The 113523-nt window shown below is 67.0% G+C and carries 106 protein-coding genes and 1 pseudogene (1 of these 107 only partly in view); 59 read left to right on the top strand and 48 right to left on the bottom strand.

Translation table 11 applies throughout. The annotated features are described in order from the left end of the window. Window positions 1-718 carry the 3' portion of an MFS transporter gene (locus BDI24065_RS26430; RefSeq protein WP_175033755.1) on the top strand. The gene continues 662 nt to the left of window position 1, outside the view, so 718 of the gene's 1380 nt are visible here — the last part of the coding sequence; the start codon falls outside the window, past its left edge; the stop codon is at window positions 716-718. Window positions 719-796: 78 nt separating this feature from the next. On the opposite strand, the gene BDI24065_RS26425 is transcribed toward BDI24065_RS26430, so the two are convergent. Together BDI24065_RS26425 and BDI24065_RS26420 are read right to left on the bottom strand one after the other, a co-directional pair. Then, on the bottom strand, window positions 797-1522 hold the full coding sequence (locus BDI24065_RS26425; RefSeq protein ID WP_175033754.1) for a site-2 protease family protein: 726 nt from the start codon (window positions 1520-1522) through the stop codon (window positions 797-799). Next, window positions 1519-2472, bottom strand: a complete 954-nt coding sequence (locus tag BDI24065_RS26420) for a DUF2167 domain-containing protein (protein ID WP_175033753.1) — start codon at window positions 2470-2472, stop codon at window positions 1519-1521. Before BDI24065_RS26420 ends, BDI24065_RS26425 begins: the two co-directional genes overlap by 4 nt. A 196-nt stretch (window positions 2473-2668) precedes the next feature. Here BDI24065_RS26420 and BDI24065_RS26415 point away from each other — a divergent pair, with 196 nt between their 5' ends. Continuing rightward, window positions 2669-3514 carry a helix-turn-helix domain-containing protein gene (locus BDI24065_RS26415; protein ID WP_175033752.1) on the top strand — a complete coding sequence of 282 codons (846 nt, stop codon included), beginning with the start codon at window positions 2669-2671 and terminating at the stop codon, window positions 3512-3514. Between the two features lie 221 nt (window positions 3515-3735). Next, window positions 3736-4764 (top strand): hypothetical protein, encoded by a 1029-nt coding sequence (locus BDI24065_RS26410; RefSeq protein ID WP_175033751.1) that lies wholly within the window; start codon window positions 3736-3738, stop codon window positions 4762-4764. Window positions 4765-4779: 15 nt separating this feature from the next. On the opposite strand, the gene BDI24065_RS26405 is transcribed toward BDI24065_RS26410, so the two are convergent. From BDI24065_RS26405 to zigA, 5 genes are read right to left on the bottom strand one after another with little or no spacing between them, the layout of a single operon-like run. After that, window positions 4780-6162 (bottom strand): dihydroorotase, encoded by a 1383-nt coding sequence (locus BDI24065_RS26405; protein ID WP_175033750.1) that lies wholly within the window; start codon window positions 6160-6162, stop codon window positions 4780-4782. Between the two features lie 3 nt (window positions 6163-6165). Further along, window positions 6166-6726: a carbonate dehydratase gene (locus tag BDI24065_RS26400; protein WP_175033749.1), complete on the bottom strand. Its 561-nt coding sequence runs from the start codon at window positions 6724-6726 to the stop codon at window positions 6166-6168. After that, window positions 6726-7304 carry a 6-pyruvoyl trahydropterin synthase family protein gene (locus BDI24065_RS26395; RefSeq protein WP_175033748.1) on the bottom strand — a complete coding sequence of 193 codons (579 nt, stop codon included), beginning with the start codon at window positions 7302-7304 and terminating at the stop codon, window positions 6726-6728. Before BDI24065_RS26395 ends, BDI24065_RS26400 begins: the two co-directional genes overlap by 1 nt. Continuing rightward, entirely contained in the window at window positions 7298-8218 is a 921-nt protein-coding gene (folE2, locus tag BDI24065_RS26390; protein WP_175033747.1) for a GTP cyclohydrolase FolE2, read from the bottom strand. The genes BDI24065_RS26395 and folE2 overlap by 7 nt, the downstream gene beginning before the upstream one ends. 58 nt (window positions 8219-8276) lie before the next feature. Beyond that, window positions 8277-9485, bottom strand: coding sequence for a zinc metallochaperone GTPase ZigA (gene zigA, locus BDI24065_RS26385; RefSeq protein WP_175033746.1), 1209 nt, complete (start codon window positions 9483-9485; stop codon window positions 8277-8279). Window positions 9486-9702: 217 nt separating this feature from the next. Here zigA and BDI24065_RS26380 point away from each other — a divergent pair, with 217 nt between their 5' ends. Continuing rightward, entirely contained in the window at window positions 9703-10524 is an 822-nt protein-coding gene (locus BDI24065_RS26380) for a hypothetical protein (protein ID WP_175033745.1), read from the top strand. 16 nt (window positions 10525-10540) lie between these two features. Here BDI24065_RS26380 and BDI24065_RS26375 read toward each other — a convergent pair whose 3' ends face one another. From BDI24065_RS26375 to BDI24065_RS26350, 6 genes are read right to left on the bottom strand one after another with little or no spacing between them, the layout of a single operon-like run. Continuing rightward, entirely contained in the window at window positions 10541-11752 is a 1212-nt protein-coding gene (locus BDI24065_RS26375) for an acyl-CoA dehydrogenase family protein (RefSeq protein ID WP_175033744.1), read from the bottom strand. Beyond that, complete coding sequence (locus BDI24065_RS26370; protein WP_175033743.1) at window positions 11749-12591, bottom strand: hypothetical protein; 843 nt, start codon at window positions 12589-12591, stop codon at window positions 11749-11751. Before BDI24065_RS26370 ends, BDI24065_RS26375 begins: the two co-directional genes overlap by 4 nt. 54 nt (window positions 12592-12645) lie before the next feature. After that, window positions 12646-13302: a methionine ABC transporter permease gene (locus BDI24065_RS26365; RefSeq protein ID WP_046546161.1), complete on the bottom strand. Its 657-nt coding sequence runs from the start codon at window positions 13300-13302 to the stop codon at window positions 12646-12648. Further along, a complete protein-coding gene (locus BDI24065_RS26360) occupies window positions 13295-14482 on the bottom strand; it encodes a methionine ABC transporter ATP-binding protein (RefSeq protein WP_175033742.1) in 1188 nt (395 codons plus the stop codon). The genes BDI24065_RS26365 and BDI24065_RS26360 overlap by 8 nt, the downstream gene beginning before the upstream one ends. 18 nt (window positions 14483-14500) lie before the next feature. Then, complete coding sequence (locus BDI24065_RS26355) at window positions 14501-15913, bottom strand: LLM class flavin-dependent oxidoreductase (RefSeq protein ID WP_175033741.1); 1413 nt, start codon at window positions 15911-15913, stop codon at window positions 14501-14503. A gap of 11 nt (window positions 15914-15924) precedes the next feature. Continuing rightward, the gene (locus BDI24065_RS26350) at window positions 15925-16755 is read right to left on the bottom strand and encodes a MetQ/NlpA family ABC transporter substrate-binding protein (RefSeq protein ID WP_175033740.1); all 831 of its coding nucleotides are present in this window, start codon (window positions 16753-16755) and stop codon (window positions 15925-15927) included. A gap of 432 nt (window positions 16756-17187) precedes the next feature. On the opposite strand from BDI24065_RS26350, the gene BDI24065_RS26345 reads away from it, so the two are divergent. The 4 genes from BDI24065_RS26345 to BDI24065_RS26330 all read left to right on the top strand — a co-directional run bounded on the left by BDI24065_RS26345 (window position 17188) and on the right by BDI24065_RS26330 (window position 22266). Continuing rightward, window positions 17188-18552: a 2-hydroxycarboxylate transporter family protein gene (locus BDI24065_RS26345; RefSeq protein WP_175033739.1), complete on the top strand. Its 1365-nt coding sequence runs from the start codon at window positions 17188-17190 to the stop codon at window positions 18550-18552. Window positions 18553-18679: 127 nt separating this feature from the next. Further along, window positions 18680-20563 (top strand): sensor histidine kinase, encoded by a 1884-nt coding sequence (locus BDI24065_RS26340; RefSeq protein ID WP_175033738.1) that lies wholly within the window; start codon window positions 18680-18682, stop codon window positions 20561-20563. Continuing rightward, window positions 20553-21914, top strand: a complete 1362-nt coding sequence (locus tag BDI24065_RS26335) for a sigma-54-dependent transcriptional regulator (protein ID WP_175033737.1) — start codon at window positions 20553-20555, stop codon at window positions 21912-21914. Before BDI24065_RS26340 ends, BDI24065_RS26335 begins: the two co-directional genes overlap by 11 nt. A gap of 22 nt (window positions 21915-21936) precedes the next feature. After that, the gene (locus BDI24065_RS26330) at window positions 21937-22266 is read left to right on the top strand and encodes a DUF3579 domain-containing protein (protein ID WP_175033736.1); all 330 of its coding nucleotides are present in this window, start codon (window positions 21937-21939) and stop codon (window positions 22264-22266) included. Here BDI24065_RS26330 and BDI24065_RS26325 read toward each other — a convergent pair. Next, window positions 22252-22500 carry a hypothetical protein gene (locus tag BDI24065_RS26325; protein WP_175033735.1) on the bottom strand — a complete coding sequence of 83 codons (249 nt, stop codon included), beginning with the start codon at window positions 22498-22500 and terminating at the stop codon, window positions 22252-22254. The genes BDI24065_RS26330 and BDI24065_RS26325 overlap by 15 nt on opposite strands. Before the next feature lie 38 nt (window positions 22501-22538). On the opposite strand from BDI24065_RS26325, the gene BDI24065_RS26320 reads away from it, so the two are divergent. After that, complete coding sequence (locus BDI24065_RS26320) at window positions 22539-23390, top strand: alpha/beta fold hydrolase (protein ID WP_175033734.1); 852 nt, start codon at window positions 22539-22541, stop codon at window positions 23388-23390. A 144-nt stretch (window positions 23391-23534) separates the two neighbouring features. On the opposite strand, the gene BDI24065_RS26315 is transcribed toward BDI24065_RS26320, so the two are convergent. Continuing rightward, on the bottom strand, window positions 23535-23978 hold the full coding sequence (locus BDI24065_RS26315) for a PACE efflux transporter (RefSeq protein ID WP_175033733.1): 444 nt from the start codon (window positions 23976-23978) through the stop codon (window positions 23535-23537). A gap of 99 nt (window positions 23979-24077) precedes the next feature. On the opposite strand from BDI24065_RS26315, the gene BDI24065_RS26310 reads away from it, so the two are divergent. Beyond that, window positions 24078-24968 (top strand): LysR family transcriptional regulator, encoded by an 891-nt coding sequence (locus BDI24065_RS26310; protein ID WP_175033732.1) that lies wholly within the window; start codon window positions 24078-24080, stop codon window positions 24966-24968. A 65-nt stretch (window positions 24969-25033) separates the two neighbouring features. Here BDI24065_RS26310 and BDI24065_RS26305 read toward each other — a convergent pair whose 3' ends face one another. Further along, window positions 25034-25465 (bottom strand): Tautomerase enzyme, encoded by a 432-nt coding sequence (locus BDI24065_RS26305; RefSeq protein WP_175033731.1) that lies wholly within the window; start codon window positions 25463-25465, stop codon window positions 25034-25036. A 125-nt stretch (window positions 25466-25590) separates the two neighbouring features. On the opposite strand from BDI24065_RS26305, the gene BDI24065_RS26300 reads away from it, so the two are divergent. Further along, on the top strand, window positions 25591-26187 hold the full coding sequence (locus BDI24065_RS26300) for a TetR/AcrR family transcriptional regulator (protein ID WP_175033730.1): 597 nt from the start codon (window positions 25591-25593) through the stop codon (window positions 26185-26187). Between the two features lie 92 nt (window positions 26188-26279). Here BDI24065_RS26300 and opcM read toward each other — a convergent pair whose 3' ends face one another. Genes opcM through BDI24065_RS26280 form a run of 4 tightly spaced genes read right to left on the bottom strand, consistent with a single transcriptional unit; the run spans window position 26280 to window position 33182 of the window. Continuing rightward, window positions 26280-27815, bottom strand: a complete 1536-nt coding sequence (opcM, locus tag BDI24065_RS26295) for a multidrug efflux transporter outer membrane subunit OpcM (protein ID WP_175033729.1) — start codon at window positions 27813-27815, stop codon at window positions 26280-26282. 10 nt (window positions 27816-27825) lie between these two features. After that, on the bottom strand, window positions 27826-31026 hold the full coding sequence (gene ceoB / locus BDI24065_RS26290; RefSeq protein ID WP_175033728.1) for a multidrug efflux RND transporter permease subunit CeoB: 3201 nt from the start codon (window positions 31024-31026) through the stop codon (window positions 27826-27828). 45 nt (window positions 31027-31071) lie between these two features. After that, the gene (gene ceoA, locus BDI24065_RS26285) at window positions 31072-32289 is read right to left on the bottom strand and encodes a multidrug efflux RND transporter periplasmic adaptor subunit CeoA (RefSeq protein ID WP_175033727.1); all 1218 of its coding nucleotides are present in this window, start codon (window positions 32287-32289) and stop codon (window positions 31072-31074) included. Between the two features lie 32 nt (window positions 32290-32321). Next, window positions 32322-33182 (bottom strand): alpha/beta hydrolase, encoded by an 861-nt coding sequence (locus BDI24065_RS26280; protein ID WP_175033726.1) that lies wholly within the window; start codon window positions 33180-33182, stop codon window positions 32322-32324. Window positions 33183-33356: 174 nt separating this feature from the next. Between BDI24065_RS26280 and ceoR the strand changes: the two genes are divergently transcribed. The 4 genes from ceoR (at window position 33357) to BDI24065_RS26260 (ending at window position 37217) form a co-directional block, all read left to right on the top strand. Next, a complete protein-coding gene (ceoR, locus tag BDI24065_RS26275) occupies window positions 33357-34361 on the top strand; it encodes a putative multidrug efflux transcriptional regulator CeoR (RefSeq protein WP_175033725.1) in 1005 nt (334 codons plus the stop codon). Window positions 34362-34888: 527 nt separating this feature from the next. Further along, on the top strand, window positions 34889-35182 hold the full coding sequence (locus BDI24065_RS26270; protein ID WP_027790465.1) for a DUF4148 domain-containing protein: 294 nt from the start codon (window positions 34889-34891) through the stop codon (window positions 35180-35182). A 654-nt stretch (window positions 35183-35836) separates the two neighbouring features. Further along, on the top strand, window positions 35837-36448 hold the full coding sequence (locus BDI24065_RS26265) for a M35 family metallo-endopeptidase (protein WP_254609868.1): 612 nt from the start codon (window positions 35837-35839) through the stop codon (window positions 36446-36448). Between the two features lie 13 nt (window positions 36449-36461). Continuing rightward, window positions 36462-37217, top strand: a complete 756-nt coding sequence (locus BDI24065_RS26260) for a hypothetical protein (protein ID WP_175033723.1) — start codon at window positions 36462-36464, stop codon at window positions 37215-37217. 93 nt (window positions 37218-37310) lie between these two features. Here the strand turns inward: BDI24065_RS26260 and BDI24065_RS26255 are convergent, their stop codons facing one another. The 3 genes from BDI24065_RS26255 to selD form a co-directional block, all read right to left on the bottom strand. Then, complete coding sequence (locus tag BDI24065_RS26255; RefSeq protein WP_175033722.1) at window positions 37311-38390, bottom strand: purine-nucleoside phosphorylase; 1080 nt, start codon at window positions 38388-38390, stop codon at window positions 37311-37313. Between the two features lie 262 nt (window positions 38391-38652). Next, window positions 38653-38883 (bottom strand): hypothetical protein, encoded by a 231-nt coding sequence (locus BDI24065_RS26250; RefSeq protein ID WP_175033721.1) that lies wholly within the window; start codon window positions 38881-38883, stop codon window positions 38653-38655. 72 nt (window positions 38884-38955) lie between these two features. Further along, the gene (gene selD / locus BDI24065_RS26245; protein ID WP_175033720.1) at window positions 38956-40020 is read right to left on the bottom strand and encodes a selenide, water dikinase SelD; all 1065 of its coding nucleotides are present in this window, start codon (window positions 40018-40020) and stop codon (window positions 38956-38958) included. 115 nt (window positions 40021-40135) lie between these two features. Between selD and BDI24065_RS26240 the strand changes: the two genes are divergently transcribed. Beyond that, window positions 40136-40972: a DMT family transporter gene (locus BDI24065_RS26240; protein WP_039367901.1), complete on the top strand. Its 837-nt coding sequence runs from the start codon at window positions 40136-40138 to the stop codon at window positions 40970-40972. A gap of 33 nt (window positions 40973-41005) precedes the next feature. On the opposite strand, the gene BDI24065_RS26235 is transcribed toward BDI24065_RS26240, so the two are convergent. Then, the gene (locus BDI24065_RS26235) at window positions 41006-42109 is read right to left on the bottom strand and encodes a porin (RefSeq protein ID WP_175033719.1); all 1104 of its coding nucleotides are present in this window, start codon (window positions 42107-42109) and stop codon (window positions 41006-41008) included. A gap of 349 nt (window positions 42110-42458) precedes the next feature. Between BDI24065_RS26235 and BDI24065_RS26230 the strand changes: the two genes are divergently transcribed. Genes BDI24065_RS26230 through BDI24065_RS26220 form a run of 3 tightly spaced genes read left to right on the top strand, consistent with a single transcriptional unit; the run spans window position 42459 to window position 45691 of the window. Next, entirely contained in the window at window positions 42459-43358 is a 900-nt protein-coding gene (locus BDI24065_RS26230; RefSeq protein ID WP_175033718.1) for an N-formylglutamate amidohydrolase, read from the top strand. After that, entirely contained in the window at window positions 43355-44128 is a 774-nt protein-coding gene (locus tag BDI24065_RS26225; RefSeq protein ID WP_175033717.1) for an IclR family transcriptional regulator, read from the top strand. Before BDI24065_RS26230 ends, BDI24065_RS26225 begins: the two co-directional genes overlap by 4 nt. Before the next feature lie 30 nt (window positions 44129-44158). Further along, a complete protein-coding gene (locus tag BDI24065_RS26220; protein ID WP_175033716.1) occupies window positions 44159-45691 on the top strand; it encodes a YfcC family protein in 1533 nt (510 codons plus the stop codon). 109 nt (window positions 45692-45800) lie between these two features. Here BDI24065_RS26220 and BDI24065_RS26215 read toward each other — a convergent pair whose 3' ends face one another. Next, window positions 45801-47312 carry a PLP-dependent aminotransferase family protein gene (locus BDI24065_RS26215; RefSeq protein ID WP_175033715.1) on the bottom strand — a complete coding sequence of 504 codons (1512 nt, stop codon included), beginning with the start codon at window positions 47310-47312 and terminating at the stop codon, window positions 45801-45803. A gap of 126 nt (window positions 47313-47438) precedes the next feature. On the opposite strand from BDI24065_RS26215, the gene BDI24065_RS26210 reads away from it, so the two are divergent. From BDI24065_RS26210 to BDI24065_RS26200, 3 genes are all read left to right on the top strand, one after another. Beyond that, entirely contained in the window at window positions 47439-48722 is a 1284-nt protein-coding gene (locus BDI24065_RS26210) for a 4-aminobutyrate--2-oxoglutarate transaminase (protein WP_122949629.1), read from the top strand. 92 nt (window positions 48723-48814) lie between these two features. Next, window positions 48815-50284 (top strand): NADP-dependent succinate-semialdehyde dehydrogenase, encoded by a 1470-nt coding sequence (gene gabD, locus BDI24065_RS26205; RefSeq protein ID WP_175033714.1) that lies wholly within the window; start codon window positions 48815-48817, stop codon window positions 50282-50284. A gap of 399 nt (window positions 50285-50683) precedes the next feature. After that, window positions 50684-51631, top strand: coding sequence for a hypothetical protein (locus BDI24065_RS26200; protein ID WP_175033713.1), 948 nt, complete (start codon window positions 50684-50686; stop codon window positions 51629-51631). 64 nt (window positions 51632-51695) lie between these two features. On the opposite strand, the gene BDI24065_RS26195 is transcribed toward BDI24065_RS26200, so the two are convergent. Both BDI24065_RS26195 and BDI24065_RS26190 read right to left on the bottom strand, forming a co-directional pair. Then, window positions 51696-53240, bottom strand: coding sequence for a methyl-accepting chemotaxis protein (locus tag BDI24065_RS26195; protein ID WP_175033712.1), 1545 nt, complete (start codon window positions 53238-53240; stop codon window positions 51696-51698). 412 nt (window positions 53241-53652) lie between these two features. Next, window positions 53653-55197, bottom strand: a complete 1545-nt coding sequence (locus tag BDI24065_RS26190) for a methyl-accepting chemotaxis protein (protein WP_175033711.1) — start codon at window positions 55195-55197, stop codon at window positions 53653-53655. 324 nt (window positions 55198-55521) lie between these two features. Here BDI24065_RS26190 and BDI24065_RS26185 point away from each other — a divergent pair, with 324 nt between their 5' ends. From BDI24065_RS26185 to BDI24065_RS26175, 3 genes are all read left to right on the top strand, one after another. Then, entirely contained in the window at window positions 55522-56379 is an 858-nt protein-coding gene (locus BDI24065_RS26185; protein WP_175033710.1) for a class I SAM-dependent methyltransferase, read from the top strand. Next, complete coding sequence (locus tag BDI24065_RS26180; RefSeq protein ID WP_175033709.1) at window positions 56376-56936, top strand: GNAT family N-acetyltransferase; 561 nt, start codon at window positions 56376-56378, stop codon at window positions 56934-56936. The genes BDI24065_RS26185 and BDI24065_RS26180 overlap by 4 nt, the downstream gene beginning before the upstream one ends. Window positions 56937-57045: 109 nt before the next feature. Beyond that, window positions 57046-57546: a DUF523 domain-containing protein gene (locus BDI24065_RS26175; RefSeq protein WP_438820036.1), complete on the top strand. Its 501-nt coding sequence runs from the start codon at window positions 57046-57048 to the stop codon at window positions 57544-57546. Between the two features lie 92 nt (window positions 57547-57638). On the opposite strand, the gene pcaF is transcribed toward BDI24065_RS26175, so the two are convergent. Next, window positions 57639-58841: a 3-oxoadipyl-CoA thiolase gene (gene pcaF, locus BDI24065_RS26170; RefSeq protein WP_175033707.1), complete on the bottom strand. Its 1203-nt coding sequence runs from the start codon at window positions 58839-58841 to the stop codon at window positions 57639-57641. Between the two features lie 226 nt (window positions 58842-59067). Here pcaF and BDI24065_RS26165 point away from each other — a divergent pair, with 226 nt between their 5' ends. Continuing rightward, window positions 59068-59856: an IclR family transcriptional regulator gene (locus tag BDI24065_RS26165; RefSeq protein WP_175033706.1), complete on the top strand. Its 789-nt coding sequence runs from the start codon at window positions 59068-59070 to the stop codon at window positions 59854-59856. Between the two features lie 21 nt (window positions 59857-59877). On the opposite strand, the gene BDI24065_RS26160 is transcribed toward BDI24065_RS26165, so the two are convergent. The 4 genes from BDI24065_RS26160 to BDI24065_RS26145 form a co-directional block, all read right to left on the bottom strand. Then, complete coding sequence (locus BDI24065_RS26160) at window positions 59878-60948, bottom strand: PDDEXK nuclease domain-containing protein (RefSeq protein ID WP_175033705.1); 1071 nt, start codon at window positions 60946-60948, stop codon at window positions 59878-59880. Between the two features lie 349 nt (window positions 60949-61297). Then, window positions 61298-62419: a porin gene (locus tag BDI24065_RS26155; RefSeq protein WP_254609867.1), complete on the bottom strand. Its 1122-nt coding sequence runs from the start codon at window positions 62417-62419 to the stop codon at window positions 61298-61300. A gap of 40 nt (window positions 62420-62459) precedes the next feature. Continuing rightward, window positions 62460-63809: an MFS transporter gene (locus BDI24065_RS26150; RefSeq protein WP_175033704.1), complete on the bottom strand. Its 1350-nt coding sequence runs from the start codon at window positions 63807-63809 to the stop codon at window positions 62460-62462. A gap of 213 nt (window positions 63810-64022) precedes the next feature. Continuing rightward, window positions 64023-65003 (bottom strand): amidohydrolase family protein, encoded by a 981-nt coding sequence (locus BDI24065_RS26145; protein WP_175033703.1) that lies wholly within the window; start codon window positions 65001-65003, stop codon window positions 64023-64025. A gap of 142 nt (window positions 65004-65145) precedes the next feature. Here BDI24065_RS26145 and BDI24065_RS26140 point away from each other — a divergent pair, with 142 nt between their 5' ends. Further along, entirely contained in the window at window positions 65146-66093 is a 948-nt protein-coding gene (locus BDI24065_RS26140; protein WP_175033702.1) for a LysR family transcriptional regulator, read from the top strand. Between the two features lie 177 nt (window positions 66094-66270). Here BDI24065_RS26140 and BDI24065_RS26135 read toward each other — a convergent pair whose 3' ends face one another. Both BDI24065_RS26135 and BDI24065_RS26130 read right to left on the bottom strand, forming a co-directional pair. After that, entirely contained in the window at window positions 66271-67386 is a 1116-nt protein-coding gene (locus BDI24065_RS26135; RefSeq protein ID WP_175033701.1) for a succinylglutamate desuccinylase/aspartoacylase family protein, read from the bottom strand. A 60-nt stretch (window positions 67387-67446) separates the two neighbouring features. Next, the gene (locus tag BDI24065_RS26130) at window positions 67447-68220 is read right to left on the bottom strand and encodes a transporter substrate-binding domain-containing protein (RefSeq protein WP_175033700.1); all 774 of its coding nucleotides are present in this window, start codon (window positions 68218-68220) and stop codon (window positions 67447-67449) included. Between the two features lie 136 nt (window positions 68221-68356). Here BDI24065_RS26130 and BDI24065_RS26125 point away from each other — a divergent pair, with 136 nt between their 5' ends. Further along, window positions 68357-69277 (top strand): LysR family transcriptional regulator, encoded by a 921-nt coding sequence (locus BDI24065_RS26125; protein WP_175033699.1) that lies wholly within the window; start codon window positions 68357-68359, stop codon window positions 69275-69277. A gap of 41 nt (window positions 69278-69318) precedes the next feature. Here the strand turns inward: BDI24065_RS26125 and BDI24065_RS26120 are convergent, their stop codons facing one another. Continuing rightward, window positions 69319-70650 carry an MFS transporter gene (locus BDI24065_RS26120; RefSeq protein ID WP_175033698.1) on the bottom strand — a complete coding sequence of 444 codons (1332 nt, stop codon included), beginning with the start codon at window positions 70648-70650 and terminating at the stop codon, window positions 69319-69321. A 58-nt stretch (window positions 70651-70708) separates the two neighbouring features. Further along, window positions 70709-71899, bottom strand: coding sequence for a M20 aminoacylase family protein (locus tag BDI24065_RS26115; RefSeq protein WP_175033697.1), 1191 nt, complete (start codon window positions 71897-71899; stop codon window positions 70709-70711). Between the two features lie 184 nt (window positions 71900-72083). Here BDI24065_RS26115 and acuR point away from each other — a divergent pair, with 184 nt between their 5' ends. The 3 genes from acuR (at window position 72084) to BDI24065_RS26100 (ending at window position 74409) form a co-directional block, all read left to right on the top strand. Next, window positions 72084-72722 (top strand): acrylate utilization transcriptional regulator AcuR, encoded by a 639-nt coding sequence (gene acuR, locus BDI24065_RS26110; protein ID WP_175033696.1) that lies wholly within the window; start codon window positions 72084-72086, stop codon window positions 72720-72722. A 45-nt stretch (window positions 72723-72767) separates the two neighbouring features. Continuing rightward, the gene (gene acuI / locus BDI24065_RS26105; protein WP_175033695.1) at window positions 72768-73751 is read left to right on the top strand and encodes an acrylyl-CoA reductase (NADPH); all 984 of its coding nucleotides are present in this window, start codon (window positions 72768-72770) and stop codon (window positions 73749-73751) included. Between the two features lie 79 nt (window positions 73752-73830). Continuing rightward, window positions 73831-74409, top strand: a complete 579-nt coding sequence (locus BDI24065_RS26100) for a peroxidase-related enzyme (RefSeq protein ID WP_175033694.1) — start codon at window positions 73831-73833, stop codon at window positions 74407-74409. Window positions 74410-74451: 42 nt separating this feature from the next. Here BDI24065_RS26100 and BDI24065_RS26095 read toward each other — a convergent pair whose 3' ends face one another. Next, window positions 74452-74886: a winged helix-turn-helix transcriptional regulator gene (locus BDI24065_RS26095; protein ID WP_175033693.1), complete on the bottom strand. Its 435-nt coding sequence runs from the start codon at window positions 74884-74886 to the stop codon at window positions 74452-74454. 111 nt (window positions 74887-74997) lie between these two features. Here BDI24065_RS26095 and BDI24065_RS26090 point away from each other — a divergent pair, with 111 nt between their 5' ends. Continuing rightward, complete coding sequence (locus BDI24065_RS26090; RefSeq protein WP_175033692.1) at window positions 74998-75618, top strand: FMN-dependent NADH-azoreductase; 621 nt, start codon at window positions 74998-75000, stop codon at window positions 75616-75618. A gap of 118 nt (window positions 75619-75736) precedes the next feature. Here BDI24065_RS26090 and BDI24065_RS26085 read toward each other — a convergent pair whose 3' ends face one another. Continuing rightward, window positions 75737-76612 carry an SDR family NAD(P)-dependent oxidoreductase gene (locus tag BDI24065_RS26085; protein ID WP_175033691.1) on the bottom strand — a complete coding sequence of 292 codons (876 nt, stop codon included), beginning with the start codon at window positions 76610-76612 and terminating at the stop codon, window positions 75737-75739. A 174-nt stretch (window positions 76613-76786) separates the two neighbouring features. Beyond that, window positions 76787-77365, bottom strand: coding sequence for a TetR/AcrR family transcriptional regulator (locus tag BDI24065_RS26080; RefSeq protein WP_175033690.1), 579 nt, complete (start codon window positions 77363-77365; stop codon window positions 76787-76789). Window positions 77366-77567: 202 nt separating this feature from the next. On the opposite strand from BDI24065_RS26080, the gene zwf reads away from it, so the two are divergent. After that, the gene (gene zwf / locus BDI24065_RS26075; RefSeq protein ID WP_175033689.1) at window positions 77568-79043 is read left to right on the top strand and encodes a glucose-6-phosphate dehydrogenase; all 1476 of its coding nucleotides are present in this window, start codon (window positions 77568-77570) and stop codon (window positions 79041-79043) included. A gap of 74 nt (window positions 79044-79117) precedes the next feature. Here zwf and BDI24065_RS26070 read toward each other — a convergent pair whose 3' ends face one another. Continuing rightward, window positions 79118-80059: a LysR family transcriptional regulator gene (locus BDI24065_RS26070; RefSeq protein WP_175033688.1), complete on the bottom strand. Its 942-nt coding sequence runs from the start codon at window positions 80057-80059 to the stop codon at window positions 79118-79120. 111 nt (window positions 80060-80170) lie between these two features. On the opposite strand from BDI24065_RS26070, the gene BDI24065_RS26065 reads away from it, so the two are divergent. The 7 genes from BDI24065_RS26065 to BDI24065_RS26035 all read left to right on the top strand — a co-directional run bounded on the left by BDI24065_RS26065 (window position 80171) and on the right by BDI24065_RS26035 (window position 86566). After that, window positions 80171-81373: an MFS transporter gene (locus BDI24065_RS26065; RefSeq protein WP_175033687.1), complete on the top strand. Its 1203-nt coding sequence runs from the start codon at window positions 80171-80173 to the stop codon at window positions 81371-81373. A 29-nt stretch (window positions 81374-81402) separates the two neighbouring features. Beyond that, on the top strand, window positions 81403-81726 hold the full coding sequence (locus BDI24065_RS26060) for a MoaF-related domain-containing protein (protein WP_175033686.1): 324 nt from the start codon (window positions 81403-81405) through the stop codon (window positions 81724-81726). A 13-nt stretch (window positions 81727-81739) separates the two neighbouring features. Then, complete coding sequence (locus BDI24065_RS26055) at window positions 81740-82699, top strand: TIGR03571 family LLM class oxidoreductase (RefSeq protein WP_175033685.1); 960 nt, start codon at window positions 81740-81742, stop codon at window positions 82697-82699. A 133-nt stretch (window positions 82700-82832) separates the two neighbouring features. Further along, window positions 82833-83639 (top strand): 2,5-didehydrogluconate reductase DkgB, encoded by an 807-nt coding sequence (gene dkgB, locus BDI24065_RS26050; RefSeq protein WP_175033684.1) that lies wholly within the window; start codon window positions 82833-82835, stop codon window positions 83637-83639. 69 nt (window positions 83640-83708) lie between these two features. Then, entirely contained in the window at window positions 83709-84824 is a 1116-nt protein-coding gene (locus tag BDI24065_RS26045) for an alkene reductase (RefSeq protein WP_175033683.1), read from the top strand. 23 nt (window positions 84825-84847) lie between these two features. Then, a complete protein-coding gene (locus BDI24065_RS26040) occupies window positions 84848-85852 on the top strand; it encodes an aldo/keto reductase (protein ID WP_175033682.1) in 1005 nt (334 codons plus the stop codon). A 177-nt stretch (window positions 85853-86029) separates the two neighbouring features. After that, window positions 86030-86566, top strand: a complete 537-nt coding sequence (locus tag BDI24065_RS26035; RefSeq protein ID WP_175033681.1) for a DUF3455 domain-containing protein — start codon at window positions 86030-86032, stop codon at window positions 86564-86566. A 114-nt stretch (window positions 86567-86680) separates the two neighbouring features. On the opposite strand, the gene BDI24065_RS26030 is transcribed toward BDI24065_RS26035, so the two are convergent. Next, a complete protein-coding gene (locus tag BDI24065_RS26030; RefSeq protein WP_175033680.1) occupies window positions 86681-87346 on the bottom strand; it encodes an O-methyltransferase in 666 nt (221 codons plus the stop codon). A 48-nt stretch (window positions 87347-87394) separates the two neighbouring features. Between BDI24065_RS26030 and BDI24065_RS26025 the strand changes: the two genes are divergently transcribed. The 3 genes from BDI24065_RS26025 to BDI24065_RS26015 all read left to right on the top strand — a co-directional run bounded on the left by BDI24065_RS26025 (window position 87395) and on the right by BDI24065_RS26015 (window position 90797). Then, window positions 87395-88072 (top strand): TetR family transcriptional regulator, encoded by a 678-nt coding sequence (locus tag BDI24065_RS26025; protein ID WP_175033679.1) that lies wholly within the window; start codon window positions 87395-87397, stop codon window positions 88070-88072. Window positions 88073-88601: 529 nt separating this feature from the next. Next, window positions 88602-89990 carry an NCS2 family permease gene (locus BDI24065_RS26020; RefSeq protein ID WP_175033678.1) on the top strand — a complete coding sequence of 463 codons (1389 nt, stop codon included), beginning with the start codon at window positions 88602-88604 and terminating at the stop codon, window positions 89988-89990. A 213-nt stretch (window positions 89991-90203) separates the two neighbouring features. After that, window positions 90204-90797, top strand: a complete 594-nt coding sequence (locus BDI24065_RS26015; protein WP_175033677.1) for a hypothetical protein — start codon at window positions 90204-90206, stop codon at window positions 90795-90797. Between the two features lie 47 nt (window positions 90798-90844). Here the strand turns inward: BDI24065_RS26015 and BDI24065_RS26010 are convergent, their stop codons facing one another. Together BDI24065_RS26010 and BDI24065_RS26005 are read right to left on the bottom strand one after the other, a co-directional pair. Beyond that, window positions 90845-91246, bottom strand: a complete 402-nt coding sequence (locus tag BDI24065_RS26010; protein WP_175033676.1) for a CopD family protein — start codon at window positions 91244-91246, stop codon at window positions 90845-90847. Beyond that, on the bottom strand, window positions 91243-91551 hold the full coding sequence (locus BDI24065_RS26005) for a DUF3817 domain-containing protein (protein ID WP_175033675.1): 309 nt from the start codon (window positions 91549-91551) through the stop codon (window positions 91243-91245). The genes BDI24065_RS26010 and BDI24065_RS26005 overlap by 4 nt, the downstream gene beginning before the upstream one ends. 106 nt (window positions 91552-91657) lie before the next feature. On the opposite strand from BDI24065_RS26005, the gene BDI24065_RS26000 reads away from it, so the two are divergent. From BDI24065_RS26000 to BDI24065_RS25985, 4 genes are all read left to right on the top strand, one after another. After that, window positions 91658-92605, top strand: coding sequence for a GlxA family transcriptional regulator (locus BDI24065_RS26000; RefSeq protein ID WP_175033674.1), 948 nt, complete (start codon window positions 91658-91660; stop codon window positions 92603-92605). Between the two features lie 148 nt (window positions 92606-92753). Then, window positions 92754-93674: a LysR substrate-binding domain-containing protein gene (locus BDI24065_RS25995; protein ID WP_175033673.1), complete on the top strand. Its 921-nt coding sequence runs from the start codon at window positions 92754-92756 to the stop codon at window positions 93672-93674. Window positions 93675-93899: 225 nt separating this feature from the next. Beyond that, the gene (locus BDI24065_RS25990; protein ID WP_175033672.1) at window positions 93900-94682 is read left to right on the top strand and encodes an ABC transporter substrate-binding protein; all 783 of its coding nucleotides are present in this window, start codon (window positions 93900-93902) and stop codon (window positions 94680-94682) included. 225 nt (window positions 94683-94907) lie between these two features. Then, window positions 94908-96023 carry a succinylglutamate desuccinylase/aspartoacylase family protein gene (locus tag BDI24065_RS25985; protein WP_175033671.1) on the top strand — a complete coding sequence of 372 codons (1116 nt, stop codon included), beginning with the start codon at window positions 94908-94910 and terminating at the stop codon, window positions 96021-96023. A 137-nt stretch (window positions 96024-96160) separates the two neighbouring features. Here BDI24065_RS25985 and BDI24065_RS25980 read toward each other — a convergent pair whose 3' ends face one another. Beyond that, window positions 96161-96967, bottom strand: coding sequence for a MetQ/NlpA family ABC transporter substrate-binding protein (locus BDI24065_RS25980; protein ID WP_175033670.1), 807 nt, complete (start codon window positions 96965-96967; stop codon window positions 96161-96163). A gap of 308 nt (window positions 96968-97275) precedes the next feature. Here BDI24065_RS25980 and BDI24065_RS25975 point away from each other — a divergent pair, with 308 nt between their 5' ends. From BDI24065_RS25975 to BDI24065_RS25930, 10 genes are all read left to right on the top strand, one after another. Next, complete coding sequence (locus tag BDI24065_RS25975; protein WP_175033669.1) at window positions 97276-98433, top strand: porin; 1158 nt, start codon at window positions 97276-97278, stop codon at window positions 98431-98433. A gap of 212 nt (window positions 98434-98645) precedes the next feature. Beyond that, on the top strand, window positions 98646-98906 hold the full coding sequence (locus tag BDI24065_RS25970) for a DUF2866 domain-containing protein (protein WP_011353838.1): 261 nt from the start codon (window positions 98646-98648) through the stop codon (window positions 98904-98906). 124 nt (window positions 98907-99030) lie between these two features. After that, complete coding sequence (locus BDI24065_RS25965; RefSeq protein WP_175033668.1) at window positions 99031-99414, top strand: DUF6232 family protein; 384 nt, start codon at window positions 99031-99033, stop codon at window positions 99412-99414. 196 nt (window positions 99415-99610) lie between these two features. Then, window positions 99611-99838, top strand: coding sequence for a hypothetical protein (locus tag BDI24065_RS25960; protein ID WP_175033667.1), 228 nt, complete (start codon window positions 99611-99613; stop codon window positions 99836-99838). Between the two features lie 238 nt (window positions 99839-100076). Then, window positions 100077-102344 (top strand): TonB-dependent hemoglobin/transferrin/lactoferrin family receptor, encoded by a 2268-nt coding sequence (locus BDI24065_RS25955; protein ID WP_175033666.1) that lies wholly within the window; start codon window positions 100077-100079, stop codon window positions 102342-102344. A gap of 49 nt (window positions 102345-102393) precedes the next feature. After that, window positions 102394-103485, top strand: a complete 1092-nt coding sequence (locus tag BDI24065_RS25950) for a hemin-degrading factor (RefSeq protein ID WP_175033665.1) — start codon at window positions 102394-102396, stop codon at window positions 103483-103485. Continuing rightward, window positions 103482-104399 carry a heme/hemin ABC transporter substrate-binding protein gene (locus BDI24065_RS25945; RefSeq protein ID WP_175033664.1) on the top strand — a complete coding sequence of 306 codons (918 nt, stop codon included), beginning with the start codon at window positions 103482-103484 and terminating at the stop codon, window positions 104397-104399. The genes BDI24065_RS25950 and BDI24065_RS25945 overlap by 4 nt, the downstream gene beginning before the upstream one ends. Before the next feature lie 15 nt (window positions 104400-104414). Then, window positions 104415-105503 (top strand): FecCD family ABC transporter permease, encoded by a 1089-nt coding sequence (locus tag BDI24065_RS25940; RefSeq protein ID WP_175033663.1) that lies wholly within the window; start codon window positions 104415-104417, stop codon window positions 105501-105503. A gap of 19 nt (window positions 105504-105522) precedes the next feature. Then, window positions 105523-106344 carry a heme ABC transporter ATP-binding protein gene (locus BDI24065_RS25935; RefSeq protein ID WP_175033662.1) on the top strand — a complete coding sequence of 274 codons (822 nt, stop codon included), beginning with the start codon at window positions 105523-105525 and terminating at the stop codon, window positions 106342-106344. A 119-nt stretch (window positions 106345-106463) separates the two neighbouring features. Continuing rightward, window positions 106464-106850, top strand: coding sequence for a VOC family protein (locus BDI24065_RS25930; protein ID WP_175033661.1), 387 nt, complete (start codon window positions 106464-106466; stop codon window positions 106848-106850). 90 nt (window positions 106851-106940) lie between these two features. Here BDI24065_RS25930 and BDI24065_RS25925 read toward each other — a convergent pair whose 3' ends face one another. Both BDI24065_RS25925 and BDI24065_RS25920 read right to left on the bottom strand, forming a co-directional pair. After that, window positions 106941-107552, bottom strand: a complete 612-nt coding sequence (locus BDI24065_RS25925) for a trimeric intracellular cation channel family protein (RefSeq protein WP_175033660.1) — start codon at window positions 107550-107552, stop codon at window positions 106941-106943. An 8-nt stretch (window positions 107553-107560) separates the two neighbouring features. Continuing rightward, window positions 107561-109678 carry a penicillin-binding protein 1A gene (locus tag BDI24065_RS25920; RefSeq protein ID WP_175033659.1) on the bottom strand — a complete coding sequence of 706 codons (2118 nt, stop codon included), beginning with the start codon at window positions 109676-109678 and terminating at the stop codon, window positions 107561-107563. 238 nt (window positions 109679-109916) lie between these two features. Here BDI24065_RS25920 and BDI24065_RS25915 point away from each other — a divergent pair, with 238 nt between their 5' ends. Continuing rightward, entirely contained in the window at window positions 109917-110711 is a 795-nt protein-coding gene (locus tag BDI24065_RS25915) for an aminoglycoside phosphotransferase family protein (protein ID WP_175033658.1), read from the top strand. Between the two features lie 351 nt (window positions 110712-111062). Further along, the gene (locus tag BDI24065_RS25910; protein ID WP_175033657.1) at window positions 111063-111458 is read left to right on the top strand and encodes a hypothetical protein; all 396 of its coding nucleotides are present in this window, start codon (window positions 111063-111065) and stop codon (window positions 111456-111458) included. A 153-nt stretch (window positions 111459-111611) separates the two neighbouring features. Here BDI24065_RS25910 and BDI24065_RS25905 read toward each other — a convergent pair whose 3' ends face one another. Then, window positions 111612-112448, bottom strand: coding sequence for a bifunctional allantoicase/(S)-ureidoglycine aminohydrolase (locus BDI24065_RS25905; protein WP_011353825.1), 837 nt, complete (start codon window positions 112446-112448; stop codon window positions 111612-111614). A gap of 870 nt (window positions 112449-113318) precedes the next feature. After that, window positions 113319-113523 (bottom strand): annotated as a pseudogene (locus BDI24065_RS25900) (hypothetical protein); the annotation flags it as partial.

Genomic DNA, 113523 nt, shown 5'->3' with positions numbered 1-113523 from the left:
ACTCGAGCATATCGAGCAGGGCGGCGGCCTCGTGCGCACCGCCGCGCGCAGCAGCAACGGCCCGCGCTCCGAAAGCAGCCGCGTGGCCGGCTGGTACTACGTGCGCCAGCTGCTGTCGAACCGGATGCTGATCGGCGTGTACCTCGGCCAGTACTGCGTGAACGTGCTCACGTACTTCTTCCTCACGTGGTTCCCGATCTACCTCGTGCAGGCGCGCGGGATGTCGCTGCTGAAGGCCGGCTTCATGACGTCATTGCCCGCGATCTGCGGGTTCCTCGGTGGCGTGCTCGGCGGGATGCTGTCGGACGGGCTGATCCGCCGCGGTGTGTCGCTCACGCTCGCGCGCAAGATTCCGATCGTCGGCGGGATGGCGCTGTCGATGGTCATCATCGGCTGCAACTACGTCGACAGTGAAGTGCTGGTGATCGTGCTGATGGCCGTGTCGTTCTTCGGCAAGGGGATCGGCTCGCTCGGCTGGGCCGTCGTCGCGGATACCGCGCCGAAGGAAGCGATCGGCCTGTCGGGCAGCCTGTTCAACATGTTCGGCAACACGGCCGGCATCGTCGCGCCGATCGCGATCGGCTACCTCGTCGGCGCGAGCGGCTCGTTCAACGGCGCACTCGTGTTCGTCGGGCTGAACGCGCTCGTCACCGTGTTCAGCTATCTCGTGATCGTGAAGGACATCCGGCGTGTCGAACTGCGTCATCGCGACGCCTGAAATTCGACTTCAAGACAAAACAACGGCGGCCGCGTGAAAACGGCCGCCGTTGTCGCATCCCATATCCGGTGTCGGCGGTCAGGTCGACGAATGCGCGACGCGCAGCATGTCGTGCACGCCGGACGTCATCAGTGCGAGGAACGCGAGCAGGCCGACGTAGCAGAGCGCGTAGGTCGTCTTCGTCTCGATCGACGTCGCGTAGTACGCGCGGTTCTCCGGCGCGTCGGGATCGTAGCGCCACGCACGCTTCAGTTGCGGCAGCGCGAGGATCGCCATCACGATCAGCAACGGGCTCGGGCGATACGCGAACAGCGCAATCAGCACCGGCACGCCCGCGAACCAGATGCGCGGCGACAGCACCGCGGTGATCCGCCCGCCGTCGAACGGCGACAGCGGAATCATGTTGAACAGGTTCAGGAAGAAGCCCGTGTACGACAGCGCGAGCAGCAGGTTGCTGTCGTAGTGGCGCGCGGCCGCGTAGCAGGCCAGCGCACCGAGCGTACCGACGAACGGCCCGGCGAGCCCGACATACGCCTCGGTTTCCGCGTCGTGCGGCATTTCCTTCAACTGGATCCATGCGCCGACGAACGGGATGAAGGTCGGCAGCCCGACGTCGAGCCCGCGCCGCTGCGCGGCGAGGTAGTGGCCGGCCTCGTGCACCAGCAGCAGCGCCACGAAACCGGCCGCGAACCGCCAGCCGTAGAACAGCGCGTAGACCGCGATCGACGCCAGCATGGTGCCCGCCGAAATGAGCACCTTGCCGAGCTTGAGGCCGCCGAAGATCAGCAGCAACAGCTTCGTCATTCCTTGCGCTCCGCGCCGGATGCGCCGGATGCATCGGCAACCGCCGGCACCGCCGCCGCCTTCGGCTTGCGCCCGAAGAAGCGCTTCACCGCCGCGCCGCCGGCCAGCAGCGCGACCGCGCCGATCTTGAAGAACTTCACCGCGAACGCGCCGATCAGCGCGAGCAGGCCGAGCTTCTTCGCGCCGACGCCGACGATCAGCGCCGCGAGCCCGTATTCGGCGACGTGGTCGGTCGACTTGTTGAAATCGGCATAGCGCTTGCCGTCGTTGAAGTTGATGTTCGACAGCAGCTCGTCGGCCGACGCCTTGTATTTCGGCAGGTCGGCGAGCGTCGACGCCATCGTCAGCGACAGGTAGCCGTCACGGCCGAGCACCAGCGTCCGGTAGTTCACGCCGTCGTTCTCGGCGTTCGGGGCCGCGCCCTTGTCGCGGATGATCGCGGACCACACGAGCCGGTGCGTGGCTGCGTCGTACGCGGGCGCCTTCGCCCAGCCGACCACCTCCGTTTCCGGCAGGCCGCGCTCCTTGCGCCCGGGGTTGTCTTCCTCGGTGCCGGCCTGCAGGCTCTTCAGCAGCTCGTCGGGCTTCCAGTCCTTCGCGTCGTCGTCGCGGATATAGCCGCTCGGCTCGAACGACACGACCGAAATCCAGTCGGCATCGGGATCGTCGGGCAGCACGAGGCCGACCAGCTTCGTTTCGTCGATCGAGTTGCCCATCGAGCGCAGGTAGCGGCCGGCTTCCGCGGCCGGCACGAACGATTCGCCGGCCTTCAGCTTCAGCACGGCTTCGTGTTTCACATCGATGTCGGTCGGGCCCTTCACGACCGCGTCGTTGGCGGCCGCGGCGGCGGCCCTCATTTCCACCTGCGCAGCTTCCGTCTGCGCGTGGCCGCTGATCGCGGTGAATGCAAGCGTCGCCACGCAGGCGAGCCGGACGGCAAGTTTTTTCATTGTTGGATTCCCCTGGAATGCCTTGTCGTAAATATGCACGGCACCGGCCCAGGCGTTTTCAATCGCGGGTCCGGCGGCGTCTCTCAGTTGGCACGGGGGCTATGGTAACGCAGCGCGGTGACACGCCCGGGGAACGGCGAGATGCTTACGTCGCAGGTAATGCCCATGGTGCGCGGGATTGCCTATCATCAGCACCATGAACCCGACCGCCGCCCTCCATTCGCCCTCCCCGTCCGCCGGCCGCGCGCCCGGTATCGGCCCGCTGCTGCGCACGTGGCGGCAACGCCGGCGCCTGAGCCAGATGGCGCTCGCGCTCGACGCGGAAGTGTCCGCGCGCCACCTGAGCTTCGTCGAATCCGGCCGTGCGCAGCCGAGCCGCGAGATGGTGCTGCATCTCGCGGAACGTCTCGACGTGCCGCTGCGCGAGCGCAATGCGCTGCTCGTCGCGGCAGGCTTCGCGCCGCTGTTCCGCGAACGGCCGTTTTCGGATCCGCAACTGGATGCCGCGCGCCATGCGGTCGAAGCCGTGCTACGCGGCCACGAGCCCTACCCGGCGCTCGCCGTCGACCGCCACTGGACGCTGCTCGCCGCGAACCGGATGCTCGGCGCGCTGGTCGCGCAGGCCGATCCGGCGCTGCTGCAGCCGCCCGTCAACGTGCTGCGGCTGAGCCTGCATCCGGACGGCCTCGCATCGCAGATCGTCAACTGGCATGAATGGCGCGTGCACATCCTGCATCGGCTGCAGCGGCAGATCGATGCGAGCGGCGACCGCACGCTGCACACGCTGCGCGACGAACTCGCCGCGTATCCGGCGCCGGCCGGACATCCCGACGACACGCATGCGCGCACCGACTTCGCGGATATCGCCGTGCCGCTGCGGCTGCGCACGGCGGCCGGCGAACTGACGTTCTTCAGCACGACGACCGTGTTCGGCACGCCGGTCGACGTGACGCTGTCGGAACTCGCGATAGAGGCGTTCTTTCCGGCGAACCCGGAGACGGTGGACGCGATGCGGGCGCTGGCGGACGCGTTGCCGGGGTAGGCTCGCCGGCGTCGTGACGGAAACGCGCCGGACGTGCACGCGGCCGTCGCCGGGCAATCGCGCTAGAACACTACAATGTGCGCCATTCGTACAAGATCCTGAAAGACCATTCGCCACCGAGGGCCAACCGCGTGGCGGCACCCTTCACCTGACGATGCCGGCATGTCCCGCGGCGTCGAGGCTATTCCAACAATGAATCCATTCCGTCGTTCGCGTTTCCAATGATTGCCGCTCCGGTTTTCTCCGGCGCCTTCTTCATCGTGCTCGGCATGTCGTTTCTGGCGACCGTGTCCGTACTGGTTTGGGCTGTCACGCTGGCGTTGTCGTCGCGCGCACGCGGATGGTTTCGCACGCACCGGGGACGCGCATCCGGCCTGTTCGGCACGCTGTGCGTGTCGAGCAGCTTCTTTGTGGTGCTGGCGATTGCCTATCTGCGGATCGACCTGCAATCCAGAAAGGAGGAGGCCGCGCAGCATCCGACGCTGGAGAAGGCCGCTCACTTGCTGGGCGTCGACATGCCGGCCGGCACCACCCTGTCGCTCATGACCGCCGGCAACCTGGCGTCGATCGGCGAGGCCACGTTTCCGCATGAGGTCAGCGTCTACGGCATTCCCGCCGTGGCGATGGGGGTGAAGTCGGAATACGACGACGAAACACCGTGGAACGACCAGTCGCCCGTCACCCTCACGGCCCTGGCGCTTACCGTAACCGGCCCCCGCCCGATCGACGGATGGGTGTGCGGTCCGGGCGGGCCGCTGGAAATCGTGTTGCGCAAGGATGCCCGGATCAAGACGCTCTGGTGGTGCCATCTGGCCGACGGCAACCGCGTGGCCGGTTCCCTCGTGCCGGCCGGGTCGACCCTGATCAGAGGCACGACCCTGTATCTCGACGGCACGCGTGACAACGACTATTGGCACCTCGCTGTCGCCGAAGACACCCTGTTCGAGCTGGCCGGATTGCCCTTGCGTAGCCCCGAGTTGAATCTCGACCGGCAACATCGCGTCGTGACGCTCAGGTCTGCCACCCTGGCGCGCGCAGCCAGCGTCGGCGAGATCACCTACCCCGCCGGAACCGAGGTCTCTTCCGTGGCGCCCAGATTCCGCGAGAAATATCCCGGCGCATGGGTCTTTACGCCTGCACCGGGCCAGCCGGCCGTCAGCAAGACCGACGGCACGATCGCCGACGGCCTGTCGGTCGTGCAGGCTCCGTCCGGGAAGGCTTACGTGCTCATCCGGAACCGCGCCCGATGAACGCGTAACGCGTCGCTACGCTGCCGCCTCCAGAAACGTCACGGCCTGCCCCTCCGGCTCCCCGTTCAACGCGCCGTCGCGCACCACGACCTGCCCGCGCACGACCGTATGCACGGGCCAGCCCGTGACCGCGCACCCGTCATAAGGTGTCCAGCCGCTCACGCTGGCGATCCATTCATCGCGGATGACGCGACGCGCGTGCAAGTCGACGATGCTGAAATCGGCGTCGTAGCCCGCCGCAATCCGCCCCTTCCCCGCGATACCGAAGATCCGCGCCGGCCCGGCGCTGGTCAGGTCGACCAGCCGTTCGAGGCTCAGGCGGCCCGCATGCACGTGATCGAGCATCAGCGGCAGCAGCGTCTGCACGCCGGTCATCCCGCTCGGCGACTGCGGATAGGGCCGGCGCTTTTCGTCGCGCGTATGCGGCGCGTGATCGCTGCCGATCACGTCGACCACGCCATCGCGAACGGCCTGCCACAGTGCGTCCTGATGATGCCGCTCACGCACCGGCGGATTCATCTGTGCGAACGTGCCGAGCCGCTCGTAGCAATCGGGCGCGTGCAGGCTCAGGTGATGCGGCGTGACCTCGACCGTCACGCGATGCCGATGCCGCGCGAGGAACGCCATTTCCTCGGCAGTGGACACGTGCAGCACATGCAGCCGGCGGCCCGTCTCGGCAGACAGCCCGACGATGCGCCGTGTCGCGGCCAGCGCGCTTTCCTCGTCGCGCCAGCGATGATGATCGCGCACGTCGCCGCTCGCTTCCACGAGTGCCCGGCGTTCGCGCAGCCGTGCCTCGTCCTCCGCATGCACGGCCATGCGCCGCCGCCCGTTGCGCACGATCCGGCGCAACACGGCTTCGTCGTCGGCCAGCAGGTCGCCGAACGAACTGCCCATGAAGACCTTCACGCCCGCGCAGCCCGGCAGGTTTTCAAGCACCGGCAACCGTTCGGCATTCGCGGCCGAACCGCCGATGTAGAACGCGTAGTCGCACCACGCACGGCCGCGCGCAAGATCCAGCTTGGCCTGCAGATCCTGCGCGGTCAGCGTCAGCGGATGCGTGTTGGGCATCTCGAAGATCGTCGTGACGCCGCCGAGCACCGCGCCGCGCGTGCCGGCCTCGAGGGTCTCCTTGTGCGTGAGGCCCGGTTCGCGGAAATGCACCTGGCTGTCGACCACACCCGGCAGCACATGCAGGCCACCGGCATCCAGCCGGACATCGGCACTCCAGTTGCCGTGCAACGCCCCCAGCGCAACGACACGGCCGTCCACGCACGCGACGTCGATCCGCTCGGCCCCGTTGGGCGTCACCGCCGTGCCGCCGTGCACGAGCAGGTCGGCGTGACGACGCTTGAGCGCGTCGCTCGCGCCTCCTTCACGTCGGATAGGCTCGCCCATGATTCAGAACTCGTTCTGGATGTGCTTGTAGCCCAGCACCAGCGCATTGTTCGTGCGTGCGACATCCTCGGAGAAGTCGCTTGCGTCGGCGGTCACCTGCGGCAATGCGGCGAGATCGGTTTCCGGCCCGATGCGCTCGGTCGAGCGCACGTAGAAGCCCGGCGGCAGGTGGCAGCCGTCGACGACCGCGTTGTAGCGCACCACGCAGCCGTCGTCGATCGCGCAGTTGAACAAGACGCTGTTGAAGCCGACGAACACGCCGTTACCGACCTTGCACGGCCCATGGACGATCGCACGATGCGCGATCGACGTGTGCTGGCCGATGGTGACGCTCGCGCCCGACTTCGAGTGGATCACCACGCCGTCCTGGATGTTCGAATGCGCACCGATCACGATCGGCGCGATGCGGCCGCCGGCATCCGTTTCGTCGGCGCGGATCACCGCGTACGGGCCGATGAACACGTTCTCATCGACGATCACGAGCCCGCACAGAATGGCGGTCGGATCGACGAAGGCGCTCGGGTGAATCTGCGGCAGGTCGCCGCGCGGGTTCTTTCTGATCATCAGGATTCCTGCCTTGAAATGGGGCGGCCGCGCTTGATCCGCTCGAACAGCCCCGGATCGCGCCACTGTCCGGCGATGGCCGGCGCGAACACGATGTCGTCCAGGTCGATGCGGCCCATGCGCGGGTTGAACGCATCGTCGCGAAAACACTGCGCGTAACCGGTCTCGGTCTCGTGAACGATGATCGAATGCAGCCGCACGTCGGCTTCGCCGTTCGCCATGCGGGTGCAGGACAGCGCCGCATCGACGAGACGAAAGAACACGCGCGAGAACTGCTCGGCGCTCGGCGACACGGGCAGCAGCACCCAGCGCTCGGAATGCCGGCGCATGCTCTCGACATAGCAAGGATCGTCACCCGACCACAGCGTCACTGCGTGGTCGAACGCGTCGATCAGGTCGCGCACGTCGCCCTTGAGCAGCCCGAAGTCATAGATCATCTGCCCGTGGTCCAGCGCATGCGCTTCGAGCAGCAGCTCGACGCGGTACGAATGGCCGTGGATCGAATGCGAACAGCGCCGCGTGCTGCAGCCGCGCACGATGTGCGCGTTCTCGAAGCGGAACAGCTTGCGGATCAGCATGCGTCGGCGCCTTCGTCAAGCGGCGCGGCCCAGGCCACCGCATCGTGCGGATGCAGGCTTTCCAGATGGCGCACGTGTACGCGCGGGTTCGCATGGTGGCCGTCCAGCGTGGCCTGGACCCGGCGCGCGGCATCCTCGACGAACATCAGGTTCCCGCCGTTCAGCACGGCGAACGCCTGCTCGTCCGCGCGCTTGACGGCCGTCTGCACCGGTGTGCCGAGCGCGTGTTCGATGCGATCGATCAGCTCGACCAGCCCCAGCGTCGCGCCATCGGCGGGCAGCGCCACGCTGACGACGGCTTCGCTGCGCTGGCTGTGCGGCGTGGCCGCCGTCGCGTGCCGTTTCAGCCACGCGGCGACCGCCGCCGGTTCCACGCGATCGTCGCGGCCAAACGCCGCCAGGAAGGCCTGCTCGACCCAGTGCCGCGACAGCGCGGCGGAGCACGGGCACGTCGACGAATAGACGACCGTCACCTGCGCGCGCAGTTCGAACCGGGAGCCGCTGAGCGTCGCATCGATCCGGACCGGATAGGCCTTCCACCCGTCCAGCCCATCGGTCACCAGCGCCGCGCGGCGTGCCAGCAGGTCGAAGCGCAGCCGCAGCCGCGCACTGCGCGTGTCGCAGTCGCGATGGCTGTCGACCATCGCGTGCAGCACACGCCGAAGGCCGGCCGGCGACAGCGCCGCGCCATCGCCGAGCCCGTCGAGCAGCCGGTACAGCCGCGACATGTGGATGCCCTTCACGTGCGGCGCGGGCAGATCGACCTGCACGTCGGCGCGCGCATGCACGTCGCGCCGGCAGCCGGGCTCGGCCACCGCAACGGGCAGGTCGATGCCCTGCATGCCGACCCATTCGAGCGGGCGGCCGCCCGGCGCGGCATCGGTCAGGGAAATATCGGGAAGGGGTGCGTTCATGCTCGGAATCCGGTGGAGCGCCTTCTCCATCCGGATCGATGCAGGAAGCGCGTTCAGGTCAGGGCCAGTCGCGAAACGGGTTGTCCCACGTGGTCCAGTGCTCGGGGCCGGCGGCCATCTCGGCGTCGGTCAGCAGACACGCGTCGAAGCGCGCGCGCAGCGCGGGCTCGTCCATGTCCATGCCGATCAGCACGAGTTCCTGCCGCGCATCGCCGACGTGCTCGTCCCAGCGCGCGCGGATCTGCGCGACGGCCTCCGGGTCCTGCGGCCAGCGCTCGGGCGGCATGGCCGCCCACCAGTAGCCGGCCGGCCCGTGCCGCGCGACCGCGCCGGCCTGCGACCACGAACCGGCAACGGTCGGATGCGAGGCGAGCCAGAAGAACCCCTTCGAGCGCACGACGCCCGGCCATTCGCTTTCGACGAGATCGAAGAAACGCTGCGGATGGAACGGCCGACGCGCGCGATAGACGAAGCTGCGGATTCCGTATTCGTCGGTCTCGGGCGTGTGCGTGCCGCGCATCTCCTGCAGCCAGCCGGGCGCGCGCGACGCGGCTTCGAAGTCGAACAGCCCCGTGTCGAGCACGCGCTCGAGCGGCACCCTGCCGAATTCGGCGATCTCGATCCGTGCGCGCGGGTTCAAGCCGCGCAGCAGCGCGACGAGCCGCTCTCGTGCGCTTGCATCGATCAGGTCGATCTTGTTGATCACGATCACGTCGCAGAACTCGATCTGGTCGATCAGCAGGTCGACGACCGTGCGCGCATCCTCCTCGCCCATCGATTCGCCTCGCGACCGCAGGCTGTCGCGCGACGCGTAGTCGCGCAGGAAATTGAACGCGTCGACCACCGTCACCATCGTGTCGAGCCGCGCGACTTCGCCGAGGCTGCGGCCGTCCTCACCTTCGAACGTGAACGTCTCGGCCACCGGCAGCGGCTCCGAGATGCCGGTCGATTCGATCACGAGTTGGTCGAACCGCCCTTCGCGCGCGAGCCGGTCGACCTCGATCAGCAGATCCTCGCGCAGCGTGCAGCAGATGCAGCCGTTGCTCATCTCGACCAGCTTCTCGTCGGTGCGCGACAACCCCGCGCCGCCGTCGCGCACGAGCGCGGCGTCGATGTTCACCTCGGACATGTCGTTGACGATGACCGCGACGCGCCGGCCCTCGCGATTGTTCAGGATGTGGTTGAGCAGCGTCGTCTTGCCGGCGCCGAGGAAGCCGGACAGGACGGTCACGGGAAGCCGCGTGGACGGGTGGAGTGCGGTGCTCATCGGGCGATTCCGGTAGAGGACGTTGAGGATCGAATGATATATTGTATCGCAACGATATAACATATCATTTCGGACGTCCAGCAGGCCGACCACTCGGCGGCAATTCACGATTCAGCCAGGGTGCCGGTTCGACGCAGCGGCACCGCGCACGGCATGCCGATTGAAAGGTGTGGTTGATAAGCTCTCCGGCGAGACCGATGGCCCTCCTCCACACACCATGAAAAAGAAAACATTCGTTGCGTTGTCGCTCTGCGCCGTGCTGCCCGGTATCGCGCTCGCCCAGTCGATCGCGGCCCCCGTGCTGAAGCCTGGCGATACCTGGACCTACATCAGCACCGCCGAAATCGGCCCGAACGGCTGGCGCCAGACGCGCGACCAGATTTCCGTGCAGCGCACGACGTCCGACCACATCTACGTCGAAACCCAGCAGAGCGGCACGACGCAGGCGCCGCGGGAACTGATCATGGACGCGGACTGGAGCCGTTCGCGCAGCGTCAACGGCACGGAAACCGTGGTGAACCGTCCGCTGGCGTTTCCGCTGACGGTCGGCAAGACGTGGACGATCCAGTACAGCGAGTCGCACCCGAATCCGCGGCACGCGTCGGAAGCGTACGAGACGCACTACAAGGTTGTCGGCCCCGACACCGTCACCGTAGCGGGCGGCAAGTTCGATGCGATCAAGGTCGAGGCCGAAGGCACGTGGAAGGCGCAGCTCGCGCCGGGGCAATCGGTCACGTCCGGCGTGTCACGCAACGCGAACGGCTCGACGATCGTGATGCAGAGCCGCAACAGCGGGATGGCGGAAGGGACCGGCAAGACCTACATGGCGTTCTGGTACGTGCCGGCGGTCGGCCGCTGGGTCAAGTCGGTCGAGGAGTTCTACGACACGAACGGGACGCGGAATGCGCGCTATTCGAACGAACTGGTGTCGTTCAAGCGCGCCGGCGTGGAGGGCGGCGCACCGCTGGCCGGTCAGCCCACGCTCGCGCCCGCCGCGGTGGCCGTGCCGTCGGAAGCTCTTCAGACCGTCGACCAGTAACGGAGCGCGCGCTCACTTACGTATAGAGCGACGCCGGCGGCAACTCGCCCGTCAACGCGAACCGGCCCACATCGCGCAGCCGGTAGTCGAGCGGATCGTGCAGCGTATGCGTGCGCGCGTTCCGCCAGAAACGGTCGAGGCCGAGCGACGCGGCCGTCGCACGTGCGCCGCATGCGTCGAACAGCGCCTCGCCGTTCTCGAGCGCCGCGCGCTGCGCGACGATCTTCGCCTCCGATACCGCGAGCGCCACCTCGGCGCGCTCGTCCGCCGTCAACGCATCCTGCCGCGCCCACGCGCGCTGCAACGCGGCGGCCGCGCGATCGGCCAGCGCCGCCGCCGAGATCGCCCGCACGCGCATGTCGCCGAAGCGCTGCAGCGTGTACGGATCGTCGCTCGCCTGCGCAACTTCCGACTGGATCCACGGGCGGCCCTGCTGCAGCACGTAGTCGCGTGCTTCCTCCAGTGCGCCTTCCGCGAGCCCGACGAACAGGTTGGTCAGCACGAGCTGCGACACGAGCGTGCGCAGCGTCGCGCGCGGGGTCGGCGGCGCCTCGGAACGGTGCAGCACCTCGTCCGGCGCAAGCGCCACGCCGTCGAAGCGCACGCTGCCACTGTCGGTCTGGCGCTGGCCGATCGGATCCCAGTCTTCGTTGACCGCGATTCCCGCGCGATCGGTCGGCACCACGCCGAACACGGTGCGGCCGGTGTCCGGATCGTGCGCGGACACCGTCATCCGCTGCGAGCCGCGCGTGCCCGAGCAGAAGCCCTTCACGCCATCGAGCCGGTAGCCGCCGTCAGACGTCGCCGTGGCCACGAGCCGCGTGTCGAGCGGATTGACCGCATTGCCCCACCACCACTGCTGCTCGACCGTGCCGCGCAGGTAGCGCTCGCGCTGCGCGGCGTTACCCCACACGTCGACGCTCACCACCTGCAGGCACTGGAATCCGACGAGATGCGCAAGCGCACTGTCGACGCGCGCGATCTGCCGGATCGCATCGTAGATCTCGGGCCATGCGGCTTCCTGCCCGCCGAACGCACGCGGCACCGCGAGCGTCAACAGGCCCGCATCGGCGAGCCGCTGCTTCTCCTGCGCCGCATGACCGCCCGCGCGATCGCGCGCGGCGGCCGTGGCGCGCAGCGCGTCGATCGCGCCGGCCAGCGCGGCACGGTCGAAAGCAGGCGTATCGGTATCGGGCGCGAAGGTCGCCGGGCCACGGGGATCGTTCATGCGACGGCTTCCTGTGCAACCGCTTCACCCGACAGCGGCACCAGCGCGTCGAGCTTGCGGCCGGTCAGCCGCGACAGGATCTCGCGCCGCCATTCGTCGTAGATCGCGCGGTATTCGTCGATATCCGCGCCAAACACGTGCGCGGTGTGCGCGTACTCGTCGTGCAGGTAACCGTCGAGCCGCGCCTGCGTTTCCTCGTCGGCCGCGATCACGCGATCAACCAGCGCGTCGCGTTCCGCCGCCGGCAGCGCCTTCAACGTGTCGAACCACCACTGGACGATCTGCACGCGATGCCACTCCTCGTCCGGCCGGATCCGGTTCTCGCCGTGCTCGCGCATCGCGGAATCGCCGATGCGCCCGGTCTTGCGCTGGATCCACAGCTTCGCGAGGATGTGCAGCTCGTAATGCCATTCGAATGCGAGAAAGCCCGCGACGTCGCGCACCGCGATGTCGCCGATGCGCGCCCAGTGCGCGGCGACGAGCCGGTCGACTTCCGGCAGCGGATCACGCCCGGTCAGTTCGGTCACGCGTTCGCGGCCGATCACGGCGTGCGCGCCGTCGTCGCCGAGCTGGCGCGACAGGATCAGCTGGAAATGCGGATCGTCGCGGAACAGCGTGTCGATCGCCTTCGCGACGACCTGCACGATGAACAGGTCGTGCGACGCCATCTTCGTGTAGTAGTCGGCGACGGCGGCCAGTTCGTCGTCATTGCGCGGCTCGCGCGGCGGCGTGGCGAGCTTGGCCGGGAAGTCCGGACGATGGCGTCGCGCCACGTCGAGAAACAGCGCTTCCTCGAATTGTCCGTTCCATTCGCGCGGCGCGCCGATGGGCAAGGTCATAGGGTTCTTTCTCTCAGGATCATGAATGAAGCGAGCGCACGCTTGTGGCGTCGCTCAGGTACGCCGGGTCACACGTCGGACCAGGCGGTCGCCCGTGATTTGCACGGCCGAGACGAGCGCGATCAGGATCACGATCACGGTCGCCATGACGGTGGTGTCGAAACGCTGGTAGCCGTAGCGGATCGCGAGATCGCCGAGCCCGCCCGCGCCGACGGCGCCCGCCATCGCGGTCGAGCCGATCAGCGCGACGACGGTAATGGTGAAGCCGCCGAGCATGCCCGGCAGCGCTTCGGGCAGCAGCACGTGCCACACGATGTGGCGGCGCTTCGCGCCCATCGCGAGCGCGGCCTCGATCAGCCCGCGGTCGACTTCGCGCAGGCTGACCTCGGCGATCCGCGCGAAGAACGGGATCGCGGCGATCGACAGCGGCACGACGGCCGCCCAGACGCCGATCGTCGTGCCGATCAGCACGCGCGTGAACGGCAGCAGCGCGACGAGCAGGATGATGAACGGCGTCGAGCGGAACACGTTGACGAGCGCGCCGAGCACCGCGTTCACGCCGCGCCGTTCGTAGATGCCGCCGGGCGCGGTCGTCACGAGGATCACCGCGAGCGGGATGCCGATCAGCGCGGCGATCACGGCCGACGCGGCAACCATCGACAGCGTGTCGCGAATCGCGTCGAGCAGTTCGGGCCACCAGAGGTCAAACATAGCCGAGCACCTCCGCGTGATTCGCGTGGCGGCGCGCGCGTTCGAGCAGCGCCGCCACTGCACCGCCGCGGGCCGGCGGCTGGCCGGCGTCATCCGCGCGCAGTGCGGCCGCGATCACGAGCCGCCCCTGCGCATGCCCCTGGATACGCTCGATCCCGCCGTGCAGGAAACGCACCGAGCCGCCGAGCGCCGCCGCAAGCGCGCCGACATCCGGCTCGCCGCCGCTCTCGCCCGTATAGCGGACGTCGAGCACGACCTGCGCGCCGTCGGGTAACGCGGCCTGCTCGGGCAGCGGCTGCACGCGCGCGGCCAGTTCGGCCGGCAGGTCGTGCACGAGCGTGCTGAGCAGCGCGCGCGTCGCGCCGTGCCGCGGATCGCCGAACACGCGCCACACGGGGCCCGTTTCGACGACTTCGCCCTGTTCGATCACCGCGACCGTGTCGCACACTGCGCGAATCACTTCCATCTCGTGCGTGATCAGCACGATCGTCAGCCCGAGGCGGCGGTTGATGTCGGCGAGCAGCGCGAGGATCGACTGCGTCGTCTCGGGATCGAGCGCCGACGTCGCCTCGTCGCACAGCAGCACCTCCGGATCGTGCACGAGCGCGCGGGCAATGCCGACGCGCTGCTTTTGCCCGCCCGACAGGCTCGCCGGATACGCGTCGCGCTTCGCCGCGAGCCCGACGAGTTCGAGCAGCGCCTCGACCTTGCGCACGCGCTCGGCCTTCGGCACGCCGGCGATCTTCAGCGGCAGCGCGACGTTCTCGAACACCGTCTTCGCGGACAGCAGGTTGAAATGCTGGAACACCATGCCGGTGCGACGCCGCAGCGCGACGAGCCCGTCCTCGTCGAGCGCGCCGACGTCGACGCCCTGCACGCGCACACGGCCCGAGCTGGGCCGCTCGAGCCCGTTCACGAGCCGCAGCAGTGTCGATTTCCCCGCGCCGCTGCGGCCGATGATCCCGAAGACCTCGCCGCGCCGCACGTCGAGCGTCACGTCGCGCAGCGCGGCAGCCTGGCCGCGCGGCGTCGCGAACACCTTGCCGACCTGCTCCAGCGACACGGCGGCGCCGCCGGCCGGTTCGGCCAACGCGGCCGCTGCGTCATGCGTCGCGGCAGAGGCGCCGGCGCGCGCGGCCGACGCGTCGATGAAACCCAGCGTATCGAACAGTTGCGTCATCGCTTCGCTCCGTTGCGTTCAGGCATGCGCGGGATGCGCGGGTTCCGATACGGCAGCCGGCCGGTGCTGCGCGCCCGTGTGCCACGCGGGCAGGCGCGGGCCCGCGCCGAACAGCTTCTCGCGCAGCGTCGGCGCGGGATCGTAGTCTTCCTTGTAGACGCCGCGGTTCTGCAGCTCGGGCACGACCCAGTCGACGAAATCCCCGAACGACTCGGGCATCACGGTGCGTGTAAGGTTGAAGCCGTCGATGCCGGTCTCGTCGATCCACGACTGCAGTTCGTCCGCGACCTGCGACGGCGAGCCGACGATCGGCGCATAGCGGCCGCCGAGCGACATCTGTTCGAGCATGCGGCGTACGGTCCACGTGCCGGTCGTGCTCTTGCGCGAGATCGCGTCGACGGCCGACTGGATCGAGTCGGTCTTCACGTACGAGATCGGTTCGTCGAGGCCGTACTTCGCGAAATCGATGCCGGTCGAGCTCGCGAAATGCGCGAGGCCGGCTTCGGCGCTCGCGTAGCGCCGGTACTCGTCGAATTTCTCGCGCGCGAGCCGCTCGGTCTCTGCCGTCACGACGCTCACGCCCGCGAAGATCCGGATCGATGCCGGGTCGCGCCCCTGCCGGGCGGCGGCCGCGCGGATATCGAGTGCCGCCGCGCGGGCGGCGGCCTTGCTTTGCCCGTTCACGAACACGCATTCCGCGTGACGCCCCGCGAACTCGACGCCGCGCGCGGACGAACCGGCCTGGTACAGCACCGGCGTGCGCTGCAGCGACGGCTCGCTGAGATGAATCGCATCGATCGAATAGAACGGCCCGTCGTGCTTCACGCGCCGCACCTTGCCGGGCTGCGCGAACACGCGCGCCTGCGCGTCGCGGATCACCGCGTCGTCGTCCCAGCTCTGTTCCCACAGCTTGTAGACGACGTCCATGTAGTCGTCCGCGCGCTCGTAGCGGTCGTCGTGGCCGATCTGCTGCGCGAGACCCATCCCGCGCGCGGCGCTGTCGAGATAGCCGGTGACGATGTTCCAGCCCACGCGCCCTTTCGTCAGGTGATCGAGCGTCGACATGCGGCGCGCGAACAGGTAAGGCGGCTCGTAGGTCAGGTTCGCGGTCACGCCGAAGCCGAGATGCCGCGTGACCTGCGCCATCGCGGGCACCAGCAGCAGCGGATCGTTGACGGGCACCTGCACCGATTCGCGCAGCGCGGCGTCGGGGCCGCCGCCGAACACGTCGTACACGCCGACGATGTCCGCGAGGAAGATCCCGTCGAACTTGCCGCGTTCGAGCGTCTTCGCGAGGTCGGCCCAGTAGTCGAGATCGGTGTAGTGCGCGGAGCGATCGCGCGGATGCGTCCACAGCCCGTGGTTGATGTGCCCGACGCAGTTCATGTTGAATGCGTTGAGCAGGATCTTCTTGCGATTCGCCGTCGTCATGGCCGCCTCCGTCACCACGCGATCGCGTACAGCGAGCCGAACGCATTGTCGAGCGCCTTGCGCACGGCCGGCGAATGCTGGTAGATCGCGATGAACTTGCGGATGCGCGGATCGTTCACGCTGTCGGGCCGCACGACCCACTGCACCGCGAAATTCTTGTTCTCGGTGCCGTCGAACAGCAGCGCGCTGTTCGGGTCGGTGGTGCCGGCGAGCTTGATGAAGCTCGGGTAGCCCTGCGCGAGATCGACGTCGTCGAGCGAGCGTGCGAGCTGCGACGCCTCGAGCGGGATGATCTTCAGGTGCTTCGGGTTGGCCACGATGTCGCGCGTCGTCGCGCGATAGTCGGCGCCCGGCGTGAGCTTGATGAGGCCCGCGCGCTGCAGCAGCAACAGCCCGCGCCCGCCGTTGACCGGATCGTTCGCGATCGCGACCTTCGCGCCGTCCTTCAGCTCGCTGAAGCTTTTCACCTTCTTCGAATAGAGGCCGATCTTCATGATCGTGCCGGGCGCGATCGCGACGAAGTCGTAGCCGCCCTGCTTCTTCGCGTTCTCGAGGAACGGGATGTGCTGGAAGTAGTTGACGTCGATGTCCTTGTTCGCGAGCGCCGCGTTCGGCGTATTCCAGTCGGTGAACTCGACGATCTTCACGTCGAGACCCTGCGCCTTCGCCTCCTTCGCGGCGACCTTCAGCGCTTCGATCTGCGGGCTGGTCGAGATGCCGACCTTCAGCGGCGCGGTGTCGGCCTGCGCGCCATTGAGCAGCGCGACGCCAAGCACGGCGGCGGCCAGCAGACGCGCGACGCGGCCGGCGGAAAAGCGGGCGGAAAAAACGGCATGCAGCATGAAACCACTCTCCTGTCCAAAGACGGTATCGACGGATGAGCGACGCCGCGGCGAACGCGCGGGCGTTCTCCGGACAGGGGTCATCGCATCGGAAAAGGATCAGCCGATGATAGAGAGCGGCACGGGGACGGTCTACGAAGCGATTGTGCGAAGAAAATCGCGCGCGACGATATGGCGGGCGGCCATGCAGGATCGGGGGCCTGACCGGGCGCCCGGCCGGCCGCCAGGCCGAAATCTCGGCCTGGGCACCGGGCGAATTCCGAAATCTCGGCCAATCGGCCGGGTCTATCTTTCCGCAGACGAAACAAACCCCTTAAAAATCAATGTATTAAAAATCTTCCGGCGGGCCGGATTTCTGGCACGGGGGTTGCGTAATAGACGGCACACCATGCCGCGAAGCCATGCAGGCATTCCAACATCAGGAGACACGTCTTGCAGACCTCTATCCATACCCCGTCCCATCCGGAGCCGGTTTCCGACGCCGTCGCCACCCCGCGCGAGCGCTTCTGGCCGGAAGGCTGGTGGAAACTGATGGAAATCCGCATCGGCATCATCCCGCTGCCCGTCTACTTCATCCTGCTCGCGCTGATCGTCGGCTTCTCGGTGACCGGCAAGGTGCCCGGCGAGATCTCGATGGCGATCGCGGTGCTCGCGTTCTTCGGCTTCACCTGCGCGGAACTGGGCAAGCGCCTGCCGCTCTTGCGCAACATCGGCGCGGCCGCGATCTTCGCGACCTTCGTGCCGTCTGCGCTCACCTACTACCACCTGCTGCCGAAGCCGGTGCTGAACCTGACGGTCGAATTCACTAAATCGACCAACTTCCTGTACCTGTTCATCGCGTCGATCATCGTCGGCAGCATCCTGAGCATGGATCGCCGCGTGCTGATCCAGGGCTTCGTGAAGATCTTCATCCCGCTCGCGGCCGGCTCGGTCGCGGCCGCAATCGTCGGCACGGCGGTCGGCACCGCACTCGGCCTCGGCGCGCGCCACACGCTGCTGTACATCGTCGTGCCGATCATGGCTGGCGGCGTCGGCGAAGGCGCGATTCCGCTGTCGATCGGCTATTCGGAACTGATGCACCTGCCGCAAGGCGAGATGTTCGCGATGGTGCTGCCGCCGGTGATGCTCGGCAGCCTGACCGCGATCATCCTGTCGGGCGCGCTCGACATGATCGGCAAGCGCTTCCCGCACCTGACCGGCAACGGCCGCCTGCAGGTCGGCGAATCGGGCGACATGACGCCCGAGAACGAGGAAATCCGCGGCCACGTCGACGTCACGCACATCGCGGGCGCCGGTATCACGGCGATCACGCTGTACCTCGTCGGCCTGATGGCGTTCAAGCTGTTCGGCCTGCCCGCACCGGTCGCGATGCTGTTCCTCGCGGTGCTCGTGAAGCTCGCGCGCGCGGTGTCGCCGCCGCTCCAGGAAGGCGCGTTCGTCGTCTACAAGTTCTTCTCGACCGCCGTCACGTATCCGCTGCTGTTCGCGATCGGCGTCGCGATGACGCCGTGGGACAAGCTGACCGCAGCGTTCACGATCGTCAACGTCGTCACGATCGTGTCGACCGTCGCGACGCTGATGGGCACCGGTTTCGTGGTCGGCCGCCTGATGAAGATGTACCCTATCGACACCGCAATCGTGAACGCCTGCCACAGCGGGCAAGGCGGCACCGGCGACGTCGCGATCCTGACTGCCGCGAACCGGATGCAGCTGATGCCGTTCGCGCAGATCGCAACGCGTATCGGCGGCGCGATCGTCGTCACGGTCACGCTGATCCTGGTCGCCCACTTCGGATGACGCGCCGCCGCGCGCACCGTCGCGCAGGCCGCTTCGCACGCGCCGCCGCCGGCCCAGCCGGCGCGCGGCGCGCGTCGTTCAGGGCGTCGTTTCTGGCGTCACGCGGTGCGGACGGTTGCGGGCTTCGATGAGGGCGAACGTGCAAAAGAGCTTCAAGGGAATCCCGTGGTGGGGCTGGGCATCGGCCGGCGTGCTGTATGTGTGCGTCGCGGCCGCGGCTGTCGATTTCGCGTGGGAACGCGCGATCGACGCGCTCGAGGAAACCGGCGCGCACCGGCTCGACCTGTATGCGTCGAGCCTGAAGAGCGAGCTGGGCCGCTTCGAGATCCTGCCCGGCCTGGTCGCGCGGCAGGACGGCGTGCGCACGATGCTGAAAGCCGCGCCGCATGACGCCCCCGCGCTCGTGCACAGCGTCGACACCTATCTCGAAGCCGTGAACCGCGACGCGGGCAGCGGCGCGGTCGACGTGATCGACCTGCAGGGCGACGTGATCGCTGCCAGCAACTGGAACGAGACGCTCAGCTTCGTCGGCACCAACGTGTCGTACCGGCCGTATTTCAAGGACGCGCTCGCGCGCGGCAGCGGCCGCTTCTTCGGCATCGGCACCAACACCGGCGTGCCGGGCGTCTACTTCGCCAGCGCGGTGCGCGACGACGGCGTGCCGATCGGCGTGGCCGCCGTGAAGATCAGCGTCGACCCGCTCGAATCGGCGTGGCGCGCGCCGGGCGTCGCCGCGATGGTCGTCGACAGCAACGGCGTGGTCGTGATCTCGACCGAACCCGCGTGGAAATTCACCGCGCTGCGCCCGATCACCGCGCAGCAGCAGCACGACATCCAGGCATCGCGGCAATACGCGGGCCGCACCGTCGACGCGCTGCCGTACCGCCGCATCGGCGACCGCAGCGCGGCCGCGTGGTTCGGCACCTTCCCCGATACGCGCCGCACCGGCCGCACCACGCGCTATCTCGTGATGTCGCGCCCCGCGCCGCAGGCCGGCGATTCGCTGATGGTGCTGCTCGACATCGCGGGCGCGCGGCGCCAGCAGCAGACGGCCTTCGTGTTCGTCACCGGCGCGTTCCTGATCGCCGCGCTGCTCGCCGGCTACGCGATCCAGCGCCGCCGGGCGATCGTCGCGCGGCTGAACGCGCAGGATGCATTGCGGCGCGCGAACGACCAGCTCGAGCTGACCGTCGCGCAGCGCACGGCCGCGCTGACGGCCGCAAACGAACGGATGCAGCGCGAGATCGTCGAGCGCGAGCGCACCGAGCAGCGGCTGCGCGCATCGCAGCAGGAAGTCGTGCACGCGGGCAAGCTCGCGGTGCTCGGGCAGATGGCCGCCGGCCTCACGCACGAGCTGAACCAGCCGCTCGTCGCGATCCGCACGCTGTGCGACAACGCGCGCACGTTCTTCGAGCGCGGCCAGCCGGCGCCGGCGCTCGCGAATCTCGAACGGATCGGCAAGCTCGTCGACAGCATGGCCGTGCTCACCGGCGAGCTGAAGACCTTCGCGCGCAAGCCCGACGTCGAGCGCGTCGCGGTGTCGCTGAACGAGGCCGTCGCGCATGCGCGGCTCATCTACGATGCGCGGATCCGCGACGAAGGCGTGCAGCTCGACGTGAACATCGCGCCCGGCACCGCCGTGTCGGCCGAGTCGAGCCAGCTGCAGCAGGTGATCGTGAACCTGCTCGGCAACGCGCTCGACGCGGTGCACGATGCGCCCGTGCGCCGCATCGTCATCGAGGCCGCCGGGCCGGACGAAGCCGGCCGCGTGCACCTCACCGTCGCCGACAGCGGCGCGGGCATCGCGCCCGAGGTGCTGCCGCACCTGTTCGAGCCGTTCGTCACGACCAAGCCGCGCGGCCAGGGCCTCGGGCTCGGCCTCGCAATCACGTCGCGCATCGTCGAGGCGTTCGGCGCGAAGATCGCCGCGACGAACCGCGACGAAGGCGGCGCGCAGTTCAGTATCGAATTCGCGGCGGCAACGCTGCAAAGGACAGAGCATGGAAGATGAGATTCGGGTGCTGGTCGTCGAGGACGATGAAAACGTCCGGATCGGCGTCGAGCAGGCGGTTGCGCTTGCCGGCTTCGCGGTCGACGCGTTCGCATCGGCCGCCGACGCGCTGCATCACGTCGCGCCCGGCGCACCGGTCGTGATCGTGTCGGACGTGCGGATGCCGGGCATCGACGGGCTGCAACTGCTCGATCGCGTGATGGCCATCGATGCGCAGATCCCGGTCGTGCTGATCAGCGGCCATGCCGATATCTCGACGGCCGTCGGCGCGATGCAGGTCGGCGCATACGACTTCATCGAGAAGCCGTTCTCGTCGGACGTGATCGCAGGGCGCGTCGCACGCGCGGTCGAGAAACGCCGCCTGACGCTCGAGGTGCAGGGCCTGCGCGCGGCATTGAACAACTGGCAGGGCATCGAGGCATTCGTGCTCGGCAAGTCGCCCGCGATGGCCGACGTGCGCAAGAAGATCCTGCGCCTCGCCGATACGTCGGTGTCGGTGCTGATCACCGGCGAAACCGGCACCGGCAAGGAACTGATCGCGCGCAGCCTGCACGACTTCGGCGGCCGGCGCGACGCGCATTTCGTCGCGCTGAACTGCGGCGGCCTGCCCGAGCAGGTCTTCGAGAGCGAACTGTTCGGCCATGAAGCCGGCGCGTTCACCGGTGCGATCAAGAAGCGCATCGGCAAGATCGAATGGGCGGACGGCGGCACGCTGTTCCTCGACGAGATCGAGACGATGCCGATCACGCTGCAGATCAAGATGCTGCGCGTGCTGCAGGAGCGCGTGGTCGAGCGGCTCGGCGCGAACGAGCTGATTCCGGTCGACTGCCGCGTGGTCGCCGCGTCGAAGGCCGATCTTGCCGAGCTCGCGGCCGACGGCCGCTTTCGCGCGGACCTCTTGTATCGCCTCAACGTCGCACAGATCGAGCTGCCGCCGCTGCGCGAGCGGCGCGAGGACGTGCCGCTGCTGTTCGAGCATTTCGTGCTCGCGGCCGCGCGCCGCTTCGGGCAGCCTGCGCCGGTCGTCACCGCTGCGCAGGTGTCCGAACTGATGACGCATGCGTGGCCCGGCAACGTGCGCGAGCTGCAGAACGTGGCCGACCGCTTCGTGCTCGGGCTGACCGGAGACAGCCTGCTGTCGTCCGGCGGCACGCCGGTCGCAGGCGGCACGCTTGCGGAACAGCTCGCGTATTTCGAACGGATGCTGATCGAGGACATGCTGCAGCGGCACAACGGCAACGTCGCGGATGCAAGCGAAGCGCTTGGCATGCCGAAGAAAACGCTCTATCACAAGCTGCGCAACCTGCGGATTCCCGCGCGCGGCGACGCGGCGGCCGATGGCGGCGAATGACGCGAACGAGGACACGCACAGCATGGATCGCATCGAAGTCACTGAACAGGGCCGCATCACCGGCCACCTGATCCGCGGCGTCACGCACGCGCAGAAAACCTTCCGTCCGAGCGACTGGCCCGAGCGCCTCGCGGGCGTCATCACGCTGTTCGTCGGCGAACGGCGGCCCGGCTATCCGTGCGCGCTGTCGCGGCTCGCGATGCCCGTCGTCGACGGCAACGTCAAATGCCTGTTCGTGTCGGACGAATTGCGCACCGTATGCGCGGACGCATTCGATTTCGCGATGCAGTTCGCGGCCGACAACGACCTCCTCGTCGTGCTTCAGACCGCGCCCGCGCTAGCGGTGCGCTGACATGCGGGCCGCGTTCGGCGGCTCGCGACCTTCCCGTTTTCTCAAGGTGCGATGCGCAAGTGCGCAGGTCGCCGCACGCCCTTTTCCAGCCATTCCGGCGCTGCAACCAATCGTTAGACGATTGAAAGCATCGACACCCATCCCCACGTGACAAGGGTTTCCAGCCGAGCCATCAATAAAATTGATCGTCACGATGAAAATAATGCGTTTTCCTTGCAGGTCGCCGTGATGCATAGTTGCGTCGTGTTGACGCACCTTTGAGTCTTTCAGTCATGAACATGCGAATCGAGCCGTCTGTGCTCGCGAACCCCGACCTGCAATTTGCGACGCTTTCGTCAGGCATCAGCCTGCCGTATGTCGAGCGGGGCAGCGGTGCGCCGATGGTGTTCGTGCACGGCTCGCTGTGCGACTACCGCTACTGGGATCCGCAACTCGCGTCGCTGTCGGCCCACTACCGCTGCATCGCGCCGAGCCTCAGCCATTACTGGCCGGCCGTCGAAGCGGGCATCCAGGACGAGTTCAGCTGGCAGAACCACGTCGACGAACTCGCCGAATTCATCGATGCGCTCGATCTCGGCCCCGTGCATCTGGTCGGCCACTCGCGCGGCGGCAGCGTCGCGTTCAACGTCGCACGCCAGCATCCGCACCTCGTCGAATCGCTGACGCTCGCCGATCCGGGCGGCCCGCTGCAACAGCCGGGCGTGCGCGAAGCCGCGCTGCCGGCCACCGCGATCGCGCTGCGCACGAAGGCCGTGAACCTGATCGGGCAAGGCGACGTCGAATCGGGCATCGAGATGTTCGTCGACTCTGTGAGCCTGCCGGGCGCATGGAAGAAGAGCACGTCGCGCTTCCGCACGATGGCGATCGACAACGCAAGCACGCTGTCGAAGCAACTGCGCGACCCGCTGCCCGCGTATTCGCAGCACACGGCCGGCGACATCGCGTGCCGCACGCTGCTGATCGACGGCCAGCGCAGCCCGAAGATGTTCCGCAACAACGTCGACACGCTGTCGCAGTGGATCGGCAATGCGCAACGGCAGACCGTCGCCGGCGCATCGCACGGGATGAACGCAGCAAGCCCCGCCGTGTTCAACCGCTACGTGCACGAGTTCGTCGCCGCGTAAGTCCCCGGGCGGCTTCCGCGCCGCCCGTTCTCCTCGCTGTTCTACGACGATACGGATTCGCTCCGCATCGCCGCCTCATCAACCGCCGTGCGTCGCCGGCGCGCCCGTCCCGTCAATCTGCCTGCGTAATTCCGCGAGCACGCTTTACCACACCGCCGGCTCCGCCTTGCGCGTGACCGCATCCGGCAGCCCGAACACGCTGTCGAACGCCCAGTTGTACGTGAACGTGAAGATCGGGAAGAACACGATCAGCACCGCGTCGTACAGGAACGCCTGCAGCAGCGACACGTCGAGCCACCACGCGATCAACGGAATCAGGAACGTCACGAGCGCGATCTGGAAACCGATCGCATGCAGCACGCGGCGCCCGACCGTGCGCGTCGTCGCCGCGCTCTTGCGCTCCCACGCCTCGAACGCGAGGTTGTACAGGAAATTGACGGTGACGCCCGTCGTCGAGATCATCACCCCCATCACGCCGCTCGTTGCCACGCTCGCGCCGCTCAGCATGCCGAGCACCGACGATGCGATCAGGATGCCGAGCACCTCGAACACCACGACGTAGACTATGCGTCTCTTCCACCCTTGCATGACCATCCACCTTCTGTCGAACAAGGTGGCGAGACTATCAGCGGGTAGCCCGCCCGCAAAAGTCAGGTCCTTTCAATTTTTCTGACAGGAGGCCAGTGCATGCTGACCAGCGACCACCTCGACATGCTGCTGACCGTCATCGACAAAGGCTCGTTTTCCGCCGCCGCGCGTGCGCTCGGCCGCACGCCGTCGGCGATCAGCATGGCGATCGCGAACCTCGAGGCCGAGCTCGACCTCGTGCTGTTCGACCGCGGCACGCGCGAACCGACGCCGACCGCCGCGATGGCCGCGTTGCTGCCCGATGCGCGCTCGATCGCCGAGCAGTTGCAGGTACTGCGCGCCCACGCGCAACACCTGTCGGAAGGTGTCGAAGACACGTTGCGGCTCGGCGTCGCGGCCGAAATCGACCCGGCGCCCGTCGCCCGCGCACTGACAGCGGTCGCCGCGAAATATCCGGCGCTCGCGATCAGCGTCGTCACGGCACCGCAAGACACGATCGTCGACGCGCTGCATCGCACCGCCATCGATCTCTGCGTGGCGTACTGCGGGCTCGATCTTCATCCGCAGGAACAGATTCATGCGCTGTGGACCGAGACGCTCATCGCGGTCGCCGCGCCTGGCCATCCGGCAATCGCCGAATGCCCGCAGCCCGAGGCGATCGAGCGGCTGTCGGGTTTCCGGCAGATCGTGATCGCCGATCCCGAGCGGCCGCTGACCGACGTGCGGCCGTTGATCGGCAACCGCACGTGGAAGGTGACCGACATGGCGACCGCGATCGCACTCGTGAAGGCCGGACATGGCTGGGCGAACCTGCCGGCCTCCGTGATCGGCCGATACGTCGCCGACGGCGAGCTCGCGCCGCTCGTATTCGCGAACATCCGCAACGGGCTGCCGCTGCCGGTTTACCTGCGCCGGCCGAAGCACACGGGGCTCGGCAAGGCGGCCAGCGAACTGGCTCGCGCACTGCGGGTTGCAGGCGATGAAAAATGACCGGCGTGGCGGCGAACGCCGCCACGCCGTCGGTCAACGCCTGATGGCTTGACCGTTAGTTGCGATCAGTGCGCTGCCGCCGCCGCACTCTGAATCGAATCGACGAGCGACGCGTTGTCGTAGCGCCGCCCGGCAATGCCCCATCCCCCGTCGACCGCATGAACGACGTTCACCCAAACCTGCGCGGGCGTCAGCCGCCCGCCCGCACGGTGCAGCACGATCGCCGTCGCCCGTTCGACGAATTGCCGCTGCCGGTCGGGCGCCGAAAGCGCCACCGCAGGCAGCTTCAGCTCGACGAACGCGGCAGGCTCCGCGCGTCCGTGCACGAAGGTCCGGTGGCGCGGCAGCACGTTGAGCGTGCCCACCACGTTCGGCGCCAGGAATGCATTCCCGGTCAGCCCCTCGACTTCCAGCAGCGCATCGGTCAACTCGGCAAACACCGGCCCCTCGTCGTCCGGCGTGAAAACCCCTTCGGATACTGTCAGCGTAATCGGCATCGCACTTTCTCCTGGTCAGGTCATCGGATAGGTGACGTGATATAAATATCAGTCACTCTCTATACAATAGACACCGATCGCTCTCTATGCAAGATAAAGAGTGATCGCTCTGAAGCGAGCCTGTCATGCGTTATTCCGTCGAGCACAAGCACGAAACCCGCACGCGCATCCTCGATGCCGCGAGCCGCCTGTTCCGCCAGGAGGGGTATGGCGGCTCCGGCATCGGTCCGCTGACGAAGGCGGCGGGTGTCACCAACGGCGCGTTCTACGGCCATTTCAAGACGAAGGGCGAAGCGTTCCGGCAGGTCGTCCTCGATGGCCTCGCCCAGCTCCGGCAAGGCGTCGCGACGTTCAAGGCCGAGCACGGCGCGCGCTGGCGGCGCCCGTTCGTGTCGTTCTACCTCGGCCCGCGGCGCACCTGCGAACTCGGCGAAAGCTGTGCGCTGCCGAGCCTGTCCCCGGAAGTGATGCGCGCCGACGACGAGACCCGCGACGCGTACGAGCAGGCATTGCGGCAGATCGTCGACGAAGTGTCGGCGGGGATGGGCGACACCCCCGACGACGATCGCGCGATCGCGTTCCTCGCGCTGCTGTCGGGCGGCGTCACGCTTGCGCGCGCGGTGCGCGATCCCGAACTCGCGCAGCGCATTGCCGATGCGGTCGGCCGGTACGCGGTGGTCATCGCCGAACGCACGGACGTGAAGCCGGAGCAACAGACCTGACTGCCCTGATCGCCCGCCAATAAAAAACCCCGATCCGCGGCGACGCGGATCGGGGTTCTTCGACCGGCCGCCCGTTTCGGCGGACCGGTGCGTCAACGCGCGGCCACCTCCGCCTTGACGGATGCCGCATCGCCCACCGCAGTCGGCGCCGGCCCCCAGCCGCCGCCCAGCGCGCGGATCAGGTTCACGGTCGACACGGCTTGCGCGCCGGTCAACTGGTTCGACTGCAGCTGCGACTGCAGCACCGAGCGCTCGCTGTCGATCACGTCGAGATAGGCAACCTCGCCTTCCTGATACTGCGTGCGCGACAACGTCGCCGCGCGGCGCGACGCGTTGACGGCCGCATCCTGCGCGCGGATCTGGTCGTCGAGCAGGCGCAGGTCGGCGAGATTGTCCTCGACCTCGCGGAACGCGACGAGCACCTGCTGCCGGTAGTTCGCGACCTGCTCGTCGTACTGCGCGCGCGCCTGCTGCACGCCGGCCGCACGACGCCCGCCGTCGAACAGCGGCAGCGTCAGCGCGGTGCCGGCGAACGGCCCGAGCAGGAACGTGCGGCTCGACCACAGGAACAGGTTGCCGAGCGTCGATGCTTCATAGCCAAACGCCCCCGTAATGTCGAGCTTCGGGAAGTACGCGGACTTCGCGAGGCCGATCCGCGCGTTCGCGGCCGCCATCGCGCGTTCGGCCGCCGACACGTCCGGACGGCGTTCGAGCAGCGCGGACGGCAGGCCCGGCGGCACCTTCACCGCCACCGGCACGATCGGCGTTTCCTTGAACGCAAAATCCGCGGGCGCCTTGCCAAGCAGGATCGCAAGCGCATGCTCGGACGCCGCGCGCCGGCGGGCGACGCCGACCGCATCGGCCTGCGCGGTCGCCAGTTCGTTCTTCGCGCGCGACACGTCGAGCTCGCTGATGTCGCCTTCGTTGAAGCGGCGCTGCACGAGCTTCAGTGCCTGGTCGCGCAGTTCGACCGTGCGGCGGTACAGGTCCTGGTCGGAATCGAGCTGACGCAGTTCGAAGTAGTTCTGCGCGACGTCCGCCTGCAGCGCAAGCTGCACCGAACGGAACAGCGCTTCGCTCTGCGCCTGGTCGGCACGCGACGCCTCGACGTTGCGGCCGACGCGGCCGAACAGGTCGGCTTCGTACGACACCGTGCCCTGCGCGCGCCACAGCGTCGCGTTGGTCGGGCCCGTGCCCTGCGGCTGGAACTGCGACGCCGACGACAGCCCTTGGCGCGTCGGCCCGAAGCCCGCGCCGACCTGCGGGAACCATTGCGAGCGTGCCGTACGCGTCGAAGCGCGCGCTTCCTCGACCCGCGCGGCCGCGGCCTTCAGGTTCTGGTTCGCGGCGAGCGCCTGCGTCTCGAGCGAATCGAGCACCGGGTCGCCGAACACCGTCCACCATTCGCCACGATGCGCGCCGTCTGCCGGCTCGGCCGTCTTCCACGTACCGGCCTGTTCGCCGGCGGAGAGCGTCGGTGCTTCCTTGAATGCGGCGGGCGTCGGCGCATCCGGGCGCTTGTAGTCGGGCCCCACCGCGCACGCGGCGAGCAGCGTCGCGAGCAGGGTGCTCGCGGCCGCCACCTTCGCGAAACGGATCAGGCCATTCGTGTTGTGCAAGTTGTTCATCTTCTTATCCTCAAGCATCCGGCGCCGGCGCGCCCGGAGTCGGCAAGCCGTAACCGGCCGAGTCCTTGCCGGCGACGTGGATCTTGCCGCCCGCGAGCGTACGCAGCACGACGTAGAACACCGGCGTCAACATCAGCCCGAACAGCGTCACGCCAAGCATCCCGAAGAACACCGCGATACCCATCGCGTGGCGCATTTCCGAACCGGCGCCCGTCGACGTGACGAGCGGCACCACACCCATGATGAAGGCGATCGACGTCATCAGGATCGGGCGCAGCCGCAGCCGGCTCGCCTCGATCGCGGCCTCGAGCGGAGTCCTGCCGTCGTGTTCGAGCTCACGCGCGAATTCGACGATCAGGATCGCGTTCTTCGCCGACAGCCCGACCAGCACCATCAGGCCGATCTGCGTGAAGATGTTGTTGTCGCCCTGCGTCAGGTACACGCCGGTGAGCGCCGACAGAATGCTCATCGGCACGATCAGGATCACCGCGAGCGGCAGCGTCAGGCTTTCATACAGCGCCGCGAGCACGAGGAACACGAGCAACACGCTGATCGGGAACACATACATCGCCGAATCGCCAGCAAGAATCTGCTGGTACGTGAGGTCGGTCCATTCGAACCGCACGCCACGCGGCAGCGTTTCATGCGCGATGCGCTCGATCGCGGCCTGCGCCTGCCCCGACGAGAAGCCCGGTGCCGGGCCGCCGTTGATGTCGGCTGCCGTGTAGCCGTTGTAGCGCACGACCATTTCCGGGCCGAACGTCGGCGTCACCGTGACGAGCGACGACAGCGGCACCATCTCGCCCTTGTCGTTGCGCGTTTTCAGTTGCAGGATGTCGTCCGCGCGCTGGCGGAACGGCGCATCGGCCTGCACGCGCACCTGGTACACACGCCCGAAGCGGTTGAAGTCGTTCACGTACAGCGAGCCGAGATACACCTGCATCGTGTTGAACACGTCGGTCACCGGAACGCCGAGCTGCTTCGCCTTCACGCGGTCGAGATCGACGTTGAGCTGCGGCACGTTGATCTGGTAGCTCGTGAACAACGGGCCGAGTTCAGGCGCCTGTTGCGCGCGCTTGATGAAGTCGTTGGTCGCATCCGCGAGCCGCGCATAGCCGACCGCGCCGCGATCCTCGACCTGCATCTTGAACCCGCCCAGCGTACCGAGGCCGAGCACCGGCGGCGGCGGGAACACCGCGACGAACGAGTCCTTCATCGCGCCGTACTTCTGGTTCAGCGCACCCGCGATCGCGCCGGCCGACAGCGCCTTGCCATGCCGTTCCGAGAACGGCTTCAGCGTGACGAACACGATGCCCGCGCTCGAGCTGTTCGTGAAGCCGTTCACCGACAGCCCCGGGAACGCGACCGCGCTCTCGACACCCGGCTGCTTCAGCGCGATCGAACCCATGTCGCGGATCACCTTCTCGGTGCGATCAAGCGATGCACCGTTCGGCAGCTGCGCGAACGCGATCAGGTATTCCTTGTCCTGCGCGGGCACGAAGCCGCCCGGCACGGCCTTCGACACGAGCACGGTCGCGCCCACCAGCACGAGGTACACGCCGAGCATCAGCGTCTTGCGTGACAGCACGCCGCGCACGCCGCGGCCGTAGTTCTCCGCGCCGCGATGGAACACCTTGTTGAAGCCGCGGAAGAAGCCGCCGAGCACGCGATTCATCACGCGCGTGAGCCAGTCTTCCTTGTCGCCATGGCCCTTCAGCAGGATCGCGGACAGCGCCGGCGACAGCGTCAGCGAGTTGAACGCCGAAATCACCGTCGAGATCGCGATGGTCATCGCGAACTGCTTGTAGAACTGGCCGGTCAGGCCCGACATGAACGCGAGCGGCACGAACACGGCGACGAGCGTCAGCGCGATCGCGATGATCGGCCCGCTCACTTCCTGCATCGCCTTGTAGGTCGCCGCCCGTGCGTTCATCCCGCTCTCGATGTTGCGCTCGACGTTCTCGACCACCACGATCGCGTCGTCGACCACGATCCCGATCGCGAGCACCATCCCGAACAATGACAACGCATTGATCGAATACCCGAACGCGAGCAGCAGCGAGAACGTACCGATGATCGACACCGGCACCGCGATCAGCGGAATCAGCGACGCGCGCCAGGTCTGCAGGAACACGATCACGACGATCACGACCAGTGCGATCGCTTCGAGCAGCGTGTGCACGACCGCCTTGATCGACGAACGCACGAACTGCGTCGGGTCATAGACGATCTTGTAGTCGACGCCCGCCGGCATGTCCTGCTTCAGCTCGGCCATCGTCTTGCGCACTTCGTCCGAGATCTGCAGCGAGTTCGCGCCCGGCGACTGGTTGATCGCCATCGCGACGGCCGGCTTGTTGTCGAGCAGCGAGCGCAGCCCGTATTCGGATGCGTCGAGCTGGATCCGCGCGATGTCGCGCAGGTGCGTGACACCGCCGTCCGGCGTCGTCTTCACGACGATGTCGCCGAACTCGTCTTCCGTCTGCAAGCGGCCGCGCGCGTTCACCGACAACTGCAGCGGCGTGCCCGGCAGCGACGGCGACGCGCCGATCACGCCGGCCGCGACCTGCACGTTCTGCTCGCGGATCGCCTGCACGACGTCCTCGGCCGACAGCCCGCGCTGCGCGACCTTCTGCGGATCGAGCCACACGCGCATCGCGTAGTCGCCCGAACCCCACAGCTGCACCTGGCCGACGCCCTGGATCCGCGACAGGCGATCCTTCACGTTGATCAGCGCGTAGTTGCGCAGGTAGGTCATGTCGTAGCGGTTGTCCGGCGAGATCAGGTGGACCACCATCGTCAGCGTCGGCGAGCTCTTCACCGTCGTGATGCCGAGCCGCTGCACGTCTTCCGGCAGGCGCGGCAGCGCCTGGTTCACGCGGTTCTGCACGAGCTGCGTGGCCTTGTCCGGATCGGTGCCGAGCTTGAACGTGACGGTGATCGTCATGTTGCCGTCGCTGTTCGCCTGCGACTGCATGTAGAGCATGTCCTCGACGCCGTTGATCTGCTCTTCAAGCGGCGACGCGACCGTCTCGGCGATCACTTTCGGGTTCGCGCCCGGGTACTGCGCCTTCACGATCACGGAAGGCGGCACGACTTCCGGATATTCGGAGATCGGCAGCAGGAACATCGCGATCACCCCGCCGAGCAGGATGATCACCGATAGGACTCCTGCAAAGATCGGCCGGTCGATAAAGAATTTGGAAATGTTCATGTGTGGCTCTGTCTGGTTGAACGCGGATAGGAAGCGGCGGGCCGCTTACGAATCCGCCTTCGCCGGGGCGGCCGGCTTCGCGTTGTCCGCCAGAGGCGCGGACGGCGCGTCACCGCCCGTCATCGGGACCATGTGCGGCTTCACCTGTTCGCCGGGGCGCACGCGCTGCGTGCCGTTCACGACCACGCGATCGCCGGCGGAAAGCCCGCTCACGATCACGCGCCGGTTGCCGTGCTGCATCCCCTGCTGCACTTCGCGGTACGACACGCGGCCTTGCTGGTCGACGACGAACACGAACTTCTTGTCCTGGTCGGTGTTGATCGCCGCGTCGTCGACGAGCAGTGCCTCGTGCGGCGCGCTGCCGCCCACCTTCACGCGTGCATAGAGGCCCGGGACGAGCGCGCCATCGGCGTTGTCGAAGCGCGCGCGCACGCGGATCGTGCCGGACGACGTATCGAGCCGGTTGTCGACCGAGTCGATCTCGCCGCTGCGCGAGTAGCCGGTTTCGTTCGCGAGGCCGAGTTCGACCGGCACCTTGCGGCCGCTGCGCGTGCCGTTGATGTATTGCAGGTAGGTCTGTTCGTCCGCGTCGAACGACGCGTAGATCGGCGACACCGACACCAGCGTGGTCAGCGGAACAGCCGACGCACCGGCCGACACGACGTTGCCGAGCGTGATTTCCGCACGCGACACGCGGCCCGAAACAGGCGCGGTGATCCGCGTATAGCCGAGGTTGATGCGCGCCGTTTCCAGCGCGGCTTCGGCGGCCTTCAGGTTCGCCGTCGCCTCGCGCGCCGCATTCTGCTTCTCGTCGTAATCGCGCTTCGCGATCGCGTTGTCGCCGATCAGCCGCTGCGCGCGCTGCCAGTCGGTCTGCGCGTAGCCGTTGCGTGCCTGCGCGGCCGCGAGCTGCGCGGCCGCACGGTCGGTTTCAGCCTGGTACGGGCGCGGGTCGATCACGAACAGCACGTCGCCCTTCTTCACGAGCGCGCCGTCCTTGAAGTTCACCGCGACGATCGTGCCCGACACCTGCGGGCGCACGTCGACTTTCTCGACCGCTTCGAGGCGGCCCGAATAACTCTGCCAGTCGGTCACGGTCTGCGGCACGACGGTCGCGACGTCGACTTCGGGCAGCGGCGCTGCCGATTTCTCCGGTGCGTTCGCGTTCACGCGCATCGCGCCGAACGTTCCGAGGCCGACGACGGCGAGCGTCACGATCGCCGCTGTCGCGATTCGGGAACGGGAGGTGCGTAGGATGGCCATGTGGATCTCCAGTAAACGTGGATTGGTTTTGGTTATTCGGAACGGTTCGGCTGGCGCGCCTGGAAGCGGCACTGGAAGAAGCGCACGGCTTCCTCGAAGGCGGCTCCGTGCGTCGCGAGCGCGGCGTGCGTGATGTCCGGATAGCGGATCACCTGCGTGAGCACGCCCGACGAGATCAGGCAGCCCGCATATTTCTCCGCCTCGACGTGCAGCACGTCGTTCTGCGCGGTGACGACGAGCGTCGGCGGCAGCCCCGCGAGGCGCACCGATTCGAGCGGCGCCGCGTACGGGTGCATGCGTTGCGCGGCCTGCGGCAGATACGCGCGATAACAGGCCGCGCATTCGCGCGCGGTGATGTCGGAGGCGAGGCGATCGGCGTCGCCGATACGCGTCATGCTCGGGTCGAGCATCGGCCCGAACAGCGCCTGCGCGACGATCGACACTTCGCCGCGATCGCGCGCAATGAACGCGAGGCAGTTCGCGAGCTGGCCGCCCGCGTCGTGGCCCGCGACACCGATCTTCTTCGGGTTGCCGCCGAACGCGCGGGCGCGCGTCGCGGCCCACACGGCAGCGCGATACGCATCCTCCGGCGCGGCCGGAAAAGGAAAGGCCGGCGCGAGCGAATAGTCGACCGACACTACGAGAGCTGGTAAGCGTTCTGCTAAAAAACGCGCGGCGAAATCGGCGTCTTCGAGCGAACCGCGGACGAAGCCGCCACCGTGGAAATAAAGCACTACTGGCAACCCGGTCTTGTCCGGGCGGCGGTAGAGGCGCAGCACGATGTCCTGCGCGTAGCCGGGAATTTCCACTTCGGTAACCGTCAGCGCCGCGCCCGCCGTGGCTTGCGCGGGCAACGCGGCCTTCAGGAATTTGCTGAATTCAGAAGCGTCCATGACGATGCAGCATCCATTTCGAGATGGAACGAATTCTGGGTCCGGCAGACATTGGGATAAATGCCTATAATCCGGCAACACAATTCAACGCCCCCGAACAATCCGAGGCTGCGTTTACCCACGAGGTAGCGCAGCCTTCTTGTTCCGGAGGCTCATTAGATTGCGGAGGTTGTGATGGACCGGCTTCAGGCCATGCAGGTGTTTACTCGCGTCGTCGATACAAGCAGCTTCACCAAGGCAGCAGAAACGCTCAGCTTGCCGCGAGCGTCCGTCACGACGATCATCCAGAATCTCGAAGCATTCCTCGGCGTGCGGTTGATGCACCGGACCACGCGCCGCTTGTCGCTTACGCCGGACGGCGCCGCGTACTACGAACGATGCGTGCGGATCCTCGCGGACGTCGAGGAAACCGAGGCGAGCTTCCAGGCGAACAACCGGAAGCCGCACGGAAAGTTGCGTATCGACATGCCGGGTTCGATCGGGCGGCTGCTCGTGATTCCGTCGCTGTGCGAATTTCATACGCGCTATCCGGACATCGATCTGCAGCTCGGCCTGTCCGACCGGCCGGTCGACCTGCTGCAGGAAGGCGTCGATTGCGTGATCCGCGTCGGCGCACTGCAGGACTCGTCGCTCGTCGCGCGCCGGGTCGGCCTGTTCGAATGCGTGACGGTCGCGTCGCCCGACTATCTCGAACGCCACGGCGAGCCGCAGACGATCGACGACCTGAACCAGCACAAGGCCGTCAACTACTTCTCGAGCCGCACCGGCCGCACGATCGACTGGACGTTCCTGACCGACGGCAAGGAAGTCGAGATGAAGATGGAGGGCATCCTGTCGGTCAACGACGCGGATGCGTACGTGACCTGCGGGATCGAAGGCTTCGGGTTGATCCAGCCGCCGCTCTTCATGGTGCTGCCGCATCTGCGCGAAGGCCGACTCAAGGAAGTGCTGCCCGGCGTCAAGCCGCTGCCGATGCCGATCTCGGTCGTGTATCCGCACAGCCGGCATCTGTCACCGAAGGTGCGCGTGTTCGTCGACTGGATCGCCGAGGTATTCGACCGCTGCCCGCTGCTGAGCGGCAAGGGCAGCCTCGACGCGACGTGCAGCAAGCGGACGTTCGAGGAAGCCGAACGCGCACCGGTGCTCGACACGCCGGTCATCAACGAGTGGGTTGCGTAATCGACTCCCCGGCGACTCAACTACGCGCCTGAACTGCGCATCTGAACCGCACGCGCGGGCTGAGAGGCCCGCGCGTCGCCCCGCCTCCGCGCCACGTCCCCGCCCGGCGCACCCGATCCCTCCCGAATCCGCAGCAAACCTTTGTGCAAAGCGACGCAATCGTCCGCATGCGTCGTCGCGCGCCGTCGTCACACCCGTGTGAGGCCCGCTGCAAGCGGGTTCGAGCGATTTCCGCATAACCCTGCCAGGCGTACGGATGTCGATTGTTCCACTGACACGACAATTCAATTCGCATCTGCCGCATTTATCGCGACGGAACAGATACCTAGAGTAAACCCTGTCTCGCACCTCGTTGCGCATCGAACAGATCCCGCTTGATGGGACCGGAGTAAGCGCTGAAGCGCCAGCTCCGAAATGCCTTGCATGGGATCTGAGTAAGCGCTGAAGCGCTAACTCATATCGACCGCCAAGCATGGGATCTGAGTAAGCGCTGAAGCGCTAACTCATATCGACACAGGAGTTACGCCATGAACCGCCGCCATCTTCTCTCCGCCCTCGCCCTCACGCTCGCGGTGTCCGCACCGGCCTTCGCCGATTCCGGCACCCCGCATGCCGGCGACTACGGCAACACGTCGTGGTACTCGCAGCACTACGGCCCGCGTACACGCGCCGAAGTGAGCGCGGAAGTCGAGCAAGCACGCAAGGACGGCACGCTCGCCTACCTGCGCAAGGCCAATTCGTATCCGCAAGGGCTCGAACTGGCGCAAGGCCCGTATCGCTCGATGCCGGAAAGCAACCAGCTCGCCGGCGGAGGCCGGTAAACGCGCAACGCCGCGCAACGGGTTGCCCCGTGCGCGGCGTTTCGAGCCATCCATCGACGACTCGCCGAGTCAGTCAGTTAGTTGCAGGAGCACATGATGAACGATCAACTCCCTTCGCCGCTCGATCACTGGGACGACACCACGCCGGTGTGGACGCCGTTCCGTTCGGCCCCGCACGCGCATTGACGTCTGCCTTGATGTGCCGCCGAGACCAAGGCGGCCATTAGCCGCGCGGCAGGCAAACAGTACATATCGGCTTGGAGCGCGTGAAACGCACGTCACGACCGCATCGGTTCTCTGTCTTCGCAGCGACACAATTCCTGACGTTACTCGTCGGGAATTCGACGGCCGAATCCGACTCAGGCCTGGCAGATCAATTGACACAGACGGACTCGTCTGCCGAGCCACATTCGCTGCAGTCCTTCGGGGCTGAACGAATGCACCTCGCCTGTTCACGCGGCGCTGAACCTGCTCATATCCAGGGTTGAGCGCGCGAACGAACGCCGCTTCGCCGCAGGAAGCCGTGCGCGTGCAAGCCCTCCATTCACACTTCCCAACACTCGCTCACCTCGTCGCTTGCAATTTTGCGCATCGCGGGTCGCGGTCAGATATCTAGCATGAGCACTCCCGATGATGACCCAATGGAGAGTGCCCATGACAACATCGCAAGAGCGCGACTTATCGCTCGACGGATCGCCGATATGTCCGAACATGACGGATTCGGCGTTCAGGAAGCAAATACTCGAATTGCGAGACGAGGCGGTGGCAATCACCGAACAGCGCCGAAGGGAATTGGTTCGATGGAGCCCGGCCACGGAAGCGCGGGTTATCGAATGGTTCGGCTCGGCGCATTTCGATACGACACGGCGGCTGATATTGGGACTCGGCGCCCTGGCCAGCGTCATGTCGAATCTCGGCCCAAGAAATTTCGTCCGCATCGGCTCCGAGGCCGACCGCGCGACAGGATGCCTGCCGAACACGCAACATCTCGACGCCGAGGTCGCACACGTCTGTCGTCCGGACACGTCAACCCATACCATCGCCATCAACCTTCCTTTTTGCGCACTGCCCCGGCGATCGGCCGGCAATCTCTCGTCGCAACAACTGACGATCGTTCACGAATGTGCTCATTTTGCAGACACATTCGGTGCCGACGACCACTCGGGAGCATACGGGCGCTCGGCTTGTGCCCAGTTCGCCAAGCGCTTTCCGGACAGGGCGATCGGCAACGCGGACAACATTGCCTGGTTCATTCTGGCACGTTAGATCGGAGCGACTCATGCGACATGCCATTGCCACACTGACTGCCGTCCTGTCATTCCCGATACAGGCCGATGCATGCAAGGTCATGTTGACCGACAGCATGCAGCTACCGATGAATACGGTCGAAATCAACAACAGCGACAGACTCTCCGTCGTCAGACACTACCTGACCGCCAAGGAGTGGACGCGCGAGGGCGCCGCTGCATCGATTGAAGCGACAGCCTACGATTGGGAAAAACAACCGGTTCAACTCGCACGACAACGCGGCGCACAGATGAAATCATTCCTCGTGCAACTCGGCATGGTGCCCGATGACATCCATGTCGGCGAGCGAATCGTGTCGCGTCGGAACGGCAAGCTCGATCCCGACGACGCAAAGCAGCTTTGGGTTCAATTCGTTCCCAAGTGCCCGCCCGCAGGGTGCCGGAGTCTCTGCAATTCGGCCGGTACACCTGGCGTCGTCAGTTATGCACTGACACCCGAGACACTAGGCCCCCCGCCTGGCTCGTACCGTTTTACGTGCGACGACGACAGGGAACCCGCGCCGGCACGTTTCGTGACGTCCGAGCGCTGGACCGCTCGCACACGGAATCAATCGTTGTTTTTACGGGATGGGGACAAGCGGCCGCTTGCATACATCTGCTACCGGATCAGCACCAGTGCAACGCAGTACATCGGCATGACGGATGAGCACGGTCAAACTGCAACCATGCAGCTATTGGGGCCCGAATATACGCGGATCGAACTCAAGATCGCCCGGCCCACGCAGTGATTCCTGACGTCCGGTCGCTCCGGGTGACACAACGTCACCCGGAGTTCTGCCACGCGCGGACGATCAACTGCTTCCACGCGTCGCTACGTCAACTTAGCGGCGCGGCACGCCGTCGCGCCATTCGCCCCAATGCGTCACGATGTCCTGTACGAGCGGATTGCCCGCGCGATACAGGTTTTCGGTCGCCGGCGCGAAGCCGCCCTGGTCCGCGTAGTTCAGCAGGTTGTCGGCGCTCGTCTGCCCCGCATACGGCCGGTCGAAATCGGACCCGGTGCGCAGCACCGCGACGCGCGACAGGTCGACCCGCTTCACGCTCGATGCCCGCTTGAGCGCTTCATACGTCGCGTTGTCTTCCTGGGCGGTCATGCAGTACGTGCCCTTGCCGTCGGTCAGGATCTTCGTCCACTGGCGCGCGCGCTCGCCGATCAGCGTGCCCGAGAACCACGTGTTGCCCGATGACGTATCGCACTGGATCACCGTCGGCGGCCGGTTCGCCGGCGCGTAGTTGAACTTCGCGCGTGCGGCCTGTGCCTGCGCGCTGTCCGCGAGCACGACGTTGCGCGACAGCGCGACAGCGGCGTCGGTCAGTTGCGGGTTGAGCTGGAACACCTCGGTGCGATAGTCGAGCGGCGGCTTGTCGTTCGGGCTCCTCGTGTTGATGCCGAGGAAGCCCGTATTCCAGCCGGCCGGAATCTCGCGTGCATCGAGCTCCCACTGCAGGCTGAAATCGACGAGGTACTTTGACCATGCGGCCGAACCGACCGTGCCTTGCGCGGGGTCGACACCCGCGATGCCGGAGATCAGGAAGTACGTGCGGCGCAGGTCGAAGCGCTGCGAGAACGTGAGCGCCATGATCGTCGCCGACGCGTTCGCATAGCCCATGCCGGTCGTGACCACGCACACGTCCTGCTTGTTGCAATGCACGTTCGGGTAGTCGGGCGACAGGCCGGGCACGGCGATGTCGCGCCACGGGCCGAGCCGGTCGAGCCATGCCTGGCCCTCCGGACCGAACATCGTGATGATCATGACCTTGACCGGGCGGCCCTGTGCACCGGTCTCGGCGAATGCATTGTTGCCCGCGTTGTTGCCCTGGTTGTCCTGCGCGATCGACGGCGCGGTCGCACAGGCTGCGAGCGAGAATGCAGCGGCGGAAAGAATGGAGCGAGTCAGCATCGGCGTTCCTTGTTTCGATGATGTTGGGTGAGAACGGCTCTCGTAGACTGCGCGACGGAGTATAGAACGCGCGTGCCCGATGCGGAACCCGACTACGAAACGGCACCGGCACGTCGAGGCGGGTGCGGTACGGCTGCAATGCGCGCGAAAATCGCAACGGAAAGGGTATTCGCTCGCCGACAAACCTTCAGGAATACTATCCGGTTGATCGGCACCGACACGCCAATCGCACCTGCAGGCTGATCACCCTTCCGGCGAACCGCTACAACCGTGCCAGCCCCGCGATGCCGTATCCCAGCACGACAAGCGCCGCAACCACATGGCTTGCCGCGAGCAGCCCCGGCGACTTCACGATCCGGCCGATCACGCTGCCGCCGAAGGCGAACACGAGCTGCCCCGCGAGGCTGCCGGCGCGCATCCCGTAGTTCGCGATCATCAGCGCAACGGGTCCGACCGACAGCGCGATCATCAGCCCGAACAGGAAATCGTTCATCGGTCGTCGATGCCTTCGATGGAAGGCATCGATTCTAGCGACCGCAAAAAAATCAGGTGTGGCGCTTCAGTGTCACGCGACATCGACACGCGCAGGCCCGTCCACCATCTCGCCGATCACGCCCGCGCGGTCGAAGCCGTCGGCACGGAAGCACGCGAGCACGTCATCGACAGCGTCGGGCGCACACGCGACCAGCAGGCCGCCCGACGTCTGCGGATCGGTCAGCAGCGCCTGTGCGACGGGCGGCAGCGTGGCGGCCAGTTGCACGTCCGCGCCGTACGCGGCCCAGTTGCGGCCCGACGCGCCGGTGAACACGCCATCGGCAACGAACGCCTCGACGCCCGCGAGCCACGGCAGCGACCCATAGTGCACGCGTGCGGTGAGGTGCGCGCCGCGCGCCAGTTCGAGCGTATGGCCGAGCAGCCCGAAGCCGGTGACGTCGGTCAGCGCATGCACGCCCGGCAGCGCGGCGAGCTCGGCACCCGGCCGGTTCAGCTTGGTGGTCGTCGCGACCATCTGCGCATAGCCCTCGGCATCGAGCTGGTTCTTCTTCAGCGCGGCCGACAACACGCCGACGCCAAGCGGCTTGCCGAGCACGAGCACGTCGCCCGCGCGCGCGGCCGCATTGCGCTTCACGCGCGACGGATGCACGACGCCGATCGCCGCGAGCCCGTAGATCGGCTCGACCGAATCGATCGAATGGCCGCCCGCGACCGGAATGCCCGCGTCCGCGCACACCGATTCGCCGCCGCGCAGCACGGCCGCGATCGTCTCGTGCGGCAGCACGTTGATCGGCATGCCGACCAGCGCGAGCGCGAGGATCGGCTTGCCGCCCATCGCATAGACGTCGGACAGCGCGTTGGTCGCCGCGATGCGACCGAAGTCGAACGGATCGTCGACGATCGGCATGAAGAAGTCGGTGGTCGCGACGATCGCCTGCTCGTCGTTGAGACGGTAGACGGCCGCGTCGTCGGACGTCTCGGTGCCGACCAGCAGATCCGGGAACAGCGCGGGCGGCGTCGCGCGCTTCAGCAGCTCGGACAGCACGCCCGGCGCAATCTTGCAGCCGCAGCCGCCGCCATGTGACAGGCTCGTGAGGCGCGGAACGGCAGGCTGGGCTTGGGTGGCTTCGGTCATGGTCGGCATCCGGTGAATAACAACACTCCATTATCGACAATTCCATGCGAGTACGCCCGATACCCACATAATGACGGCGCCTCCTCCGCTCCCGCCCCCGTCCGCCCCTTCGTCCATGGACCACCTCTTCATCGGCCTCGTGCTGTGCTCCGCGTTGCTGCACGCCATCTGGAACGCCTTCCTCCACGTCAGCGAAGACCGGCTCGTCCAGCTCGGCACGATGTCGCTGCCGTATTTCGTGTTCGGCGTCGCCGGCGCCGCGCTGCTGCCCGCGCCGGCGCCCGCCGCATGGCCGTACATCGCCGGGTCGGCCGTACTCGAGGTCGCGTACTGCTTCACGCTGGCGCGCGCGTACCGCAGCGGCGAATTCGGGCAGATCTACCCGATCGCGCGCGGGATTTCTCCGCTGCTCGTGTCGGTACTGGCGCTCGCGATTCTGCACGAGCGGCCAACGCCGTTCGGCTTCGCGGGCATCGCGCTCGTGTCGTTCGGCATCATGTCGCTCGCGCTGCGGCGCGGCTTCCGGTTCTCCGGCGAAGGCGTGCCGTTTGCGCTGCTCACCGGCGTGTTCATCGCCGCGTATTCGATCTGCGACGGCATCGGCTCGCGCGTATCCGGCAGCGCGCTCGGCTACATCGCGTGGGTATACGTGCTGTGGAGCGTGCCGCAGTTCGTGCTGGTCTGCGCGGTGCGCGGCGGCCCGCGCGCGGTGCTCGGCTCGCGCACCGCCCTCACGCAGGGCGCGATCGCCGGCACGATCTCGCTCGCCGCGTACGGCATCGTGATCCTCGCGTACCGGTACTTGCCGGTCGGGACGGTGTCGGCGCTGCGCGAAACGAGCTCGATCTTCGCGGTCGCGATCGGCTGGCTCGTGATGCGCGAGCGGCCCGGCGCGCAGCGGCTCGCCGCGTGCGCGCTGGTGGTGGCGGGCGCGGCGCTGATCCGGCTGTAAGCAGAAAGCGCGCGCCCGCGGCCTGCCGCCGCGTCAGAACTTGTGGCGGATGCCCGTCACCGCGACGATCTGCGTGCGTGTGCTCGACGGGTTCGAGATCCCTTCGATCGCGGCCACCGCGTTCGACGACGCGCGCTGGTAGAACGCATTCACGTAGATATCGGTGCGCTTCGACAGGAAATACTGCGCGCCGACGCTCGTCTGCAGGTAGTGCGAGCTCGGCTTCGGCCCCTGCGACGCGAGCACCTGCGTGTAGGTTTCGCCGAGCGCGAACTGCAGCGCGGGCGTCATCAGGTAGCGCACGCTGCCCTCATAGTTGTTGAAGCGCATCGCGCCGCCGGTCTGCAGGTTGAACAGCGAGCTCGTGTACAGCAGCCCGAACGTCGCGGCGCCCCATGCATACGCACCGCCCGCGCCCCAGATCTGCTGGCGCGTCACGCCCTTGATGAACGTGTAGTAGTTGTCGGACGCGGCCGCACCCGTCGTGTCGATGGCCGGATGATCGACGCGCACGTAGGCCGCGCCGAGTTGCAGCGGCCCGTTCTCGTAGCTCGTGCCGATGCTCCACACACGGTTTTGCGCGAACGACGTCGAATTCGAGAAGCCGTACAGGCCGACCGCGCGCAGCCCGTACCACGTGGGCGTCTGGTACTGCACCGAGTTGTTGGTGCGGAACGTGTTGTTCAGGTCGTCGGTGTCGAACGGGTGCAGCGCGTACTGCGTGAGCGCGGTGGTCGCGCCGATCTGCAGCGGCTCCAGCACCTCCTGCGCCGCGTTGTACTGGCGGCCCATCGTCAGCGTGCCCCAGCGGTCGTTTTCCAGCCCGACGTACGCACGGCGCCCGAACAGCCGGCCGCCCTGGCTCGCCGCACCGCTCTCGATGTTGAAGCCGTTCTCGAGCCGGAACACCGCGCGCGTGCCGCCGCCGAGGTCTTCCTTGCCGAGCAGCCCGAAACGCGTGCCTTGCTCGTTGCCGCCGGTCGCCTGCCACGCGGCATGACCGTTCTGGTTGTTCGTGTACGTGATCCCCGAATCGACCACGCCGTACAGCGTCACGCTCGACTGTGCGTGCGCGTGCATCGCACCCGCCGCCGTTGCGATACCCGCCAGCGCGACCGCCATCCCTTTTCGCTTCATCTCCGACCCCTTTTATCGATTGAATATGGGGAGCGATTTATTTCGCTCGAAACGTGTTTTATTGAATAAAACATCGTCTTATTCATTGTCGAATTTGGAGATTTGAAGCGTCAAGCGATGCCAAAAATCGCGCACGGGAGTCCAACACCCCTGAATCGACAGGCGTTTCAAGGAATGAAACAAGCCCAATAACCACGGGCATTACAGCCCGATCGCGGCGCGCAATCCCGGTATCGAAAAAAGCCCTTGACCGCGATTTTCAGTCGTTGTGAAATATTGATACGCTGTTTTAATGATTAAAACAAACGCACGAGACGCTTCGAGAAACTAGGTAAAGAACCTGATCCCCATGCTGACGTTTAATTGCAACAACGCGACTGCCGATGCATCGCCCGCGCATTTCATCGCGACGCCGACGGTGCCGGCCCTGCCGATCGTCGTCGACTCGCCGCACAGCGGCATCGCGTATCCGCCGGACTTCGCCACCGTCGCTCCCGACGACGCGATCCGCACGACGTGGGACGCGTACATCGACGACCTGTGGGCAGGCACGCCCGCGCGCGGCGGCACGCTGCTCGGCGCGACGTTTCCGCGCGCGTACATCGATCCGAACCGCGCGGAAACCGACATCGACGCGACGCTGCTGGCCGAGCCGTGGCCCGAGCCGCTGTCGCCGCAGCCGTACACGCAGCGCGGGATGGGGCTGATCCGGCGCGACGCGCTGCCCGGCGTGCCGCTGTACGACCGCAAGCTGTCGCTCGCGGAAGTGCGCCACCGGATCGACGCGTACTACCTGCCGTACCGCCGTGCGCTCGCCGGCATCGCCGAGCCGCTGCATGCCGCGCACGGTGCGCTGTGGCACATCGACTGCCACTCGATGAAGTCGCGCGGCAACGCGATGAACGTCGACGCGGGCGAATTGCGGCCGGACGTCGTCGTCAGCGACCGGCGCGGCACGACCGCCGATCCGGCCTTCACCGCGTGGACCGCGCAATGGTTCGTCGACGCCGGCTATCGCGTGCAGGTCAACGACCCGTACCAGGGCGGCGACCTGCTGACCGCGCTCGCCGACCCCGCACGGCAACGCCACAGCATCCAGATCGAATTCAATCGCGCGCTGTACATGGACGAAGCCGCGTTCGCGAAACATGCGGGCTTCGCCACGCTGAAGCGCTCGGTCGATGCGTACCTCGACGCGCTCGCCGATTACGTCCGCGCGCGCGTCGCGCCGCAGGGAGACATCGCATGACGACCTACATCGTCGACGCCGTCGACAGCGCGTTGAAGCTGCTGACCTACGTGGCCGAGCATCCGAACCTCGGCGTGACCGAACTCGCGTCGCAGCTCGGCATCAACAAGTCGCGCACGTACCGGATGCTGTGCACGCTCGAACTGCACCGCTTCGTCGTGCAGGACCCGCGCACGTCCACCTATGCGCTCGGCCCGCAAGCGTTCGTGATCGGCGTGGCCGCGTCGCAGCAGAATGCACTCGTGCGCGCCGCGCACCGGCACATGCTCGCGCTCAACCAGGCAATCAACGAGACCATCGTGCTGCGCGTACGCGAAGGGCTCGAATCGGTGTGCGTCGCGCGTTGCGAGACGACGCACACGGTGCGTACCGTCGGCGCGGTCGGCAACCGCCGGCCGATCAATTTCGGCGCATCGGGCAAGGTGTTGCTCGCGTTCGCGCCCGACGCGGTGCGCGACGAATATCTCGCGCAATTGCGCCGGAACGGGCAGACCGACGATCCGGCGAAGCTCGCCGGCGAACTCGACGCGGTCGCGCGCAAGGGCTATGCGGTGAGCAGCGGCGAGGTGACGCCCGGCGCAGTCGGGATCGCAGTGCCGGTGCGCGACCTGACGGGTGCGGCGGTCGCGTCGGTCAGCGTGACGGGGCCCGAGGTGCGCGTGAGCCACGCCGACATTCCCGACTATCTCGAACGCCTGCAGGCGTGCAGCCACGCGATTTCCGCCGAACTCGGCTACGTCCCGGCGCGCGCCGCGCTGCAACCGGCCTGACGGGCCGCTTCCCTCACCGACGAGGATCCGATGTCCGCTCCTTCCCCGAACCCGACCGGCACACGCGCCGCCGACGCCACCGCGCTCGCGGCTCCGGCTGACGCATCGCCCCACAACGCGGCCGACAATGCGACCGGCGACGCATCGGCCCACGCCGGCCGCGCGCCGCATCCGCACGGCAAGATGCTGCATCCGGTCGTGATGATGCTGTGGGTACTGGCCGTCGCGATCGCGCTCACGTGGGGCGTCGATTCCGGCCGCTTCGAGCGCAACGGCCGCCTCGTCGTGCCGGGCACCTATCACGTGGTGCCGAAGACCACCGCCCTTGCGACGCTCGTCGCGCCGGCAGTCAGCCACAGCACGCCCACCCATGCGATGCCCGCGAGCCTCGTCTCGGCGTTCGTCGCGATACCGGAAGGATTGCTGAAGAATGCACCGCTGATCGTGATGGTGATGTTTGTCGGCGGGATGTTCGGCGTGATGCGGCGCACCGGCGTGGTCGACGCGGGCATCGACCGGCTGCTGCAGCTCACCGGCAACAATGCCTATCTGCTGACGCCGCTGCTGATGATCCTGATCGGGCTCGGCAGCACGCTGCTCGGCTTCATCTCCGAGTACCTCGTGATCATTCCGATGGTCGTCGTGATCGCGCGGCGCCTGGGTCTCTCCGACCTGTTCGCGGTCGCACTCGTCGCGCTCGCCGCGAAGATCGGCTATATCGCGTCGGTCACGAACCCGCTCGCGCTGGCTGTCGCGCAGCCGCTCGTCGGCGTGCCGCTGTTCAGCGGCGTCGCGCTGCGCGCGGCCGTGTTCGTCGTGTTCCTGACGATCGGCATCCTGTACCTGCTGCGCTACGTGCGCAACACCGGCTATCGCGCCGGGCAGACCGCCGCCGGCCACGCCGCGCACGCGGCCGCGAAGCTGTCGCTGCGTCACAAGGCGACGCTGGTTGTGTTCGCAGCCGCCGTCGCGATGCTGATCTACGGTACGCGCGAACTGAAGTGGGGCAACGTCGAGCTGGCGGCGTTCTACACGTTCGTGAGCATCGTGACGGCCGTGATCGGCGGGCTCGATTCGCGCAGCGCAGCCGATGCGTTCGTCGACGGGATGAAGAACATGATCCTCGCGGCACTGTTGATGGGGCTCGCGGCGTCCGTCGAACTGCTGCTGCAGAACAGCCTCGTGCTCGACACGCTGATCAACTTCTTCACGCGGCTCGCGGACGGCCAGTCACCGGTGTGGGTCGCGAACGGGCTGATGGGCGTGCAGATGGTGCTCGACGTGTTCATTCCGTCGGTGTCGGGCAAGGCCGCGGTCAGCATGCCGATCATCGGGCCGATCGCGCAGCTCTCCGGCGTGAGCGGCCAGACGTCGGTGCTCGCGTTCGTGCTCGGCGGCGGGCTGACGAACCTGGTCACGCCGACGTCCGGGATGCTGCTCGCGTATCTGGCCACAGCACGCGTCGATTTCGGCGCGTGGATCCGCTTCGTGCTGCCGCTGTTCCTGACGCTGCTCGCGCTGTCGTGCGTCGTGCTGACGTTCGCGGTGTGGATCGGGTATTGAGGTTCGGGGGTGCTGTGACACGGGAGTTCTCTCCGCACCGCGGAGAGAATGGCTCCGTCAGCCTTCGACGGCGCGCATCACGACGCAATGCTGCCGCCAGGCACTCCGTTCAAGCCACCTCGACCGCCTTGCCGAACGCCCGCTCGTCGATCGCCTCGGCGAGCGTCGCGAACGCGGTCGCGATCTCGTCCTCCGGCACGCACGCATAGCCGAGCAGCAGCCCCGACGCCGCACGTTCGCGATCCGCGTAATAGCCCGACAACGGCCGCACGACGATATTGCGTTCGAGCGCAGCCTGTGCGACCGCACGATCGTCGACGCCTTCCGGCAACTGCGTGACGAGATGCAGCCCCGCATCGCTGCCGAGCGCGTGCAGCGTGTTGCCGTAGCGCTGCGCGACCGCGTCGAGCAGCACCTCGCGGCGCTGCCCGTACAGCGTGCGCATCTTGCGGATATGCGACACGAAGTGTCCTTCCGCGATGAATTCGGCGAGCACGGCCTGCTGCAGCAACTGCCCTTCGCGATACAGCTCGGCGCTCGCGGTCGCGAAGCTTTCCGCGAGCGGCTCCGGCGCGACCAGGTAGCCGACCCGCAGCCCCGGGAACAGCGTCTTGCCGAAGCTGCCGACATAGATCACCTGCCCGGCCGTATCGAGCCCCTGCAGCGACGCGAGCGGCCGGCTGCCGTAGCGGAATTCGCTGTCGTAGTCGTCCTCGATGATCCAGCAGCCGTGCTGGCGCGCGTATTCGAGCAGCATCCGGCGCCGCGCGAGACTCATCACCATCCCGAGCGGGTACTGGTGCGACGGCGTGACGAGCATCAGCTTCGGCGGCTCGGCGAGATCGGCGGCCGACGGCGCGATGCCTTCGTCGTCGACCGGAATCGGCCGCGTCGTCAGCCCCGACACGTTCAGCACACTGCGCACGCCCCAGTAGCACGGATCCTCGGTCCAGATCGCGTCGCCCGGGTCGGTCAAGAGCCGCACCGCGAGGTCGATCGACTGGTGGATGCCGGTCGTGATCACGATCTGCTCGGGCGTGCAGCGCACCGAGCGCGACGTGCGCAGGTAATCGGCCAGCGCCTCGCGCAGCAGCGCGAGCCCGCCGCCCGGCGCGTAGGTCAGCAGGTCGGGGCGCAAACGCCGCCAGTACTTGTTGTGCAGCCGCGTCCACACGCGCGCCGGAAATCGCGACACATCGGGCACGCCCGGCATGAACGCGCCGCCCTGCCGCTTCGACACGCCGGCGCCTTCGACGAGCCGCGTGCCGCGCGCGGACAGCCGCCGCGCGGACGACTGCACGAGCGCCGGGCGCGCGGCCGCCGCGTCGGTCGGTGCGCCGACGATCTCGTCCGGCGCGCTGTCGGCGACGAACGTGCCGCGGCCGGTCGCCGAGTTCACATAGCCTTCGAGTGCAAGCTGCTCGTAAACCTGCGTGACCGTGTTGCGCGCGATCCCGAGCTCGGCGGCCAGGAGCCGCGACGACGGCACGCGCGTGCCGGCCGGCAGTTCGCGCGACAGGATCGCCTGTTGCAGCAGCCGGTGAAGCTGCCGGTAGATCGGCTGTTCGCCGCCGCGCACGAGGCGCTGCGCCAGCCAGTCCGACAACACGCTCGCGCGCATGATTGGCTCCTGAATATTTATTGAAATGGCTCTGATTGCCAGAGCCAAATGTGATTATAGTCGCCTCCATGGGCTGTCGAAGCGCCCGATTTTCTACTCACCGGAAAGAACATCAAGGAGATGACCGTGAAGAATGCCGACCTGCAGGCCCGCAAGAACGCCGCCACCCCGCGCGGCGTTGGCGTGATGTGCGATTTCTACGCAGCCCGCGCCGAGAACGCGGAACTGTGGGATGTCGAAGGCCGCCGCTTCATCGATTTCGCCGCCGGCATCGCGGTGCTGAACACCGGCCACCGCCACCCGAAGATCGTCAAGGCGATCGCGGATCAGCTGAACAACTTCACGCACACTGCTTACCAGATCGTCCCGTACGCGTCGTACGTCGAACTGGCTGAAAAGATCAACGACCGCGCGCCGGGCGATTTCCCGAAGAAGACCGCGTTCTTCACGACCGGCGCAGAAGCCGTCGAGAACGCGATCAAGATCGCACGTGCAGCGACCGGCCGTCCGGGCGTCATCGCCTTCGCGGGCGGCTTCCACGGCCGCACGATGATGGGCATGGCGCTGACCGGCAAGGTCGCCCCGTACAAGCTGAACTTCGGCCCGTTCCCGGGCGACGTGTTCCACGCCCCGTACCCGAACGCCGTGCACGGCGTGACGACCGCCGACTCGATCAAGGCGATCGAGATGCTGTTCAAGGCCGACATCGATCCGAAGCGCGTCGCCGCGATCATCTTCGAACCGGTCCAGGGCGAAGGCGGCTTCAACCCGGCACCGGCCGAGTTCGTGCGCGCGCTGCGCAAGATCTGTAACGAACACGGCATCCTGCTGATCGCCGACGAAGTGCAGACGGGCTTCGCGCGTACCGGCAAGCTGTTCGCGATGCAGCACTACGACGTGCTGGCCGACCTGATCACGATGGCGAAGAGCCTCGCGGGCGGCATGCCGCTGTCGGGCGTGGTCGGCCGTGCCGACGTGATGGACGCGGCAGCGCCTGGCGGCCTCGGCGGCACGTACGCGGGCAACCCGCTGGCCGTCGCATCGGCGCACGCGGTGCTCGAGATCATCGACGAAGAGAAGCTGTGCGAGCGCGCGACGCAACTCGGCGACGTGCTGAAGGCGAAGCTGAACGCGCTGCAAGCCGACGTGCCGCAGATCGCCGACGTGCGCGGCCCGGGCGCGATGATCGCGGTCGAGTTCCTGAAGCCGGGCTCGGGCGAGCCGGATGCGGAATTCACGAAGCGTGTGCAGGCGCGTGCGCTCGAGCGCGGCCTGCTGCTGCTCGTGTGCGGCGTGTACTCGAACGTCGTGCGCTTCCTGTTCCCGCTGACGATCCCGCAAGCCGTGTTCGACGAAGCGCTCGTGATCCTCGAGGAAGTGCTGAAGGAAACGGTCGGCGTGCCGGCCTGAGTTCCCGTCGACTTCATCCATTGAATGCGCCGCCGCCGTCTTTACGACGGCGGCGGCCGTTTCATCCGTCCTTTTCGAAGCAGGTGATTCATATGAGCACTGTTCAGGAAACCCTGGCACTGAAAGACCCGTCGCTGTTCCGCCAGCAGGCGTACGTCAACGGCGAATGGCAAGGCGCGACGAACGGCGAGACGTTCGAAGTCCGTAACCCCGCGACGGGCGGCCTGCTCGGCACGGTGCCGGCGATGGGTACGGCCGAGACGCGTCACGCGATCGAAGCCGCGAACGCCGCCTGGCCGGCATGGCGCAAGAAGACCGCGAAGGAACGTGCGGTCGTCCTGCGCAAGTGGCACGACCTGATGATGGAAAACGCCGACGACCTCGCGCTGATCCTCACCACCGAGCAAGGCAAGTCGCTGGCCGAGGCGAAGGGCGAGATCGGCTATGCCGCGTCGTTCCTCGAATGGTTCGCGGAAGAAGGCAAGCGCGTGTACGGCGACACGATCCCGACGCCGGCGAGCGACAAGCGCATCGTCGTGACGAAGGAAGCGATCGGCGTGTGCGCGGCGATCACGCCGTGGAACTTCCCGGCGGCGATGATCACGCGCAAGGTCGGCCCGGCACTCGCCGCCGGCTGCCCGATCGTCGTGAAGCCGGCCGAGGCGACGCCGTTCTCCGCACTCGCGATGGCCGTGCTGGCCGAGCGCGCGGGCGTGCCGGCCGGCGTGTTCAGCGTCGTCACGGGCGACCCGAAGGCGATCGGCGGCGAACTGACGTCGAACCCGATCGTGCGCAAGCTGTCGTTCACCGGTTCGACGCCGGTCGGCCGCCTGCTGATGTCGCAGTGCGCGGCGACGGTCAAGAAGGTGTCGCTGGAGCTCGGCGGCAACGCGCCGTTCATCGTGTTCGACGACGCCGATCTCGACGCGGCCGTGCAGGGCGCGATCGCGTCGAAGTACCGCAACAGCGGCCAGACCTGCGTATGCACGAACCGCTTCTATGTGCATGAAGCCGTGTACGACCAGTTCGCGCAAAAGCTCGCGGCGGCCGTCGGCCAGTTGAAGGTCGGCCGCGGCACGGAGCCGGGCGTCACGCAAGGTCCGCTGATCAACGAAGCAGCCGTGCTGAAGGTCGAGGCGCACATCGAGGACGCGCTCGCGAAGGGTGCGACCGTCGCGACGGGCGGCAAGCGCCACGCGCTCGGCCACGGCTTCTTCGAGCCGACCGTGCTGACGGGCGTCACGCCGGCGATGAAGGTCGCGAAGGAAGAGACGTTCGGGCCGCTCGCGCCGCTGTTCAAGTTCGGCAGCGACGACGAGGTAATCCGTCTCGCGAACGACACCGAGTTCGGCTTGGCCGCGTACTTCTACAGCCGCGACATCGGCCGCGTATGGAAGGTGGCGGAAGCGCTCGAATACGGGATGGTCGGCGTGAACACGGGCCTGATCTCGAACGAAGTCGCGCCGTTCGGCGGCGTGAAGCAATCGGGCCTCGGCCGCGAAGGCTCGCACTACGGCATCGACGACTACGTCGTGATCAAGTACCTCTGCCTCGCCGTCTGACGGTTCAGGGCCCGGCGCTTCGGCGGCGGGCCCTGACCGCCCGGCCGGAACCGGGCGGTCCGACGCGGGCCGGCGTCCCTCTCCGTCGTGCCCGCGTCACTTCGTGTTACCTCAGTGCCCTCCATGTCGGCATGCTTCGCGTATGCGACCGCCAAGCCAGCCTCTGCCAAACGGCATACCCCGCCAGATTTCGTTCAAGTCTCATTTCTCGTTCGCCAGCAAACCGCTAGATTGAGCGTTCCGTCTCGATCCTGTTTGCTCGCTCATGAACACCTCGCCTGACTGCCCGATTCACGCCCGCCCCGTGCACTGCGTCCCTCGGCCACTTCGTCACATTCGCCCCAGGCGCCACCCATGCCAGAGGCGCAACTTCGCCCTTCTGAACCCGGGAGCGCGCTCATGATCGTCAGTACCGCCGATCGCCGATTGCTCCCGCCGCCACGCGGCAGCAGCGGCACGAGCAATCACCAACCGTTCAACGTCATCTACGACGGGCCGGCGCTCGCCGAGCACCGGATGGACGTGCGCGACCTCGCGCCGGCCCTGATCGCGATCGCCGATCTCTTCACGTCCGCCAACAAGGAACTCAATGGCGAGAATACCGAGGTGCGTCTCGAGGTCCGAGGCAGCTTCAAGGCCGGTTCGTTTCATTCCGAGCTGATCTTCGTCCAGTCGCTCGCAAGCCAGATCCGTGACCTGTTTGCCGGGCCGAGCGCCGGGGCGTTCAGCAACGCGCTGGCGATTCTCTGCGCACTCGGCATCATCGGAGGTGGCGGCCTGATCGGCTTCATTCGCACGCTGCGCGGACGCAAACCGCATCGTACCGAGCCGGATGGCGTTCAAACCCGGGTCTGGATATCGGAACAGGAATCCTTCGTTATCGACGAAGCCATCTTTCGGCTGTACCAGAACCGCACGGTCCGCATCAGCCTGCAGAAGGTGCTGTCGCCGCTCGAACGCGAAGGCATCGACAGCTTCGGCATCGTCCGCGATGAAGCGATCGAACTCGCGATCGAGAACGATGAACTCGATGTGTTCGCAGGCAGTGACGATCCCGGCGTCGTGGTCACCGATACGATCGCACGCAAGATGCTGAAACTCGAATCCGTCGTATTCAAGGACGGCAACAAGTGGCGTGTGCACGATGGCACGTCGGCGTTCTTCGCCGCGCTGGACGACGAACAGTTTCTCGCGAAGGTCGATGCGGGCGAGCGTTTCGGAAAGGGAGACGTACTGGTGGTCGATCTCCGTCAGACGCAGATCGTCACCGACGAAGGGCTGCGTAACGAATATCGCATCGTCAAGGTTCGCGAGCATCGTGCGCCGCTGCAATCGGCGCTGATCTGACCGGCGTCGGCGTGATGCGCGGGCCGGCGTCCCTCTCCGTCGTGCCCGCGTCACTTCCCCCCCATCACCGAAACACGTTCACCGCCTCCACCAGCCGCGACGCCTGCTGCTTCAGGCTCTCCGACGCCGCCGTGCTCTGCTCGACCAGTGCCGCGTTCTGCTGCGTGATGTTGTCCAGGTGCACGACCGCCTGGTCGACCTGCGCGACCCCCGTGCTCTGCTCGGCCGTCGACGAGCTGATCTCCGCGATCAGGTCCGACACGCGCTTCACCTGCGCGACGATGTCCTCCATCGTCTTGCCCGCGCCGTCGACGATCCGCGCACCCGACTCGACCCGATCGACGCTCGCGCCGATCAGCGTCTTGATCTCCTTCGCCGCGTTCGCGCTGCGTTGCGCGAGCGCCCGCACCTCGCCGGCAACCACCGCGAAACCGCGCCCCTGATCGCCGGCGCGCGCCGCTTCCACGGCCGCGTTCAACGCAAGGATATTGGTCTGGAACGCGATGCCGTCGATCACGCCGATGATGTCCGAAATCTTGCGCGAGCTGGCCGTGATGTCGTTCATCGTCGCGACGACCTCGCCCACCGCCTGCCCGCCGCGCCCGGCCGCTTCGCTCGCGGACACCGACAACTGGTTCGCCTGCAACGCCGTCTCCGCATTGCTCGACACGGTCGCCGTCATTTCGGCCATCGATGCGGCCGTCTGCTGCACGCTCGTCGACGCCTGCTCGGTGCGCGCGCTCAGGTCGTTGTTGCCCTGTGCGATCTCGTTGCTCGCACGCTGCACGTTCAGCACCTGTTCGCTCACATCGTCGACGAGCCAGCGGAACATCAGCCCGAGCTGGTTGATCGTGCGCAGCGTCATCCCGATCTCGTCGACGCGGTTCATCCGCACGCCGCTGCGGCTCTCGCCGGTCGCGACGCGCAACGCCTCGTCGTGCAACTGCATGAGCGGGCGCGCAATCTGCGCATCGAGCCACAGCCCCGCGGCCACCGCAGCGCCTGCCGTCACCGCCGCGAACGCGGCGAGCCCGCCACCGGCCAGCCCGCACGCCCAGCCGCCGGCCACCACGACCGGCGCGAGCACGCACAGCGACGCATGGAGCCGCGCACGCACCGACATCGTCTGGAACAGCGACGTGAACCCGGCCATGCCCTTGCGGACGATCAACCCCTTGTGAAAATGACGGTTGCCGGCCCGCCCTTCTCGGAATTCCTTGTAGAGCGCCTCCGCGGCCGCGATTTCGTCGCGCGTCGCCTTCGTGCGCACCGACATGTAGCCCTTCGGCTGCCCGTCGCGCATGACGGGAATCGCGTTCGCACGCACCCAGTAGTGATCGCCGTTCTTGCGGCGATTCTTCACGAGCGCGGTCCACGGCTCGCCGCCCTTGAGCGTCGCCCACATGTCGGCGAACGCCTCTTTCGGCATGTCCGGATGCCGCACCACATTGTGCGGCTGCCCTTCGATCTCTTCGGGGGAAAATCCACTGACCTGGATGAATGCCGCGTTCGCGTAGGTGATGTAGCTGTTCGCGTCGGTGGTCGACATCAGCGTCGCGTCGTCGGGGAAATCGAATTCGCGTTGCGTGACGGGCTGGTTGTTGCGCATGGTGTGGAGCTCCGGGTAGCGGATCTTGCGTCCGCTTGTCGATTGATTCGCGACCCAGCGCATTGCGGTCAATCCGCATGCGCATGGATCAAGCTCCTGCGCTTTCGGCAAATCCTACAAAAACATTATGGTGTGTTCGGGTAAATATGCATTAGAAATGCATTATCTTGTCTTTACCGAACAATTCGTTTATGGATGAATCAAAACGCCATGCCAGTCAACGGTTTGACGGGAATGCATTTGTTCATTCATTGCAATTCAGCCGAATCGTTTCAACGCATCCATGCAAAATCTCAAATACGAATATTTCTCGTTTGGCGCGTTTTGCTTGAATCAAAAAAATGAACGCGCATTGCGCGCGTCCACCAGGATGCAGTGATCGGGCGCGCACATCGCGTGCGCGCCCTGACGATCACCGGAATACGTTCACCGCATCCACGAGGCGCGTTGCCTGCTGCTTCAGGCTTTCGGATGCCGCCGTGCTCTGCTCGACCAGCGCGGCGTTCTGCTGCGTGATGTTGTCCAGGTGCACGACCGCCTGATCGACTTGCGACACGCCCGTGCTCTGCTCGGCCGTCGACGAGCTGATCTCCGCGATCAGGTCCGACACGCGCTTCACCTGCGCGACGATGTCCTCCATCGTCTTGCCCGCCTCGTCCACGCGCCGCGCGCCCGATTCGACGCGGTCGACGCTCGCACCGATCAGCGTCTTGATCTCCTTCGCCGCGTTCGCGCTGCGTTGCGCGAGCGCCCGCACCTCGCCGGCAACCACCGCGAAACCGCGCCCCTGCTCGCCTGCGCGTGCCGCTTCGACGGCCGCGTTCAACGCAAGGATATTGGTCTGGAACGCGATGCCGTCGATCACGCCGATGATGTCCGAAATCTTGCGCGAGCTGGCCGTGATGTCGCTCATCGTCGTGACGACCTCGCCCACCGCCTGCCCGCCGCGCTCGGCCGCGTCACTCGCGGAAACCGACAGCTGATTCGCCTGCAGCGCCGTCTCCGCATTGCTCGACACGGTCGCCGTCATCTCCGCCATCGACGCGGCCGTCTCCTGCACACTCGACGCAGCCTGCTCGGTGCGGGCGCTCAGGTCGTTGTTGCCCTGCGCGATCTCGTTGCTTGCACGCTGCACGTTGTGCACCTGCTCGCTGACGTCGTCGACGAGCCAGCGGAACATCAGCCCGAGCTGGTTGATCGTGCGCAGCGTCATGCCGATCTCGTCGACGCGGTTCATCCGCACGCCGCGCCGGCTTTCGCCGGTCGCGACGTTCAGCGCCTGGTCGTGCAGCCGCTTCAGCGGACGCACGATCTGCGCATCGAGCCACAGGCCGGCCGCGGCCGCCACGCCGACCGTCACGCCGGCAAATGCCGCAAGCCCGCCGCCGGCCAGCCCGCATGCCCAGCCTGCACCGACGACTGCCGGCGCGAGCACGCCCAGCGCCGAATGCACGCGCGCGCGCACCGACATCGTCTGCGACAGCGACGCGATGCGCAGCAGCCCCGTGCGGATCACCAGCCCCTTGTGGAACCGGCGCTGGCCGGCCTTGCCTTCGCGAAACGCGCGATACAGCGCATCGGCGGCCTCGGTCTCGTCGTGCGGCGCCTTCGTGCGCACCGACATGTAGCCCTGCGGCTCGCCGTTGCGCATCACCGGAATCGCGTTCGCGCGCACCCAGTAGTGATCGCCGTTCTTGCGGCGGTTCTTCACGAGCGCGGTCCACGGCTCGCCGCGCCTGAGCGTCGCCCACATGTCGGCAAACGCTTCGCGCGGCATGTCCGGGTGGCGCACCACGTTGTGCGGCTGGCCGACGAGTTCCTCGTTCGTGAAGCCGCTTACCTGCGCGAACGTCGTGTTGGCGTAGGTGATGATGCTGTCTGCGTCGGTCGTCGACATCAGCGTGACGTCGTCGGGAAAATCGAATTCCTGTTGGGTAACGGGCTGGTTGTGGCGCATGCAAGGCTCCGAAAGGCGGATCTGACGTCCGCGTCGCGCTGACTTCACGCTCAGTAGCCGAAAAACGGTTTATCGCTTTACGACAGTCTTCATCTTACTGTCGGCATATTGGGGAAAAACCTTACCCTTTCCTCGCATAAAATATTCAATTCGGCCGACGCCATGATTTCGATCAAATAATCCGGCAATATTCGCCGCGCGCATTCATCCATATGTCACGCCGCACCGCCCAGCCGCGCCGCACGGCATGGCAATGCCGTCGGCCGTTGCACGCGGCGAAACGATTCCGTCTATCCTGCTCCATTCAACCAGCATTCGAATTCAATGAAAAAGGCATTGCACGAACTGAATCGGCTGTCCTGGAATACGGCGACAGTCGCGCATAACAGCCATAAAGGCGATCAGGCCGCATTTTTCCGCGCGGGCGGCTCGACACTCTTTCCGGAAGAACGCGAACTGCTCGGCGACATCAGCGGGCTGCGACTCCTGCACCTGCAGTGCAACGCGGGGCAGGACACGCTGAGCCTCGTGCGCGACGGCGCGGATGTGACGGGCGTCGACATCTCAGACGAAGCGATCGCCTTCGCACGGCAACTGTCGGCCGACGCGGGCCTGCCCGCACGGTTCGAGCGCGCCGACGTGCTCGACTGGATGCCCGAGGCCGCCGCCCGCGGCGAACGCTTCGATCGCGTGTTCACGTCGTACGGCGCGATCTGCTGGCTGTCCGACCTGAACGCGTGGGCGCGCGGGATCGCCGCGCTGCTCGCGCCGGGCGCACGTTTCGCGATGGTCGAGTTCCATCCGTTCGCGCTGTATTTCGACGAACACTGGACGCCGCACTACGACTATTTCAAAGGCGACGCGACCGAGGAGCCGGCGGGTGTCGGCGATTACGTCGCCGCCTCCGGCACGGGGCTCGGCGCGCAGCACGACCATCCGGGCGTCGTCGATTTCGCGAACCCGCATCCGAGCTACGAGTTCATGTGGGGCATCGGCGAGGTCGTGAACGCGCTCGTATCGGCCGGGCTCGCGATCGACCGCCTGACCGAATATCCGTATGCGAACGGCTGGAAGGGCTTCGACGGCATGCGCGAGCTGGACGGCCATCGGATGGTGCCGCCCGACGGCATGCCGCGCCTGCCGCTGATGTATGCGATCGCCGCGCATCGGGAGGCCGCATGACGCGCCGCACCGCCGCCGAACGCGATGCGCTTTCCGCTCGCCCGCTCGCACGCGACGAAGTGCCGCTCGTGTGGACCATCGACCGGCGCGAGATCATCGAACACCTGTATGTGCTGCGCGACGGCGCGCTGCATCTCGTGCCCGAGTTCTACGACGTCGCGGGCTGGCCCGACGGCGAAGCCGACCACTACACGCCGATCCTGCTCGACTGTCACGATCGCGGCGGCTGGTGCGTCGGCATGTTCGACGGCGCGCGGCTCGTCGCGGCGGTCGTCGTCGACAGCCAGCCGCTCGGCCCGCACCGCGACATGCTGCAGTTGAAGTTCCTGCACGTGAGCCACGACTGGCGCGGCTGCGGGCTCGGCGAGCAGCTCTACCACATGGCCCGTGAGCAGGCGCGCGCGATGGGCGCTGCACGCCTGTACGTGTCCGCGACGCCGTCGCAGAACACGATCGACTTCTACCTGCGGCTCGGCTTCACGGTCAGCGCATCGCCCGACCCGGCGCTTTACGCGCTCGAGCCGGAAGACATTCATCTGGAAGGGCCGACCGTCTGACGCACCGGCACGCGGGTGCGGGGTAGAATTTCCCGCTTTGCCACGGCAGCCATCGGCCGTCGCGGCATCACGGAGAGCGAAATTGCAGAACGAAGCGCAGCCGCAAGCCATGCCGAAGATCCTCGTCAGCATGTGCGTGGTCGGTCATCCGGTCCGTTACAACGGTTCGGCCAAGACCGCCGCGCACGAGGCGCTGGCACGGTGGCAACGCGAAGGGCGCCTCGTGCCCGTCTGCCCCGAACTGGCCGGTGGCTTCAGCGTGCCGCGCCCGCCCGCCGAAATCGCCGGCGGCGAATCGGGGCAGCGGGTGCTGTCCGGCGCCGCGCGCATCGTCGACGTGAACGGCACCGACGTGACGGCACCGTTCGTGTCCGGCGCGCACACCGCGCTGGCACTCGCGCGCACGCACGATTGCCGCTTCGCGATCCTCGCGGACGGCAGTCCGTCGTGCGGCAGCACGTTCATCTATGACGGGAGTTTCGAGAACCGGCGGCACGCGGGCGCCGGTGTCACGGCGGCGTTGCTGCGCGAGCACGGGATCGAAGTATTTGCGGACACCGAGATCGACGCGCTCGATGCGCGTCTCCAGCAGTTGTCGCAGGCCGGTTAACGACGATGCGCGGCACGAGAACCCTCGTGCCGCGCATCGCTTATAAAACCGGGAAGCGGCGCATGCCCTGCCGCTTCGCCGTGTGACGCGGGTCAGACGCGTTCGATCGCGATCGCGATGCCCTGGCCGACGCCGATGCACATCGTGCACAGCGCAAAGCGGCCGTTCGTGCGATGCAGCTGGTACATCGCGGTCGTCACGAGACGCGCACCCGATGCGCCAAGCGGATGGCCCAGTGCAATCGCGCCGCCGTTCGGGTTCACGCGCGGATCGTCGTCGCCAACGCCGAGCATGCGCAGCACCGCGAGACCTTGCGATGCGAACGCCTCGTTCAGCTCGATCACGTCGAACTGGTCGATCGTCATCCCGAGCCGCGCGAGCAGCTTCTGCGTGGCCGGCGCGGGGCCGATGCCCATCACGCGCGGCGCGACGCCGGCCGTAGCAATCCCCAGCACACGTGCGCGCGGCGTCAGGCCGAAGCGCTTCGCGGTTTCTTCGTTCGCGAGCAGCAGCGCGGCGGCGCCGTCGTTGACGCCCGACGCATTGCCGGCCGTCACCGAGCCGTCCGGGCGCACGACGCCCTTCAGTTTCGCCAGCGTTTCGAGCGACGTCTCGCGCGGATGCTCGTCACGCGACACGACCACCGGATCGCCCTTCTTCTGCGGAATCGTGACCGCTACGATTTCCTCGGCGAGCGTGCCGTCCTGCTGCGCGCGCGCGGCCTTCTGCTGGCTGCGCAGCGCGAACAGGTCCTGGTCGGCGCGGCTGATGTTGTAGTCGACCGCGACGTTCTCGGCCGTCTCCGGCATCGAATCGACACCATGCAGCTGTTTCATCAGCGGATTGACGAAGCGCCAGCCGATCGTCGTATCGTAGATGTCGGCCTGGCGCGCAAACGCGCTCGCGGCCTTGCCCATCACGAACGGCGCGCGCGTCATGCTCTCGACGCCGCCCGCGACCATCAGCGCGGCCTCGCCGGACTTGATCGCACGGGCGGCCACGCCGACCGCATCCATCCCGGAACCGCACAGGCGGTTGATCGTCGAACCCGGCACGCCCTGCGGCAGCCCGGCGAGCAGCGCCGACATGCGCGCGACGTTGCGGTTGTCCTCGCCGGCCTGGTTCGCGCAACCGTAGATCACGTCGTCGATCGCCGTCCAGTCGACGTCGCGGTTGCGCTCGACGAGCGCCTTGAGCGGCACCGCGCCCAGGTCGTCGGCGCGCACGCCGGACAGTGCACCGCCGTAACGCCCGATCGGCGTACGGATCGCATCACACAGAAAAGCTTCGGTCATCAGTGTCTCCGGTCCCAGGAAGGCTGGGGAATGAACAGGGCGCCCCCCTTGCATTGCCCGTCGGGATGCGCTTAAATGTTCTATATACGAACATAAGATCGTGTATCGAACGTTCAACGCATCATAGGGAGTGCGGGGACGACCTGTCAAGCGCCCGGTCCACCGTGCGGTTGGCGTGTCAGGCCCCATGCGCTATCTTCTCGGCTGCACGATATTCCAGGCGCTCATGACAACCGAAGACACTCAGACGAAACCCGGCGACTCCTATGTCCAGTCGTTCGCGCGCGGCCTCGCGGTCATCCGTGCGTTCGACGCGGCCCGTCCGGAGCAGACGCTCACCGAGGTCGCCTCGGCCACCGGGCTCACGCGCGCGGGCGCGCGCCGGATCCTGCTCACGCTGCAGACGCTCGGCTACGTCGAGGCCGACGGCCGGCTGTTCCGGCTCACGCCGAAGATCCTCGAGCTTGGCTTCGCGTACCTCACGTCGATGCCGTTCTGGAATCTCGCCGATCCCGTGATGGAGCAGTTGTCCGCGCAGATCCACGAAAGCTGCTCGGCGGCCGTGCTCGACCGTACCGAGATCGTCTATGTGCTGCGCGTGCCGACCCGCAAGATCATGACGATCAACCTGTCGATCGGCAGCCGGCTACCCGCGTACTGCACGTCGATGGGCCGCGTGCTGCTGTCCGCGCTCGACGATGACGCGCTCGACGAGACGCTCGCGCAAAGCGGCATCCGCGCGCATACGCCGCGCACGATCACCGACCTCGGCGAACTGAAGGCGGCAATCGCACAGGTGCGCCTGCAGGGCTGGGCGGTGGTCGACCAGGAACTCGAAGTGGGCCTGATGTCGTTGTCCGCGCCGATCCGCAACCGGCGCGGGCAGATCATCGCGGCGATGAACATCAGCGGCAACGCGCAGCGGCATACCGCAAAGCAGATGGTGAAGGAGTTTCTCGGGCCGCTGCAGCAGGCCGCGCAGACGGTGTCGGAGCTGGTGGCGCGGCGGGGGTGAGTGAACGCAGCGCGGAATGCATCAGGACGTGTTCCGCGCCGCGCTACGCGGCCTGATCTGCGACCGTGCCCGTTGCATCGCTTGCTGCAGTCGCTCCGTCAGCACCGCACGCGGCGGCAAAGCGGTCAGGTACTCCGCAACGTGGATCCCTGACTTGTCCAGTTCCAGCAGTTCGATCTGCTCTGATTTCTTTCCGGTGCAGAGGATGATTCCAAGGGGCGGTGCCTCATCCGCCTCTCGCTCGTGCCGGTCGAGCCAGCGCAGATACAGTTCCATCTGCCCCTTGTACGCGGCCTTGAAATCGCCGACCTTCAACTCGACCGCAACCAGCCGCCGCAATTTTCGGTTGTAGAACAGCAGATCGAGGTGGAAATCCTCGTCGTCGATCTGGATGCGCTTCTGCCGGGCGACGAAAGTGAAGCCTGCGCCAAGCTCCAGCAGAAAGGACTCCATTTCGCGGATGATCGCTGTCTCGAGGTCGCCCTCCTGCCACGTGTCGCGCAGACCGAGGAAATCGAGAATATATGGATCGCGCATGATCAGGCTGGGCGACAGGCGTTGTGCGTCTCGCATCGTCGCCAGTTCCTCCGCAATCAACGCATCCGGCTTCCGGGAGAGTGCGGTGCGTTCGTACAACATCGAATCGATACGTTCGCGCAGCGTCCTGACGCTCCAGCGTTCCACGCTGGCCATCTGCGCGTAGTAGTCACGCTGGCGCGGGTCCTTGAGCGGAACCAACGCAACGAAATGCGTCCAGCTCAATTGTCGTATCAGCGATACGACAATCCGCTCGTCCGGAAACGTGACGGCAAATTGCACCATGCGACGAAGATTCTTCACGGCGAAGCTGCCGCCGTAGTCTTTCGTCAATTGCGTGGCCAGCGTCGGAAGCACTTCCTCACCATAGTCGGCCCGCTTACCCGCCAGGACCTGGGTATGGACGAGTTGGCCGATGCGCCAGTAGAGCATCGTCAGCTCGCTGTTCACCGCCGAGGCGGTACGCTGTCGCGCCGCGTCGATCAATGCCCGGATGTCACCCAGCAGCGTTTGCGTCGCGACTGGCGACGCAACGACAACCTTGCGTCGGGTCATGCTGTTGCCTCCTCGATATACCGCCGACCCGCCATCGTTCGGTGCCTGCTCGCCGCCCACTCGAGTGCGCCGACATGAGCCCAGTGCTGGATCGGCGTCGCAGTGAAATGAAAAACGGGCAGCATCGGCTGCCCGCACACGCTGATTGCCTTGCAACGTTCTGCTCACGGAACCCGGAGCAAACGCCGAGCCACCCAATTTAGTGACACGCAAAAGCCCGGTCAATTTGACGGGAACGAAACTGCGCCGAGCTTGTAGGACACCCCGCCGCACATGCGACGAACAGCGGCCCCTTGCGTACCGGCATCGTGCCCGTCACACGTCCGAGTGATGCACCGACCGTCACCACTCAAAACAGATGATGAATCCCGGCCACGATCGCGAGCTGCCGCTGCGTACCCGACGCGCCGACCGCGAAGATCGCGGCGCGTGCCGCCGCACTCCCCGTTGCCTGCTGCGCAACCGCATGCAGGTAGACCTGCGTGCGCTTCGACAACGCATGCACGTCCCCGAGCGAAGCCGACAGATAGCGGCGGCCGATGAACGACGTCGTCGACATCCCGCCGGCCACCGCATTGGCCGGCGTCGCCTGCCACGTGGCGCCCGCGTCGAACGTGCGATACGAATCCGTCTGCGCGCCGGCCTTCAACCTCACATAGGTGTACAGCGCGTGCAGCCGCACGTTGCCCCAGTCGTAGCGAGCGCCGATGCCCGCGTTCTCGACCTTGTCCGCCACGTACGACAGTGCCGGGCGCCCCTGGAACGTCGACAGGCCGAGGCCCGCGGTCGTATCGCCGAGCATCGGGCCGAGCGCGCGGTCGTGCTCGTTGACGTAAGCCGCAGCCAGCCCGAACGATCCGTTCACGTAATCGATGCCCGCCCCCGCGATGCGTCCGCTCGAAAAATTGCCGGGCACGCCGCCGAACCCGAACAGCAGCCCGACCCTCACCCCGTACAACGCGGGCGAACGGTACTTCACGACGTTGCTCTCCTGCGCCGACGTCGTCTCGACCAGCCCGTCGAGGTTGCCCGGGTGCGCCGCGATCAGGTTCGACGACTGAAAGCCGTTGCCCATCGGCGCGAGCCAGTCGTAGTTGAACGCGGTCTGCTGGCCGAGCGTGATCGTCCCGGCCCGCTCCGACGACAGCCCGACATACGCCTGCCGGTTGAACAGCGTGCCGCTGCGCATCAGCGCGCCCGTGTTGGTCGCAAAACCGTTCTCGAGCCGGAACACGGCACGCCAGCCGGCGCCGAGTTCCTCGTTGCCGAGGAAGCCGATGCGGTCGGGCTGCATCACGCCCTGCAACATCGCGGCTTGCGGGCCACCCGCACGATTGTTCACATACGCGACGCCGGCATCCAGGCTGCCGTACAGCGTCACGCTGCTCTGTGCATGCACGGCGCTTGCGGCCGCTGCATTCAATACCGCGAAAGTCATGGCCGCGCGGCGGCGGCGTGCCGACATCTGCATCGGGGTCTCCTCGTTGTATGGGGAATGCGCTCGCGCGCGCTTATTCGGCGGCTTTCGCATAGCCGCCCGCACGGGCGTAACGCAGCCCCATCGCACCGATCGCGACGGCGGCACAGACGATCGGCACGATCAGCATCATGAAGACGCCCGACAGCCCCATCGCGCTCGCCATCACCAGCGCGCCGACGAACGAGCCCGCGATCGCGCCGAGCCGGCCGACACCGAGCGCCCAGCTCACGCCCGTCACACGGCTGCCGGTCGGATAGAAATCGGCCGCGAGCGCATTGGCCCCGGTTTGCGAACCGGCGACGCCGAAACCGATCCCGAAGATGCCGATGCACAGCGACGGCAGGTCGTCGTAGCGCCACGCGACGAGGAACACGCAGAGCGCGCCGGCGAGATAGGCGGCCACCAGCACCGCGTAGGCGTTGAAGCGGTCCATCGCGCGCCCGAGCAGGATCGCGCCGACCGTGCCACCCAGCTGGAACATCGCGGTGACGATCGCCGCCTGCGCGAGATCGAAGCCTGCTTCGCGAAACAGGCTCGGCAGCCAGTTGGTGACGAGATAGACGATCAGCAGGTTCATCCAGAACGCACACCACAACGCGAGCGTGCCGAACCGCAGCGGCCGCGCGAACAGTTGCGACACGGGCGAGCGCGCCGCGACGCTCGCCGGCTCGTCCGCGACGAAGCGCTGCGTGCCGTCCGGCGCATCGGGCGACATGCGGCGCAACACGGCCGAGACCTGCGCGGCCGGTGCGCGCCGATGAATCAGGAAGCGGATCGATTCGGGCAGCGCGGCGATCATCACGAGCCCGAGCGCAATCGGCAGCACGCCGCCGATGACGAACATCGCATGCCAGCCGTAACGCGGAATCACGTGCGCGGCGATGAACCCCGCCGCCGCGGAGCCGAACGTGAAGCCGCAGAACATCGTCGTGACGACCAGCGCACGGCGGGCGCGCGGGCTGTACTCGGACGTCATCGCGATCGCGTTCGGCATCGCCGCGCCAAGGCCGACACCGGTGAGGAAGCGCAGCGCCGTCAGCGAATGAATCTCCGGTGCGACCGCACACAGCGTGCTGAACAGGCCGAACGACAGGACCGACCCGACCAGCAGGCGCTTGCGGCCGAGCCGGTCGCCGAGCGGCCCGGCAAAGAACGCGCCGACCGCGAGGCCGACCAGCCCGGACGCCAGCAGCAACGTGATGCCGGTCGTGCCGGCATGCCAGTCGCTGCGCAACGCGGGCACGACGAAGCCGATCAGCGCGGTATCGAGCCCGTCGAGCGCGACCACGGCGAAACACTGCAAGGCAATCGCCAGCTGAAAACGTGAGAACGGCAGCGCGTCGGTCCAGCGCTGCACGTCGAATGCGGGGGTGGGTTGCAAGAGGGTGTCTCCTTCGTTTTGTCCTGGCTGGCCGGACGGCCCGTGCACCGGGCGCGGCGGACGATGCGGCACGCCCGTCTGCTGCGGCCGTTACCGATCGTCCCGTTCAATTTCAATGACTCATTCGTACTGCGAATTCGATTCGATACCGCCGAACCGGGCGCCGCCACACATCGACGGATTGTTCCGACGAATCGGCGGCGCCCGTTCGGCTCAGGCCAGCCGGAACAGCCGCTTCGCGTTGTCGCGCCCGATCTTCTCCCGGTCGTTGTCGCCGATCTCGGCAGCGTCGAACCACGCGCTCGCCTCCTCCATCGATTCGAACGGATAGTCGGCCGAGAACAGCACGCGGTCGCTGCCGATCTCGTCGATCGCGTTGCGCATCGCGATCGTGCGGAAATTGCCGCTCGTCGTCACATGGAAGTGCGCGCGGAACGTATCGATGAAGGATCGTTTCGCCTTCACGCCCATCGGGTTCTTGCCGTTCGGGGACGCCCAGTGCGACGTGCGCCAGATGTTGTGCAGCGCGAGCTCGCCGAGATGGCCGAGGATCACGGCCAGGTTCGGGTGTTCGTCGAACAGGCCGCTGCCGATCAGGCGAAGCGCATGCACACCCGTTTCGCGTGAAAACTCCCACGCCGGCCCCATCAGCCACGGATGGCCTTCGATCGCCAGTTGCTGGCTCGGCAGCGGATTGCGCGGGTGCAGGTAGAACGGCACGTCGAGCCGCGCGACCTCGGCCCAGAACGGCCGGTATTGCGGGAGGTCGTAGTAGGTCGCGTTGTCGGCGTGGCCGATCTGCGAGAAGCCGTTGACGAGCGCGCCCTTGAAACCGAGTTCGGTCACCGTGCGCGCCAGCTCGCGCGCGGCGGCGTCCGGGTCCTGCAGCGGCAACGCCGCGAACGCGCCGAAGCGGTCGGGCCGGCGCGCGACCTGTTCGGCCAGCAGGTCGTTCGCGCGCCGCGCGACGTCGATCGCGCGGCCCGTGTCGGTGATCGCCTGGACGGCCGGCGCGTTCAGCGACAGGATCGTGTAGCCGATCCCGCACGCATCCATGCGCTCGACGCGCTCCTCCTGCACGTCGAGCAGCTGACGGCGTCGCGCCGGCCAGATGTCGGCGGTAAAGTAGTGCTCGGAATCGCCGATCGTGTCCGGCGTGGCAAAGTGCTCCTCGAGTGCGATCTTGTCCCGCATGCTGCCTCCTGTGATAACCGGGCCGCCGCGCCACCGTGGCGCGGCGTATCGGAACCAGCATAGGAGGGCCGCGGCGCCCTGTTAAATTGCGGCGTTGAATACCGTCATTCACGGCATCTATGCCCGCCTACCGACCGACGCGATGGAACACGACCCCGACCTGCGCAACATCGACCTGAACCTGCTGCTCGTGTTCGACGTGCTGTACCGCACGCGCAGCACGACGCGCGCGGCCGACGCGCTGCACCTCACGCAGCCGTCGGTCAGCAACGCGCTGAAGCGGCTGCGCACGCTGTTCGACGACGCGCTGTTCGTGAAGACGGCCGACGGCATGCAGCCCACGCCGCGCGCGGACGCGATCGCGGCACGCGTCGACGAGGGGCTCGCCTCGCTGCGCACCGCGCTGCAGGCCGGCCGCGCCTTCAATCCGGCCACGTCGACGCGCACCTTCCGCCTGTACACGAGCGATCTCGGGCAGGCGATCTTCATGCCGCCGCTCGTCGCGCACCTGCGCCAGGTCGCGCCCGGCATCCGGATCGTCACGGCCGATCCGCCGCTCGATGCCGCGCAGCAGATGATGAAGCTCGGGCAGATCGACCTCGCGCTCGGCATGTTCACCGGGCTGCATGCCGACTTCCATCAGCAGCGGCTGTTCCACGAAACCTACGTCGCGCTCGTGCGCAACGACCATCCGACGATCGGCGCGACGCTTACCGCCGAGCAGTTCTTCGCGGCCGACCATGTGAGCTACACGCCCACGGCCGGCAGCCACGCGCACTTCGAGGCGGCGCTCTACGCGCTGTCGCCGCATGCCGGCAGCACGCGCCATGTCGTGCTGCAGCTCGCGCATTCGTTCGGACTGGAACGCATCGTGTCGTCGAGCGACCTCATCGCGTGCATTCCGAGCCGCCTCGCCCGCGAGCTGGCGCGACTGCAGGACGTGCGCGCCGTCCCGTTGCCGTTCGACACCACGCCGGCCGACATCGCGCAGTTCTGGCATGAACGCTATCAGCGCGACGAAGGGCATCAGTGGTTGCGCACGCTCGTCTACGACCTGTTTCACGACCTTCGCCACAGCGCGTTGCCGTAGGCGCACCGCAAAAAAAACGGGCAGCCCAGGGCTGCCCGTATCAACTCCACTCTGTTGCAACGTTCTTCTCACGGAACACGGAGCGAACTCCGCGCCGCACAATCTAGTGATGCGCGGCACCGTGGTCAATTTGACGGGAACGAATCTGCGCTCCCAGCCTGTAGGACAGCGCACCGCTCACGCGCCGAGCAACATCCCCTTGCGCACCGGCACCGTGCCCGTCACGCGACCGAGCGGTGCGCCGGCCGTGACGAACCGGATCGCGCGGCGCATGTAGAACACGCCGTCGGTCCCGCTCGAGATCGTCGTGATTGCGTCCGTCAGCGGATCGACGATATCGAACAGCGGATCGCCGGCGCGGATCGTCGCACCGATCGCCGCGCGGTGCACGAGTATCCCGCTCACCGGCGCATAGAACTGTTCGCTGCCCGCGAGCGGCGTGGCCGGCGCCGCGAGCGGCGGCAGCGGCACGCGCTCGCCCTGCACCGCACCGCGCCACACGAGATAGTCGACGAGCGCATCGGCATCGCGTTCCGCGTATTCGTACGTCACGTCGCGCTGGCCGCGGCACTCGACCGTCACGGCCACGGTGCCGGCCGCCATCGGCGTGCCTGCCGGCAAGTGCTGCCGCAATTGCGACCACAGCAGGTGATGCGCATCGTCGAACGCATGCCCGCCCGAATCCTCGGCGAGCAGCGACACCTCCGCGCCGAGATAACGTGCGAGCGGCTCGACTTCAGGCCACGCGGTATCGCTCGTGTACACGTGCATCACCGCTTCGAGCGAACAATGCAGGTCGATCACCACATCGGCGTCGAGCGACAGCTTCAGCAGCGCGAGCTGCAGCGCGTCGAACTCGGTGCGCGGCGCGATCTCGTCGAGCGCGGCGCCGACGCATTCGCGCACGATCGCGCGATTGCGTTCGCCGTCGTCGCCGAGCCGGTCGCGCGCACGCGCGGCAATTTCCGCGAGCGGCAGGAAGCCGCGATTGAAGTTGCGGCCGCTCGCGAGGTCGAAACGACCGATGAATTGCCCGAGCAGATGATGATTGAGGCCGACCGGGTTCGCGACCGGCACGAGCACGATCTCGGCCGCGAGCCGGCCTTCGGCATCGAGCTGCGCGAGCCGCTGCTTCAGCACGAACGCCGCGAGCATCGCGGGCGTCTCGTCCGCGTGCAGCGCGGCCTGCAGGTAGATCTTGCGGCCGGTGTCGGCCGGCCCGAAATGAAAGCTCGTCAGCGTGCGCTGCGTGCCGATCGACGGCGACAGGAGCGGCGTGGTGCGAATCTGCATCGATGGTCTCGAACGAAATGAAAACGAAGAAGCGGGTGAAACGGCGAGGTCGCGCGGCGCTCAGTCGCCGTACGGGTTGAAGTCGAAATACTTCTTCGAGATCCGGTCGTACGTGCCGTCCTTCAGCATCGACGCGATCGCGCCGTCGATCGACGCCTTGAGCGCCGTATCGGACTGCCGCATGCCGATGCCGACGCCGCGATCGCCCATGTCGAGCGGCGCGCCGACGAACGCGAAGCCCTTGCCCTTCGGCGTGCGCAGGAAGCCGTAGTCGGCTTCCACGGTGCCGAGCAGCGCCGCGTCGAGGCGGCCGTTGACGAGATCGGCGAACACGTCGTCCTGGCTCTTGTACGGCACCACGCCGACGCCGGCCGGCGCCCAGTGCGCGAGCGCCCACGATTCGAACTGCGTACCCGACTGCACGCCGACGCGCTTGCCGGCCAGCGACGCGGTCGTGCTGTCGACGCCGCTCCCGGGCCGCGCGACGAGCCGCGACTTGAAGCGGAACAGCTTCGACGAGAACAGGATCTGCTTTTCGCGCTTCTCGGTGATCGCCATCGACGACAGGATCGCGTCGATCTTGCGCGCCTGCAGCGCGGGAATCATCCCGGAGAATTCGAGCTCGACCCACTGGCAGCGCAACTGCGCGCGGCGGCAGATCTCGTTGCCGAGATCGACGTCGAAGCCCTTCAGGCTGCCGTCGGGCGCCTTCGAATCCATCGGCGGATAGGTCGGATCGATACCGAGGCGCACGGGGCGCGCATCGAGCGCGTGCGCGGCGCTGGCCGCGAACGCAAGGCATAGGGAAACGAGCGGAAGGAAGGTGCGTTTCATGGTCGACGAAGGGCGGGACGATGGGCAAACGGCACGAGCCGGACTGCCTGCGATCGTAGTGCGCACGCGCCGCCGCCGGAATCGCCCGCTGCCTTATCATGATCACTTTTCCCGATCACCGGCCTCGCGCTTGCCCATGGCGTTCACGCTCTCCCAGCTCCGCATCTTCCAGGCCGTCGTCGAGCACGGCAGCCTGCGCGCCGCCGCACGCGCGCTCGATCTCGCGCAGAGCGGCGTCACGCAGCAGTTGCAGAGCCTCGAGGCAACGCTCGGCGCGACGCTGTTCACGCGCACCAATCGCGGGATCGTGCCGACGGCCGTCGGCCAGCGACTGCTCGCGCGCTCCGGTTCGATCCTCGGCGAATGCGAACAGGTCGAACGGGAAATCCGGCAACTGAGCGGCGCGTACGAAGGCACGGTCACGCTGGGCCTCGTGGCCGAACCGCTGATCGACGCGTTCGCGCCTGTGCTGAGCGCGTTCCGCGCGCGCTTCGACAAGGTCGACGTGCACCTGCGTACCGGCACGTCGCGGATGATGATCGGCTGGTTGCGGGAAAGCGCGGTCGATTTCGCGATCGCGCTCGTGGCGAAGCAGACCGACACGACCGATCTCGCGGTCACGCCGCTGCGTGCTTCAGCGCCGGTGGTCGTGTGCCGCAACGGGCATCCGGCGATGCACGCGCAATCGCTCGCCGAACTGGCCGACTACGCATGGGTGTCGACGCGCTCGCCGAACCTGAGCGTCGATCCCGTCGTCAACCGGCTGCTCGCGTACTTCGACGTGCATGGCCTGCCGCCGCCGAAGATTCTCGCCACGGTCGAAGGGATGTTCGAGACGCTGCAGCTCGTTACGCAGACCGATTGCCTGTCGCTCGAAACCGAAGCCGTGACGCGGCACGGGCCGTTTGCCGGCGCGCTCGCGAAGGTGCCGGTGCGCGAACAGGCCGAATCGCAGGACATCTGCCTGCTGCAACGCGCGGCCGTCCCGCTGACGCCGGCCGCGCAGGAACTCGCGACGATGCTCGCGTCGTACCTGAGGGTGGTGCGCGGGCGGTAAGCGCGTAGTGCCGCCTGCCGTCCGCGGTGCTGCGCCGCGCGTCAGTCCATCGAATCCCGCGCCGTCTCGCGCAGCATCGCCACCGCGATCAGCGACAGCACCACGCACGCGGCCACGTAGCCGGCCGGCGCGAGCTTGCTGCCGGTCGTCTTCACGAGCCAGGTCGCGATCAGCTGCGCGGTGCCGCCGAAGATCGTCACCGCGAGCGCATACGCGATCGAGATGCCGGTTGCGCGCACGTGGCGCGGCAGCGACTCGCACATCAGCGCCATTTCCGACGCCGAGCCGAGCGAATAGAACAGCAGCATCAGCGCGGTCAGCGGCAGGATCACCGACAGCGTCGGGTGATGGTTCATCAGCCAGAACGCCGGGAACAGCAATACGACCAGCACGCCGCGGCCGACGAAGATCGGCAGGCGCCGGCTGCCGAGCTTGTCCGACAGCCAGCCGAACAGCGGGCACGTGACCAGCATCACGCAGCCCGATGCGACGCCGACGAACATCGACAGCTTCATCGGCAGGCCGAGCGTGTGGATCGCGTAAGTCGGCATGTAGAACGTCAGGATGTAGGTCGACACCGTGCCGCCCATCACCGTGAGCATCAGCAGCACCACCGTGCGGGTGTGCTTCGAGAACAGCTCGTGCAGCACGCCGCGTTCGATGCCGTGATGGCTGTCGCCGGGCGCGTCGTCGGCGAGCCGGCGGCGCAGATACATGCCGACCGGCGCGATCAGCACGCCGACGAGGAACGGCAGCCGCCAGCCCCAGCTCTCCAGCGCGTCCTTGGTCATCGTGTTCGACAGCAGCGCCGCGAAGCCCGAGCCCATCAGCGCGGCACCGCCCTGCGTCGCGAGCTGCCAGCTCGCGCGGAACGCGCGGCGCGACGTGCCGCCCTGTTCGAGCAGCGTCGTCGTCGCCGCGCCGAATTCGCCGCCCTGCGAGAAGCCCTGCATCAGCCGCGCGAACACGACCAGCAGCGGCGCGGCCACGCCGACCTGCGCATACGTCGGCGCGATCGCGATCAGGCCCGTGCCGAGCGCCATCAGCATGATCGTCAGGTTCAGCGCGGCCTTGCGCCCCCTGCGGTCCGCGTAGACACCGAGCACGACACTGCCGAGCGGCCGCGTGAAGAAGCCTGCCGCGAACGTCGCGACCGACAGCAGCAGCGACGTGGTCGGGTCGCTCGACGGGAAGAACAGCTTGCCGATCAGCACCGCGAAGAAGCCGTACACGGTGAAATCGAAGAACTCCAGCCAGTTGCCGATCACGGCCGCCGCGATCGCGCCGCGCCGCGTGACGGCCGGCGCACCTGGCGTGCTGGTTTCGGCGGCCCCCGTCGACGCGGGGTGCAGCGCGAGATGGTCTTTCTGCATCGTTATCGTCTCCTCTCAATGCGGCCGGAAGCGCCGGCCGCTCGCCCCGCCGCCGGCATCACCGCCCGAGGTAACGCTCCACGAGACGCGTCCAGTACGCCGCGCCGATCGGCAGGTTGCGATCGTTGAAGTCGTATTTCGGGTTGTGCACCATGCAGCCGTCCTCACCTTCGCCGTTGCCGAGCCGCACGAACGAGCCCGGCCGCTGCTGCAGCATGAACGCGAAATCCTCGCTGCCCATCAGCAGGTCGGTCTGCTCGACCACGTGCGCATCGCCGACGAGCTCGCGCGCGACCTGCGCGGCGAAATCCGTTTCGGCATCCGTATTGACGACGACCGGATAGCCTTCGATGTACTCGACGTTCGCGGTTGCGCCGTAGCTCGCGGCCTGCGTTTCGGCCAGCTCGGTGATGCGGCGCTTGAGCAGCGCGCGCACGTCGGGGCTGAACGAGCGCACGCTGAGTTCGAGACGCGCGCCGTTCGGGATCACGTTGTTCGCGGTGCCCGCATGCATCGAGCCGACCGTGACGACCGCCGGCTGCGACGGATCGACGTTGCGCGCAACGATCGTCTGCAGCGCCATCACGATGCTCGCCGCGACGACCACCGGGTCGACCGTCAGGTGCGGCCGCGCCGCGTGGCCGCCGACGCCTTCGATCGAGATGATCGCCTTGTCGCCGGCCGACATGAACGGGCCGCGCCGCGTGAGGAACACGCCCGGCGCCGCGCCCGGATGGTTGTGCATGCCGAACACGGCATCGCACGGGAAGCGTTCGAACAAACCGTCGTCGATCATCTTCTTCGCGCCGCTGTCGACGCCGTGCTCTTCCGCCGGCTGGAAGTACAGGTGCACGGTGCCGGAGAAGTTGCGGGTCTTCGCGAGGTGCTGTGCGGCGCCGAGCAGCATCGTCGTATGGCCGTCGTGGCCGCACGCGTGCATCTTGCCGTGCGTGCCGCTCGCATAGGGCAGACCCGTCGCCTCGATGATCGGCAGCGCATCCATGTCGGCGCGAATGCCGATGCTGCGCGTGCCGTCGCCCACGCGCAGCGTGCCGACCACACCCGTCTTGCCGACCCCGCGCGTCACCTGCCAGCCCCACTGTTCGAGCTTGTCGGCAACGAGCGCGGCCGTGTCGTGCTCCTCGTACGCGAGTTCGGGGTGGTGATGGATGTGGTGACGGATCTCGCGCAATCCGCCGGCGGCGGGCATCAGATCCTCGACTTCGGTGAATCGGGTATCGCTGGTCATCAAGGGGCTCCTGCTGTTTGTCTGCGCACGCAACGGGTGCGTGCGGGAAAGCGAGCCACTATAGCGAGCCGATATCGGTTCAATAAGATGCGGAATTTTTCACCGCGATAAGGTTTTTTAATCAGGGTTAGTGCGGACATACGTGACCCGTTGATTTTTGAGACGAACGGTCTATTATTCGCACATGGACGTTCGAACTGATCCGCCTCGCCGTCGCGGCAGGCCACCGAAACAGCACGAGGACCTCGTCGCCACGCGGGACATGCTGTTGCGCACCGGGCTGGAAGTGCTCACCGAAAAGGGCTTCTCGGCCACCGGGCTCGACGAGATTCTCGGGCGTGCCGGCGTGCCGAAGGGCTCCTTCTATCACTACTTCGACAGCAAGGAAGCGTTCGGCCTCGAACTGATCGCCCGCTATGCCGACTTCTTCGCGCGCAAGCTGGACCGTCATTTCAGCGATCCGGCGCGCTCGCCGCTGCAGCGCGTACGCGCGTTCGTCGACGATGCCCGCGACGGCATGGCCCGCTACGCGTACAGCCGCGGCTGCCTGATCGGCAACCTCGGGCAGGAAATGGGCGCGCTGCCCGAAAGCTTCCGCGAACGCCTGCGCACCACGTTCGAGGACTGGCAACGCCGCCTCGCCGAATGCCTGGCCGTCGCGCAGCAAGCCGGTGAACTGGCCGGGTCGGCCGATCCCGCCGAGCTCGCCGCATTCTTCTGGATCGGCTGGGAAGGCGCCGTGCTGCGCGCGAAACTGGAGCGCAGCGACACGCCGCTGACCCTGTTCGCGCAGTTTTTCTTCAATGGACTGCCCCGCCGCTGAATTTTTTTGCCATTAACTAGACGATCGGTCTAGAAAGGAGGACACATGTTTCAAGGCATCGTGATCGACAGGCATGAAACCGGCCAGCAGGCCCGGCTCCAGACGCTGGACGACGCGCAGTTGCCCGCGGGCAACGTGACGGTACGCGTGGGCTATTCGACGCTGAACTACAAGGACGGGCTGGCGATCACCGGCAAGAGCCCGGTGGTCCGCAAGTTCCCGATGGTGCCCGGCATCGATCTGGTCGGCGAAGTCGACGAGAGCACGCACCCGGACTATCGCCCCGGCGATCAGGTCGTGCTCAACGGCTGGGGCGTCGGCGAAACACACTGGGGCGGCCTGGCGCAGAAAGCCCGCGTCGATGGCGACTGGCTGGTGCCGCTGCCGTCCGCCTTTTCGCCGCAACAGGCGATGGCCATCGGCACGGCGGGCTACACCGCGATGCTGTGCGTGATGGCACTGGAGCGGCATGGCGTGCGCCCGGATGACGGCGAGATCGTGGTGACCGGCGCGGCAGGCGGGGTGGGCAGCGTCGCTACCGCTATCCTCGCCAAGCTGGGATACCACGTGGTCGCGGTGACGGGCCGCCCCGCCGATGCCGGCTACCTGCGTCAGCTCGGCGCGACAGAGATCCTGGAGCGGTCGCAATTCAGCGAGCCCGGCAAGCCGCTGGGCAAGGAGCGCTGGGCCGGCGCGGTCGACGTGGCGGGCAGCCACGTGCTCGCCAACGTGTGCGCGACCACGCGCTACCGCGGCGTCGTGACGGCCTGCGGCCTGGCCGCCGGCATGGATTTCCCCGCGACCGTCATGCCGTTCATCCTGCGCGGCGTCACGCTCGTCGGGATCGACAGCGTCATGTGCCCGCGCGCCGATCGCCTGGCGGCATGGCGCCGGCTCGCGTCCGACCTCGACGTCGAGAAGCTGGGCGCGATCAGCCACCAGGTCGGCCTGGGCGACGTCATCCCGCTTGCGGAGGAATTGATCAACGGCAAGGTGCGCGGCCGGATCGTCGTCGACGTCAACGCTTGACGCCGCCGACGACCACCCGCGTTTGTTATTTCGGACGGCGGCTCGCGCAGCGAGCGCGCCACTTTATCCAGGAGACCTCATGACTGCCGCAAACAGTGCCCCCATCAGCCGCTTTCCCGTGCCCGCGCTCGCAGATTTGCCCGACGACATTCGCGAACGCATCACGACCGTCCAGGAAAAGTCGGGCTTCATCCCGAACGTGTTCCTCACGCTTGCCCATCGCCCGGACGAGTTTCGCGCGTTCATGGCGTACCACGACGCGCTGATGGACAAGCCGGGCAACCTGAGCAAGGCCGAGCGCGAGATGATCGTCGTGGCCACCAGCAGCGTGAACCAGTGCCAGTACTGCGTGATCGCGCACGGTGCGATCCTGCGCATTCGGGCGAAGGATCCGCTGATTGCCGACCAGGTCGCCACCAACTACCGCAAGGCCGATATCACCGCCAGGCAGAAGGCGATGCTCGACTTCGCGATGAAGGTGTCGCAGGCCGCGCATCTGGTGGGAGAAGCCGACTTCGATGCGCTCAAGTCGCATGGTTTCGTCGAAGAAGACGTGTGGGACATCATGGCGATCTCGGCTTTCTTCGGCATGTCCAACCGCATCGCGAACGTGACGAACTTGCGGCCGAATGCGGAGTTCTACGCGCTCGGGCGCTGAGCGCACGCGACGTTCGGGGGCGCGGCGGCCGCGTCGCGCCCCCTATCGACGCCGGTAAACCACGCCCTCGCCCGGCTCCGGCGTCGCGTCGGCCGCCTCGTCGAAACGCTCGCGCGCTTGCGCGATCGGCTGCTTGTTTTTCTCCGCCCACATGACGAGCGCCATCACGGGCTCCAGCAGCGTTTCGCCGAGCGGCGTGAGCGCGTAGTCGACGCGCGGCGGAATCGTCGGGAACACCGTCCGCGTGACCAGCCCGTCGCGCTCCAGCCCGCGCAACGTCAGCGTCAGCATGCGCTGCGAAATCCCTTCGATCTCGCGTTTCAGCTCGTTGAAGCGCCGCGAACCGTCGTTCAGCGTCGCGATGATGTAGAGGCTCCATTTGTCGCCGATCCGGTCGAGGATCTGGCGTGTCGCCTGGCAGTCGTTGTCGCTGGGTCGGGGCATGGTGGCGGGAACATCGATGTGACTGGGGCACAACCCTGTGCGTTCTTGTGGTGCCTGGGCGCGAACCCTAGCATTCCACATGCATTTCGGTAACTTAGTTATCAAAAGTTACCTGGTTCTCATCTTATCCCGAAAGGAACGCTCATGAGCCGCATCCTGCTGATCACCTCCAGCCCCCGCAGCACCGACAGCCTGTCCACGCGCTTCGCGCACGACCTCGCGCGACAACTCGCGGCGCGCGACGCAAGCAGCGCCGTGACCTTGCGCGATCTCTCCACCGATCCGCTGCCGCATATCGACGACGCATACATCGTCGGCCGCATGCTGCCGCCGGATGCGCGCAGCGCCGAACAGGCGCAAGCCGTCGAGCTCGCGCAAGCGCTGATCGATGAACTGCGCGCCGCCGACATCGTCGTGATCGGCTCCGCGATGACCAATTTCGGCCCGTCCACGCAGCTGCGCGCGTGGTTCGACCGCGTGATCTGGCCGCAGGTCACGTTTCGCTATGGCGAAAGCGGCGTCGCCGGCACGGTGGAAGGCAAGCAGGTCTATCTGGTCACCGCCAGCGGCGGCGTCTTTTCGGAAGGCCCGTATGCGCCCTTCGACTACCAGTCCGGCTATCTGAAGCATCTGCTCGGGTTCATCGGGATGACCGACATCCGCGAAGTGCGCGTGGAAGGCACCGTATTGGGTGCCGATGCGGTGCAAGCAGCGATCGCGAAGGCCGGGCAGGAATTGCAGGCGCTGGTGGAACAGGCTGGTTGATATAGCGGCAGCGCCCGTCAATTGCATGGGCGCTGCCGACCGATGCCTGCGCGCAGGTGCACGCGCCGCCATCGGTCAGCCGTTCAAGTTGCCCGGGCAGCAGTGCGGATGTCAGCGCTCACTCCAGCCCCTTCAACGCCTGCAGCCCGTCCGGCAGCTTCGCATCCGGAAACTGCGTCGACAGCGTCGTGTCGCGCCACCGCGCGGCCTCTTCCGCACGCTGCTTCTCCGCCTGCTCGCACACGAACAGCGCATCGCCGCCGAGCAGCAGGCGCATCGGCACATCCTCGCGGCGCGACAGCTCGACGATCAGCGCCGCGATCAGCGCCGGATCGCCGACTTCATGGCCGCCATACGCACCGAGCAGTTCGAGAATCCTCCCGACCGACGGCTGATAGTCGGGCAGCAGACCGTCGAAACCGCGCTTCGCCTGCGCGGCCCACTCAGTGCGCATCCCGCCCGGCTCGAGCGTGCAGACCCGCACGCCGAACGGCGCGACCTCCTTCGACAGCACGTCGCTGAACCCGCCGACCGCCCACTTCGCGGCCTGATACGCGGACAGGCCCGCCGTCGACGTGCGCCCGCCGACCGACGACACCTGGAAGATGTGCCCTGCGCGCTGCGCACGCATCGTCGGCAGCACCGCACGCGTCAGGTTGATCACGCCGAACAGGTTCGTTTCGATCTGGTCGCGGAAATCGTCGGCGCCCATCTGCTCGAACGGCGCGGTATGGCCGTAGCCCGCGTTGTTCACCAGCACGTCGATGCGGTCGAACGCGTCGCGTGCCGCCGCGACGGCCTGCTCAGCCGCTGCTTCGTCGGTGACGTCCAGCGCGACCGGCAGCAGACGGTCGCCATGACGCTCGGCCAGATCGGCCAGCCGCGCGGGATCGCGCGCGCCGGCCACCAGCCGGTCGCCCGCCGCCAGCACGGCTTCCGAAATCGCTCGCCCCAGGCCGCGCGCGGCCCCTGTTACCAGCCAGACTTTCGACATTTTTCCACTCCTTGATCGTAGTGAAACCACAAAATGAATGATTACTCACTCATTAATAACAGCGATGTACCGGTCGTTCATGACCTCCATCGCCCTGCCTGAAACCCGCTACCCGTCCTCGTCGCAGCGCGTGAACGTGAATCCGCACACGCCGCCACGACGGCAACCCTTGCCTTACACCGCGTGCAACACGGCCCACAACGCGCGAAACCCGGCCTCCCGGTACGCATCGGCCCGCGCCGGATCGCGCGCGACCGATTCCATCGCCGTTTCGGCGATCGACGTGAACAGCGCCGCGCAGAACGCGTGCGCTTCGTCAGGATTCAGCGCGCCCGACGCTGCGACCTGCTCGCGCAGCAGCGCATTGATCCCGCCGAAGCCTTCGGCGCCGGCCGCGCGATGCGCATCGTCGATGCGTCCGCTCACGCCCAGTTGCCGCAACGCGCGCCGCCCGTCCGGATTCGCGACGCCCCACGATACATAGCCGTTCCACGCGTGCCGCAGCGCCTGCTCGACCGGCGCGCGCTCCGGGTAACCCGTCATCATCGCGTCGCGCATGTCCGCCTTCAGGCTCACGTACAACGCATTCAGCAACGCGTCCTTGGTCTCGAAGTACGTGAACACCGTGCCTTCCGCCACGCCGGCGAGTCGCGCGATACGCGCGGTCGTCGCCGTCGCACCGTCCTCGGCGAGCGCGCGTGCGGCCGCGGCGAGGATGGCTTCGTGCTTGTCGGGACTGCGCGGTCGGGCCACGTTCGATTCCTTTAATGAGTGAGCGCTCAATCATAATGGGGCGATCATACGGAATGCAAGCGCTGTTACATCCGGGGGAACCCATACGCAAACCATCAAAACCGGGCACTATTAGCGTTTTCACGTACTGGTGCGTTCACGTATCGGCGCCCGGTGCCTCGACGTTCGTTTCACGTTCACCGTTTCACACCGCGAACCTCCCATGACGAATCAGCCTACCCAGACCGCGGCCGACCGGCCCGTCGACATGATCATCTTCGGCGGCGGCGGCGACCTGGCCGCCCGCAAGCTGTTGCCCGCGCTGTACATGGCGCACCTGCACTGCAACCTTCCGCCCGAGACGCGCATCATCGCGGTCGGCCGCCGCGACTGGGGCATCGACGGCTATCGCAAGTTCATGGACGAGCAGTCGCGCCCGTTCATCGACGAAAAGGCGTTCGACGCCGCGGCATGGAGCCGTTTCCTCGACCTGTTCAAGTACGTGCTGATCGACGTGAACGCGCCGGACGACTACCTGCGGCTCGCGGAAGCGGCGCGCGGCGACGCGATCCGCGTGTTCTACCTGTCGACGTCGCCGGAGCTGTTCACCACCATCTGCGACAACCTGTCGGCCGCGCACCTCGTCGACAGGCACTCGCGCGTCGTCCTCGAAAAGCCGCTCGGCCACGATCTCGCGTCCGCGAAGGCGATCAACAATGCGGTCGGCAAGCATTTCGAGGAATCGCAGATCTACCGGATCGACCACTATCTCGGCAAGGAAACCGTGCAGAACCTGATGGTGCTGCGCTTCGGCAACCCGATCTTCGGGCCGCTGTGGCAGGCGCCGAGCATCCGCAGCGTGCAGATCACGGTGGCGGAGACGGTGGGCGTCGGCAGCCGCGCGGGCTTCTACGACCATACCGGCGCGCTGCGCGACATGGTGCAGAACCACCTGCTGCAGCTGCTGTGCATCGTCGCGATGGAGCCGCCCGTGTCGCTCGACCCGGACGCGGTGCGCGACGAGAAGCTGAAGGTGTTGCGCTCGCTGCGGCCGATGGCGGTGGCGGACGTCGCGCGCGACACGGTGCGCGGCCAGTACACGGCCGGCGCGGTCGACGGCCAGCCGGTGAAGGGCTATCTCGAGGAAGACAACGTGCCGGCGGACAGCCGCGCGGAAACCTTCGTCGCGCTGCGCGCACACATCAACAACTGGCGCTGGGCGAACGTGCCGTTCTTCCTGCGCACCGGCAAGCGGCTGCAGCGCCGCCAGTCGGAAATCGTGATCGAGTTCGCGGACATGCCGTTCTCGATCATCCCGACCGGCCCGCGCCACTACAGCAACCGCCTCGTGATCCAGCTCCAGCCGGAAGAGTCGATCCAGCTGCAGATGCTCGCGAAGGAACCGGGCAGCGGGATGAACATGGTGCCCGTGAGCCTGAACCTCGACCTGCAGCAGGCGATTCCGGAGCGGCGCGCGGAAGCGTACGAGCGTTTGCTGATCGACGTGATCCGCGGCCGCCTCACGCACTTCATGCGCCGCGACGAGCTCGAAGCCGCGTGGTCGTGGGTCGAGCCGATCCTCGACGGCTGGAAGCAGCTTGGCGACCGGCCGCGCCTGTACACGGCCGGCACGTTCGGGCCCGCGGCTTCGTCGGCGCTGCTCGCGCGCGACGGGATGTCCTGGTCCGAAGAGGCGTAACCGCCACACGACGGCGTGCCCCAGTGGGGTGCGCCGGATCGCACGTCACATCGGGCGTGCCCTGCCCCCTGCCGCTACCGCGGCTCCATCCACGACGCAGCCTTGCGCCGCCCCGGCGCATCGTTGCCGCTGCCGCCCAGCGCCTCGATCAGGTAATCGACGAACGACGCGATCCGCGACGAGATCGCGGTATTGCGGTAGTACACCGCGTGGATCGGCTGCTCGACCTCGAGCGTCTGGCGCGCGAGCACCTGTACGAGCCGGCCCGCTTCGCGATCCTGCGCGGTCATGAAATCCGACAGGCAGACAACGCCCGCGCCATCGAGCGCAAGCTGCCGCAGCGTCTCGCCGCTCGACGACCGGATGCCCGGCTCGATGCGGCACGGCTCGCCGTCGGTGCCGAGGATCGGCCACACGTTCAGCGATTCGGGCTGCGTGAAACCGAGCAGCGTGTGCTTGTCGAGATCCTCCACCTTGCGCGGCTGGCCGTGCGTCGCGACATACGCGGGGCTCGCGAGCATGCGTATCCGGCTGTTGCCGATGCGCCGGCTGTGCAGCGTCGAATCCTTCAGCCGGCCGATCCGGAAAGCGACGTCGGTGCGCCGCTCCAGCAGGTCGATGATGCCCTCGTTGCTGTTCAGCTCCAGCTCGACCTTCGGGAAGCGCTCGCGATAGCCGCGCACGAGCGGCACGATCACGTGCAGCATGAACGGCGTCGCCGCATCGACGCGCAGCCGCCCCGACGGCATCTCGCGCCGCGCGAGCATCTGCTCCTCCGCGGTCTCGACCGATTCGATGATCGCGCGCGCGTCCTGCAGGAACGCGCGCCCTTCCTCGGTCAGTTCGAGCCGGCGCGTGGTCCGGCGCAGCAGCGTGGTCTTCAGCTTCTCCTCGAGCCGCCCGAGCGTGCGGCTGGCCGCCGACACCGTGAGGTCGAGCTGCTGCGCGGCGGCGGTGATCGAACCGGAATCGACCACGGCGGCAAAGGCCTGGAGTTCGTCGAGCGTGATCTTCATGGCGTCACTATTGATTTGAAATCAAAACAATTTGGTTTATAGACCCGTTTTTCGGCAAAAGTAAAGGCGGCACACTGCGCTCCATCCTCACCGGACCCTGGAGCACCCATCATGCCACTCGCCCTGCTTGCGCTGACCATCAGCGCGTTTGCCATCGGTACCACCGAATTCGTGATCGTCGGGCTGATCCCGACGATCGGCGCCGACCTCGGCGTCAGCCTGCCGTCCGCGGGCCTGCTCGTCAGCCTTTACGCACTGAGCGTCGCGATCGGCGCGCCGCTCCTCACCGCGCTCACCGGCCGCGTGCCGCGCAAGACACTGCTCGCCGCGCTGATGGCGCTGTTCACCGTCGGCAACCTCGTCGCGTGGCAGGCGCCCGGCTACGAATCGCTGATCGTCGCGCGCGTCCTCACCGGCCTCGCGCACGGCGTGTTCTTCTCGGTCGGCTCGATCATCGCGACCACGCTCGTGCCGAAGGAGAAGGCCGCCAGCGCGATCGCGACGATGTTCAGCGGGATGACCGTCGCGTTCGTCGCCGGCATTCCGCTCGGCACCTTCATCGGCCAGCACTTCGGCTGGCGCGCAACCTTCCTGGTCGTCGCGCTGTTCGGCCTCGTCGCGTTCGTCGGCGCGGTGGCCTTCGTGCCGCGCGGGTTGCCGCAAACGGCGCCCGCGCCGCTCGCCCGCCAGTTCCGCGTGCTCGCGCAGCCGCGCCTGCTGCTGGTCTATGCGATGACGGCGGTCGGCTACGGCGGCTCGCTGATCGCGTTCACGTACATGGCGCCGCTGCTCGAGCAGATCGCCGGCTTCACGCCGTCGCAGGTCAGCCTCGTGCTCGTCGGCTACGGCGTATCGGTCGCGTTCGGCAACGTGTGGGGCGGCAAGCTCGCGGATAGCGCCGGCCCCGTGAAGGCACTCAAGCGGATCTTCCTGCTGCTCGCGATCGTGCTGCTCGCGCTCACCTTCACGATCCACATCAAATGGCTCGCCGTACTGACGATGCTCGCATGGGGCGCGGTGGCGTTCGGCAACGTGCCGGGCCTGCAGGTGTATGTCGTCAAGCAGGCGCGCCACTTCGCGCCCGACGCGACCGACGTCGCATCCGGCTTCAACATCGCCGCGTTCAACCTCGGCGTCGCGGGCGGCTCGGCACTCGGTGGCGTGATCGTCGCGCACGTCGGCCTCGGCCATACGCCCTGGATCGCGGCCGCCGTCACGCTCGGCGCATTCGCACTCACCGCACTGAGCGGCCGGCTCGACCGCCACGCGGGCCTGCCGGAACGCACGGCCGAACCGGTCCAGCTTGCGCACTGAACGCCACCTTTTTGCAGGAGTTTGCACCCATGAACGCATCGACCCCACGCCCGCCGTTCGCCGGCAAGACGTTCGAAGTGCGCTACGACGGCCTCACCGCGCTCAACGCGTACGACGATGACGGCCGCCACATGCGCTACGAGATCACCGAAGGCCCGTACGCGGGCGCGAAGGGTGAAGTCGAATACACGTGGCAGCACATCGCCGGCGAAACCTACGCGATCTCGTGGCAGGAAGCCGACCGCGCGACGGTCGTGCATATCGACGATTTCGCCGCCGGCACGTCGCGGTCCTTCTTCACCGCGTCGTCGCTCGATTTCTACCGGCTCGAAGGCAGCCTGCGCGCGATCTGAACGGAACCCGACCATGTCCACTTCATTCACTGCACTCGACAGACTCGCCGACGGCGGCTTCAGCATCGGCCTCGAACTGCCGCTCGACAACGACTGGTCGCCCGCCGGCAACGCGAAGCGCCAGCACGACGGCCGCTACCCCGGCGTACCCGACCTCGCGCTCCACGCGACGCTCGCGCAACAGGCCGACACGCTCGGCTTCCGCGCGCTCTGGGTGCGCGACGTGCCGGTGTACGACCCGGCGTTCGGCGACGCCGCGCAGGTGTTCGAGACCTTCTCGTATCTCGGCTACCTCGCCGGCATCACGCGCGACATCCTGCTCGGCACGGCGGCCGTCGTGCTGCCGCTGCGCGAGCCGCTGCTGACGCTGAAATCGGCCGCGACGATCCAGGAACTGAGCGGCGGCCGCCTGCTGCTCGGCGTCGCCAGCGGCGACCGGCCCGTCGAATATCCGCTGTTCGGCCGCGACTTCGCGTCCCGCGGCGCGAATTTCCGCGACCAGATCGCGCTGCTGCGCGATGGCGCGCGCGGACACCTGCCGCCCGGCCTCGACGTGCTGCCTGCCGCCCGTACCCCGCTGCCGCTGCTCGTCGCCGGTCTCGCGCAGCAGACGCCCGCATGGATCGGCGAACACATGGACGGCTGTCTCGCGTATCCCGGCACGCCGGACGACCACCGGCAGCGCGCCGCGAACTGGCGCGCGGTGGCCGGCGACAAGCCGTACGTGAGCTTCATCCACCTCGACCTCGCGGAAGACCCGCACGCGCCACTGCAGCGGCACCGCTTCGGCGCCCGCGCGGGGCGTCTCGCGCTGATCGGGGAACTCGCGGCCATGCGCGACGCGGGCGTGCGGCACATCGGCCTGCATCTGCGCCGCAACCGCCGCTCGCTCGACGAGACGATGGCCGAGATCGCGGCAGACGTGCTGCCGGTGTTCCACGCGAATGAAAACGCACGGACGCGTGTTGCATGACGCCGGCCGAACTCACGCCCAATACTTGATTTCAGATCAAATATTTTTGACCTGCAACGGCGTTTATCTCATCAATCCAAAACGCCAGAATGACTTCCATAGCGAACCCGTTCCACTCTCCCAGGAGCACATCATGAGCAACATTCCCGCCTTCGGCCTCGGTACGTTCCGCCTGCAAGGCCAGGCTGTCATCGACTCGGTCCGCAACGGCCTCGAAGTCGGCTACCGCGCGATCGACACCGCGCAGATCTACGGCAACGAAGCCGAAGTCGGCGAAGCGATCGTCGCGTCGGGCGTGCGTCGCGAAGACCTGTTCCTCACGACCAAGATCTGGGTCGACAACTACGCACCGGACAAGCTCGTGCCGAGCCTCGAAGAAAGCCTGCGCAAGCTGCGCACCGACCACGTCGACCTGACGCTGATCCACTGGCCGGCACCCGACAACGGCGTCGCGCTCGATACATTCATGACCGCCCTCGCCGATGCAAAGGCGCAGGGCCTCACGCGCCGGATCGGCATCTCGAACTTCAACATCGCACTGACAAAGGAAGCGATCGCGGCCGTCGGCAAGGATGCGATCGCGACGAACCAGATCGAACTGAGCCCGTACCTGCAGAACCGCAAGCTCGTCGAATTCCTGAACGCCGAAGGCATCCACGTCACGTCGTACATGACGCTCGCGTACGGCAAGGTGCTCGGCGATCCGGTGATCGGCGCGATTGCGCAGCGTCACGACGCGACGCCCGCACAGGTCGCGCTCGCGTGGGCGTTGCAGCTCGGCTACTCGGTGATCCCGTCGTCGACGAAGCGCGAGAACCTCGCGAGCAACCTGCTCGCGCAGACGCTGCGCCTGACCGACGACGACATGGCGCAGATCGCCGCGCTCGAACGCAACGGCCGCGAAGTCGACCCGGCCGGCCTCGCGCCGAAGTGGGACTGAACACGCCGCCCGCCACTCACGCTTTGATTCGCCGCGGCCCGCCGGCCGCGGCACCGACAGGACACCACCATGACCCAGGACCCGCTTTTTCAACCGCTGCGACTCGGCGCGCTGACGCTGCCGAACCGCATCGTGATGCCGCCGATGACGCGCTCGCGCGCCAGCCAGCCCGGCGACGAAGCCAACGAACTGATGGCCGCGTATTACGCGCAGCGCGCGAGCGCGGGCCTGATCGTCAGCGAAGGCACCTATATCGCGCCGCTCGGCAAGGGCTACGCATGGACGCCCGGCATTCACACGCCGTCGCAGGTCGCCGGCTGGCGCAAGGTGACGGACGCCGTGCATGCCGCGCACGGCCGGATCTTCGCGCAGCTGTGGCACGTCGGCCGGCTGAGCCACACGAGCCTGCTCGGCGGCCGGCAGCCGGTGTCGTCGTCGCCGCTCCAGGCGCAAGGCGTGAACGTGTTCGTCGCCGGTGAAGACGGCAGCACACCGGGCTTCGTGCAGGCGTCCGAGCCGCGCGCGCTGACGGTCGACGAGATCCGCGAAATCGTCGATCAATACCGCGCCGCCGCGCGCCACGCGATCGAGGCCGGCTTCGACGGTGTCGAGCTGCACGGCGCAAACGGCTATCTCGTGAACCAGTTCATCGACTCGAATGCGAACACGCGCACCGACGAATACGGCGGCGCGCTGGAGAACCGGCTGCGCTTCCTGCGCGAAGTCACGCAGGCGCTGATCGAAGGCACGGGCGACGCGTCGCGCGTGGGCATCCGCCTCGCGCCGCTGACGACGCTGAACGGCTGCGTCGACGACGATCCGGAAACGACCTACCTCGCCGCTGCGACGCTGCTCGGCGAACTCGGCGTCGGCTACCTGCACATCGCGGAAGCCGACTGGGACGACGCGCCGCTGATGCCGATCGAATTCAAGCAGCAACTGCGCGCCGCGTTCCCGGGCGTGCTGATCTACGCCGGCGCGTACACCGCCGAACGCGCGCGCGAAGCGATCGCCGCCGGCTGGGCCGACCTCGTCGCGTTCGGCCGCCCGTTCGTCGCGAACCCCGACCTGCCCGAGCGCCTGCGCACCGGCGCGGCGCTCGCACCCCACGATCGCAACACGCTGTTCGGCGGCGGCGAGCGCGGGCTGACCGACTACCCGACGCTGGCCCAGGCTGCGGCCTGAGCCGGCTCACTGCGAGACTGCACATGAGAATCACGCTCCCTTCCCGCCTGGGTTTCGGCACCGCGCCGCTGGGCAACATGTACCGGGACATTCCGCACGAAGAAGCGTTGGCCACGGTCGACGCGGCCTGGGAAAGCGGCATCCGCTACTTCGACGCGGCGCCGCTGTATGGCGCCGGCCTCGCCGAGCTGCGTCTCGGTGAAGCGCTCGCGGGGCGGCCGCGCGACGCGTACTCGCTCGGCACCAAGGTCGGCCGGCTCGTCCTCGACGAACACGAGGACGTAGCGCAACGCGATCTCGGCGAAAAAGGCGGCCTGTTCCGCCACGGGCTGCCGAACCGGATCGTCTACGACTACACCGAAGACGGCACGCTGCGTTCGATCGAGGCCAGCCTGAAGCGGCTGCGCACCGACCGGCTCGACACCGTGTGGATTCACGACCCCGCCGTCGACTTTCACGGCGACGCGTGGCGCGACGTGTTCGACGTCGCGATGTCGGGCGCGGCGATGGCGCTCACGCGGCTGCGCGACGAGAAGGTCATCCAGGGCTGGGGCCTCGGCGTGAACCGCGTCGAGCCGTGCGAACTCGCGCTCGAACGCGCGGACCCCGACGGCTTCCTGCTGGCCGGGCGCTACACGCTGCTCGATCATGCCGGCGCGCTCGAACGGCTGATGCCGGAAAGCGCCGCGCGCGGGCTCGGGATCATCGTCGGCGGCCCGTACAACTCGGGTGTGCTGGCGGGCGGCACCCATTACGAGTATCAGCCGGCCACGCAGGCCATGCTCGACCGCGTCGCGCGCATCCGCCAGATCTGCGAACGATTCGGCGTCGATGTCCGCGCGGTGGCGCTGCAATTCTCGCTCGCGCACCCGGCCGTCGCGGCCGCGATCCCCGGTGCGAGCCGGCCCGATCGCATCGACGACAACCTGCGTCTCGCGGCGGTGTCGATCCCGGCCGAACTGTGGGGTACGCTGAAAGCCGAACGCCTGATTGCCGCGCATGCACCGACGCCGGTTGGCTCGGTTTGAGGTTGAACCGGGCATGCGCGGCCGCGTCAACCAACGGCCGCGCATGCCGGGCCGCGCGCAATCGCAACGGCTATCGTCACGATTGCCATTTGCGCATTGCAGCCGGTGCAATTGGCGTCTAGCGTTTACGGGTTCGTCGACGTATCCCCGTCACCCGACCTGAAAGGATGCCCCGCCATGCGAAGCCGCTTCCCGAAACGCTCCATGCTGCCGGCCGCCGTGGCCGGCGTCGCACTAGTCTTCTGCGCGTCGTCCGCCCGCGCCGACGACGCTGCCGGCCTCACGCCGCCCCAGCCGGCCACGCCCGTGCTGTCGACGACTGCCGCTGGCATACAGGTCTACACGTGCGACTACGATGCTGGACACAAGCTCGCGTGGGTGTTCCAGCACCCGGAAGCGATGCTGTTCGACGCGAGCGGCACGCTCGTCGTCCGGCACGGCGCCGGACCGTCATGGGAAGCGCTCGACGGCAGCCGCATTACTGGCAAGAAGCTCGCGGAAGCGCCGAGCGCGCACGCCGGCAGCATTCCCCAACTCCTGCTCGCTGCGACACCGGCCACAACGGACGCGAAGGCCACGGCCGGCACGCTCGCCGGCGTGCGCTTTGTGCAGCGGCTCGATACCGCGGGCGGCACGCCGCCGGACACTGCGTGTTCGACCGAGCATGCGGTCGGCCGCTTTCCGTATTTCGCGCGCTACGTGTTCCTGAAGTAACGCACGGCGGCGCCCGAAGCGTCGGGCGCCGTCGCGTTTCCTTCACACCCCTGGTTGATCAGTCATCCTATCTTTAATGCATGAATGCATGCCGCCGTTCAGGTCGCACAGCGCTCAGCCGATCCGCATCGACAGCTCGACATCGCCGCCGAACGGAACCGACAGATAGCCGTTCTCAAGCGAGCGCACGTAAGCGAGATAGTCGGGGCTGTAATCGGCATTGTCGGCAACGACGAACGCGCCGGGCCGCAACCGGTGCTCGACGAGTGCAAGCACCTCCGGATACAACGCCTTCGCGCCGTCGAGCAGCAGCAGGTCGACCGAATCCGGTAAATCGGCGGCCAGCGTGCGCAGCGCATCGCCCTCGCGAATCTCCACGAGATCGGCAAGCCCGGCCGCCGCCAGGTTCGCCCGCGCCCGCGCGACCTTCGACGGCTCGAATTCGCTCGTAACCAGCCGGCCGCCGCCGTTGTCGCACAGCGCGGCCGCGAGATGCAGCGTCGAAATACCGAACGACGTGCCGAATTCGACGATCGACCGCGCGCCGCTGCTACGCGCGAGCATGTACAGCAGCGCGCCTGTCTCGCGCGACACCGCGAGCGGATAGTCCTTCAGGCGCGCATACAAATCGGTGTAGTCGGTCTTGCTGCGCATCAGCCGCGCCTGCTCGTCGCGCGACAGGCTGGCGAAGTCCGGGCTCGTCGCGGGCGACGAGGCATCGGCTTCGTCGAACAGGCGTGCCAGCAGCGAAGCCAGCGGGTCGAGCGTCAGGGTGGTCATGCGAATCTCCGGGGTCAGGTTGAGTGCGTCGTTGCACCCGATTAGAATATGACGAACTATTCAGGTTTTACTATTCGCATTGGCCAGCCGCTCATGACCGACCGCCCGAACGCCCGGATTGCCACGCGCAAACAGCCTCAACAGGCCCGCTCGACCCGCCTCGTCGAGGACGTCCTGCAGGCCGCTGTTCAGGTTTTGGCGAGCGAAGGCGCGCAGCGCTTCACGATGGCGCGGGTCGCCGAGCGCGCCGGCGTGAGCGTCGGTTCGCTGTACCAGTACTTCCCGAACAAGGCGGCCGTGCTGTTCCGGCTGCAGCATGACGAGTGGCGGCAGACGGCCGAGATGCTGCGCGGGATGCTCGAGGACGTGACCCAGACGCCGCCCGAGCGGCTGCGCACGGCCGTTCACGCGTTCATCCGTTCGGAATGCGACGAGGCGCGGATGCGCATCGCGCTCGACGACGCCGCGCCGCTCTATCGCGACGCGCCCGAGGCGCAGGAAGCCAAGGCGGCCGGCAACCGCATCTTCCAGGCGTTCATGCGCGAGGCGCTGCCCGATGCACCGGACGCCACGCGCGAACTCGCCTGCCACCTGATCACCACGACACTCGCTGCAGCGGGAAAGGCGTTTTCGGAAAGCGAGCGCTCCCCCGACGAAATCGACGCGTATTCGAACGCGATGGCCGACATGTTCCGCGCATATCTCGACCATCTCGCGCACAATTGAGGCCGGCGCGACGCCGAGAACCGCCCCGATGCGGCGGCAGTATCGTCCGAATGCAGGTTGCGCGCGGCGGCGGATCCCGTCACCGGCCCCTGTTTCCACCGGCCTGCCCGGCCATCATGAAAGACATTTGTAATTTTCGATGCGTCACCCGCTTCCCCTCTTCCCGTCGACCCTGCATTCAAATAATCGCCTTAACGGATTCGTACTAGGCGTATACACGCGTGTCGACGCGACGGAGCCCCGTTGCACGCCGATATAAGCGCTGAGACATGCGCTGCATGCTCTTCCCCCAATGGGACGTGATGGGCGGTTCGCCTAACCTTCGCTACGGCAAAGCACACGTGACGGGGTCGACAACACAACGCGTCGCACGACGCGACACCCTCGCGATCGTTTCGATTCACACGTAACGACACGGATCACGCGTCATTCGTCCCCACGACGTTGCCGACAATCCCAACTAGATTCGAGACACCCTGACGACGGTTCGCTACGGGCCGTTTCAGCATGCTGATAAAGGAGCAAGCTCATGAGTGATACCCCGGTGCAGCCGACGGTCGGCGTCGGCGCGGAAGAAACTGACTTTGGCACCAAGGGAGTCATCGACCGGTACTTCGGCATTTCGTCGCGCGGCAGCACGCAGCGCCGCGAGATCATTGCCGGCGTCACGACCTTCCTCGCGATGGTCTATTCCGTGTTCGTCGTTCCCGGCATGTTCGGCAAGGCCGGCTTCGACACGAGCGCCGTGTTCGTCGCGGTCTGCCTCACGACCGCGTTCGGTTCGCTGTTGATGGGCCTGTGGGCGAAGCTGCCGATCGCGATCGGCTGCGCCATCTCGCTGACCGCGTTCACCGCGTTCGGCCTCGTGCTCGGCAAGGGGCTGTCCCCGACGGTCGCGCTCGGCGCCGTGTTCCTGATGGGCCTCGTGTTCACCGGCATCTCGGTCACCGGCGTGCGTTCGTGGATCCTGCGCAACCTGCCCGCGGGCGTCGCGCACGGCACCGGGATCGGCATCGGCCTGTTCCTGCTGCTGATCGCATCGAACGACGTCGGCCTCGTGATCAAGAACCCGGGCGCTGGCCTGCCGGTCTCGCTCGGCCAGATCACCGCGTTCCCGGTCATCATGTCGGTCGTCGGCCTCGCCGCGATCTTCGGCCTCGAAAAGCGACGCGTGCCGGGCGGCATCCTGCTCGTCGTGATCGCGATCTCGATCTTCGGCCTGATCTTCGATCCGAGCGTGAAGTACCACGGCATCTTCGCGCTGCCGTCGCTGAGCGCACCGGGCCATGCGTCGCTGATCGGCGCGATGGACATCAAGGGCGCGCTGTCGATGGCCGTGCTGCCGAGCGTGCTGGCGCTGGTGATGACCGCCGTGTTCGACGCGACCGGCACGATCCGCGCGGTCGCGGGCCAGGCTGGCCAGCTCGACGAGAATGGCCGCATCATCAACGGCGGCCGTGCGCTGACCGCCGATTCGCTCAGCTCGATCTTCTCCGGCTTCCTCGGCGGTGCGCCGGCGGCAGCCTACATCGAGTCGAGCGTCGGCGTGGCCGCCGGCGCGAAGACGGGCCTCGCGGCTGCCGTGGTCGGCCTGCTGTTCCTCGTCGTGATGTTCTTCTCGCCGCTCGCGGGCCTCGTGCCGTCGTACGCCACCGCACCGGCGCTGATGTACGTCGGCCTGCTGATGCTCGGCAGCGTGAGCAAGCTGCACATGGACGACATGGTCGACGCGATGTCGGGCCTCGTGTGCGCGGTGTTCATCGTGCTGACCGCGAACATCGTGACGGGCATCATGCTCGGCTTCTCGACGCTCGTGATCGGCCGCATCGCCAGCGGCGAATTCCGCAAGCTCAACGTCGGTACCGTGCTCATCGCAGCAGTGCTCGTCACGTTCTATCTCGGCGGCTGGGCGATCTGACCGCGAATCGTGCGCGACGTCGCCGGCAGAAGGACGGCGCGCATCGGGACGACATCGTCTCCTCCACCATCATCGTTGATGGTCTCCAGGCCTGGGAACGCAAGTTTCCAGGCTTTTTTTGTTGATGCGGCGCCGTGCGGCGCGCAACGCGGAAGCGGCGCGGCGCGAATCCGCACCCGGTGCTACGATCGGGCTTTGCCTCCAGGAGCCCCCATGAACGCGCTCGGCATCGTCTCCGAATCGAGCACCCGGACTTCGGTGCGCAAGCCGCCGTTCATCCCGTCGTTCGGCTTCCACGAAGTGCACGAATCGAAGCCGATCGATGCCGCGCCGGCGCGCATCCTCGATACGGTCACCACGCTCGACATGCGCACGGATCCGGTCGTCGATGCGCTGCTCAACGTCCGCGAATTCCCGGCAGCCGTTGCCGCGTCGCTGCGCCACGGCACCCCGCGCGGCGAACGCGAACGCTTCGGCCTTCATGCATTCACACCATTGCAGCGCGACGAAACGTCGCTGTCGTTCGGCCTCGTCGGCCGCTTCTGGCGCCCGGACCTCGGCGTGCTGAAGATCGCCGACGCGGCGGCGTTCGTGCAGCACGACGACCCGCGCGACGCGAAGCTGGTGCTTCGCTTCGAGGTCGTCGGGCTCGCGTCGGGTGCGCTCCTGCTGCGCACCGAAACCTTCGTGCATTGCCCGACCGCCCGCACGCGGCTGCTGTTCATGCCGTACTGGCTCGCGATCCGGATGGCGAGCGGCTGGATTCGGCGCCGCACCCTTGCAGCGGTCGAGATGGCGCTGGCGTAGGGCCTGCCTCCACCTCTGCCGATGGCCGGCCCGCACCGGCCTGCGCATCAAAACGGCTTGACCACGACCAGCCCGACGACGATCGCCGTCGCAACCACGACCGCGCCCGCCGCCTGCCCGAGCCACGGTGCCGGCACGACCACGAGATCGTCGCGCTCCATGCGCCGCAGCGTGCCGGCCAGGATCCCGTGCAGCGCCGACAGCGCGGCGACCACCACGAGTTTCACCGACAGCCACGTCGCGCCGAACCAGTGACCGTTCAGCGCCAGCGCGATCCCCGCGATCCAGACGAGCGCGAGCGCCGGTGCCGTCACCGTGCGGTCCCAGCGGCGCACCGCGCGATGCACGGCGAGGTTGGCGATGCGCACGCCGACGGACAGCAGCAGCAAGCCGCCGACGAACGTGACCATGGCAACGACATGAACGGCCTTGAGCCACAGGTAGATCATTGCGCCTGCCTCCTGCGCGCGATCCAGCCGGCACTCGTCAGCCCCACGAACGGCACGACGGCCGCCAGCACGAGCCGCGCGACTTCGGCCTTGCTCCACAGCCCGCTCGACGCGGTGCCGACGACCGCCCATACGTACATCGCGAACGCGATGCCGTGCACCGGGCCCATGATCGATACCGCGGCCGGATAGCCGGCCAGGTGCTTGAGCGGCACGGCGACGCACACCAGCACGACGAGCGTGATCGCCTCCAGCAACGACAGGTATTGCAGGTTCCGCAGCGCATTGCGATCGTCTTGTTGCATCGGCAGCCTCCAGGTTGGTCCGCGACGATTGTCGCGTGTGGTGCCGTTCCAGGCCATTGGCTAAAATGACATCTTTAAACGGATTCTGGCCAAGCCCCCGAACGCCATGCATACGGTCGCCGTTCTCGCCCTGCCCGATGTCGTCCCGTTCGATCTGGGCATCGCATGCGACACGTTCGCGCGCGTGCGTTCGCCCACCGTCGCGCAGCCATACCGCGTCCGCGTGTGCAGCGAGCACGCGCGTGTCGCGGGCGACCTGTTCGACCTGCGCCCCCCGTTTCGTCTCGACGCGCTCGCCGACGCCGACACGATCGTCGTTCCCGGCACATCCGTGCCGCTCGCGCCCACGTCGCGCCCCGTGATCGCGGCACTGCGTGCGGCGGCCGCGCGCGGTTGCCGGATCGCGTCGATCTGCAGCGGCGCATTCGTACTCGCGGAAGCCGGGCTGCTCGACGGCCTGCGCGCGACGACGCACTGGCTCGCGGCCGCCGAACTCGCGCGCCGCTATCCGCGCGTGACGGTCGACCCGAACGTGCTGTTCGTCGACAACGGGCAGATCCTGACGTCGGCCGGCGCAGCGGCCGGCCTCGATCTGTGCCTGCACATGATCCAGGCCGACTACGGTGCGGCGGTCGCCGTCGACGCGGCGCGCTGTGCGGTGGCGCCGCGCGTCCGCGAAGGCGGGCAGGCGCAGTTCATCGCGCCGGAATGGCCCAGCGGCACCGACGGCCTGCACGACCTGATGGACTGGCTGCAGGCCAACCTGCACCAGCCGCTCACGCTCGACGCGATGGCCCGCAAGGCGTCGACGAGCGTGCGCACGCTGACGCGGCGCTTCCAGGAACAGACGGGCACGTCGCCGCGGCAATGGCTGCAGACCGCGCGCGTCAGGCATGCGCAGCAGTTGCTGGAGGTCACGGAGCTGTCGATCGAGCATGTCGCGACGGAGGCCGGGTTCGGTTCGGTCACCGCGTTTCGCGAGCGGTTCGCGCGCATCGTCGGCACGTCGCCGCAGCGGTACCGCCAGACGTTCCGCGCGCGGTCCGGCGCATGATGGACGCCGCGTCACCCCCCACCGCCCCCCGGCTCGCGACGCCTCGCTCAGGCGGCGCAAGACCATGTACGCGCAACCATCAGGACCACTACCAAATTCCGTCACACCCCGTCGCCCGCCACAGTATCGCGCCAACCGGACCCGATCGATGACCCGCATCCGCAACCCCCTGAACCTCGCGCAGCTCCAGGCGTTCGTCTCCGCCGCGCATCACAAGAGCCTGCGCGCCGCCGCGCGCAAACTCGGCGTCACGCAGCCCGCGATCACGCATACGATCCGCGAGCTCGAAACGGCGCTCAACGCGGAGCTGCTCGCGCGCAGCGTACGCGGCGTCGAGCTGACCGCGTGCGGCCATGCGCTGCTGCCGCGCGCCGAGCAACTGCTCGGCGACATCCGCCGCACGGTCGAGGCCGTCGAGCAGGTGAAAGGCGAGATGTCGGGGCGCGTCGCGGTCGGCACGATGCCGTCGATCGCGCTGACGGCGCTGCCGCGCGCGGTGACGGTGTTCCGCCAGTCGATGCCGAACGTGAGCCTGCATCTCGAGGAAGTGACGGTGCCCGACGCGCTCGCGCAGTTGCGCAACGGCACGCTCGACATCGCTGCGATGCACCATGTGCCCGCACTCGACCGCGATTTCACGCAATCGCCGCTGCTGTCGACGGAATTCACCGTCGTGATGCGCGAAGACCATCCGCTTGCGCACGCGCGCCGGTTAGAGGAATTGCTCGATGCCGAGTGGATCGTCACCGTCGGCGCCGAGCAGTTTCCGCACAGCGTGATGGTCGGGATGTTCGAGGCGCGCGGGCTGCCGTTGCCGAAGCGCCTGCTGCGCTCGCCGATGTCGTTCGCGGTGACGCTCGGGCTCGTCGCGCGCTCGGACGTGATCGGCTGCTTCACGCGCCCGCTCGCCGAGATGGTCGCGCCGCTCGGCATCCGCACGGCCGAACTCGACGAAAGCATGCCGCGCTTCGACCTGTCGATCATCGCGCGGCGCGACCTGCTGCCCACGCCCGCCGTCACGCAATTCGTCACGTGCCTGCAGCGCGCGGTCAACGAAACGCTCGGCTGAATCGTTCCTGTGTCTGAAACGGCGGCGCCCCCGCGCACCGCCGCCGGGCCCGGTATCGGGGCTTGTCCTAGGCGCCCTGCCGGTATTTTGTCTTGATAATCTTGCGCACGTCGCGCGCCCGCATCGGGTGGGCGAAACGGACAGCCTGTCGCGAAGCCGCGCCGGGCCGAAGGCTTACGGCGCGGCACAACCGCGCACCCATCGAACAAAACGAGGAGTCACCGAGTGAAAAAGATTCTTGCGGCTGTGACCGTAGCCCTGCTCGCCGTATCGGCAGGCAGCGCGTATGCGAAGGACTGGACGACCGTGCGGTTCGGCGTCGACGCAAGCTACCCGCCTTTCGAATCGAAAGGCGCTGACGGCAAGGTTGTCGGTTTCGACGTCGATCTCGGCAACGAAATCTGCCGCCGCATGAAAGCCAAGTGCGTGTGGATCGAAAACGACTTCGACGGGATGATCCCGGCGCTGAAGGCCCGCAAGTTCGACGGCGTGCTGTCGTCGATGTCGATGACGCCGGCGCGTCAGGAACAGATCGCGTTCTCCGACAAGCTGTTCAACACGCCGACGCGCCTCGTCACGAAGAAGGGCACCGGCCTGATGCCGACGGCCGAATCGCTTAAGGGCAAGTCGGTCGGCGTCGAGCAAGGCACGATCCAGGAAACCTACGCGAAGACCTACTGGGCATCGAAGGGCGTGAACGTCGTGCCTTACCAGAACCAGGACCAGGTCTACGCCGACCTGATCTCGGGCCGTCTGGACGGCGCGCTGCAGGACGCGGTGCAAGCCGAGATCGGCTTCCTGAAGACGCCGCGCGGCGCGAACTTCGACTTCGCCGGCAAGGATATCGACGATCCGAAGACGCTCGGCAACGGCGCCGGCATCGGCCTGCGCAAGGAAGACACCGACCTGAAGTCGAAGATCGACGGTGCAATCGCCGGCATGCGCAAGGACGGCACGTACGACAAGATCGCGAAGAAGTACTTCGATTTCGACGTCTACGGCAAGTAATCCGCAAGCCAAGCGCACATCGCGCTTCGTCGCAAACGGGCTCCGCGAGGAGCCCGTTTTTTTTGCGCGAGCGGTACCGGCAGCGTTATTTTTTTCGTACCAACCTGATGATTCTCAAAGAAAATCGACGTGTTCTGGCGCCGGTTTGATGGCAGCGAGGGGGCAACGTACAATCGATCTTCCACGCACACCGGATCATTCGCGGCTGCGCCGCACTCCCCCATCATGCAAACGCAGACCCATCCGCTGATTTCCCCCGCCGTCGGTACCGAACGCCAGATCACGAGCTTTCACTACGGCCCGCGCGGCGGCAAGAAGGTCTATATCCAGTCGTCGCTGCACGCGGACGAACTGCCCGGCATGCTGGTCGCCACGCTGCTGCGCCGCAAGATCGCCGCGCTCGAGACGGCCGGCAAGCTGCGCGGCGAAGTCGTCATCGTGCCCGTGCCGAACCCGATCGGCCTGTCGCAACACGTGTTCGGCGATCACCTCGGCCGCTTCGAGCTCGGCTCGATGCAGAACTTCAACCGCAATTTCTACGATCTCGCGGCGCTCGTGCTGCCGCGCATCGAGCACCATCTCACGAACGACGCGCAGCATAACCTCGTCGCCGTGCGCGCCGCGATGCGCGAAGCGCTCGACGAGCAGAAGCCGCGCACCGAGCTCGACTCGCAGCGCCTCGCGCTGCAAAAGCTGTCGTTCGACGCCGATATCGTGCTCGACCTGCACTGCGACAGCGATGCGGTGATGCACCTCTACACGAATCCCGATCTGTGGCCCGACGTCGAGCCGCTGTCGCGCTACCTCGACGCACAGGCGTCGCTGCTCGCGCTGAATTCGGTCGGCAACCCGTTCGACGAGATCCACAGCTTCTGCTGGTCGGACCTGCGCAACCGCTTCGGCGACCGCTTCCCGATCCCGAACGGCGCGATTTCCGTCACGATCGAACTGCGCAGCGAGCGCGACGTGTCGTACGAGTTCGCCGAAAAGGACGCGCAGGCGATCGTCGAATACCTGACCGAGCGCGGTGTCGTCGACGGCACGCCGGCGCCGCTGCCGCCGCTCGCGCATCCGGCCACGCCGCTCGCGGGCACCGATCCGCTCGTCGCGCCGGTGTCGGGCGTGATCGTGTTCCGCACGCCGGTCGGCGTGATGATCGAGGCCGGGCAGGCCGTGGCCGACATCGTCGATCCGCTGACCGATCGCGTCGTCACGCTGAAGAGCAGCGTGTCGGGCATCCTGTACGCGCGCCAGATCGTGCGCTTCGCGACGGCCGGCATGGAAGTCGCGCGCATCGCCGGCGCGACCGCGATCCGCACCGGTTCGCTGCTGTCGGCCTGAGCGGCAGGCCCGCGCGCCGGGAAACGGCGCGTATCGCGCTCACCCGCGCGCACCAACGAAATCGCCCGCTTGCGCGGGCGATTTGTTTTCCGGATCGTCGATCTCCGGCCATCCGGCCGGCTGGTACGTGAAAACGTTCAGAACGCCGGCACGATCGCGCCGCCGAACTTCTGGTCGATGAACTTGCGCACGTCGTCCGATTCATAGGCCGCGACGAGTTTCTTCACCCACGGCTTGTCCTTGTCCTGCACGCGCACCGCGATCAGGTTCGCGTACGGGCCGCGCAGATCCTCGATCGCGATCGCATCCTTCACCGGCGTGAGCCCGGCCTTCACCGCATAGTCGGTGTTGATCGACGCGGCATCGACGTCGGGCAGCGCGCGCGGCAGCTGCGCGGCGTCGAGTTCGACGATCTTGATCTTCTTCGGGTTCTCGGCGACGTCGAGCGGCGTCGCGTTCACGCCGTTGGTGCCGGCGCCCGCCTTCAGCTTGATCACGCCGTACTTCTGCAGCAGCAACAGCGCGCGGTTGCCGTTCGACGGATCGTTCTGGATCCCGACCTTCGCCCCCACCGGCAAGTCCTTCAGCGACTTGAGCTTTTTCGAGTAGAAACCCATCGGCGCCGTGTACGTGAGCCCGACGTTGACGATCTTGTAGCCGCGCTGCTTGATCTGGCTGTCGAGGAACGGTTGGTGCTGGAAGCCGTTCGCGTCCAGATCGCCGGAATCGAGCGCCGCGTTCGGCTGCACGTAGTCGTTGAATTCGATGACCTTGATCGCGAGGCCCTCGCGTGCGGCGACCTTCGTCACCTCGGTCCAGATCTGTGCGTCGGGGCCGCTCATCGTGCCGATTTTCAGCGTTTGCGGGTCGGCGTGCGCGCCGGGCGCCGCGAATGCCAGCGCGGCGGCGAGTGCGCCGAGGCCGGTCAGGAATGAACGTCGCATGGTGTCCTCTTGTCCCGTGTCGTTTGTTGGAACACGGATCGTGGCATGGGGCCGGAACGCCACCAACCAAGCTTATTTCATGTGCATATTCCTGATTCCGGTCGAATCTCAGTCTGAATCGGTATAACCACCGACTGTACAAGCGGGCAGAATTCAGTGTCGCATCGGCGCCACACATTCTTCATATGACAGTCGCTGTCATATTCATTACGTGACCCGCCGATAAAGTTGCCGCCGGTACGTGAAAGCGCCCTTAGAGAGCGCCGAAACCGCAACTGGACACGCCATTTATTCGCTCGGAGAATCCTTTGAACAAGAAACTGTTGACCATCGCCGTCCTGGCAGCAACGGCCGGCACCGCGCACGCACAAAGCAGCGTGACCCTGTACGGCGTCATCGATGCCGGTATCAGCTACGTGAACCACAGCAAGACCGCCAACGGCGGTACGGGCAAGCTGTTCAAGTATGACGACGGCGTTGCCCAGGGCAGCCGTTGGGGCCTGCGCGGCACCGAAGACCTCGGTGGCGGCCTGAAGGCGATCTTCGTGCTCGAAAACGGCTTCAACAGCGGTAACGGCACGCTCGGCCAGGGCGGCGCGATCTTCGGTCGCCAGGCCTACGTCGGCCTGAGCCAGTCGCAATACGGCACGGTCACGTTCGGCCGTCAGTACTCGTTCTCGACCGACATCCTCGGCTCGAACTACTCGACGGGCGGCAACACGGTCGGCGGCAACTACGCCTACCACGTGAACGACATCGACCAGCTCACGTCGAGCCGCATCAACAACGCCGTGAAGTTCCAGAGCGCGAACTACTCGGGCTTCACGTTCGGCGCGTTGTACGGCTTCTCGAACTCGACGGACTTCGCCGGCGCAGCCGCGACGACGTCGGGCACGACGACGACGGCAGGTTCGTCGCGCGCATACAGCTTCGGCCTGAACTACGCGAACGGCCCGCTGTCGGTTGGCGCAGCGTACACGGACATCCGCTTCCCGAGCCAGTCGTCGCCGGCATTCTCGACGACGATCGCCAACATCAGCACGGGCAACGTCCGCGACCTGCGCACGTACGGCGTCGGTGGCCGCTACGTCTGGGGCCCGGCAACGGCATGGCTGCTGTGGACGCGTACGCAGTTCTCGACCGTTTCGGGCGCAGGCGGCACGTTCTACAACGCGTATGAAGCAGGTGCGAAGTACGCATTCACGCCGGCTCTGTCGGGTGGCCTCGGCTACACGTACACGAACGCGACGCAGAACGGCAACTCGTGGCACTGGAACCAGGTCAACGGTATCGCCGACTACGCACTCAGCAAGCGTACGGACGTGTACGGCCTGGTCGTGTACCAGCAAGCATCGGGCAAGGGCGTGCAAGCGCAGATCGGCTCGAGCACGAGCTACTTCAACACGTCGGGCACGGGTTCGAAGAACCAGATCGCCGCACGTATCGGTATCCGTCACAAGTTCTAAAGCATCCGCTTAACTCGCGGATCACGACGGCAAGAAGCGCCCCGCTCCACGCGGGGCGCTTTTTTATGTGCTTTTAAGTTTCGCTTAATTCTGGGCTGAGAGGATGCTCTCACCCCCCCTGTTGGCCGCCTGAACATCGGCGGCTTTTTTTTTGAACCGCCGACGGCGCCGCCATCGATTGCCCACAAGACAAGACAGGATCGGAGGCCATGATGATCGAAGATACCGTTTTCAGCCATCTGCACGCGATTCTGACGTGCCAACACTCGATGCCGGTCCAGAGCTGCCGCGTATCGGTCGAAATGCAGCGCCCGTGGGGCCGGCCGTATCGCCTCGTCGAATGGACGATGCATCTCGACGCGCCCGCGCGGCGCCAGATCGTACCGGCCGAATCGACCGACGAAGAGATCGCCGAGGTCGTCGCCTCGCACGTGCCGGGCCGCCTTTACGGCGACGGCCGCCTGCAGTTCTGAACGCCGTCCTGTTCCATCCGCTTCCCGCCTTTCGGCCACGCCGCACGCATCGTGCGGCAGTCGGTCTCGTTTGATGCAGCAACGAAACCTGCTACGCTGCGCGTTTTCGTCCACGCAACACACGATGGAAAACGCATTCAACGAACGCGGCGTGACGATCACGCGCAACGGCCTGTCGGCCGCCGGGCAGGTATTCGCACTCCGTGACATCCGCCAGGTCGATGTCGTCAAGATTCCGAAGAACCGCCTCGTGCCGTCGCTGATCTCGCTGATCGGTGCGGCCGCCGCCATCGCAGGCGGCATCGCCGGATCGAGCGCCGTGCTCGTCGTCGGCGTGATGCTCGCCGTCGTCGGCTATCTCGCATGGGCCACGCAGGACATCACGTATCGCCTGATGGTCGAGATGCCCGACGGCAAGCGCGAAGCGCTGTCGAGCGTCGACGCCGAGTTCGTCGAACGCGTCGCGCAGGTCGTGCGCGATGCGCAGGCCGCGAAGACGGCAAGCTGATTTCGTTCGCCCCCCTCGCTTCGATTCACGGTGCGCCGGACGCGCGCACCACGTTTCGCGCTGCGCAACGGCACCGTCGATTACCCCGTCGAATCGCATTCCGCCGCCGCCTCGCCAACACCGCGCCTGCGCTGCGTACGCCGACCGCCTAGTATGGAAAGAGCGGCTCGCCGCCGCATCGTCCGAGGAGGCCAGCATGAACGTCCAGACGCTGTCCGGCACGCTTCGCGCGCAGGAACTGCTGATCGTGTCGATGATCCGCGCGCTTCCCCCTGACGCACGCCGTGCGCTCGTCGACCTCTATACCGAGCAGATCGTCTTCGCCGAACAGGCGGGCCTCGACGTCCACAGCGATCGCGCGACGCACGAAGCGTTCATCGCGCACGCGCGCAACCTGCTGATCCGCATCGAAGCGCTGGCCTAGCCCGGCCCGCGTTTCTCCCGAATTTCCCGCCGCGGCTCGCCCGAGCCGCGCAGGTAAGCGCTCACCCACGTGCGCCGCTTTCCGTTCTTGTATTGATAATAATTCTCATTTACACTGGTAAAGTTATCAGTTGCCTTTCAATTCGCCGCTCGCCGCCTTCCGTGCGCGGGCGGGCCAGCCAGGTGAACGCGTCGCCCAGCCAGCCTTCGGGCTTGTCATCGTCAATGGGAGACCACCTGTGCATTGCTATACGCTGGCGCGGCGGCCGATCTGTGCCGCGCTGTTCGGCGCGTTCGGCCTGTCCGCCGCCACGGCTCACGCCGATTCGTCGCCGCAAGGCGCCAACCCGCCTTCCACCCTCCTCGTTGCCGCGTCCACGCGCGGCGATGCGGCGCTGCTCGACCCCGTTACCGTCACGGCCAACCGCACCGCCACGGCCGCGAGCCGCACGCCGGCGTCCGTGTCGGTCATCACCGACGAGGATCTGGAAGAACAGCAGGCCACCAACATCAAGGACGCACTGCGCTACGAACCGGGCATCACCGTGCGCCGCACCGCGTACCGGCCCGGCAGCGCGGCGCTCGGCGGCGGCCGCGACGGCGATTCGAGCATCAACATCCGTGGCCTCGAAGGCAATCGCGTGCTGCTGATGGAAGACGGCATCCGCCTGCCGAATGCGTTCTCGTTCGGCCCGCTCGAAGCGGGGCGCGGCGACTACGCCGATCTCGACACGCTCAAGCGCATCGAGATCCTGCGCGGGCCGGCCTCGGCGCTGTACGGCAGCGACGGCCTGACCGGCGCGGTGAACTTCATCACGAAGGATCCGCGCGACCTGCTGTCGATCTACAACAAGCCCTACTACTTCTCGTTCCGGCCGAGCTACGACTCGACCGACCGCAGCGTCGGCGCGACCGTGTCGGCCGCGGGCGGCAACGATCGCGTGCAGGGGATGATCATCGCCGACGGCCGGCGCGGCCACGAAGTCGACACGCGCGGCAGCAACAACTCGGCGAGCACGCTGCGCACCACGTCGAACCCGCAGGACGTCTATTCGGAGTCGCTGCTCGGCAAGCTCGTGCTGACGCCCACCACGCGCGACACGATCAAGTTCACCGCCGAAACGGTGCAGCGCCGCGTGAGCACCGACGTGCTGTCGGCGATCAACCCGCCGACCACGCTCGGCCTCACGACCTACGACCGGCTCGAGCGCAACCGCTTCAGCGTCGACTACGATTTCCGCGACGATGCGTTCCGCTGGTTCCAGACCGCGCACGTGCAGTTCTACTACCAGGACGCGAAGCAGGACCAGTATGCGTTCGAGACGCGCGGCCGGGCGGCTTCGCGTTCGCGCGACAACCAGTACAAGGAACGCACGTTCGGCGGCTCCGCGTTCGCCGAAAGCGGCTTCGCGACCGGCCCGTTCGCGCACAAGCTGCTGTATGGCGTCGACGGCAGCGTGTCGCGGGTGACGAACATGCGCGACGGCACGGTGCCGGGCGTCGGCGAGGCGTTCCCGAACAAGGCGTTCCCCGACACCGACTACACGCTGTTCGGCGCGTTCGTGCAGGACCAGATCGGCTACGGCCGCCTGCTCGTCACGCCGGGCCTGCGCTTCGACACGTATCGGCTGAGCCCGACCGAAAACGATCCGCTGTTCACCGGCAAGGCCGTATCGACGAGCGCGAACGAACTGTCGCCGCGCGTCGCCGTGCTCTACGAGATCACGCCCGCGGTCATTCCGTACGTGCAGTACGCGCACGGCTTCCGCGCGCCGACGCCCGACCAGGTGAACAGCAGCTTCTCGAATCCGGTGTACGGCTACACGTCGATCGGCAATCCGAACCTGAAGCCCGAGACGAGCGACACGTTCGAAGCCGGCCTGCGCGGCAAGGCCGGCACCGGCTACGGCGTCGTGCGCTACAGCGCGGCCGCGTTCACGGGCCGCTACCGCAACTTCATCTCGCGCACGACGATCGCCGGCAGCGGCCGCCCGGCCGACCCGTTCGTGTTCCAGTACGTGAACTTCGCCGACGCGCGCATTCACGGCCTCGAAGGCCGCGCCGAATGGGTGATGCCGAACGGCATCACGCTGAAGACGGCGATGGCGTTCACGAAGGGCTCGACGCAGAACGACGGCGCGGCCAGCCAGCCGCTGAACACCGTCAACCCGTTCTCGGCCGTGTTCGGCGTGCGCTACGAGCCGACCGAGCGCTGGTACGTGCAGACCGACCTGCTGTTCCAGGCCGCGAAGCGCGACAAGGACATCGACAAGTCCGACTGCTCGAACAAGACCTGCTTTTCGCCACCGTCGTCGTTCGTCGTCGACCTGCGCGGCGGCTACCGCTTCAACAAGCACGTGAGCGCGACGATCGGCATCCGCAACCTGTTCGACCGCAAGTACTGGAACTGGTCGGACGTGCGCGGCATCGCGGCCGATTCGCAGGTGCTCGATGCATATACGTCGCCCGGTCGCACGGTCGCCGTCAGCATGAAAGTGGATTTCTGATGCGCGCCGCCCGCGCTGCCACCCCAACCGTTACTTGAAGGAGTCCGACATGATGCAATCCGCCCTTCCCGGTCAACCGGCCACGCCGGCCCGCGCGGCCGCCGCGCTGCGCGACGCGTTCATCAAGCTCAAGACCGAGCGCCAGCTGCGCAACCGCGATGTTGCACAGGCGCTCGGCGTCAGCGAAGGTGAGGCGCTCGCCGCGTTCGTCGGCGAGCACGTCGTGCGGCTCGACGCGCGCTTTCCGGCGATGTTCGAGGAAATGCCGCGCCTCGGCCGCGTGATGGCGCTCACGCGCAACGACACGGCCGTCCACGAAAAGGACGGCGAATACGCGCAGATGAGCCACGACGGCCCCGTCGGCCTCGCGCTCGGCGATATCGACCTGCGCATCTTCTATCGTCACTGGGTATCGGCGTTCGCGGTGCGCGACGAAACCGCGCACGGCCCGCTGAAGAGCCTGCAGTTCTTCGACGCGCAGGGCCATGCGATCCACAAGGTCTACCTGCGCGCGCACAGCGACCACGCCGCGTACGACGCGTTCGTCGAACGCTGGCGCGCACCGTCGCAGGAGCCGGGCCTCGACGTCGCGCCCGCCGCGCCGAAAACGCCCGAGCGCGCCGACACCGAGATCGACGTCGCGGGCTTCCGCGCCGCGTGGGAAGCGATGACCGACACGCACCAGTTCTTCGGCATCACGCAGCGCTTCGGCGTGAGCCGCATGCAGGCGCTGCGCCTCGCCGATCCGCAATACGCGTATCCGGTCGAAACCGCGCATGCGCTGCGTCACGTGCTCCAGCAGGCCGCACAGAGCGGCCAGCCGATCATGGTGTTCGTCGGCAACGCGGGGATGATCCAGATCCATACGGGCCCCGTCGCGAACGTGCGCGAGGTCGGAGCCTGGATCAACGTGCTCGACCCGGGCTTCAACCTGCACGTGCGCGAGGACCTGATCGCCGCCGCGTGGGTCGTGAAGAAGCCGACCAGCGACGGCATCGTCACGTCGCTCGAGCTGTTCGACCGCCAGGGCGACCACGTCGCGCTGCTGTTCGGTGAGCGCAAGCCCGGCAAGGTCGAACGCGACGACTGGCGCGCGCTCGTCGCGACGCTGCCGGCCGCGGCTCGCGGGGATGCACGGTGAGCGCGCGACCGTTCGATCCGCGCCGCCGCGCGGTGCTGGCGAGCGCGGCGGCCGGTGCGCTCGCGGGCGCGCTGCCCGGCAGCGTGCTCGCCCAGGTTGCTTCGGCCGCGCCGAAACGCGTGGTCGTGATCGGCGGCGCACTCGCGGAGACCGCGTTCGCGCTCGGCGGTGCCGAGACGCCGCGCTACCGGCTCGTCGGCGCCGACACGACCTGCACGTACCCCGACGCCGCAAAGCGGCTGCCGAAGGTCGGCTACCAGCGCGCGCTGTCGGCCGAGGGGTTGCTGTCGCTGCGGCCCGATCTCGTGCTCGCGTCGGCGGAAGCCGGCCCGCCCACCGCGATCGCGCAAGTGAAAAACGCCGGCGTCGCGGTGACGACGTTCGACGAGCGCCACGACGTCGAATCGGTGCGCGCGAAGATCACCGGCGTCGCGCAGGCGCTCGACGTGCGCGACGCGGGCACCGCTTTGCTGCAACGTTTCGACCGCGACTGGCAGGCCGCGCGCGACGCGGTCGCTGCCCGCGCGCCCGGCGGCGCACAGCCGCCGCGCGTGCTGTTCGTGCTGAACCACACCGGCAACCAGGCGCTCGTCGCCGGCCAGCGCACGGCCGCCGACGCGATGATCCGCTACGCGGGCGCGCGCAACGCGATGCAGGGCTTCGATCACTACAAGCCGCTGACGACCGAGGCGCTCGCAGCCGCCGCGCCCGACGTCGTGCTGATCTCCGACGAAGGGCTCGCGGCCGTCGGCGGCCGCGCCGCGCTACTCGCGACGCCCGGCTTCGGCGCGACGCCGGCCGGCCGCGCACAACGCGTGGTGGCGCTCGATGCGCTGTTCCTGCTCGGCTTCGGCCCGCGCCTGCCGCTCGCCGTCACGACCCTGCACCGACGGCTGTCGGATGCGCTCGCCTGATTCCGGACCGCCCCGATGCCTGCTCATGCTTCGCCTTTCCCCGCATCGTCGCCCGCGTCGCGCTCCGGCGCCGCGCGCATCGGCACGTCGCGCCGCTTCGCACCGTTCGCGCTGGCCGCGCTCGCCTGCCTCGTGTGCGCGATGTCCGTCGTCGCGCTGTGCGTCGGCGCCTATCGCATTCCGCCCGCGGAAGCCTGGGCCGCACTGACCGGCGATGCGGCCGCGCAGCAAGCGCGCGCGGTGCTGTTCGACATCCGCGCGCCGCGCGTCGCGCTCGCGTTGCTGGTCGGCGGCGGCTTCGGCGCGACTGGCGCCGCGATGCAGGCGCTGTTCCGCAATCCGCTCGCCGATCCGGGGCTCGTCGGCGTGTCGAGCGGCGCCGCGCTCGGCGCGACGACGATGATCGTGCTCGGCCCCGCACTCTTTGCTGCTCACGTGAACGCAGCCGCCTTGCCCATCGCGGCGTTCGCGGGCGCGCTTGCGGTCGCGGCGCTCGTCTACCGGCTCGCCGCGTCGCGCGGCCGGCTCGCGCTGCCTCTGCTGCTGCTCGCCGGCATCGCGATCAACGCGCTGGTCGGCGCGGCAATCGGGCTCCTCACGTTCGTCGCCGACGACGCGCAATTGCGCTCGCTCACTTTCTGGAGCCTCGGCAGCCTCGGCGGCGCGCAATGGTCCGCGCTGGCGGCCGTCGCGCCTTGCGTCGCGATCGGCTGCGTGCTGCTCGCGCGCGAACGCGACGCACTGAATGCCTTGCAGCTCGGCGAAACCGAGGCGCTGCACCTCGGCGTACCCGTGCAGCGGCTGAAGCGGCGCGTGCTCGTCGCGGTCGCGCTCGCGGTCGGCGCGCTGGTGTCGTGCGCGGGCATCATCGGATTCATCGGGCTCGTCGCGCCGCACTGCGTGCGCCTCGCGTGCGGCCCCGACCAGCGCGTCGTGCTGCCCGGCGCCGCGCTGCTCGGCGCGCTGCTGACGCTCGCCGCCGATCTCGCCGCACGCACCGTCGCCGCGCCCGCGGAAATTCCGCTCGGCGTGCTGACCGCGCTGCTCGGCGCACCGTTCTTTCTCGCGCTGCTGTGGAAGAGCCGCGGCGCGCTCGGCGGCTAACCCTTCTTTCACGACGATCATGCTGACCGCCCATCACCTCGACGTCGCCCGTCGACACAACGCGATCCTGCGCAACCTGTCGCTGTCGATCGAACCCGGCCGCGTCACTGCGCTGCTCGGCCGCAACGGCGCGGGCAAGAGCACGTTGCTGAAGACCTTCGCCGGCGAACTCACCGGCGGTGTCGCGCCGAACGGCGTGCGCGTGACCGGCGACATCACGCTGAACGGCGAACCGCTCGCGCGTATCGACGCGCCGCGGCTCGCGTGCCTGCGCGCGGTGCTGCCGCAAGCCGCGCAGCCGGCGTTCCCGTTCAGCGTCGACGAAATCGTGCTGCTCGGCCGTTATCCGCATGCGCGGCGCAGCGGTGCGACGTCGCATCGCGATCGCGAGATCGCGTGGCGGGCACTCGAACGCGCGGGCGCCGATGCACTCGTCGGCCGCGACGTCACGACGCTGTCGGGCGGCGAACTCGCGCGCGTGCAGTTCGCTCGCGTGCTCGCGCAGCTGTGGCCGGACGAAGATGCAACGGAAAACGGCCCGCGTTACCTGCTGCTCGACGAGCCGACCGCCGCGCTCGATCTCGCGCACCAGCACCGCCTGCTCGAAACCGTACGCGCCGTTGCACGCGAATGGCAGCTCGGCGTGCTCGCGATCGTGCACGATCCGAACCTCGCCGCACGGCATGCGGATACGATCGCGATGCTCGCCGACGGCACGATCGTCGCGCACGGCACGCCGCGCGACGTGATGACGCCGGCGCATATCGCGCAGTGCTACGGATTCGCGGTGAAGATGGTGGACACCGGCGACGGTGCGCCGCCGGTGATGGTGCCCGCGTAGTGCGGGCGCGTGTCGCGTGTCGCGTGGGTATTGCACCGCGTGATGTCATGCATGATCGACAGCAACGACTTTCACAACGCATCATTCGCGCTTCGCGCATCCCCTTCAAGGAGAATCACGTGCCGCTTCCGATGACCCGCATCATCCTGTACGTCCAGGACGTGGCGTCGCTCAAGACGTTCTACCAACGGCATTTCGATCTGCCCGTCGTCGAGGAAATCGAAAACGAGTGGGTCGTGCTCGGCGCAGGCGCTATCGAGCTCGCGCTGCATCTCGCCGGCCCGGCGTTCCGCCACGCGGTGCCCGCTGATCCAGAAGCGCGCGCGGAAGCCAGTCACGTGAAGCTCGTGTTCTCGATCGGCCAGGACATCGGCGTGCATCGCGACCGGATGGCCGGCGACGGCGTGACGGTGCGCGTCCTCAAGCGCTATGACGGGTTCGCGTACACGATGTACGACGGCGTCGATCCGGAAGGCAACGTCTTCCAGGTGATGCAGGCCGACTGACGTTCCGTTCGGCCCGGGCGCTCACCCGAACGCCCGGGCCGTCACCGCTCGCGCCCCCCCACCCGCCGCGCGGGTGGCGAACCTTTCTGCTCAGTGCTCGAGATCCGCCGCGCCGAACGTCCGCATTTTCCACCCGAGCCGCACGGCGAGCATCCGCATCGAGAACCCGGCCGCCAGCGCGACGACCGTCGCGAAGCCCGCATCGATGCCGAGATGCTGCATCCCGACATAGAGCGCGCCCGTGACGAACGCGACGCTCGCATACAGTTCCTCGCGCAGGATCAGCGGCATCTCGTTGCACAGCAGGTCGCGCAGCATTCCGCCGCAGACACCCGTGATCGCGCCGGCCAGCACGACGATGATCGGCACCGCGCCCGTCGACGCGCCGATGTCGCACCCGATGATCGTAAAGGCCGCGAGGCCGATCGCGTCGACGGTGACGAACAGCGTCTTCATCCGCGCGACATGCCGTGCGACCCACGACGCGACGGTCGCCGCGACGAGCGTGATCACCAGGTACTCCGGATGCGCGATCCAGCCGAGCGGATAGTGGCCGAGCAGCACGTCGCGCACGGTGCCGCCGCCGAGCGCCGTCACCGCACCGACGAGCGCGAGCCCGAAGCGGTCCATCCCGCGACGCATGCCCATCAGCGCCCCCGACATCGCTTCCGCGACGATTGCAATCAGATAAAGCGTATGCATGGTGCGCGTCAGTCTTCCGTCCGGAACAGGTCGAGCACGCGTTCGCGCTCGGCCGCGTCGACCGCGGCAGGCATCGGCTCGGCGGGCTTGCCGTGGTCGCCCGGCGTATCGGACGCATCGGCCGCCGCACCTCCGCATGCAAAGCGGCTGCGGATGTACGAAGGCACGTCGGCCGTGCACGTGCAGCGCGTGTATTCGGCGTAGACGAAGTCGCCGTCGACGAGCGCAACGCCCTGCGGCTGCGTTGCCTCGACCGGCGTGCGCCCGTCGACGGCCGTCTTCATGTAGTCGAGCCAGACCGGCAGCGCCAGCGATGCGCCGGTCGCACGCCCCATCGGGCGCGGCGTGTCGTAACCGAGCCACGCGACCGCGACGATGCCCGACGAGTAGCCGGCGAACCACACGTCCTTCGATCCGTTCGACGTGCCCGTCTTGCCGGCCGCGTCGTCGCGGCGCAGCGCAAGCGCGCCGCGCGCGGTGCCGGACTTCACGACGTCGCGCAGCATGCTGTCCATCACGAACGCGTTGCGCGTCGACACGACGCGCTCGCCTGCCGGCGCCGTCGCTTCGTACATCGCGCCGCCGTGACGCTGCTTCACCGACAGGATCAGGCGCGGCTCCATCCGCGTGCCGCCGTTCGCGAATACGCTGTACGCGCTCGCCAGTTCGAGCGGCGTCACGGCGCCCGCGCCGAGCGCGAGCGGCAGCGACGCCGGATTGCGCTGCGCGTCGAAGCCGAAGTGCACCGCGTGCTGCTGCACGTAGCGCGCGTCGGTGGCCTGCATCAGGCTGACCGCGACCAGGTTTTTCGAGCGCATGAGCCCGCGCCGCACCGGGATGAAGCCCTCGTAGTTGTTGGCGAAATTGCGCGGGCGCCACGGCCGTGCGCCGGTTTCCTCATGCGTGAGCGTGCGCTGCGTATCGTCGACGAGCACGCCCGGGAAGTAGCCCTTTTCCAGCGCCGCCGAATAGACGAACGGCTTGAAGCTCGAGCCCGGCTGGCGATACGCCTGCAGCGCATGGTCGAACACGTTGCGGTTGAAATCCGCGCCGCCGACGAGCGCGAGCATGTCGCCCGTTGCCGCGTCGAGCGATACCAGTGCGCCTTCGAGCCCGTTGCGCGCATCGCGCTTCGCGCGCGGCTGGCGGTTCAGCGTGCGTGCGAGCGATGCTTCGGCCGCGCGCTGGTCGCGCATCGAGATGGTCGTCGTCACGTCGAGGCCGAGCGTATAGGCATCGTCGTGAAAGCGCTCGACCATCATCCGGCGCGCACGCTCGGCGACGTACGGCGCCGCGATGATCCCCGGCGGCGGCGTAGTTGCCAGTGCGATCGGCGCATCGACGGCCGCGCGATACGTCGCGTCGTCGAGCTGGCCGAGCGCATGCATGCGGCCGAGCACGTAATTGCGTCGCGCGGTCGCACGTGCCGGATTGACGACCGGGTTGAACGCGGACGGCGCCTTCGGCAGCCCCGCGAGCACGGCCGCCTCGCCCGCGCTCAGCGCGTCGAGCGGCTTGCCGAAATACACGTTTGCGGCCGCCGCGAAACCGTACGCCCGCTCGCCCAGATAGATCTCGTTCATGTACAGCTCGAGCAGCTTGTCCTTGCTGTATTCGCGTTCGAGCTTGGTCGCCATCAGGATCTCGGCGAGCTTGCGGCTCAGTACCTTGTCGCGCGTCAGGTAGAAGTTGCGCGCGACCTGCATCGTGATCGTGCTGCCGCCCTGCCCCGGCTGCCCCGTCACGACGTTCGCGAACGTCGCGCGTGCGAGGCCGCCGAAATCGACCGCACCGTGCTGGTAGAACTTCGCGTCTTCGGCCGCGAGCAGTGCCTGCCGCGTCAGCGGCGGGATGCGTTCGAGCGGCACGAACTCGCGCCGTTCGACGCCGTATTCGGCCAGCAGGTCGCCGTCGCGCGAGAAAATTCGCAGCGGCAGCGCGGGACGATAGACGGCGAGGTGCTCGACGGACGGCAACTGCGTCCAGATGCGCTGGATCGTCCATGCGCCGATGCCCGCGCAGGCGACCGTCAGGCCGAGCAGCGCGCCCACGAGCGTGCGCCACATGCGGCGGCGGCGCGGCGGCGGTGCGGGTGGGGGTGGCGGGGATGCGGTGTGGTCGGTCAAGTCAGGCTCCTTCTTCGATGCTGCGACGGCCGGCGATCGAGAGACGCCGACAGTCACGAAAGGCGCGCATTGTCGAAGGGATGGCGCGAAACCGGAACATTCTTTAGCCAAAGTTTGGCTGGCTAAATTTTATTTAGGAAAGTGTGTCGGGGCCGTTCGCGTCATATCTGCGACCGTGTGACGCACGCGTCGAGCGAGCCGCGCTGCACCCGATCCGGTTCGGCTGTAGCATCGCGTGATGTTCGATCGATACCTCGGCCTGTGGGGCCTCGTTCCCGACGGCAATCCGATCCTGACCGCGAGCGGCGGCCTGCTGCCGGTCGTCTGGCAAGGCCGGCCCGCGATGCTGAAGGTCGCTACCTGCGACGAAGAGCGTCGCGGCAACGCGTTGATGACCTGGTGGAACGGGCAAGGCGCCGCGCAGGTGTGGCAGCACGACTGCGATGCGGTGCTGCTCGAACGCGCGCGTCCCGTGCCGACGCTGGCCGGTTATTCCGTATCGGGGCGCGACGATGATGCGATGCGCATCGCCTGCGACGTCGTTGCGCGGCTTCATGCGCATCGTGCTTCGGAGCCGCCTTCGGTCGTGCCGCTGCACGACTGGTTTCACTCGCTGTTGTCGGATGCTTCAGCCAATGACGTGCTTCGTCGCTCGGCAACGGTCGCTCGCCAGTTGCTGGCCGGGCCGTCCGTCGACGAAGTCGTCCTGCACGGCGACATCCATCACGGCAACATCCTCCATTTCGGCGAACGCGGCTGGCTCGCGATCGACCCGAAAGGGCTGCGCGGCGATCGCGCGTTCGACTACGCGAACCTGTTCTGCAATCCCTCGCACGATATTGCGGTCGATCGCATGCGCTTCGAACAGCGCGTTACGCTCCTGGCCGACGCCGCGCAGCTCGACAGGCGTCGGCTGCTGCAGTGGATTCTCGCGTGGTCGGGCTTGTCGGCGGTGTGGTTGATGGAGGACGGCTTGTCGCCCGATACGCGGTTGCAGGTCGCGATGCTCGCGACACACGCACTCGGGCCGTAACGAACATCGCCCTCGCAAACGACACAACCTTCACGGCGCCGCCCCGCCGGTGCTGACACTTGCCCTATGCAGATGACGACGTACAGCAGGCTGAACGGCTCTCAAGACAATCGCGGAAGGAGTGGGAGGTCGTACGAAGGAAAGTGACACGTCGCCGCATACATCGGTGATCATGTACCTCCTCCCTTAGCAGAATAAAACAGCACTCTGCTAGCACGATTGGCTCATAATTCTTGCAAGCTTTTACGCTTCATCACATTCACGATCATCTATAATACTTAAAATCCAAACAATTTCCATAAACGATAAATTAAAATTTTCACACCCTTCACCCCCATCCAATCCGACATCATGATCACCACTTTTGTTTTATTTAAACACAGCAAAGACTCCTTTCTTTCCGAACTTAATCAAGCCTCCATCAAGTACAGTCCAGTTGAAACCTTCTCCAGCGGAATCATGGCATCGGGGGAACTTATTACCATTGCTCAAACTGTCGCATCATCAACGGCAGTTGCTACAATCGTTTCAGCTTGGCTCAAGACACGCGCCAGTCGCAAGGTAATTGTTACAACGAAGGAGAATGAAGTGACTCACCTCGAAGGATATTCAGTCAAAGATGTTGAGAAAATTCTTTCCATGGCAGATCGAGTAACAATGATTGAATCCGAGAACAATTCGAATCAAAATTCGACGCCATCAACCGCCTCAAAACCTGACCAACATACAGACGGTGACTCCGATTAATAATCCATATACTGAATTACCCAACCCGCTTATAGACCTCTACATCTAGCACCAACGTAGTCCAGCGACATTCAGTGCAGGAGTCGCGATGAAAAAAAGCCCACCGGTTTTCACCAGCGGGCTTTGTCATCCGAGTCGCGTATCGCTCGACGCTTAACGCGCCGGGTTCAGCAACAGGTTCATGTGACGGTTCACGTCTTTGTACAGCAGGTAACGGAAGCGGCCAGGGCCACCCGAATAGCAAGCCTGCGGGCAGAACGCGCGCAGCCACATGAAGTCACCGGCTTCGACCTCGACCCAATCCTGGTTCAGGCGATAAACAGCCTTCCCTTCGAGCACATACAACCCGTGCTCCATCACGTGCGTTTCAGCGAACGGAATCACGCCGCCCGGCTCGAACGTCACGATGTTGACGTGCATGTCATGACGCATGTCGCTCATGTCGACGAAGCGCGTCGTCACCCATGCACCGTTGGTGCCCGGCATCGGGATCGGCTCGACGTCCTGCTCGTTGGTCACGAAGGCTTCCGGCAGCGGAATGCCGTCGACGGCCTGGTAGTGCTTGCGCACCCAGTGGAAACGCACCGCGGCATCGCTGACGTTGTGCAGCGTCCAGTCCGCGCCCGGCGGAATGAACGCGTAGCCGCCCGGCTTCAGCACGTGCTTCTTGCCTTGCAGCGTCAGCTCGGCTTCACCTTCGACGACGAACAGCACGGCTTCGGCGTTCTTGTCCTGCTCGGGCTTGTCGCTGCCGCCGCCCGGGTTCACTTCGACGATGTACTGCGAGAAGGTTTCGGCGAAACCCGACAGCGGGCGGGCGATCACCCACAGGCGCGTGTTCGTCCAGAACGGCAGCCAGCTCGTGACGATGTCGCGCATCACACCCTTCGGGATCACCGCGTACGCCTCGGTGAACATCGCGCGATCGGTCAGCAGATCGGTCTGCGGCGGGTGGCCGCCATGCGGCGCGTAATACGTTGTCTTAGACATAGTGCATCCAGGCAATGGGTTGGTCCGGCCCCGGGCACCAACGACATCGGGCGGCACGCACGCGCGTGGGGCACGCATGCGGCGGCGGGACGTCGTTGCCGGGGTGGCTTGAAGGCGCATGCGCCTTCGTTCGGTCGGCCAGGCTTCGCGACGGGTTCGTCCGGTTCATCGGACGCGTCGGCCCATGCTTGTGGGGCCGGCGACCGGGCCGTGGCGCTCGCGATCATGCGGCGAGGCGCGGCCAGCGGCACGGTGCGATGCCGTACGCGAGCATCGCCGACGATAGCGAAGTCGTTCGCAATCGACCAATTAAATGTTGCGATGGATTCCATTCGATTTCCCACTACCCGCCGACACCCGCGATACGCGGTCAGGAAGCGTGGCGCGACGGTCTGGCTATCAGGGAAATCCTGACGGGCCGGGCAACGCGCCCGTTCGCCGGGACGCAGGAAGCGCTGGCGAACAGCCGCAGTCATTCCGGTCGCGCATCCAGGTCGCGATACATCGGGTTACGGAGATCTGTGAGGAACAACGTGCGCACGGCAGCAAGCCGCACCGCGCCAATCATTAGCCGTCGTCAGGCCGGAGAACAGGCCAACGGGATCGAACGGAACGCGAATGGTGCCGACACTGCCCGGACGCATTCAGTCGCGAGAGTCGGTGTAGTCGGGAAACGGGGAGATGCAGCGAGGAGGGAAACTTGCCAGCCCGTCGATCGGGTACCTGGCCGCGGCTGATGAAGCCGGAAAGGGTTCGCCGGTCTGGCCGGCGATGACGGCCCGGCAGGCCGCCGGGCCGAATCCTGCGTCGGGTGCCGACGCCGTCGGCGCGCCGGTGCGCGGGTCGCGCACCGTGCCACGCCAGCGGCGATCAGTCCCAGTCGCGGTGATGGCGATGCTTGCGGTGGTGATAGCCACGATCGCCGCGGCCGCCGTAATCGCGTTCGTACGAGCTGCGCGACATGTTGCCGCCGAGCGCCGCGCCGGCGCCGCCGCCGACAGCCGCACCCAGCAGGCCGCCCGTGCGGCCGCCCATCGCGTTGCCTGCCGCGGTACCTGCGCCGCCGCCGAGGGCG

The organism is Burkholderia lata (genome assembly GCF_902499025.1).
Taxonomy (GTDB): domain Bacteria; phylum Pseudomonadota; class Gammaproteobacteria; order Burkholderiales; family Burkholderiaceae; genus Burkholderia; species Burkholderia lata_C.
Note: the sequence above shows the minus strand (reverse complement) of the source record. Positions and strands in the feature narration are given on the sequence as shown.

Bases quoted from the DNA above. Each gene is read 5' to 3' on its own strand.
- BDI24065_RS26020 (WP_175033678.1), top strand. From the start codon at position 88,602: ATGAGTGATACCCCGGTGCAGCCGACGGTCGGCGTCGGCGCGGAAGAA.
- BDI24065_RS26400 (WP_175033749.1), bottom strand. From the start codon at position 6,726: ATGATCAGAAAGAACCCGCGCGGCGACCTGCCGCAGATTCACCCGAGC.
- BDI24065_RS26360 (WP_175033742.1), bottom strand. From the start codon at position 14,482: ATGACGCAACTGTTCGATACGCTGGGTTTCATCGACGCGTCGGCCGCG.
- BDI24065_RS26190 (WP_175033711.1), bottom strand. From the start codon at position 55,197: ATGCGCCACAACCAGCCCGTTACCCAACAGGAATTCGATTTTCCCGAC.
- BDI24065_RS26090 (WP_175033692.1), top strand. From the start codon at position 74,998: ATGAGCCGCATCCTGCTGATCACCTCCAGCCCCCGCAGCACCGACAGC.
- selD (WP_175033720.1), bottom strand. From the start codon at position 40,020: ATGACCGAAGCCACCCAAGCCCAGCCTGCCGTTCCGCGCCTCACGAGC.
- BDI24065_RS25985 (WP_175033671.1), top strand. From the start codon at position 94,908: ATGCAAACGCAGACCCATCCGCTGATTTCCCCCGCCGTCGGTACCGAA.
- BDI24065_RS26260 (WP_175033723.1), top strand. From the start codon at position 36,462: ATGCGACATGCCATTGCCACACTGACTGCCGTCCTGTCATTCCCGATA.
- BDI24065_RS26325 (WP_175033735.1), bottom strand. From the start codon at position 22,500: ATGCATCACGGCGACCTGCAAGGAAAACGCATTATTTTCATCGTGACG.
- BDI24065_RS26065 (WP_175033687.1), top strand. From the start codon at position 80,171: ATGCCACTCGCCCTGCTTGCGCTGACCATCAGCGCGTTTGCCATCGGT.
- BDI24065_RS26155 (WP_254609867.1), bottom strand. From the start codon at position 62,419: ATGCAGATGTCGGCACGCCGCCGCCGCGCGGCCATGACTTTCGCGGTA.
- BDI24065_RS26045 (WP_175033683.1), top strand. From the start codon at position 83,709: ATGACCCAGGACCCGCTTTTTCAACCGCTGCGACTCGGCGCGCTGACG.
- BDI24065_RS26195 (WP_175033712.1), bottom strand. From the start codon at position 53,240: ATGCGCAACAACCAGCCCGTCACGCAACGCGAATTCGATTTCCCCGAC.
- BDI24065_RS26370 (WP_175033743.1), bottom strand. From the start codon at position 12,591: ATGACCTTGCCCATCGGCGCGCCGCGCGAATGGAACGGACAATTCGAG.
- BDI24065_RS26225 (WP_175033717.1), top strand. From the start codon at position 43,355: ATGACGACCTACATCGTCGACGCCGTCGACAGCGCGTTGAAGCTGCTG.
- BDI24065_RS26240 (WP_039367901.1), top strand. From the start codon at position 40,136: ATGGACCACCTCTTCATCGGCCTCGTGCTGTGCTCCGCGTTGCTGCAC.
- BDI24065_RS26115 (WP_175033697.1), bottom strand. From the start codon at position 71,899: ATGACCAGCGATACCCGATTCACCGAAGTCGAGGATCTGATGCCCGCC.
- BDI24065_RS25925 (WP_175033660.1), bottom strand. From the start codon at position 107,552: ATGCATACGCTTTATCTGATTGCAATCGTCGCGGAAGCGATGTCGGGG.
- gabD (WP_175033714.1), top strand. From the start codon at position 48,815: ATGAGCACTGTTCAGGAAACCCTGGCACTGAAAGACCCGTCGCTGTTC.
- BDI24065_RS26330 (WP_175033736.1), top strand. From the start codon at position 21,937: ATGGATCGCATCGAAGTCACTGAACAGGGCCGCATCACCGGCCACCTG.
- BDI24065_RS26125 (WP_175033699.1), top strand. From the start codon at position 68,357: ATGGCGTTCACGCTCTCCCAGCTCCGCATCTTCCAGGCCGTCGTCGAG.
- BDI24065_RS26315 (WP_175033733.1), bottom strand. From the start codon at position 23,978: ATGCAAGGGTGGAAGAGACGCATAGTCTACGTCGTGGTGTTCGAGGTG.
- BDI24065_RS25935 (WP_175033662.1), top strand. From the start codon at position 105,523: ATGCTGACCGCCCATCACCTCGACGTCGCCCGTCGACACAACGCGATC.
- BDI24065_RS26425 (WP_175033754.1), bottom strand. From the start codon at position 1,522: ATGACGAAGCTGTTGCTGCTGATCTTCGGCGGCCTCAAGCTCGGCAAG.
- opcM (WP_175033729.1), bottom strand. From the start codon at position 27,815: ATGAACAACTTGCACAACACGAATGGCCTGATCCGTTTCGCGAAGGTG.
- BDI24065_RS26005 (WP_175033675.1), bottom strand. From the start codon at position 91,551: ATGCAACAAGACGATCGCAATGCGCTGCGGAACCTGCAATACCTGTCG.
- BDI24065_RS26365 (WP_046546161.1), bottom strand. From the start codon at position 13,302: ATGTTTGACCTCTGGTGGCCCGAACTGCTCGACGCGATTCGCGACACG.
- BDI24065_RS26220 (WP_175033716.1), top strand. From the start codon at position 44,159: ATGTCCGCTCCTTCCCCGAACCCGACCGGCACACGCGCCGCCGACGCC.
- BDI24065_RS26025 (WP_175033679.1), top strand. From the start codon at position 87,395: ATGACGAACTATTCAGGTTTTACTATTCGCATTGGCCAGCCGCTCATG.
- BDI24065_RS25965 (WP_175033668.1), top strand. From the start codon at position 99,031: ATGGAAAACGCATTCAACGAACGCGGCGTGACGATCACGCGCAACGGC.
- BDI24065_RS26405 (WP_175033750.1), bottom strand. From the start codon at position 6,162: ATGGGCGAGCCTATCCGACGTGAAGGAGGCGCGAGCGACGCGCTCAAG.
- BDI24065_RS26135 (WP_175033701.1), bottom strand. From the start codon at position 67,386: ATGCAGATTCGCACCACGCCGCTCCTGTCGCCGTCGATCGGCACGCAG.
- BDI24065_RS26265 (WP_254609868.1), top strand. From the start codon at position 35,837: ATGACAACATCGCAAGAGCGCGACTTATCGCTCGACGGATCGCCGATA.
- BDI24065_RS26060 (WP_175033686.1), top strand. From the start codon at position 81,403: ATGAACGCATCGACCCCACGCCCGCCGTTCGCCGGCAAGACGTTCGAA.
- zigA (WP_175033746.1), bottom strand. From the start codon at position 9,485: ATGAGCACCGCACTCCACCCGTCCACGCGGCTTCCCGTGACCGTCCTG.
- BDI24065_RS26395 (WP_175033748.1), bottom strand. From the start codon at position 7,304: ATGCTGATCCGCAAGCTGTTCCGCTTCGAGAACGCGCACATCGTGCGC.
- BDI24065_RS26380 (WP_175033745.1), top strand. From the start codon at position 9,703: ATGAAAAAGAAAACATTCGTTGCGTTGTCGCTCTGCGCCGTGCTGCCC.
- BDI24065_RS26010 (WP_175033676.1), bottom strand. From the start codon at position 91,246: ATGATCTACCTGTGGCTCAAGGCCGTTCATGTCGTTGCCATGGTCACG.
- BDI24065_RS25970 (WP_011353838.1), top strand. From the start codon at position 98,646: ATGATCGAAGATACCGTTTTCAGCCATCTGCACGCGATTCTGACGTGC.
- zwf (WP_175033689.1), top strand. From the start codon at position 77,568: ATGACGAATCAGCCTACCCAGACCGCGGCCGACCGGCCCGTCGACATG.
- BDI24065_RS25995 (WP_175033673.1), top strand. From the start codon at position 92,754: ATGACCCGCATCCGCAACCCCCTGAACCTCGCGCAGCTCCAGGCGTTC.
- BDI24065_RS26255 (WP_175033722.1), bottom strand. From the start codon at position 38,390: ATGCTGACTCGCTCCATTCTTTCCGCCGCTGCATTCTCGCTCGCAGCC.
- BDI24065_RS26145 (WP_175033703.1), bottom strand. From the start codon at position 65,003: ATGCGGGACAAGATCGCACTCGAGGAGCACTTTGCCACGCCGGACACG.
- pcaF (WP_175033707.1), bottom strand. From the start codon at position 58,841: ATGACCGAAGCTTTTCTGTGTGATGCGATCCGTACGCCGATCGGGCGT.
- BDI24065_RS26000 (WP_175033674.1), top strand. From the start codon at position 91,658: ATGCATACGGTCGCCGTTCTCGCCCTGCCCGATGTCGTCCCGTTCGAT.
- folE2 (WP_175033747.1), bottom strand. From the start codon at position 8,218: ATGAACGCACCCCTTCCCGATATTTCCCTGACCGATGCCGCGCCGGGC.
- BDI24065_RS26175 (WP_438820036.1), top strand. From the start codon at position 57,046: ATGCCGAAGATCCTCGTCAGCATGTGCGTGGTCGGTCATCCGGTCCGT.
- BDI24065_RS26350 (WP_175033740.1), bottom strand. From the start codon at position 16,755: ATGCTGCATGCCGTTTTTTCCGCCCGCTTTTCCGCCGGCCGCGTCGCG.
- BDI24065_RS25940 (WP_175033663.1), top strand. From the start codon at position 104,415: ATGCCTGCTCATGCTTCGCCTTTCCCCGCATCGTCGCCCGCGTCGCGC.
- BDI24065_RS26040 (WP_175033682.1), top strand. From the start codon at position 84,848: ATGAGAATCACGCTCCCTTCCCGCCTGGGTTTCGGCACCGCGCCGCTG.
- acuR (WP_175033696.1), top strand. From the start codon at position 72,084: ATGGACGTTCGAACTGATCCGCCTCGCCGTCGCGGCAGGCCACCGAAA.
- BDI24065_RS26215 (WP_175033715.1), bottom strand. From the start codon at position 47,312: ATGCGCGCGAGCGTGTTGTCGGACTGGCTGGCGCAGCGCCTCGTGCGC.
- dkgB (WP_175033684.1), top strand. From the start codon at position 82,833: ATGAGCAACATTCCCGCCTTCGGCCTCGGTACGTTCCGCCTGCAAGGC.
- BDI24065_RS25960 (WP_175033667.1), top strand. From the start codon at position 99,611: ATGAACGTCCAGACGCTGTCCGGCACGCTTCGCGCGCAGGAACTGCTG.
- BDI24065_RS26375 (WP_175033744.1), bottom strand. From the start codon at position 11,752: ATGAACGATCCCCGTGGCCCGGCGACCTTCGCGCCCGATACCGATACG.
- BDI24065_RS26300 (WP_175033730.1), top strand. From the start codon at position 25,591: ATGCGTTATTCCGTCGAGCACAAGCACGAAACCCGCACGCGCATCCTC.
- BDI24065_RS26185 (WP_175033710.1), top strand. From the start codon at position 55,522: ATGAAAAAGGCATTGCACGAACTGAATCGGCTGTCCTGGAATACGGCG.
- BDI24065_RS26180 (WP_175033709.1), top strand. From the start codon at position 56,376: ATGACGCGCCGCACCGCCGCCGAACGCGATGCGCTTTCCGCTCGCCCG.
- BDI24065_RS26165 (WP_175033706.1), top strand. From the start codon at position 59,068: ATGACAACCGAAGACACTCAGACGAAACCCGGCGACTCCTATGTCCAG.
- BDI24065_RS26160 (WP_175033705.1), bottom strand. From the start codon at position 60,948: ATGACCCGACGCAAGGTTGTCGTTGCGTCGCCAGTCGCGACGCAAACG.
- BDI24065_RS26415 (WP_175033752.1), top strand. From the start codon at position 2,669: ATGAACCCGACCGCCGCCCTCCATTCGCCCTCCCCGTCCGCCGGCCGC.
- BDI24065_RS26270 (WP_027790465.1), top strand. From the start codon at position 34,889: ATGAACCGCCGCCATCTTCTCTCCGCCCTCGCCCTCACGCTCGCGGTG.
- BDI24065_RS25950 (WP_175033665.1), top strand. From the start codon at position 102,394: ATGATGCAATCCGCCCTTCCCGGTCAACCGGCCACGCCGGCCCGCGCG.
- BDI24065_RS25910 (WP_175033657.1), top strand. From the start codon at position 111,063: ATGATCACCACTTTTGTTTTATTTAAACACAGCAAAGACTCCTTTCTT.
- BDI24065_RS26420 (WP_175033753.1), bottom strand. From the start codon at position 2,472: ATGAAAAAACTTGCCGTCCGGCTCGCCTGCGTGGCGACGCTTGCATTC.
- BDI24065_RS26100 (WP_175033694.1), top strand. From the start codon at position 73,831: ATGACTGCCGCAAACAGTGCCCCCATCAGCCGCTTTCCCGTGCCCGCG.
- BDI24065_RS26310 (WP_175033732.1), top strand. From the start codon at position 24,078: ATGCTGACCAGCGACCACCTCGACATGCTGCTGACCGTCATCGACAAA.
- BDI24065_RS26070 (WP_175033688.1), bottom strand. From the start codon at position 80,059: ATGAAGATCACGCTCGACGAACTCCAGGCCTTTGCCGCCGTGGTCGAT.
- BDI24065_RS26015 (WP_175033677.1), top strand. From the start codon at position 90,204: ATGAACGCGCTCGGCATCGTCTCCGAATCGAGCACCCGGACTTCGGTG.
- BDI24065_RS26280 (WP_175033726.1), bottom strand. From the start codon at position 33,182: ATGGACGCTTCTGAATTCAGCAAATTCCTGAAGGCCGCGTTGCCCGCG.
- BDI24065_RS26410 (WP_175033751.1), top strand. From the start codon at position 3,736: ATGATTGCCGCTCCGGTTTTCTCCGGCGCCTTCTTCATCGTGCTCGGC.
- BDI24065_RS26320 (WP_175033734.1), top strand. From the start codon at position 22,539: ATGAACATGCGAATCGAGCCGTCTGTGCTCGCGAACCCCGACCTGCAA.
- BDI24065_RS26140 (WP_175033702.1), top strand. From the start codon at position 65,146: ATGGAACACGACCCCGACCTGCGCAACATCGACCTGAACCTGCTGCTC.
- BDI24065_RS26355 (WP_175033741.1), bottom strand. From the start codon at position 15,913: ATGACGACGGCGAATCGCAAGAAGATCCTGCTCAACGCATTCAACATG.
- BDI24065_RS25905 (WP_011353825.1), bottom strand. From the start codon at position 112,448: ATGTCTAAGACAACGTATTACGCGCCGCATGGCGGCCACCCGCCGCAG.
- ceoR (WP_175033725.1), top strand. From the start codon at position 33,357: ATGGACCGGCTTCAGGCCATGCAGGTGTTTACTCGCGTCGTCGATACA.
- BDI24065_RS26130 (WP_175033700.1), bottom strand. From the start codon at position 68,220: ATGAAACGCACCTTCCTTCCGCTCGTTTCCCTATGCCTTGCGTTCGCG.
- acuI (WP_175033695.1), top strand. From the start codon at position 72,768: ATGTTTCAAGGCATCGTGATCGACAGGCATGAAACCGGCCAGCAGGCC.
- BDI24065_RS26230 (WP_175033718.1), top strand. From the start codon at position 42,459: ATGCTGACGTTTAATTGCAACAACGCGACTGCCGATGCATCGCCCGCG.
- BDI24065_RS25915 (WP_175033658.1), top strand. From the start codon at position 109,917: ATGTTCGATCGATACCTCGGCCTGTGGGGCCTCGTTCCCGACGGCAAT.
- BDI24065_RS26250 (WP_175033721.1), bottom strand. From the start codon at position 38,883: ATGAACGATTTCCTGTTCGGGCTGATGATCGCGCTGTCGGTCGGACCC.
- BDI24065_RS26030 (WP_175033680.1), bottom strand. From the start codon at position 87,346: ATGACCACCCTGACGCTCGACCCGCTGGCTTCGCTGCTGGCACGCCTG.
- BDI24065_RS26085 (WP_175033691.1), bottom strand. From the start codon at position 76,612: ATGTCGAAAGTCTGGCTGGTAACAGGGGCCGCGCGCGGCCTGGGGCGA.
- ceoA (WP_175033727.1), bottom strand. From the start codon at position 32,289: ATGGCCATCCTACGCACCTCCCGTTCCCGAATCGCGACAGCGGCGATC.
- BDI24065_RS26235 (WP_175033719.1), bottom strand. From the start codon at position 42,109: ATGAAGCGAAAAGGGATGGCGGTCGCGCTGGCGGGTATCGCAACGGCG.
- BDI24065_RS26340 (WP_175033738.1), top strand. From the start codon at position 18,680: ATGAGGGCGAACGTGCAAAAGAGCTTCAAGGGAATCCCGTGGTGGGGC.
- BDI24065_RS26335 (WP_175033737.1), top strand. From the start codon at position 20,553: ATGGAAGATGAGATTCGGGTGCTGGTCGTCGAGGACGATGAAAACGTC.
- BDI24065_RS26305 (WP_175033731.1), bottom strand. From the start codon at position 25,465: ATGCCGATTACGCTGACAGTATCCGAAGGGGTTTTCACGCCGGACGAC.
- ceoB (WP_175033728.1), bottom strand. From the start codon at position 31,026: ATGAACATTTCCAAATTCTTTATCGACCGGCCGATCTTTGCAGGAGTC.
- BDI24065_RS25980 (WP_175033670.1), bottom strand. From the start codon at position 96,967: ATGCGACGTTCATTCCTGACCGGCCTCGGCGCACTCGCCGCCGCGCTG.
- BDI24065_RS26120 (WP_175033698.1), bottom strand. From the start codon at position 70,650: ATGCAGAAAGACCATCTCGCGCTGCACCCCGCGTCGACGGGGGCCGCC.
- BDI24065_RS26055 (WP_175033685.1), top strand. From the start codon at position 81,740: ATGTCCACTTCATTCACTGCACTCGACAGACTCGCCGACGGCGGCTTC.
- BDI24065_RS26035 (WP_175033681.1), top strand. From the start codon at position 86,030: ATGCGAAGCCGCTTCCCGAAACGCTCCATGCTGCCGGCCGCCGTGGCC.
- BDI24065_RS26200 (WP_175033713.1), top strand. From the start codon at position 50,684: ATGATCGTCAGTACCGCCGATCGCCGATTGCTCCCGCCGCCACGCGGC.